This is a genomic window from Paenirhodobacter huangdaonensis (genome assembly GCF_004022465.1).
Lineage (GTDB): Bacteria > Pseudomonadota > Alphaproteobacteria > Rhodobacterales > Rhodobacteraceae > Rhodobacter > Rhodobacter huangdaonensis.
This window is the reverse complement of the sequence record NZ_SAVA01000012.1, coordinates 1-93,426: the sequence shown is the minus strand read 5'-3', so window position 1 is coordinate 93,426 and position 93,426 is coordinate 1. Positions and strand designations below refer to the sequence as shown.

Annotated in this window: 86 protein-coding genes and 2 pseudogenes; 38 read left to right on the top strand and 50 right to left on the bottom strand. The window is 69.0% G+C overall.

Annotation, left to right across the window (positions count from 1 at the left end):
- The 4 genes and pseudogenes from EOW66_RS17315 to EOW66_RS20850 all read right to left on the bottom strand — a co-directional run.
- Positions 1-235: pseudogene (locus EOW66_RS17315) on the bottom strand (hypothetical protein); the annotation flags it as partial.
- Positions 236-332: 97 nt separating this feature from the next.
- Entirely contained in the window at positions 333-1,070 is a 738-nt protein-coding gene (locus EOW66_RS17310; RefSeq protein WP_128157574.1) for a hypothetical protein, read from the bottom strand.
- Positions 1,070-1,306, bottom strand: a complete 237-nt coding sequence (locus EOW66_RS17305) for a hypothetical protein (protein WP_128157572.1) — start codon at positions 1,304-1,306, stop codon at positions 1,070-1,072. The genes EOW66_RS17310 and EOW66_RS17305 overlap by 1 nt, the downstream gene beginning before the upstream one ends.
- Positions 1,306-1,428 carry a hypothetical protein gene (locus EOW66_RS20850; RefSeq protein ID WP_275402053.1) on the bottom strand — a complete coding sequence of 41 codons (123 nt, stop codon included), beginning with the start codon at positions 1,426-1,428 and terminating at the stop codon, positions 1,306-1,308. The genes EOW66_RS17305 and EOW66_RS20850 overlap by 1 nt, the downstream gene beginning before the upstream one ends.
- Before the next feature lie 252 nt (positions 1,429-1,680).
- Here EOW66_RS20850 and EOW66_RS17300 point away from each other — a divergent pair, with 252 nt between their 5' ends.
- The 8 genes from EOW66_RS17300 (at position 1,681) to EOW66_RS17265 (ending at position 8,995) form a co-directional block, all read left to right on the top strand.
- Complete coding sequence (locus EOW66_RS17300) at positions 1,681-2,667, top strand: class 1 fructose-bisphosphatase (RefSeq protein WP_128157570.1); 987 nt, start codon at positions 1,681-1,683, stop codon at positions 2,665-2,667.
- Positions 2,668-2,817: 150 nt separating this feature from the next.
- The gene (gene rpe, locus EOW66_RS17295) at positions 2,818-3,510 is read left to right on the top strand and encodes a ribulose-phosphate 3-epimerase (protein ID WP_128157568.1); all 693 of its coding nucleotides are present in this window, start codon (positions 2,818-2,820) and stop codon (positions 3,508-3,510) included.
- A gap of 141 nt (positions 3,511-3,651) precedes the next feature.
- Positions 3,652-4,206 carry a thioredoxin family protein gene (locus EOW66_RS17290; protein ID WP_128157566.1) on the top strand — a complete coding sequence of 185 codons (555 nt, stop codon included), beginning with the start codon at positions 3,652-3,654 and terminating at the stop codon, positions 4,204-4,206.
- Positions 4,206-4,886 (top strand): phosphoglycolate phosphatase, encoded by a 681-nt coding sequence (gene gph / locus EOW66_RS17285; RefSeq protein WP_128157564.1) that lies wholly within the window; start codon positions 4,206-4,208, stop codon positions 4,884-4,886. Before EOW66_RS17290 ends, gph begins: the two co-directional genes overlap by 1 nt.
- A 61-nt stretch (positions 4,887-4,947) precedes the next feature.
- A complete protein-coding gene (locus EOW66_RS17280) occupies positions 4,948-5,823 on the top strand; it encodes an MBL fold metallo-hydrolase (RefSeq protein ID WP_128157562.1) in 876 nt (291 codons plus the stop codon).
- Positions 5,824-5,857: 34 nt separating this feature from the next.
- Positions 5,858-6,286 carry a TIGR01244 family sulfur transferase gene (locus tag EOW66_RS17275; protein WP_128157560.1) on the top strand — a complete coding sequence of 143 codons (429 nt, stop codon included), beginning with the start codon at positions 5,858-5,860 and terminating at the stop codon, positions 6,284-6,286.
- Between the two features lie 20 nt (positions 6,287-6,306).
- Positions 6,307-8,058 carry a SulP family inorganic anion transporter gene (locus tag EOW66_RS17270; RefSeq protein ID WP_128157558.1) on the top strand — a complete coding sequence of 584 codons (1,752 nt, stop codon included), beginning with the start codon at positions 6,307-6,309 and terminating at the stop codon, positions 8,056-8,058.
- Positions 8,059-8,188: 130 nt separating this feature from the next.
- A complete protein-coding gene (locus EOW66_RS17265) occupies positions 8,189-8,995 on the top strand; it encodes a LuxR family transcriptional regulator (RefSeq protein WP_128157556.1) in 807 nt (268 codons plus the stop codon).
- A 327-nt stretch (positions 8,996-9,322) separates the two neighbouring features.
- Here the strand turns inward: EOW66_RS17265 and tsf are convergent, their stop codons facing one another.
- Both tsf and rpsB read right to left on the bottom strand, forming a co-directional pair.
- A complete protein-coding gene (gene tsf / locus EOW66_RS17260; RefSeq protein ID WP_113900213.1) occupies positions 9,323-10,222 on the bottom strand; it encodes a translation elongation factor Ts in 900 nt (299 codons plus the stop codon).
- Between the two features lie 111 nt (positions 10,223-10,333).
- Positions 10,334-11,089, bottom strand: coding sequence for a 30S ribosomal protein S2 (gene rpsB / locus EOW66_RS17255; protein ID WP_113900212.1), 756 nt, complete (start codon positions 11,087-11,089; stop codon positions 10,334-10,336).
- A gap of 306 nt (positions 11,090-11,395) precedes the next feature.
- Between rpsB and EOW66_RS17250 the strand changes: the two genes are divergently transcribed.
- The 3 genes from EOW66_RS17250 to EOW66_RS17240 all read left to right on the top strand — a co-directional run bounded on the left by EOW66_RS17250 (position 11,396) and on the right by EOW66_RS17240 (position 13,971).
- Positions 11,396-12,292, top strand: a complete 897-nt coding sequence (locus tag EOW66_RS17250; protein ID WP_128157554.1) for a PfkB family carbohydrate kinase — start codon at positions 11,396-11,398, stop codon at positions 12,290-12,292.
- Positions 12,289-13,203 (top strand): pseudouridine-5'-phosphate glycosidase, encoded by a 915-nt coding sequence (locus EOW66_RS17245; RefSeq protein ID WP_128157552.1) that lies wholly within the window; start codon positions 12,289-12,291, stop codon positions 13,201-13,203. The genes EOW66_RS17250 and EOW66_RS17245 overlap by 4 nt, the downstream gene beginning before the upstream one ends.
- A gap of 63 nt (positions 13,204-13,266) precedes the next feature.
- Positions 13,267-13,971: a DUF502 domain-containing protein gene (locus EOW66_RS17240; protein WP_113900209.1), complete on the top strand. Its 705-nt coding sequence runs from the start codon at positions 13,267-13,269 to the stop codon at positions 13,969-13,971.
- Here EOW66_RS17240 and EOW66_RS17235 read toward each other — a convergent pair.
- Both EOW66_RS17235 and EOW66_RS17230 read right to left on the bottom strand, forming a co-directional pair.
- A complete protein-coding gene (locus tag EOW66_RS17235; protein WP_128157550.1) occupies positions 13,932-14,981 on the bottom strand; it encodes a patatin-like phospholipase family protein in 1,050 nt (349 codons plus the stop codon). The genes EOW66_RS17240 and EOW66_RS17235 overlap by 40 nt on opposite strands.
- A gap of 124 nt (positions 14,982-15,105) precedes the next feature.
- On the bottom strand, positions 15,106-15,879 hold the full coding sequence (locus tag EOW66_RS17230) for a 3-hydroxybutyrate dehydrogenase (RefSeq protein ID WP_128157548.1): 774 nt from the start codon (positions 15,877-15,879) through the stop codon (positions 15,106-15,108).
- A gap of 304 nt (positions 15,880-16,183) precedes the next feature.
- Between EOW66_RS17230 and EOW66_RS17225 the strand changes: the two genes are divergently transcribed.
- The 3 genes from EOW66_RS17225 to EOW66_RS17215 all read left to right on the top strand — a co-directional run bounded on the left by EOW66_RS17225 (position 16,184) and on the right by EOW66_RS17215 (position 18,546).
- Positions 16,184-18,004: an extracellular solute-binding protein gene (locus EOW66_RS17225; RefSeq protein ID WP_128157546.1), complete on the top strand. Its 1,821-nt coding sequence runs from the start codon at positions 16,184-16,186 to the stop codon at positions 18,002-18,004.
- Positions 18,001-18,117, top strand: coding sequence for a lipoprotein (locus EOW66_RS17220; protein WP_113900206.1), 117 nt, complete (start codon positions 18,001-18,003; stop codon positions 18,115-18,117). The genes EOW66_RS17225 and EOW66_RS17220 overlap by 4 nt, the downstream gene beginning before the upstream one ends.
- Before the next feature lie 111 nt (positions 18,118-18,228).
- On the top strand, positions 18,229-18,546 hold the full coding sequence (locus EOW66_RS17215; protein WP_128157544.1) for a hypothetical protein: 318 nt from the start codon (positions 18,229-18,231) through the stop codon (positions 18,544-18,546).
- A gap of 139 nt (positions 18,547-18,685) precedes the next feature.
- Here the strand turns inward: EOW66_RS17215 and EOW66_RS17210 are convergent, their stop codons facing one another.
- The 3 genes from EOW66_RS17210 to EOW66_RS17200 form a co-directional block, all read right to left on the bottom strand.
- Positions 18,686-19,843 carry a multidrug effflux MFS transporter gene (locus tag EOW66_RS17210; protein WP_128157584.1) on the bottom strand — a complete coding sequence of 386 codons (1,158 nt, stop codon included), beginning with the start codon at positions 19,841-19,843 and terminating at the stop codon, positions 18,686-18,688.
- Between the two features lie 151 nt (positions 19,844-19,994).
- Positions 19,995-20,645 (bottom strand): DsbA family oxidoreductase, encoded by a 651-nt coding sequence (locus EOW66_RS17205; RefSeq protein ID WP_128157542.1) that lies wholly within the window; start codon positions 20,643-20,645, stop codon positions 19,995-19,997.
- Positions 20,642-22,168 (bottom strand): class I adenylate-forming enzyme family protein, encoded by a 1,527-nt coding sequence (locus EOW66_RS17200; RefSeq protein WP_128157540.1) that lies wholly within the window; start codon positions 22,166-22,168, stop codon positions 20,642-20,644. The genes EOW66_RS17205 and EOW66_RS17200 overlap by 4 nt, the downstream gene beginning before the upstream one ends.
- Before the next feature lie 48 nt (positions 22,169-22,216).
- Between EOW66_RS17200 and EOW66_RS17195 the strand changes: the two genes are divergently transcribed.
- Complete coding sequence (locus EOW66_RS17195; RefSeq protein ID WP_128157539.1) at positions 22,217-22,840, top strand: helix-turn-helix domain-containing protein; 624 nt, start codon at positions 22,217-22,219, stop codon at positions 22,838-22,840.
- 171 nt (positions 22,841-23,011) lie between these two features.
- Here EOW66_RS17195 and EOW66_RS17190 read toward each other — a convergent pair whose 3' ends face one another.
- Entirely contained in the window at positions 23,012-24,127 is a 1,116-nt protein-coding gene (locus EOW66_RS17190; protein ID WP_128157537.1) for a DUF6456 domain-containing protein, read from the bottom strand.
- A 226-nt stretch (positions 24,128-24,353) separates the two neighbouring features.
- Here EOW66_RS17190 and EOW66_RS17185 point away from each other — a divergent pair, with 226 nt between their 5' ends.
- Positions 24,354-24,641, top strand: coding sequence for a DUF6477 family protein (locus EOW66_RS17185; RefSeq protein ID WP_128157535.1), 288 nt, complete (start codon positions 24,354-24,356; stop codon positions 24,639-24,641).
- On the opposite strand, the gene EOW66_RS17180 is transcribed toward EOW66_RS17185, so the two are convergent.
- The gene (locus EOW66_RS17180; RefSeq protein ID WP_128157533.1) at positions 24,642-26,216 is read right to left on the bottom strand and encodes a helicase HerA-like domain-containing protein; all 1,575 of its coding nucleotides are present in this window, start codon (positions 26,214-26,216) and stop codon (positions 24,642-24,644) included.
- Between the two features lie 452 nt (positions 26,217-26,668).
- Between EOW66_RS17180 and EOW66_RS17175 the strand changes: the two genes are divergently transcribed.
- A complete protein-coding gene (locus tag EOW66_RS17175; RefSeq protein WP_128157531.1) occupies positions 26,669-27,367 on the top strand; it encodes an invasion associated locus B family protein in 699 nt (232 codons plus the stop codon).
- A 63-nt stretch (positions 27,368-27,430) separates the two neighbouring features.
- Here the strand turns inward: EOW66_RS17175 and EOW66_RS17170 are convergent, their stop codons facing one another.
- The 4 genes from EOW66_RS17170 to EOW66_RS17155 are packed head-to-tail and all read right to left on the bottom strand — an operon-like array spanning position 27,431 to position 31,699.
- A complete protein-coding gene (locus tag EOW66_RS17170; RefSeq protein WP_128157529.1) occupies positions 27,431-28,633 on the bottom strand; it encodes a beta-ketoacyl-[acyl-carrier-protein] synthase family protein in 1,203 nt (400 codons plus the stop codon).
- Positions 28,634-28,637: 4 nt separating this feature from the next.
- Positions 28,638-28,919 carry an acyl carrier protein gene (locus EOW66_RS17165; RefSeq protein ID WP_128157527.1) on the bottom strand — a complete coding sequence of 94 codons (282 nt, stop codon included), beginning with the start codon at positions 28,917-28,919 and terminating at the stop codon, positions 28,638-28,640.
- Between the two features lie 6 nt (positions 28,920-28,925).
- On the bottom strand, positions 28,926-30,026 hold the full coding sequence (lpxD, locus tag EOW66_RS17160) for a UDP-3-O-(3-hydroxymyristoyl)glucosamine N-acyltransferase (RefSeq protein ID WP_128157525.1): 1,101 nt from the start codon (positions 30,024-30,026) through the stop codon (positions 28,926-28,928).
- 50 nt (positions 30,027-30,076) lie between these two features.
- Positions 30,077-31,699, bottom strand: coding sequence for a L,D-transpeptidase family protein (locus EOW66_RS17155; RefSeq protein ID WP_128157523.1), 1,623 nt, complete (start codon positions 31,697-31,699; stop codon positions 30,077-30,079).
- A 309-nt stretch (positions 31,700-32,008) separates the two neighbouring features.
- Between EOW66_RS17155 and EOW66_RS17150 the strand changes: the two genes are divergently transcribed.
- Positions 32,009-32,563 carry a YcbK family protein gene (locus tag EOW66_RS17150; RefSeq protein WP_380711056.1) on the top strand — a complete coding sequence of 185 codons (555 nt, stop codon included), beginning with the start codon at positions 32,009-32,011 and terminating at the stop codon, positions 32,561-32,563.
- A 76-nt stretch (positions 32,564-32,639) separates the two neighbouring features.
- Here EOW66_RS17150 and EOW66_RS17145 read toward each other — a convergent pair whose 3' ends face one another.
- Positions 32,640-33,665 carry an AbrB family transcriptional regulator gene (locus EOW66_RS17145; RefSeq protein ID WP_164881173.1) on the bottom strand — a complete coding sequence of 342 codons (1,026 nt, stop codon included), beginning with the start codon at positions 33,663-33,665 and terminating at the stop codon, positions 32,640-32,642.
- A gap of 230 nt (positions 33,666-33,895) precedes the next feature.
- On the opposite strand from EOW66_RS17145, the gene EOW66_RS17140 reads away from it, so the two are divergent.
- The 3 genes from EOW66_RS17140 to EOW66_RS17130 are packed head-to-tail and all read left to right on the top strand — an operon-like array spanning position 33,896 to position 40,669.
- The gene (locus EOW66_RS17140) at positions 33,896-37,336 is read left to right on the top strand and encodes a transglutaminase family protein (RefSeq protein WP_128157516.1); all 3,441 of its coding nucleotides are present in this window, start codon (positions 33,896-33,898) and stop codon (positions 37,334-37,336) included.
- A 21-nt stretch (positions 37,337-37,357) separates the two neighbouring features.
- A complete protein-coding gene (locus EOW66_RS17135) occupies positions 37,358-39,775 on the top strand; it encodes a circularly permuted type 2 ATP-grasp protein (protein ID WP_128157514.1) in 2,418 nt (805 codons plus the stop codon).
- A 9-nt stretch (positions 39,776-39,784) separates the two neighbouring features.
- The gene (locus EOW66_RS17130; RefSeq protein ID WP_128157512.1) at positions 39,785-40,669 is read left to right on the top strand and encodes a transglutaminase family protein; all 885 of its coding nucleotides are present in this window, start codon (positions 39,785-39,787) and stop codon (positions 40,667-40,669) included.
- Between the two features lie 3 nt (positions 40,670-40,672).
- On the opposite strand, the gene EOW66_RS17125 is transcribed toward EOW66_RS17130, so the two are convergent.
- The 14 genes from EOW66_RS17125 to pyrH form a co-directional block, all read right to left on the bottom strand.
- Positions 40,673-40,957, bottom strand: coding sequence for a hypothetical protein (locus tag EOW66_RS17125; RefSeq protein WP_128157510.1), 285 nt, complete (start codon positions 40,955-40,957; stop codon positions 40,673-40,675).
- Positions 40,957-42,111: a lipid-A-disaccharide synthase gene (gene lpxB / locus EOW66_RS17120; protein ID WP_128157508.1), complete on the bottom strand. Its 1,155-nt coding sequence runs from the start codon at positions 42,109-42,111 to the stop codon at positions 40,957-40,959. Before lpxB ends, EOW66_RS17125 begins: the two co-directional genes overlap by 1 nt.
- A complete protein-coding gene (locus EOW66_RS17115) occupies positions 42,108-42,920 on the bottom strand; it encodes an LpxI family protein (protein WP_128157506.1) in 813 nt (270 codons plus the stop codon). The genes lpxB and EOW66_RS17115 overlap by 4 nt, the downstream gene beginning before the upstream one ends.
- Complete coding sequence (lpxA, locus tag EOW66_RS17110) at positions 42,917-43,711, bottom strand: acyl-ACP--UDP-N-acetylglucosamine O-acyltransferase (RefSeq protein ID WP_128157504.1); 795 nt, start codon at positions 43,709-43,711, stop codon at positions 42,917-42,919. The genes EOW66_RS17115 and lpxA overlap by 4 nt, the downstream gene beginning before the upstream one ends.
- 3 nt (positions 43,712-43,714) lie before the next feature.
- Entirely contained in the window at positions 43,715-44,176 is a 462-nt protein-coding gene (gene fabZ, locus EOW66_RS17105) for a 3-hydroxyacyl-ACP dehydratase FabZ (RefSeq protein ID WP_128157502.1), read from the bottom strand.
- Between the two features lie 80 nt (positions 44,177-44,256).
- On the bottom strand, positions 44,257-44,952 hold the full coding sequence (locus EOW66_RS17100; RefSeq protein ID WP_128157500.1) for an OmpH family outer membrane protein: 696 nt from the start codon (positions 44,950-44,952) through the stop codon (positions 44,257-44,259).
- Positions 44,953-44,961: 9 nt separating this feature from the next.
- Positions 44,962-47,337 carry an outer membrane protein assembly factor BamA gene (gene bamA / locus EOW66_RS17095; RefSeq protein WP_128157498.1) on the bottom strand — a complete coding sequence of 792 codons (2,376 nt, stop codon included), beginning with the start codon at positions 47,335-47,337 and terminating at the stop codon, positions 44,962-44,964.
- Positions 47,338-47,554: 217 nt separating this feature from the next.
- Positions 47,555-47,728: a hypothetical protein gene (locus EOW66_RS20455; protein ID WP_164879964.1), complete on the bottom strand. Its 174-nt coding sequence runs from the start codon at positions 47,726-47,728 to the stop codon at positions 47,555-47,557.
- A gap of 101 nt (positions 47,729-47,829) precedes the next feature.
- Positions 47,830-49,173 (bottom strand): RIP metalloprotease RseP, encoded by a 1,344-nt coding sequence (gene rseP, locus EOW66_RS17090; protein WP_128157497.1) that lies wholly within the window; start codon positions 49,171-49,173, stop codon positions 47,830-47,832.
- Positions 49,174-49,176: 3 nt separating this feature from the next.
- On the bottom strand, positions 49,177-50,355 hold the full coding sequence (gene dxr / locus EOW66_RS17085) for a 1-deoxy-D-xylulose-5-phosphate reductoisomerase (RefSeq protein ID WP_128157496.1): 1,179 nt from the start codon (positions 50,353-50,355) through the stop codon (positions 49,177-49,179).
- A gap of 3 nt (positions 50,356-50,358) precedes the next feature.
- On the bottom strand, positions 50,359-51,177 hold the full coding sequence (locus EOW66_RS17080; protein ID WP_128157495.1) for a phosphatidate cytidylyltransferase: 819 nt from the start codon (positions 51,175-51,177) through the stop codon (positions 50,359-50,361).
- Complete coding sequence (gene uppS, locus EOW66_RS17075) at positions 51,174-51,917, bottom strand: polyprenyl diphosphate synthase (RefSeq protein ID WP_128157494.1); 744 nt, start codon at positions 51,915-51,917, stop codon at positions 51,174-51,176. The genes EOW66_RS17080 and uppS overlap by 4 nt, the downstream gene beginning before the upstream one ends.
- A gap of 36 nt (positions 51,918-51,953) precedes the next feature.
- Positions 51,954-52,517, bottom strand: a complete 564-nt coding sequence (gene frr, locus EOW66_RS17070; RefSeq protein WP_113900178.1) for a ribosome recycling factor — start codon at positions 52,515-52,517, stop codon at positions 51,954-51,956.
- A 137-nt stretch (positions 52,518-52,654) separates the two neighbouring features.
- The gene (pyrH, locus tag EOW66_RS17065) at positions 52,655-53,386 is read right to left on the bottom strand and encodes a UMP kinase (protein WP_128157493.1); all 732 of its coding nucleotides are present in this window, start codon (positions 53,384-53,386) and stop codon (positions 52,655-52,657) included.
- A 135-nt stretch (positions 53,387-53,521) separates the two neighbouring features.
- On the opposite strand from pyrH, the gene miaA reads away from it, so the two are divergent.
- Positions 53,522-54,412, top strand: a complete 891-nt coding sequence (miaA, locus tag EOW66_RS17060; protein ID WP_128157492.1) for a tRNA (adenosine(37)-N6)-dimethylallyltransferase MiaA — start codon at positions 53,522-53,524, stop codon at positions 54,410-54,412.
- A gap of 101 nt (positions 54,413-54,513) precedes the next feature.
- Positions 54,514-55,389, top strand: coding sequence for an AraC family transcriptional regulator (locus EOW66_RS17055; protein WP_128157491.1), 876 nt, complete (start codon positions 54,514-54,516; stop codon positions 55,387-55,389).
- A gap of 148 nt (positions 55,390-55,537) precedes the next feature.
- Here the strand turns inward: EOW66_RS17055 and adh are convergent, their stop codons facing one another.
- Together adh and EOW66_RS20515 are read right to left on the bottom strand one after the other, a co-directional pair.
- A complete protein-coding gene (gene adh / locus EOW66_RS17050; RefSeq protein WP_239017624.1) occupies positions 55,538-57,064 on the bottom strand; it encodes an aldehyde dehydrogenase in 1,527 nt (508 codons plus the stop codon).
- A gap of 169 nt (positions 57,065-57,233) precedes the next feature.
- Positions 57,234-58,370 carry a hypothetical protein gene (locus tag EOW66_RS20515; protein ID WP_206363731.1) on the bottom strand — a complete coding sequence of 379 codons (1,137 nt, stop codon included), beginning with the start codon at positions 58,368-58,370 and terminating at the stop codon, positions 57,234-57,236.
- 170 nt (positions 58,371-58,540) lie between these two features.
- Here EOW66_RS20515 and EOW66_RS17040 point away from each other — a divergent pair, with 170 nt between their 5' ends.
- Positions 58,541-59,794, top strand: a complete 1,254-nt coding sequence (locus tag EOW66_RS17040) for a metallophosphoesterase family protein (protein ID WP_128157490.1) — start codon at positions 58,541-58,543, stop codon at positions 59,792-59,794.
- The gene (locus tag EOW66_RS17035) at positions 59,794-63,141 is read left to right on the top strand and encodes a YhaN family protein (RefSeq protein WP_128157489.1); all 3,348 of its coding nucleotides are present in this window, start codon (positions 59,794-59,796) and stop codon (positions 63,139-63,141) included. The genes EOW66_RS17040 and EOW66_RS17035 overlap by 1 nt, the downstream gene beginning before the upstream one ends.
- A gap of 3 nt (positions 63,142-63,144) precedes the next feature.
- Here the strand turns inward: EOW66_RS17035 and EOW66_RS17030 are convergent, their stop codons facing one another.
- From EOW66_RS17030 to EOW66_RS17020, 3 genes are all read right to left on the bottom strand, one after another.
- The gene (locus EOW66_RS17030) at positions 63,145-64,116 is read right to left on the bottom strand and encodes a GAF domain-containing protein (protein WP_239017623.1); all 972 of its coding nucleotides are present in this window, start codon (positions 64,114-64,116) and stop codon (positions 63,145-63,147) included.
- Positions 64,117-64,212: 96 nt separating this feature from the next.
- Positions 64,213-64,974, bottom strand: coding sequence for an RlmE family RNA methyltransferase (locus EOW66_RS17025; RefSeq protein WP_113900172.1), 762 nt, complete (start codon positions 64,972-64,974; stop codon positions 64,213-64,215).
- A 17-nt stretch (positions 64,975-64,991) separates the two neighbouring features.
- Positions 64,992-66,113 carry a Ppx/GppA phosphatase family protein gene (locus tag EOW66_RS17020; RefSeq protein ID WP_113900171.1) on the bottom strand — a complete coding sequence of 374 codons (1,122 nt, stop codon included), beginning with the start codon at positions 66,111-66,113 and terminating at the stop codon, positions 64,992-64,994.
- A gap of 456 nt (positions 66,114-66,569) precedes the next feature.
- Here EOW66_RS17020 and EOW66_RS17015 point away from each other — a divergent pair, with 456 nt between their 5' ends.
- From EOW66_RS17015 to EOW66_RS16985, 8 genes are read left to right on the top strand one after another with little or no spacing between them, the layout of a single operon-like run.
- Positions 66,570-67,979: a DUF2927 domain-containing protein gene (locus EOW66_RS17015; RefSeq protein ID WP_128157488.1), complete on the top strand. Its 1,410-nt coding sequence runs from the start codon at positions 66,570-66,572 to the stop codon at positions 67,977-67,979.
- Positions 67,980-68,013: 34 nt separating this feature from the next.
- The gene (locus tag EOW66_RS20450) at positions 68,014-68,178 is read left to right on the top strand and encodes a hypothetical protein (protein ID WP_164881172.1); all 165 of its coding nucleotides are present in this window, start codon (positions 68,014-68,016) and stop codon (positions 68,176-68,178) included.
- A gap of 7 nt (positions 68,179-68,185) precedes the next feature.
- Positions 68,186-69,367 (top strand): vWA domain-containing protein, encoded by a 1,182-nt coding sequence (locus EOW66_RS17010; protein WP_128157487.1) that lies wholly within the window; start codon positions 68,186-68,188, stop codon positions 69,365-69,367.
- Positions 69,364-69,741, top strand: a complete 378-nt coding sequence (locus EOW66_RS17005; RefSeq protein ID WP_128157486.1) for a hypothetical protein — start codon at positions 69,364-69,366, stop codon at positions 69,739-69,741. The genes EOW66_RS17010 and EOW66_RS17005 overlap by 4 nt, the downstream gene beginning before the upstream one ends.
- Complete coding sequence (locus EOW66_RS17000) at positions 69,738-70,349, top strand: DedA family protein (RefSeq protein WP_128157485.1); 612 nt, start codon at positions 69,738-69,740, stop codon at positions 70,347-70,349. Before EOW66_RS17005 ends, EOW66_RS17000 begins: the two co-directional genes overlap by 4 nt.
- Positions 70,350-70,380: 31 nt before the next feature.
- Positions 70,381-71,061 (top strand): M48 family metallopeptidase, encoded by a 681-nt coding sequence (locus EOW66_RS16995; protein ID WP_128157484.1) that lies wholly within the window; start codon positions 70,381-70,383, stop codon positions 71,059-71,061.
- A 53-nt stretch (positions 71,062-71,114) separates the two neighbouring features.
- Entirely contained in the window at positions 71,115-72,356 is a 1,242-nt protein-coding gene (locus tag EOW66_RS16990) for a hypothetical protein (protein ID WP_128157483.1), read from the top strand.
- Positions 72,353-73,747 (top strand): cytochrome P450, encoded by a 1,395-nt coding sequence (locus EOW66_RS16985; RefSeq protein ID WP_128157482.1) that lies wholly within the window; start codon positions 72,353-72,355, stop codon positions 73,745-73,747. Before EOW66_RS16990 ends, EOW66_RS16985 begins: the two co-directional genes overlap by 4 nt.
- 161 nt (positions 73,748-73,908) lie before the next feature.
- On the opposite strand, the gene EOW66_RS16980 is transcribed toward EOW66_RS16985, so the two are convergent.
- Both EOW66_RS16980 and ctaA read right to left on the bottom strand, forming a co-directional pair.
- Positions 73,909-75,378: a carboxypeptidase M32 gene (locus EOW66_RS16980; RefSeq protein ID WP_128157481.1), complete on the bottom strand. Its 1,470-nt coding sequence runs from the start codon at positions 75,376-75,378 to the stop codon at positions 73,909-73,911.
- Positions 75,375-76,526: a heme A synthase gene (ctaA, locus tag EOW66_RS16975; RefSeq protein WP_128157480.1), complete on the bottom strand. Its 1,152-nt coding sequence runs from the start codon at positions 76,524-76,526 to the stop codon at positions 75,375-75,377. Before ctaA ends, EOW66_RS16980 begins: the two co-directional genes overlap by 4 nt.
- A gap of 211 nt (positions 76,527-76,737) precedes the next feature.
- On the opposite strand from ctaA, the gene tig reads away from it, so the two are divergent.
- Positions 76,738-78,072, top strand: a complete 1,335-nt coding sequence (gene tig, locus EOW66_RS16970; RefSeq protein WP_128157479.1) for a trigger factor — start codon at positions 76,738-76,740, stop codon at positions 78,070-78,072.
- Positions 78,073-78,217: 145 nt separating this feature from the next.
- Here the strand turns inward: tig and EOW66_RS16965 are convergent, their stop codons facing one another.
- From EOW66_RS16965 to rpsF, 5 genes are all read right to left on the bottom strand, one after another.
- Positions 78,218-79,057 (bottom strand): sulfotransferase family protein, encoded by an 840-nt coding sequence (locus EOW66_RS16965; RefSeq protein ID WP_128157478.1) that lies wholly within the window; start codon positions 79,055-79,057, stop codon positions 78,218-78,220.
- A 23-nt stretch (positions 79,058-79,080) separates the two neighbouring features.
- Positions 79,081-80,382, bottom strand: a complete 1,302-nt coding sequence (locus EOW66_RS16960; protein WP_128157477.1) for a mechanosensitive ion channel family protein — start codon at positions 80,380-80,382, stop codon at positions 79,081-79,083.
- 122 nt (positions 80,383-80,504) lie between these two features.
- Positions 80,505-81,077 carry a 50S ribosomal protein L9 gene (gene rplI, locus EOW66_RS16955; protein ID WP_128157476.1) on the bottom strand — a complete coding sequence of 191 codons (573 nt, stop codon included), beginning with the start codon at positions 81,075-81,077 and terminating at the stop codon, positions 80,505-80,507.
- Between the two features lie 12 nt (positions 81,078-81,089).
- Positions 81,090-81,317, bottom strand: a complete 228-nt coding sequence (gene rpsR, locus EOW66_RS16950; protein WP_105514010.1) for a 30S ribosomal protein S18 — start codon at positions 81,315-81,317, stop codon at positions 81,090-81,092.
- Between the two features lie 17 nt (positions 81,318-81,334).
- Positions 81,335-81,697: a 30S ribosomal protein S6 gene (gene rpsF, locus EOW66_RS16945; RefSeq protein ID WP_128157475.1), complete on the bottom strand. Its 363-nt coding sequence runs from the start codon at positions 81,695-81,697 to the stop codon at positions 81,335-81,337.
- 208 nt (positions 81,698-81,905) lie between these two features.
- Between rpsF and EOW66_RS16940 the strand changes: the two genes are divergently transcribed.
- Positions 81,906-82,445, top strand: coding sequence for a hypothetical protein (locus tag EOW66_RS16940; protein WP_128157474.1), 540 nt, complete (start codon positions 81,906-81,908; stop codon positions 82,443-82,445).
- On the opposite strand, the gene EOW66_RS16935 is transcribed toward EOW66_RS16940, so the two are convergent.
- The 5 genes from EOW66_RS16935 to EOW66_RS16915 form a co-directional block, all read right to left on the bottom strand.
- The gene (locus EOW66_RS16935; RefSeq protein WP_128157473.1) at positions 82,442-83,428 is read right to left on the bottom strand and encodes an LLM class flavin-dependent oxidoreductase; all 987 of its coding nucleotides are present in this window, start codon (positions 83,426-83,428) and stop codon (positions 82,442-82,444) included. The two genes, EOW66_RS16940 and EOW66_RS16935, sit on opposite strands and share 4 nt — an antisense overlap.
- An 88-nt stretch (positions 83,429-83,516) precedes the next feature.
- Positions 83,517-84,428, bottom strand: coding sequence for a DMT family transporter (locus tag EOW66_RS16930; protein WP_128157472.1), 912 nt, complete (start codon positions 84,426-84,428; stop codon positions 83,517-83,519).
- A gap of 217 nt (positions 84,429-84,645) precedes the next feature.
- Positions 84,646-86,037 (bottom strand): aldehyde dehydrogenase family protein, encoded by a 1,392-nt coding sequence (locus EOW66_RS16925; protein ID WP_128157471.1) that lies wholly within the window; start codon positions 86,035-86,037, stop codon positions 84,646-84,648.
- Complete coding sequence (locus EOW66_RS16920; RefSeq protein WP_128157470.1) at positions 86,034-86,876, bottom strand: fumarylacetoacetate hydrolase family protein; 843 nt, start codon at positions 86,874-86,876, stop codon at positions 86,034-86,036. The genes EOW66_RS16925 and EOW66_RS16920 overlap by 4 nt, the downstream gene beginning before the upstream one ends.
- A complete protein-coding gene (locus EOW66_RS16915) occupies positions 86,873-88,519 on the bottom strand; it encodes an Eco57I restriction-modification methylase domain-containing protein (RefSeq protein ID WP_164881171.1) in 1,647 nt (548 codons plus the stop codon). The genes EOW66_RS16920 and EOW66_RS16915 overlap by 4 nt, the downstream gene beginning before the upstream one ends.
- A gap of 234 nt (positions 88,520-88,753) precedes the next feature.
- Here EOW66_RS16915 and EOW66_RS16910 point away from each other — a divergent pair, with 234 nt between their 5' ends.
- From EOW66_RS16910 to EOW66_RS16900, 3 genes are all read left to right on the top strand, one after another.
- Positions 88,754-89,065, top strand: a complete 312-nt coding sequence (locus EOW66_RS16910; protein ID WP_239017622.1) for a FeoA family protein — start codon at positions 88,754-88,756, stop codon at positions 89,063-89,065.
- 10 nt (positions 89,066-89,075) lie between these two features.
- On the top strand, positions 89,076-90,974 hold the full coding sequence (gene feoB / locus EOW66_RS16905; protein WP_128157468.1) for a ferrous iron transporter B: 1,899 nt from the start codon (positions 89,076-89,078) through the stop codon (positions 90,972-90,974).
- A gap of 155 nt (positions 90,975-91,129) precedes the next feature.
- Positions 91,130-92,683, top strand: coding sequence for an acetyl-CoA hydrolase/transferase family protein (locus EOW66_RS16900; RefSeq protein WP_206363730.1), 1,554 nt, complete (start codon positions 91,130-91,132; stop codon positions 92,681-92,683).
- 89 nt (positions 92,684-92,772) lie between these two features.
- On the opposite strand, the pseudogene EOW66_RS16895 reads toward EOW66_RS16900, so the two are convergent.
- Positions 92,773-93,426: pseudogene (locus EOW66_RS16895) on the bottom strand (type III glutamate--ammonia ligase); the annotation flags it as partial.

Sequence of the window (93,426 nt, the reverse complement as noted above, 5' to 3'; positions counted from 1 at the left end):
CACGGATCGCATCCATGGCCTGCACCGGCACGAAAACCGAGGTCAGCTCGCCGTAAATCGGGGTGATCATCCGCCCGGCGATCGGGTCCAGCTCGAAGGTCACCTTCTGCGAGACGAAACCACCCTCGTTGCCGCGAACGGCAACCGCCATCACAGGCGCGAGCACCCCACCACGAAAACGACCGACGAGCGTGCGGGCTTCGCGCCGCACATTGCGTGCATCCTGATAGCTCATTTGAGCTTCCTTTTCGATTTGAACTTGATGATTTTCCGCGCGGCCCGCTTGAGAGCGGCCCGGCGCTTTGCGCACGAGGCGCAGGGTTTGGGCTTTTTCATTTCGCCCCCTTGTAGGGACGACGACGCGGACCACCGGCGCCGAGAACGGGCGCAACATAAGAGCGCGCCTTCTTAGCCGCCGCGGGAATACCGTTCTGCGAAAGATCGGCGGCACCGATCACCGCCATGCCCGTAGCCATTTCAACGGGCCCGGTATCCATCAGGTCCGGATTGGGGATGCGCGTGTAGCGCTTGGTCATCGGATCGTAAACCTCGACGTAGAGGTTATACCGATCCATCTGCGGCGGCGTTACAGGCTGAACAGCGCCGCCAGAACCGCCACCGCCAGAACGACCAGCGCGCCCCACCACAGCGGGATCAGAAGATACTTCACCTTGAACTCCCAGAGCTTGCCGCAGAGACGGCGTGCTTTCGGTGGCAGCATAAATGCCACCAATCCGGGGACGCAAGGTCATCTGCTGGACTTTTTCGACCAGCTTCTGATTTTGCTCCTTGAGCTTCGCGACCTCGCCCACCTGCTCGGCCTTCTTCGCCATGCCGTCAGCCAACAGAAGACCGGCGTCGGCGATGGCCGACCCCATGTAATTCTGCGACTGAACGACTTGGCCGGGGGCCGAGGTCAGGGCGGTGAGGGGATTGAACCCCGCCGCCTCGGCCTTGCTCCGGATCTTCGCATAGTCGGGCGTCACATACTTCGGCTTCGACTTGCCGAAGATGCCGCCCAGCAAGCTCGCGCCGGCGCTGATGAGAGATCCACCGATAATCGGGTCCATCAGAGGACACCCCGATACCGCTCGGGATACCAGAAGCGCGCCAGCTCACGCCGGAGCGCGCCCTCATTGATCCAGTAGATATCGCACATCAGCCGAGCGGCCGAGGGCAGGGGGGCGCCGTCCTCGATGACCGCCCGCATCCGCTCGGACGGCACATTGAGGAAAAGCCAGCGCACCGCGTCGCCAAACGTCTGCACCGAGATCGCGCCGGGCTGGGGATCACGCCGGGCGCCCATCAGGACACCACACAGAAGGCGTGATGCACCCACGGAAGGTCCGTGGCCACCAACGCCCCGGCGGCGCCGATCAGCAGGGGCAGAACCTGCTTGACGAGAATGTTAACAATCGTTTTCTGCATCATGGCTCCTTTGCCAGTGAAATGCACAAAACCCACCAGACTCGCGCCCAATCAACCCAGAGGGATAAAAGGGCGCATAATTGGTATTATGTAAACTAAATGATCCATCCGGGCTGCTTTCCGCCGGATCCGGGCATATCGGCCGGCGAAACGCATCCGTCGACCGTGTTTTCAATTCCTTGGCGATTGAATCTTTCGCGCGCCGGGTGCAAATCAGGACCCGCACGCGACCTATCGCGCAAGGAGGATTCCATGTCACTCGATCTCGACGGTCTGGCGCTCGCGCCTGAACTCGCCGATGTGATGCAGCGGCTCAGCATTGTCGGCGCCCGGCTGCAACGACTGATCGCCCGCAACGGCATCGACCAGGACCTGGCCGCAGCCCGCGGCACCAATGCCGGCGGCGACGGCCAGAAGGCGCTCGACGTGATGGCTGACGCCGCCTACATGGAGGCGCTCAAGGGCTCGGCCGTGGCCTTCTACGCCTCGGAAGAAGAAGACGAGATCCTCACCCTCGGCCCGGGCACGCTGGCGCTTGCCGTCGATCCGCTCGATGGCTCGTCGAACATCGACGTCAACGTCTCGATCGGCACGATCTTCTCGATCTTCCCGGCCGCCGACACGGCCGAGGCGAGCTTCCTGCGCCCGGCGCGCGAGCAGATCGCCGGCGGCTACATGATCTTCGGGCCGCAATGCGCGCTGGTCGTGACCTTCGGTGACGGCGTGCATCACTGGATCCTCGATCCCGACACCGGCCGTTTCGAACGTCAGCCGGATTTCGCGCCGATCCCCAAGGATACCTCGGAATTCGCCATCAACGCCTCGAACAAGCGCCATTGGCCGGCGCCGATCCGCGCCTATGTCGACGACCTGATCGCCGGCGAAGAAGGCCCGCGCGGGCGCAATTTCAACATGCGCTGGATCGCCTCGCTGGTCGCTGAAACCCACCGCATCCTGCGCCGCGGCGGCGTGTTCCTCTATCCGGGCGACAGCCGCAAGGGCTATGAGCGCGGCCGCCTGCGCCACGTCTACGAATGCGCGCCGATCGCCTTCGTCATTGAACAGGCCGGCGGCCGGGCGACCGACGGCGTGCACCCGATCCTCGACCAGGCGCCCGACAGCCTGCATGCGCGCACGCCCTTCGTCTTCGGCACCGCGCCCAAGGTGAAGCGCATCGCGCATTACTACGACTCGCCCGAGGTGGCCGCGGCGATGCCCGACGAGCACCTGATGCCCTGAGACTTGCGCCACGGGGCGCTCCCGTGGCAAAAGCCCCCGAAACCCCTGAGCGCCGCCCGTGGGCACCACTTGGGGCGGCGCTTGAGCTTCACCTTCGAACGCCTTGGCCAGACGGGAAAAACCGTCCGCGCCCCCTGCCCCGAGGATGCCATGACCAGCTTTGACCGCTCCATCAAGATCGCGCCGTCGATTCTCTCGGCCGATTTCGCCAACTTCGGACAGGAGATCCGCGCGATCGAGGCGCAGGGCGCCGACTGGGTCCATGTCGACGTGATGGACGGGCATTTCGTGCCGAACCTGACCTTCGGCCCGCCGCTGGTGAAGGCGATCCGGCCGCATATCCAGACGGTGATGGACGTGCACCTGATGATCGCGCCGGTCGATCCCTATATCGACGCCTTCGCCGAGGCCGGCGCCGACGTGATCTCGGCCCATCTCGAGGCCGGGCCGCATATCCACCGCACGCTGCAGGCGATCCGCGGCGCGGGCTGCAAGGCGGGGCTCGCGATCAACCCGGGCAGCGGGATCGACGGGATCGACTACCTGCTCGACATGGTCGACCTCATCTGCGTGATGACGGTGAACCCGGGCTTTGGCGGGCAGAAGTTCATCCACAGCCAGATCGACAAGGTGAAGACGCTGCGCGCGAAGATCGGCGATCGCCCGATCCATATCGAGATCGACGGCGGCATCACCCCGGAGACGGCGCCGCTGATGGCGGCGGCGGGCGCCGATGTGCTGGTCGCCGGCTCGGCGGTGTTCAAGGGCGGCTCGGTCGAGAACCCCGCCCCCTATGGCGCGAACATCCGCGCGATCCGCGCCGCGGCAGAAGCCGCCCGCTAAGGGAAATCCCGTCTCTTCAATGGCCTGCGGCGCATGTCTGATGTGCCGCGGGTTTTCTTTTGCCGCCCGCGGCCGCGCGGCGCCTTGCCTCGGGGCGTGCTTGCGCTACTGTGCGGGCGTCCCTGAGTGCAGGAGGTTCGGATGGCGGTCACTCCCCCGGTTTGCGATTTCGGCTGGAAGGCGCCCGGCTTCACCCTGCCCGGCACCGACGGTCGCGACTGGTCGTTTGAGGCGATCCGCGGGCGGAAGGGCACGCTTATCATGTTCATCTGCAACCATTGCCCCTATGTGCAATCGGTGCTCGACCGGATCCTGCGCGACGGCGCGGCGCTGATCGCAGCCGGGATCGGCGTTGCCGCGATCTCGGCGAACGACGTCGCCACCTATCCCGAGGACAGCTTCGACAACATGGTGCGGCTGGCCCGCGACCGGGCCTTCCCCTTCCCCTACCTCTTTGACGAAACGCAAGAGGTGGCAAGGGCTTATGGCGCGGCCTGCACGCCGGATTTCTTCGGTTTCAATGCCGCGGATGAGCTTCAGTATCGCGGCCGGCTTGATGCTTCGGGCCGCACGGCGGGGCCCGTGGACGCGAAGCGCGAGCTTTACGAGGCGATGCTGCAGATCGCCGCAACCGGGCAAGGCCCGGCCGGGCAGGTCGCCTCGATGGGCTGCTCGATCAAATGGAAGGACGCCTGATGACCCTGCCTGCCCTGATCTTCGACCTCGACGGCACGCTGATCGATTCCGTGCCCGACATCCACGCCGCCTCGAACGAGGTGCTGGTCGAGAACGGCTTTGCCCCGCTCACCCTGATGCAGGTGCGCAGCTTCATCGGCCGCGGCGTGCCGCATCTGGTGCACTGCCTGCTCGAGGCTTCGGGCGCGGGCGGCGACGAACTGCTGCAGGCCCGCCTCACCGCGGATTTCATCGCCCGCTACGAGGGCGCCGTGGGGCTGACCGCACTCTTTCCGGGGGTCCGCGAGGCGCTGGCCGGTTTCCGGGACCTCGGGCATCCGCTGGCGATCTGCACCAACAAGCCGCTCGCCCCGACCGCGGCCGTGCTGCGCCATTTCGAGATCGCGCCGCTCTTTGCGACGATCATCGGCGGTGACAGCCTGCCCGCGCGCAAGCCCGACCCCGCGCCGCTGCTGAAGGCGCACCAGATGCTGGGCGGCGGCCGCGCGCTCTATGTCGGCGACAGCGAGGTCGATGCCGAGACCGCAGAGCGCGCCGGGCTGCCCTTCCTGCTGTTCACCGAGGGCTATCGCAAGGCCCCGGTCAGCGCCCTGCCCCATGCCATCGCCTTTTCCGACTTCGCCATGCTGCCCGGCATCGTCGCGCATTGGCCCTGGGAGGCTGACCTCGCGTCCCCCTGACACATTCGCCGCTTGCGATATGTTTCGGACAGCCTATATCTGGCGAAATCAGGAGGATGCGATGAGCGAGAGCGTGAACCCTGCGGTGAAGCCCTTCTTCGACGAGGCCACCAACACCGCCACCTTCGTGGTCCGCGATCCGGGCGGCGACGCCTGCGCGGTGATCGATTCCGTGCTCGACTTCGATTACGCCTCGGGCCGCACCGACACCCGCTCGGCCGATGCGGTGATCGACTGGATCCGCGCCGAGGGGTTGCGGGTCGAGTGGATCCTCGAAACCCATGTCCACGCCGATCACCTGTCGGCCGCGCCCTATATCCAGGAGCGCCTTGGCGGCAAGATCGGCATCGGCGAGCGCATCACCGTGGTGCAGAACACCTTCGGCAAGATCTTCAACGAGGGCACCGAGTTTCAGCGCGACGGCTCGCAGTTCGACCGGCTTTTCGTCGAGGGCGACCGCTTCACCATCGGCGCGCTCGAGGGCCGTGTGCTGCACACCCCGGGCCACACGCCCGCCTGCCTGACCTATGTCATCGGCGATGCGGCCTTTGTCGGCGACACGCTCTTCATGCCCGATTACGGCACGGCGCGCTGCGATTTCCCGGGGGGGTCGGCCGATGCGCTCTATGCCTCGATCCAGAAAATCCTCACCCTGCCCGACGCGACCCGGATCTTCGTCGCGCATGACTACAAGGCGCCCGGTCGCGACAGCTATGCCTGGGAGACGACGGTGGCCGAGGAGAAGGCGCGCAACGTCCATGTCGGCGGCGGCACGTCGCGCGAGGATTTCGTCAAGATGCGCGAGGCGCGGGACGCCACCTTGTCGATGCCGCGCTTGATCATCCCGTCTTTGCAGGTCAACATGCGCGCCGGTCAAATGCCGCCCCCAGAGGATGACGGCAGGACCTATCTGAAGGTGCCGGTGAACGGGCTCTGACCCGGCCGGCACTCCGGTCGAGCAGGAGAGACAGATGGACGTTCGGCAGATCACACCGGAATTCGCGGTGGCGCCGCAGATCACCCTCGAGGATGTCGCCGAGGCGGCGCGGATGGGATTCCGCACGCTGATCGACAACCGCCCCGACGAGGAGGCCGGCGACGCGCTCGACAGCGCGGCGATGGCGGCGGCGGCGGCCGAGCACGGGCTCGCCTTTCACTACCTGCCCTATTACCCGGGCGCGATGACGCCCGAGCTGGTCGCCGAGTTCGAGGCGGCGCTGGCGGCGGTCGAGACGCCGGTTCTGGCCTGGTGCCGCTCGGGCACGCGCTCGTCGCACCTGTGGGCGATGTCGCAGGCGGGCACGCGGCCACTGGACGAGATCGTCTCCCTCGCGGCCGAGGCCGGCTATGACCATACGGGGCTTGTGCCCCTGCTTCGGATGCATGCCGAAAGGCGCTAAGGAATGAACCGCAAGCCCCCATGCTGAAAAGATATTTTCCGATCCTGACATGGGGGCGCGACTATGGTCGCGTGACGTTCGAGGCAGATCTGGTGGCGGCGCTGATCGTCACCATCATGCTGATCCCGCAGGCGCTGGCCTATGCGTTGCTCGCCGGGCTGCCGGCGCAGGTCGGGCTTTATGCCTCGATCGTGCCGCTTCTGGCCTATACGCTCCTTGGCACCTCGCGCACGCTCGCGGTGGGGCCGGTCGCGATCATCTCGCTGATGACCGCGACCGCCGTCGGCGGGCTTGCCGCCCGCGGCACGCCCGAATACCTGGGCGCGGCGGTGGCGCTTGCCTTCCTCTCCGGGCTGATCTTCGTGGCCATGGGGCTTTTGCGGCTTGGCTTCATCGCCGCCTTTCTCAGCCATCCGGTGATCTCGGGCTTCATCTCGGCGACCGGCATCCTGATCGCCGCCGGGCAGATCAAGCATTTCCTCGGCGTCGGTGTCGAGGCCAAGACCCTGCCGCCGATGGCACTGGGACTTCTCGAGAATCTGGGCGGGATCAAGCCGGCGACGGTGCTGCTCTCGGCCCTCGTGCTTGGATTTTTGTATTGGGCCCGCAAGTGGTTGAAACCCGTTCTTGAAGCATGCGGCCTGCCCCCGCGGCTTGCCGGTGTGCTCGCGCGCGCGGCGCCTCTGGTCGCCGTCGCCGGCAGCACCGCGGCCACCTGGGCCTTCGGCCTCGAGCGCTATGGCCTCGCCGTCGTCGGCCAGGTGCCGCAGGGCCTGCCCGGCCTCGCGCTGCCGCCGCTCGACCTCGCGCTCTGGCGCGAGCTCGCGCTGCCGGCGCTGCTGATCACCATCATCGGCTATGTCGAGACGATCTCGGTCGCCCAGACCCTCGCCGCGAAACGGCGCCAGCGCATCGACCCCGATCAGGAGCTGATCGCGCAGGGCGGCATCAACCTCGCCTCGGCCTTCTCGGGCGGCATGCCGATCTCGGGTGGCTTTGCCCGTTCGGTGGTGAATTTCGACGCCGGCGCCGCCACCCCGGCCGCAGGCGCCTTCACCGCGCTTGGCATGGCGCTTGCCACGCTGCTGCTGACGCCGGCGCTCGCCCATCTGCCGCAGGCGACGCTTGCCGCCACGATCTTCGTTGCCCTCGCCTCGCTCATCGACCTGCGCGCGCTTGGCCGGGTCTGGCGCTACAGCCGCAGCGACGGCATCGCGATGGCCGCGACGATCGTCGTCACCCTGATCGAGGGGGTCGAGACCGGCATTGCCACCGGCGTCGTGCTGTCGATCGGGCTGCATCTCGCGCGGTCGTCGCGGCCGCATTACGCGGTGATCGGCCAGGTCCCGGGAACCGAGCATTTCCGCAACGTCCGCCGCCACCGCGTGGTGCTGGCCCCCGACGTGCTTTCGATCCGCATCGACGAGAGCCTGTGGTTTGCCAATGCCCGCTTCCTCGAGGACGTGATCTACGACGCCGTCGCCGCCGACCCGGAGATCCGCCATCTGGTACTGAACTGCCCGGCGATCAACGCCATCGACGCCTCGGCTCTCGAGGCGCTCGAGGCGGTGAACGCGCGGCTCAAGGATGCCGGCGTCTGCCTGCATCTGAGCGAGGTCAAGGGGCCGGTGATGGACCATCTGCTGCGCTCGGGCCTGCCTGAGGCGCTGACCGGCCGGGTGTTCCTGACGCAATTCGATGCGATGAGCGCGCTTGCTCCGGCGCTCACCCGCGAAACGCTGGCACAGCCGCGCTGCGAAACCGCGCGCTGAGATCCGGGGCCGGCGCGATTGTTTCCCGGAGTGCGACAAGGGTTGCGCCGCAACTCTGCCCCATGCCAATATCGGCGCTGCGACCAATAGCGCCCTTACGGCGCCACGGGTCCCGCGAATTGGGAAACAGATGATAAATCATCTCGAAAAACTTCTTTCTCTTCAGGATATTGACAAGCTCTGGGAGCTCCATTGCGAGCTGATGTCACAATACGGTTTCGACCGGCTGATCTATGCCTTCACCCCTTTCCGCACCGGGTCCGGGCTTGGCCGGCTTGAGGACACGCTGATCCTGTCGAACCATGACGAGCCCTACCTGAATGAATTCCTGCGCGGCGGGCTGTTCATGCATGCGCCGATGGTGCGCTGGACCGCCGAGAATGTCGGCGCCTGCTCCTGGAGCTGGGTCGAGGAGCGCGTCCGCGCCGGCCTGCTGACGCCGCCGGAACTGCATGTGCTCGACGTCAATCACCGGCACGGGGTGCGCGCGGGCTATTCGATCTCCTTCATCGACGGATCGAGCCGGGCCCGCGCCGGCATCGGCCTGTGCGCCGAGCCCGGCCTGCGGCAAAGCGATGTCGACGAGATCTGGGAGCGCAATGGCCGCGAGCTGATGGTGGTGAACGCGATCACCCATCTGCGGATCTCGACCATGCCCTTCGTCACCGCACACCGGGCGCTGACGCGACGCCAGCGCGAGGTGCTGGAATGGGTGGCCGACGGCAAGACCACGGCCGATATCGCGATGCTGATGGGGCTGACGATCGCGACGGTGGAAAAGCATCTGCGGCTCGCCCGCGAGGCGCTCGATGTCGAGACCACGGCGCAGGCGGTGCTGAAAGCCTCGCTGCAGCGGCAGATCTTCTTCAACCGCTCCTATATCGACGGCGCGATCCGGTCCTCCGCAGGCAACGGTGATAATTTTTCCTTTAAGTAAGGAAAACCGGACTGGCGGGAATCTCTGCATTCGGCTTTCATGTCACTGTTCCGTGAGTGGTGGCTTCGGCCAGGAACAGGGGCAAGGGCCGGGTATATTGCCGGCGAAAGCTCCAGCCGGTTTTCCGGTTGCGGCTCGGGCAGGTGCATTCTCACCACGTCCGGGCCGTTCTCGTTTCTGCAGGAACGCCAGCAGATGCCCCGGAGCCCCCTGTATTTCACGCAGCGTGAACCGCTATCCCCGCATGCGGGCCGTCTTTCTCGACCGCACAAAAGCAAACGCCGCCCCCGGAGGGACGGCGTTGCTCGATCTTCCGAAAGGTCCGGATCAGGCGCCGGCGACGGTCTTGGCGACCTCGGCAGCGAAATCCTCTTCCTTCTTCTCGATGCCTTCGCCGACGGCGATGCGCTCGTAGGCGACGATCTCGACACCGGCATCCTTGGCGGCCTGCGCCACGGTCAGGTCCGGGTTGATGACGAACTTCTGGTTGAGAAGGGTGTTCTCTTCCAGGAACTTCTTCATCCGGCCCGGGATGATGTTGTTGTGGATCACCTGCTCGGGCTTCGGCTTCGCCGAGGTCGCGTTCTCTTCGAGCGCCTTGGCGGTCTGCACCTCGAGTTCGCGCTGCAGCACGGCCGGGTCGAGCGAGGCCTCATCCAGCGAGGCCGGCGCGGTCGCGGCGATGTGCATCGCGATCTGCTTGCCGATGCCGTTGTCGCTGCCCTTCAGCGCCACGAGCACGCCGATCTTGCCCATGCCCGGGGCGGCGGCGTTGTGCACGTAGGAGACGACGACGTCGCCCTCGACCTTGGCCATCCGGCGCAGCGTCATGTTCTCGCCGATCACGGCGATGGCGCCATTGATCGCTTCCGACACCGGCTTGCCGTTCACGTCGGCAATCTTCAGGCCCTCGACGTCGGCTGCGGTCAGCGCGGCGGTCGCGATGTCCGAGACGAGCTTCTGGAAGTCGGCGTTCTTGGCGACGAAGTCGGTTTCCGAGTTCAGCTCGACCGCAACGCCCTTGCCGCCGTCGACGGCGACGCCGACGAGGCCCTCGGCCGCAACGCGGTCAGCCTTCTTCGCGGCCTTCGCCAGGCCCTTGGTGCGCAGCCAGTCGATCGCGGCTTCCATGTTGCCGTCGGTCTCGGTCAGCGCCTTCTTCGCGTCCATCATGCCTGCGCCGGTCGTCTCGCGCAGTTCCTTCACCATCGCTGCGGTGATCGCCATCTCGGCCTCCTCGAAATCTTTTGGAATTTCAGCGCGGTTGAACCACGCCGTCATGTCAGCGGAATGACATGACGGGGCCAGGCGGTCTCGCCGGCCCCGTCGGGTGAGGCCTCAGGCCCCGACTTCTTCTTCGACCGGCGCTTCTTCCAGCGCACCGAGGTCGACGCCCGCGGCGCCCATCTGCGCGGTCATGCCGTCGAGGGCCGCGCGCGAGACGAGGTCGCAGTAGAGCGCGATGGCGCGCGCCGCGTCATCGTTGCCCGGGATGATGTAGTCCACGCCCTTCGGCGAGCAGTTGGTGTCGACCACGGCCACGACCGGGATGCCCAGCTTCTGCGCTTCGAGGATGGCGAGGTCTTCCTTCGACACGTCGATGACGAAGAGCAGATCCGGCAGGCCGCCCATTTCACGGATGCCGCCGAGCGAAGCCTGAAGCTTCGTCTGCTCGCGTTCCATGTGCAGGCGTTCCTTCTTGGTCAGCCCTTCGGCGCCCGAGGCGAGCACCTCGTCGATGTTCTTCAGACGCTGGATCGACTGGGAGACGGTCTTCCAGTTGGTCAGCGTGCCACCGAGCCAGCGGTGGTTCATGTAGTACTGCGCGCATTTCTCGGCGGCATCGGCGACGGCCTTCGAGGCCTGACGCTTGGTGCCGACGAAGAGCACGCGGCCGCCCTTGGCGACGGTGTCACGCACCACCTGCAGCGCCGCATCGAGCATCGGCACGGTCTGGGTCAGGTCGATGATGTGGATGCCGTTGCGCTCGCCATAGATGAACTCCGCCATGCGCGGGTTCCAGCGTTGCGTCTGGTGGCCATAGTGAACGCCAGCTTCGAGCAGCTGACGCATCGAGAAATCGGGAAGCGCCATGTTCCATTTCCTTTCCGGTTTGCGCCTTGGCGGAGGATCAGGGATCTCTCCCAACCGGTGGACCGCCGGGGATGTCTCCCCCGGAAGGCCCGCCTCCGCCTGTGAAGTGCGCGCCATATAGCCGGCCCCGCCCCGGCTGGCAAGCGGCGGATGCCTCCGGCGGGAGTATTTTCGCCAAGAAAAGCCCTGGGAAAGCCCTCCCTCTCTTTTTCTTGGCAGAAATACTCCGGGGGGAGTCCGCAGGACGGGGGGCAGCGCCCCCCTTCCCCCTCTTGCGTCGCGCGCCCCGTCGGGGCACCAAGAGCCATGGACAAGACACCCGACATTCTGTGCATCGGTTCCGTGCTGTGGGACATCATCGGCCGCGCGCCGGTGCACATGCGGCCGGGCGCCGACGTGCCCGGGCGGATCATCCGCCTGCCGGGCGGCGTCGCGATGAACATCGCGATGACCCTCACCCGCTTCGGCCTGCGCCCGGCGATCCTGACTGCGATCGGGCGTGACCCGCAGGGCAGTGAGCTCATTGCCGCGGCCGGGCTGCACGGCATCGATTGCCGCTTTCTCTATCGCTCGGACGATCTGCCCACCGACCGCTACATGGCGATCGAGGGGGCGAACGGTCTGGTGGCTGCGGTGGCCGATGCCCATTCGCTCGAGGCGGCGGGCGACAAAATCCTGCGCCCGCTGGCGGACGGCCGTCTTGGCGGCGCGCATGCGCCCTGGGAAGGAGCCGTCGCGCTTGACGGCAACCTGACCGAGGCGCTGCTCGCCGAGATCGCGCATTCGCCGCTTTTCGCCCGGGCCGACCTGCGCATCGCCCCGGCAAGCCCGGGCAAGGCGGCGCGGCTGACCCCGCTTCTCGCCCATCCGGGCGCGACGTTTTACGTGAACCTCGAGGAGGCCGGCATCCTGTGCGGCGCCGACTTCCCCGATGCCACGGCCGCGGCCGAAGGGCTGCTTGCCCGCGGCGCCGCCCATGCCCTCGTCACCGACGGCGGCCGCGCCGCCGCCGATGGCACGCGCGGCGCTGAGGTGATCTGCCGCGCCCCGCCCACCGTTCTCGTCACCCGCGTCACCGGCGCGGGCGACACTTTCATGGCCGCCCATCTGGTGGCCGAACGCGCCGGGCTCGGCCGCGAGGCGGCGCTTGCGCGCGCCCTCGAGGCCGCCGCGCGCTATGTTTCGGGAGACATCGCCACATGACCGCCCCCCTCACCTTCGCCCCCGAGGTTCGCGCTGCGCTCGATGCCGGCCGCTCCGTCGTCGCGCTCGAATCGACGATCATCACCCACGGGATGCCCTTTCCGCAAAACGTCGAGACCGCGCGCCGGGTCGAGGCCGAGATCCGCGCCCATGGCGCGACGCCGGCGACGATCGCGGTGATGGGCGGGCATATCCACATCGGGCTCACGGCTGCCGAGCTCGAGCGGCTGGCGCAGGCGACCGGGGTGATGAAGGTCAGCCGCGCCGATCTCGCCGTCTGCCTGGCCGCGAACGCGACCGGCGCCACCACGGTGGCGGCAACGATGATCTGCGCGGCGCTGGCCGGGATCTCGGTCTTTGCCACCGGCGGCATCGGCGGCGTGCATCGCGGCGCCGAGACGAGCTTCGACATCTCGGCCGATCTGGCCGAACTCGGGCTGAGCCCGGTGGTCGTGGTCGCCGCCGGTGCGAAGGCGATTCTGGATCTTCCGAAAACCCTGGAAGTTCTGGAAACGAATGGCGTGCCGGTGATTGCCTATGGCCAGGACGACTTCCCGGCCTTCTGGTCGCGCAGCTCGGGGCTGAAGGCGCCGCTGCGTGCCGACACCGCGGCCGAGATTGCGGCGGCGCATCTGATGCGCCGCCGGCTCGGCCTTGCGGGCGGCGCGCTCGTCGCGAACCCGATCCCGCCCGAGGCCGAGATCGCACGCGAGCTGATCGTGCCGGTGATCGAGGCGGCACTCGCCGAGGCCGAGGCGCAGCATGTGGCGGCGAAGGCGGTCACGCCCTTCCTGCTGCAGCGCATCTTCGAACTGACCGAAGGCCGCTCGCTCGAGGCCAACATCGCCCTCGTTCTGAACAATGCGCGGCTTGCGAGTGCCATCGCACGGGAAATTGTGACGCTCCGTTAGCGCCCCCATTGCGGCGGTCGCGGCACGCGCCTAGGTAATGGCGAACACCTGTCTGGAGCCGCCATGACCGAGCCGCCGACCGACCTGCCCCATGCCCGCAAGAAGGGCTTCCTTGCGGGGCTGCGGGCCTCGTTCCTGACCGGGCTCGTGGTGATCTCGCCGATCGGGCTCACGCTGTGGCTGATGTGGACGGTCGCCGGCTGGGTCGATGGCTGGGTGCTGCCCTTCGTGCCGCAGGAGTTCCAGCCCGAGCAATACATCGGGCTGAACGTCCGCGGCTTCGGCGTGATCTTTTTCCTCGTCTTCACCATCATCGTCGGCTGGCTGGCGAAGAACATCATCGGCCGCTCGGTGCTGCGCTTCGGCGAAAGCCTCGTCGACCGGATGCCGGTGGTGCGCTCGGTCTACAACGGGCTGAAGCAGATCGCCGAGACTGTCTTCGCCCAGGGCGAGACCAAGTTCGACCGTGCCTGCCTGATCGACTATCCCCGCCCGGGGATCAAGGCGGTGGCCTTCGTCTCGTCGCGCTCGAAGGGCGAGATCGCCGCGCAGGGCAGCGCGGCGGATCCGCTGATCTCGGTCTTCATGCCGACGACACCGAACCCGACCTCGGGCTTTCTGATGTTCGTGCCGGAAAGCCAGGTCACCTATCTCGACATGACGATCGAGGATGCGGCCAAGCTGATCATCTCGGCCGGTCTCGTCTATCCGGTGCCGCGCGACAGGGATCAGCCGAAAAGCCCGGCCAGATCGACCGAGGCGCGCTGACCGATCGCATCGGCGTGCTGGGTCAGGAACCGGTCCGCCGCCGCCTGCCCCGCCGCCTTCAGCCGCTTCAGCGTGCCGGTGGTGGGGGTGACCTTGGTTGCCGCGCCGAGCTCGGTCATCGTCTTGTCGTCGGCCACCATATGCACCAGCACGTCCTTCATCGTGCCCTCGGCCAGCCGGCTTTCCGAGATCAGCCGGCGCACGAAGCTGATCGCGCGCAGTTCGCGCAAGAGCGAGGAATTGAACGAGATCTCGTTGATCCGCTCGTCGATCTCCGAAGGCGACTGCGGCAATCCCTCGCGGTAGAGCGGGTTGATGTTGACGATCACGATGTCGCGCGGCAGTTCGAGCCCGAACAGCGGGAAGAGCGCCGGGTTGCCGGTGAAGCCGCCGTCCCAGAAGGCCTCGCCCTGCCCGGTCTGCGGGTCGTAGAACTCGATTGCTCGGAACAGGTTCGGCAGGCAGGCCGAGGCGAGGATCGCCTTCGCGGTGATCTCCCCGCCGGAAAACACCCGGATCTTGCCGGTGCGGACATTCGTCGCCGAAACGAAGAAGGCCGGCCCGGTCTCGGCGCAGACATGCTCGTATTCGAAGCGCTCGACGATGTGCTCGAGCGGGTTGATGTAGAAGGGGCCGGTGTCGTAGGGCGAGATCATCCGGGTCAGCTGATCCATCCAGGCGGCCGGGGTGAAGGCCTCGATCCAGCGGTTGATCGCCTCGGGCTGCGGAAACAGCGCCGAGACCCAGCGGTCGAGGCGCAGGTCGTTCACCTCGGAGACCTGTGACCAGAGCCAGTCGAGGTTTTCGCGCGCGTGGCGCCGGCCCGCCTTGCCCTCGGCCTGACCGAGCCCGGCCTTCAGCGCCGCGCCGTTCAGCGCGCCGGCCGAGGTGCCCGAGATCGCCGCGATCTCGAGCCAGTCCTCGTCAAGGAGCCGGTCGAGCACGCCCCAGGTGAAGGCGCCATGCGCGCCGCCGCCCTGCAGGGCGAGGTTGATCCGCTTCGTTTCCATCGGTCGTCCTTTCGAGATGCGTCGCCGGGGGGCGCGGCCCCCCGGTCTGCTGCGCAGACTCCCCCCGAGGTATTTAGGGCAAGATGAAGCGGCGGGCCCGTTTCACCTTGCGTCACGGATCGGATCAGAGGGCGGTCCAGCCGCCGTCGACCGAGATCGTGGTGCCGGTGATCTGCGCGGCGGCCTCCGAACACAGGAAGACCGCGGTGCCGCCGAGCTGCTCGACGGTGGCGAACTGCTTCGAGGGCTGGCGCGTCAGCATCACCTCGCGGATCACCGTCTCGCGGTCCATGTTGTGCACCTTCATCTGGTCGGGGATCTGTGCCTCGACCAGCGGCGTCAGCACATAGCCCGGGCAGATCGCGTTCGCGGTGATCGGCTCCTCGGCGGTCTCGAGCGCGGTGACCTTGGTGAAGCCGACGACGCCGTGCTTGGCCGAGACATAGGCCGACTTGAAGGGCGAGGCGGTCAGCCCGTGCGCCGAGGCGATGTTGACGATCCGGCCCCAGCCCGCCTTGCGCATCAGCGGCAGCGCCGCGGCGGTGGTGTGGAAGGCCGAGGACAGGTTGATCGCGATGATCCGGTCCCAGGTCTCGACCGGGAAGCTGTCGATCGGCTCGACATGCTGGATGCCGGCGTTGTTCACCAGGATGTCGCACACCCCCGCCTGCCCGATCAGGGCGCGGCAGTCCTCGCCCTTCGACATGTCGGCCCGGATATAGCGCGCGCCGACGCCGAACTCGCGGCCGAGCGCCTCGGCGAGCGCGTGATCCTCGTCGCGGTCGGTGAAGGAGTTCAGCACCACGTCGGCGCCTGCCCGCGCGAGTTCGCGCGCCACCCCCAGACCGATGCCGGAATTCGAGCCGGTGATGATCGCCGTCTTGCCCTTGAGACTCATGTTTAACTCCTGAAACCGGAAGACATGCCCGAAAGATTAGCGGAGCGCGAACGAAGGTCCATGTCTGATGCGCACAATGACGTGAGCCGGAACGCGCGAAGCAATGCCTTGATGCAAAAGAAAAAGACGCCCGCGCAAGGCGGGCGTCAAGTCATGAGGCAGGTTTCATACAGGCAAGAAACCTATCGAGCAGTGAGATCTTTATAAGCCTGATGCCGCCGCAATCCAAGGGAAAAGTTTGCGCCCCCGTCTCAGCATCGTTAGCTTGCCGCCTGAAAATACAGGCAAACACAGGATTGTTGCGATGATGCGATCGGAGTTTTTGCGCGGCCTCGGGGCGGTCGTGCTTGCCTTTCTCCCTGTATTTGCAGGCCCCGCCGCGGCCGAGCCCGCGCCTGCGATCGCGATGTACGGCGCGCCCGCCCTGCCCGCGGGCTTCACCCACCTGCCCTATGCCAACCCCGATGCGCCGAAGGGCGGCCGCATCCGTTTCGGCGAATCCGGCAGTTTCGATTCGCTCAATCCCTGGATCCTGAAAGGGCGCCCGGCGCAGGGGATCGCCACCTTCGTCACCGAATCGCTGATGGATCGCTCGATCGACGAGCCCTTCACCCTCTACGGGCTGCTCGCCGAAAGCGTCGAGACCGACGCGGCGCGCAGCTGGGTCGCCTTCACCCTGCGCCCCGAGGCGCGGTTCTCGGACGGCCGGCCGGTGACGGTCGAGGATGTGATCTGGTCCTACCAGACCCTCGGCCGCGAGGGCCATCCGCGCTACCAGAACGCCTGGCGCAAGGTGAAGTCGATCGAGCAGACCGGCCCGCGCAGCCTGCGCATCACCTTCACCGAGCCCGACCGGGAACTCGCGCTGCTGATGGGGATGCGGCCGGTGCTGGAGAAGGCGCAATGGGAGGGCAAGGCGTTTGCCGAGGCGACGCAGGTCGCGCCGGTGGGCTCGGGCCCCTACATCATCGACCGGGTCGAGACCGGGCGCTTCATCACGCTGCGCCGCAACCCCGACTGGTGGGGCAAGGACCTGGCCCTGAACCGTGGCCGCTTCAATGTCGACGAGATGCGGTGGGATTACTTCGGCGACGGCGGCGTGGTCTTCGAGGCCTTCAAGGGCGGCGAGACCGATACCTTCCGTGAGACGAATGCCGCGAAATGGGCACGCGACTATGATTTTCCGGCGGTGCGCGACGGGCGTGTGGTGCTGTCCGAGATCCCGCACCGGCGGCCCTCGGGGATCTCGGGGCTGGTGATGAACACCCGCCTGCCGGTCTTTGCCGACTGGCGCGTGCGCGAGGCGATGATCGACGTGTTCAACTTCGAATTCATCAATGCCACGCTGAACGGCGGCCGCGAGCCGCGCATCACATCGTATTTCGCGAACTCCGACCTGGCGATGCGGCCCGGTCCGGCCGAGGGCAAGGTGGCGGCGCTGCTCGCCCCCTTTGCCGCAAGCCTGCCGCCCGGCACGCTCGAGGGCTATGCCCTGCCGGTCTCGGACGGCCGCGAACTGAACCGCAAGAACAGCCGCAAGGCGATGAAGCTGCTCGAGGAGGCAGGCTGGAGCGTGGGCGCGGACGGTGTGCTGCGAGACGCCGCGGGCACGCCCTTCCGCTTCGAGATCGTGCTGAAGCAGGGCGCGGCCGAGACCCAGTCGATCGTCGACATCTATGTCGAGGCGCTGCGCCGGATCGGCATCTTCCCGAAGGTGACGACGGTCGATGACGCGCAATACCAGGCGCGCACCAACAGCTATGACTTCGGCATGGCCTGGTACAGCCGCGCGCTCTCGCTCAGCCCGGGCAACGAGCAGATGCTCTACTGGGGCGCGCGCGGGGTGAGCGAGCCCGGCTCGCGCAACTGGATGGGGATGAACGCCCCCGCCGCCGAGGCGATGGTGCGCGCCATGCTCGAGGCGCGCACGCCCGAGGATTTCACCGCCGCGGTGCGCGCCCTCGACCGGGTGCTGACGGCGGGGCGCTATGTCATTCCCGGCTGGTATGCGCCGATCTCGCGCATCGCGCATGACCGCAACCTTCACTTTCCCGAAAGACTTCCGCTATATGGGGACTGGCCGGGCTTTCAGCCCGAAGTCTGGTGGTATGAGGCAGAGCAATGAAGAAGCTGATCCTTCTGACCGCACTTGCGGTCGCCCTGACCGGGTGCAACACGGTCGCCGGTGTCGGCGAGGACGTCTCGGGCGGCGCCCGGACGGTCCAGAGCTGGTTCTGAGCGGGCCCCGTTCCGCGACAATCGACACAGGAGAAAGGCCTTTTCTCCCGCCCCGTTGAAGCGCAATGTTGAGACGGGCGCGGGAGGGTTTGCGCCGGGAAGGAGACTGAGATGAAATGGCACCATGTTCAGGACAACTGGAGCGCCTTCTATGAGGCGATCCAGAACCGCTGGCCCGATGCCGAGGAAGACCGGCTTGACGAGATCGACGGCGACCAGCGCGCCTTCGTCACCTATATCGCCGAGCTTTCCGGGCAGGACCCGGCCGAGGCGCGCGACGAGATCCGTGACTGGCTGACGGGCGAGCTGCCCTCGGATGTCGTCATGGATCCGCTGCATGACAACCATTCGATCCTGCTGTCGGAGAAGTTCGTGCCCGAGGGCGAGGACGAATTCGACGACGATTCGCGCTTTGGCGACAACGAGTAAGGTGGGGGCCCTGCCCCCTCTTTTGCCTGACGGCAAAATTCACCCCCGGGATATTTGAGGCAATTGGAAGCGGGGCGGTGGCGCTGTGCCTGCCGTCGTGCCGTTACCGGGACGGGACCGGGGCGCGGGCGCCCCTGCCTCAGATCTGATCGTCGGTGCGCCCCATCAGCGCCCAGGCAAGGCCCGAGCAGATCAGCGTGGCGATCACCACCGGGCGCGCCGTGCCGTCGAACATCAGCCCGACCGGCGCCGCGATCGACACCGCGCCCACCGTCGAAAGGGCCGTGACGACCGAAGCGGTCATGCCGGCGAGATGCCCCATCTTCTGCATCGCCAGCGCATTCAGGTTGCCGAAGGTGAGGCCGGCGATGAAGAACACCGACACGTTCCAGGCGAAGACCGCGAGCAGCCCGCCCGCCGGGGTCACGAAACCCGCGAGCAGCGCCGCCAGCATCAGTGCCGAGAGGCAGACCTGCATCAGATAGGCGCCGCGCACGATCCGCCGCATGCCGAGCCGCATCACGAAGCGCGCGTTGAAGACCGAGCCGGTGCCGGCAAGGATCGCCACCGCGCCGAACCACAGCGGGAAGGTCTCGTGCACGCCATAGGCGGCGTAGAGCTGCTGCGAGGAGGACAGCACCGAGAACATCTGCCCGAAGCCGAGCGCGAGGATCGCGGTGTAGAACCGCACGTCGCGATCCGACAGCACCTCGCGCGCGCCCGAGAGCAGCGCCCCCGGCACGAAGGGGCGGCGGCGCTCGGGCGGCAGGGTCTCGGGCTGGCGCAGGATCACCCAGAGCACGCCGAGCAGACCGAAGGCCACGAAGGCGCCGAAGATGCCACGCCAGCCGAAGACCGCGGCGATCGCCCCGCCGATCGTCGGCGCCAGCGCCGGCACCAGGATGAAGAGCATCATGATGAAGGAGGTGATCTTCGCCATCTCGCGCCCGGCATAGAGGTCGCGCACCAGCGCCATCGGCACGATCCGCGGCCCCGAGGCGCCGATCCCCTGCACGAAACGCGCGATCAGCAGCATCTCGAGGCTGTGCGACCAGGCGGCGGCGAGCGCGCCCACCACATAGATCACGATGCCGCCGGTGATCGTGCGCTTGCGCCCGATCGCGTCCGAGATCGGCCCGACGAAGAAGGTGCCAAGCCCCATGCCGAGCACAAAGACCGTGAGCACCAGCTGGGCGCGGTTCACGTCGCCGGGCGAGAGCGTGGCGGCGATCTCGGGCAGCGCCGGCAGCATCGCGTCGATCGAGAAGGCGACGGTGGCGGTGAGCGAGGCAAGCATCGCCACGAATTCGGGCAGCGAGAGAGTGCGCACCGGTGCGGGAACGGGGGACTGGGTCACGGGAGGGGCCTTTCAGGTTCGCGCCGACCATAGCCCCCTCGCGCGGGAATGCCAGCCCCGCGCCGCGCGGGATCGCGCAGGGGGTTGTGCGTCAGTGCTCAGCTTCGGGCGCATCTTCCGGGGCGGCCGCGAGCTCGTCGATCACCGCAAGCCAGGTCTCGACCGGCTGCGCGCCCTCGACCATGTGCTGGTTGCCGATGACGAAGCTCGGCACGGCGCGGATGCCGCGTTCGCGGGCATGGGCCTCGCGGGCAAGGACCTCGTCGCGGTCGGCATCGCTGGCCAGTAGCCGTTCGACCAGCGCCCGGTCCATCCCCGCGGCCTCGGCGATCCCGGCCAGCACTTCGGGCGCCCCGATGTCGCGCCCCTCGCGCCAGAAGGCGCGCATCAGCGCCGACATCACCGGGGTCTGCCGCCCCTCGATGCCGGCCCAGTGCAGCAGCCGGTGCGCATCGAGCGTATTCGGCACCCGTGCGATCGCGGCGAGGTCCAGTGTGACCCCGGCCCGACGCGCCGCCTCGAGCACCGGAATGTCGATGCTGTCGGCCTCGGCCCCGAATTTCGCGCGCAGGTAATCGGGGCGGGCCATGCCGCCCGCCGGCATCGTCGGATCAAGCCGGAACGGGTGCCAGGCAAGGACGAAGGGATGGCCCGGCCGCGCCTCGAGTGCGCGGTCGAGATTGGCCTTCCCGATCAGGCACCAGGGGCAGACGGGGTCGGCGAAGATGTCGAGCGGGATCATGCGGCGGGCTCCTTGGGCCAGGCGTCGCGCAGGGCGCGGCGGTCGATCTTGCCGTTGCGGTTGCGCGGCAATTCGGCAACGGCGCGGAACAGGCGGGGCTGCTTGTAGCGGGCAAGCGTGGCGGCGGCATGAGCGGCAAGCGCTTCGGCCGTCGCGGCGCCGGTATGGGCAAGGGCGATCACGCTCGCCTCGGCGCTGACGCGGATCTCGACGGCGGCAACCTCGCCCGCCTCCGGGCAGCCAGCCATCGCCGCCTCGACCTCGAGCGGGCTGACGCGGAAGCCGCCCGCATTCATCATGTCGTCGGCGCGCCCCTCGTAGCGGATCGCGCCGGCCTCGGTCATCGTCACCGTGTCGCCGGTGAGGAACCATTCCCCATCGGCGCTGAAGCGCGCGGCGGTGGCGGCGGGCGCGCCCATGTAGCCGAGGAACAGCCCGGGATCGGTGCGGTGCACGGCGAGCGTGCCGGGGCTGCCGCGGCGAACCAGGGCGCCCTCGGGGTCAAGCACGGCGAGGGTGCGCCCCTCCTGCGGCCAGCCGGCGCAGCCCTCGGGCGCAGGGTGCCCCGGCGCGCCCGAGACGAAGGTCGAGCATTCCGACATGCCGAGCGCCTCGTAGATCTCGGTCCCGGTGGCGGCGCGCCAGTGCTGCCGGGTGAGCGCAGGCAGCGCCTCGCCGGCGCTGAGCCCGTGCCGCAGCCGCGGCAGGGCGAGCTTCGGATGATGCCGCAGCATCTGCCGGTAGACCCCGGGCGCGGCGGCAAAGATCGTCGCATCGAAGCGGCGAAGAAGCAGCGGCAGCGCCTGCACCGGCACACCGGGCGCCGGGATCAGCGCGGTGGCACCGACCGACCAGGGGTCCATCAGCCCGGCGCCGAGCGTGTAGGTCCAGTTGAAGGCGCCGGCGTGCAGGATCCGGTCCGCGGGCGTCAGCCCGTACCAGCCCGCATGCATCATCCGCCGCGCCCAGATCGCGCGATGCGCATGCATCACCGCCCGCGGCTGGCCCGAGGTGCCCGAGGTGAAGACGACATAGGCCAGCCGGTCCGGATCGCCCATCTCCCAGGCACAGGGGGCGAGCGCCTCGAAGCCGCGCAGCTCGGCCTCGCCGATCACCCGCGCGGGGCTGTCGGGCAGCGCGATCCCCGCGTCCGCGACGATCGCCGCCGGGGCGACCTGAGCCGCCATCCTGGTGATCTCGCCCGCCGTCAGCTGCGGCGAGGTCGGCACCGGCACCAGCCCGGCCGCGATCGCGCCGAGATAGGCCACCGGAAACTCGGGGGTATTGCCAAGCCGCAACAGCACCCGATCGCCCGGCACCAGCCCGGCATCCAGGAACCCGGTGCCCGCGCCGCGCACCGCCGCCTCGAGCCGCGCCCAGGACCAGCGCTCGGCCCCGGTCGGGCTGAGGATCTGCAAGGCCGAGCGATCGGCACGCGCGGCGGCAGGGGCGAGCACATGGGCCGCCATGTTGAAGGACGCGGGCGCAGGGTCTGCAAAGGGCGAGGCATGGACAGAGAGCATGGCTTCCTGCTACGCCGCGTGCAGCGGGGTTGCAAGCCGGAGGCCGCCATGGGCGAGATCGAACACGCGAAGATCATCCGCATCGCGCGCGAGAGCGGCGAGGAAGTGGTTCCCGAACCCGTCGACCTCGCCGCCCGTGTGCGCGAGCTGCGCAAGGCCCGCGGCTGGACGCTCGAACAGGCGGCGGCGCAGGCGGGGCTCGCCCGCTCGACCCTCTCGAAGATCGAGAACGGGCAGATGTCGCCGACCTACGAAGCGCTGAAGAAGCTCGCCGAGGGGCTGGCGATCTCGGTGCCGCAGCTGTTCACCCCGCCCTCGAAGGGGCAGGTGACGGGGCGGATGGCGGTGACCCGCGCCGGCGAGGGCGTGGCGCATCTGACCACCACCTACGAGCACGAACTTCTGGCGAATGCGCTGCGCAACAAGCAGATGCTGCCCTATCGTGCCCGGATCCGGGCGCGCAGCTTCGAGGAGTTCCACGGCTGGGTGCGCCACGACGGCGAGGAATTCCTTTATGTCCTCACCGGCATCGTGCGGCTCTATACCGAGTTCTACGAACCTCAGGAGCTGAAGCGCAGCGACAGCGCCTATTACGATGCCAGCATGGGGCACAACCTCGTCTCGGTGAGCCACGAGGATGCGACGGTGCTCTGGGTGACCTCGCTCGTCTGAAGAAAGACAGGAGGGGGCCAGCCCCCTCTTTTGCCTGACGGCAAAATTCACCCCCGGGATATTTGAGGCAATTGGAAGCGGTGATGGCCCTTGTCTTCCAATCGCTCCAAATATCCCGGGGGTGAGGGCGAAGCCCGAGGGGGCAGCGCCCCCTGCCCGCCTCCGGGCCGTTCAGCCGATCAGCGGCGAGGTGCCGCCACAGGTCTCGTCGTAATGGCGCTTGAGCCGCATCAGCGCGATGCGCAGCACGATCTTGCCCGATCGCGCCGACCAGCCCAACCGCCGCTCGGCGGCCTCGAGCCCCTCGAGAAAGCAGCAGCAGCGCAGCACCATGTCGCCGAGCCCCGGGCCGAGGTCGCGCAGCGCCGCGGCGAGGCGCTCGCGGGCGCGGTCGGAGCCGCCGGAGCCCGGGCCGAGATCCGGCCGATAGCCCGCGCGCTCGCCACAGGTGAGAAACCGTTCCCAGTTCTGTGCCACACGCGGGCCGATCTGGGCGAGTTCGAAATCCTCGCGCAGCCGCTCGCCCGCCGCGACCAGCTCCGGGCCGAGAAAGGGTTGCCCCTGCGCGTCGCGCCGCCGCGCCAGCACCGCAAGCGGGCTTTCGGCGAGGTTGGCGCGCAGCCGCCGCGTCTGCCCCGTGGCATCGGGCACCGCGCGCTCGCCCCAGTCGCGATGCTGGCCGGCAAAGACCGAGCCCGCCGCCTCGCCGCCCGGCAGGCCGCGCGCGAGGGTCTCCTCCTCGATCATCCGCTTCAGCGCGGCGCGCCCGGCAACGGTGATCTCATAGCTCGTCACCCGGGCGGCGCGGTGCAGCTGGATCCAGTCCTTCAGCGCGAAGACCCGCGCCAACGCGCGTTCGGTCACCGCGGTGCGCACCGTGCCGCGCAGCACCACGGCCTTGTCCATGTCATCGGCGATGAGCAGCAGCGCCGAGGGTTCGGCGAGGCGGCGCAGGATCCGGCGCCCCTCGCGCGCCACAAGCTCCTCGTCCGCGGGCAGGCCCGCAGGGCGGATCGGTGCGGTCATCTCGGTCTCGTCCTTTCGATGAACGGCCGTCCCGACGAAAGCGGAGCCATGCCCGAGCCGCGCCAGCGCCTCGTCGACCAGCGGGTCGTCCCGGCGCGCCTCGACCTGGCGCACACGGCGCAGCACCGTCGAGGCGTGACAGCCCTCGGCCCGCGCCAGCGCGCGCAGCGGGATCCCCTCCTCGACATGGCGCAGGTAGAGCCGCGCATGGTCCGGCAGCCATGCCGGAAGCGGTGCCAGGGCCGGGCTGGTCGTCGTCATGTCTTCCCCCGGATCGGCGCGGCGCAGGCGCCGTCGCCCTGCCGCCGTTTCGTCGGTAACAACCGTGGGTTGCTTTGATTACCCGTTCGTTAATAACTCGGGCGACCCCCAGATTTCTTTAAAAATTCTAAAGATTTCCATATGGGCCGCGCGGTTCTGCGGGGCTTCGCGCAACACCCGTATAGGTTGAGTAATGCTGGTCCGGTCTTTGCACGGGGGACCTGCCATGACCGACCTTCACGACAGTATCGCCACGCTGCGCCGGCCGCGTCTGCTGATCCGCGCCGCGCGCTGTGGCCAGGGCGAATACAACCGCGCGCGCGATCTGAAGCGGCTGATGCGGCTTGCCGAGGCGCCCCCCCCCGAGGCGGCGCTGCGCGCGCTGATTGCCGAGGAGGCGGTGCTCGAGGCGCATCGGCGCGAGGGCTGCGCGCAGTACAGCCTGGCGCGGCATATCGAGCTGTTGATCGCGATGATGGCCGAGGCGCGGCTGCTGCCGCGTCCCGGCGCCTGATCAGCGGGCGCGGAAGAACGTGCCGAGAACACCGCGCACGATCTGCTGCCCGGCCTTCGTGCCAAGCTGGCGCACCAGGCTCTTGCCGAAGGTCTCGAGCAGGCTGTCGTTGCGGGCGGAGGAGCTGCGCCGCGGCGCGGTCCTGGCCGTCTTGTCGCTGCCGCCGCCGTCATAGCGGCGGGCATTGCGGAACTCGCGCGCCTCCCCGGTGCTGTCGGCTTTCTGCGCCGTCGCCTCGGCCTCGGCGGCGTCCTTTGCCGCGGCGGCGGCGCGCGCGGTCAGGATCTCGTAGGCCGACTCGCGGTCGACCACCTTGTCGTATTTCAGCCCGAAGGGCGAGGACGCGAGGATCGCGCGGCGCTCCTCGGGGCTCAGCGGGCCGAGGCGCGATTGCGGCGGGCGCACCAGGGTGCGTTCGACCACGCCGGGCACGCCCTTCGCCTCGAGGAAGGAGGTCACCGCCTCGCCGGTGCCGACCTCGCGGATCGCGTCCTCGGTGTCGAAGCGCGGGTTGGCGCGGTAATTTTCGGCGGCGCGTTTCAGGTCCTTCTGATCGCGCGCGGTGAAGGCGCGCAGCGCGTGCTGCACCCGGTTGCCGAGCTGGCCGAGGATGTCCTCGGGCACGTCGGCGGGGTTCTGGGTGACGAAATAGACCCCCACCCCCTTCGAGCGGATCAGCCGAGCCACCTGCTCGACCTTGTCGACCAGCGCCTTCGGCGCGTCGTCGAACAAAAGATGCGCCTCGTCGAAGAAGAAGACGAATTTCGGCTTATCCGGGTCGCCGACCTCGGGCAGCTGTTCGAAAAGTTCGGACAGCAGCCAGAGCAGGAATGTGGCGTAGAGCCGCGGGCTGCCCATCAGCCTGTCGGCGGCCAGCACATTGACCCGGCCGCGCCCGTCAGGCGCCGGGATCATCATGTCGGCGAGATCGAGCGCCGGCTCGCCGAAGAATTTCACCGCGCCCTGGTTTTCGAGGACCAGAAGCGCGCGCTGGATCGCCCCCACCGATTGCGGCGCGATATTGCCATAGCGCAGCGACAGCTCGTCGGCGCGCTCGCCCACATTCACCAGCATCGCCCGCAGATCGGCCATGTCGAGCAGCGCGAGCCCCTCGCTGTCGGCAACGTGGAAGGCGATGTTCAGCACCCCCTCCTGCGCGTCGGTCAGGCCGAGCAGGCGCGACAGCAGCAAGGGCCCCATGTCCGAGACCGTGGTGCGCACCGGGTGGCCCTGCTCGCCGAAGAGATCCCAGAAGGTGACCGGAAAGTCGCGATAGGCAAGCTCATAGCCGATCGTCGCGGCGCGGGCGGCAAAGGCCTCGTGCAGCTTGCCCGCGGCCGTGCCCGGCATCGCGATGCCGGCCAGATCGCCCTTCACGTCGGCCATGAAAACCGGCACGCCGGCGGTCGAGAAGGCCTCGGCCAGCACCTGCAGCGTCACGGTCTTGCCGGTGCCGGTCGCCCCCGCCACCAGCCCGTGCCGGTTGCCGTATTTGAGCAGCAGCTGCTGTGGCAGCGCGTGCCCCTCGCCGCCGCCGCCGACAAAGATCCCCGCCTCGGTCAGAACACCCGTCATCCGTCCCTCACACGCCAGCGCCCCGGCCGGGGCGCGCACCATCGTTACCGGGCAGAATACAAATTTAACCTCCCGGTGCCAGCCCGAACCTGCCCGGCAGCGACTTGCGGCGGCGCCGGGGCTTTTCTCTCCGCCTGACTGGCCGCACCCGCTCCGGTGCAGCATTCTTTCACGAAAACAGGTGTTTACAGAACCTTCATTTGACTGTTGACGAAATTTTCGTTCCGTTTTAGCGTTCATCCCAATGACAAAGTCGGCCGGTCCGACAGGGGGAAAGATGGAAAGGGCTCCACATTCGGGGCCCTTTTCTTCTGCCTCCGGCATCACCTGCTGTTCACGCAACTGTAATGCGCCGCCGCCGCCCGGACCGCCTCCGCGCAGTTTTGCCCGCTGACAGCCGCGAGCCGGCGTGCTAATGGCGCGGGGACACCTGTTCAGCATGGAAGGCTAAAATGACTGAGCTGACGAAACACCTCGCGATCGCATTGGTCCTGGGCCTTGCCGCCCCGGCAGCCTTCGCGCAGGACGCCACCGCGACCGACGGCGCCGCGACGACCCCCCCGGCGGCCGAGGCTCCGGCCGCGACCGCCCCCGCCGCCGGCGATGCCACGGCGCAGACCCCTGCCCCGGCCCAGGCCCAGGCCCCGGCCGCCGACAAGAAGCCCGATGGCCCCGGCTCGACCTATATCGCCAAGACCTTCGATGACTGGTCGCTGCAATGCGTCCACACCGAGGACGGCAACGATCCGTGCCAGATGTACCAGCTGCTGAAGGACGAGAAGGGCAACAACGTCGCCGATATCTCGCTGGTGGCGCTGACCGGCAGCGCCAAGGCCGTGGCCGGTGCGACGATCATGACCCCGCTCGAGACGCTGCTGACACAGGGCGTGGTGCTGAAGATCGACACCAACGAGCCGCGCTCCTATCCCTTCACCTTCTGCGCGCCGGTGGGCTGCTTCGCCCGCGTCGGCCTGACCGCCGAGGAACTTGCCACCTTCAAGAAGGGCAACAAGGTGTCGATGACGGTGGTCCCGGTCGCGGCCCCCGATCACCCGGTTACCGTGGCGATCTCGCTCAAGGGCTTCACCGCTGCCTATGAGGCGGTGACGAAGACCAGCACTGCCACCGTGGTCGAGCCCAAGAAGCAGTAAGCTGCGTCTGCAGATGGCCCGCAAGGGTTTGAAACGCCTCCCCTCGGGGAGGCGTTTTCCGTTTCACCCCCGGCTCAGCACCAGCACCGCGTTCAGCCCGCCGAAGGCGAAGGCGTTCGACATCGCAACCGGGACATCGGCCTTGCGCGCCGCATTCGGCACCACGTCGAGCGGGCAGTCGGGATCGGGCGCCTGAAAGCCGAGCGTCGGCGCCAGCACCCCGTCGCGCAGCGCGAGCAGACAGCCGAGCAGCTCGATCGCCCCGGTCGCACCGATACAGTGCCCGTGCATCGCCTTGGTCGAGGAGACGGGCGGCGGTGCATCGCCAAAGACCGCGCGGATCGCCGCGGCCTCGGTGCGGTCGTTCGCCGCGGTGCCGGTGCCATGGGCGTTGATATAGCCGACCTCGCCGGGCGCGATGCCGGCATCGGCAAGCGCGCCGCGCATCGCCCGCGCCGCGCCATCGACCGAGGGCATGACGATGTCGCCCGCATCCGAGGTCATCGCGAATCCGCGGATCTCGGCCAGGATCTCGGCGCCACGCGCCCGCGCCGCCTCGTACTCCTCAAGCACGAAGACGGCCGCGCCCTCGCCCTGCACCATGCCGGTGCGGCCGAGGCTGAACGGGTGGCAGCCCTCGGGCGACATCACCCGCAGCCCTTCCCAGGCCTTCAGCCCGCCGAAATTCAGCATCGCTTCCGAGCCGCCCGCCAGCATCCCGTCGACCATGCCGGTACGGATCATCTGGAACGCGAGGCCGATCGCGTGGTTCGAACTCGCGCAGGCGGTGGCGACCGAGAAGGCCGGCCCCATCAGCCCCCAGGCCATGGTGATATGCGAGGCGGCGGCGTTGTTCATCAGCCGCGGCACGGTGAAAGGATGGACGCGGTTCTTGCCCTCGGCAAAGACGGCGCGGAAGGCGTCGTTCACCGTGCCGTTGCCGCCGCCCGCGGTGCCCATCACGCAGCCCCAGCGGACCGGATCGCCCGGCACCGCCGCAAGCCCGGCCCGAGCCATCGCCTCGCCCGCCGCAACAAGGGCGAACTGGGTGAAACGGTCATAGAGGGAAAGCTTCGTGCGGTCGAAAAGCGCCTCGGGCTCCCAGCCCGTCACCTGCGCCCCGATCCGGATCGACAGCCTGTCGACATCGGGCAAGTCGAGCGGACCGATCCCCGTGCGCCCCTCGGCCATGGCCGCAAGGGTTCCCGGCAGGTCCCGGGCCAGGGCATTGACCGTCCCGGCCCCGGTGATGACAACGCGCCGCATCGGCTCAGGCAACCGCCGCCGCCGCCGAAGGCCCGGAGATCAGCCGCTCGACCGCACGCACGATCGCGCCGACCGAGGAAATGTCGAAATCGGTCTGCGCCGGCTCGTTGGCGTTGAAGGGTACGGAAACGCCGAAGGTCTCCTCGATGGCGAAGATCATCTCGACGAGACCGAGGCTGTCGAGCCCCAGCTCCTCGAGCGTCATCTCGGGGCGCACCTCCGCAGGCTCGAGCACCGCCTCGCGGGCGATGATGGAAATGATCTGGTCTTGCACGTCTGGCCTCATCTGCCGTTAATTTCCGCCCCTCTTCTCGGACAGCTTTGCAACAGTTTCGCGAAGCTCGGCCACCTGTGCAAACAATCTCGTCAAGCGGCGGATATTTTTCCATGCCTCGACATGGGTCTTCATGTTGATCGCCGGATATCCGAGCAGCACGCGCCCGGCCGGCGCGTTCGACAGGATCTTGGTGGCGCCGCCCGCGATCACGTCGTCGCCGATGAAGATGTTGTCGGAGACGCCCACCTGCCCCGCCAGCACCACCCGGTCGCCGATCCGGGTCGAACCGGCGATGCCGACCTGACCGCACAGCAGGCAATCCTCGCCGACCTGCACATTGTGGCCGATGTGCACGAGGTTGTCGATCTTGGTGCCGCGCCCGACCGAGGTCGCGCGCACCGTGCCGCGGTCGATGCAAGCATTGGCGCCGAGTTCGACATCGTCACCGATCTCGACGGTGCCGAGCGAATGGATGCGGTGCCAGTGCTGGTCGTTGAAATGGGCGCGTTCGCCAAGCGTCTCGCGGATCTCCTCGACCCCCGATTTCTCCGGTGTGACGAAAGAGAAGCCGTCGGCACCGATCACCGCGCCGGGCTGACAGATGAAGCGATCGCCGATCACCACCCGCGCGCCGATCTTGGCGCCATAGAGGATCAGCGCGTCGGCGCCGATCCGGGCCCCCTCGGCGATCACCACCTGGGCTCCGATCCGGGCGTTCGCGCCGATCGTCACGCCGCGCCCGATCATCACGAAGGGACCGATCGCCGCGTTCTCGCCGATCTCGGCACTGGCGTCGATCACCGCCGAGGGATGGATGCCGGGCGCGATCTCGGGGCCCGGATCGAAGGCTTTCGAAAGCCCCGCCATGGCCAGCCGGGGCCGCGCGACGAAGATCGCGGCCTCGAGCCCGTAGGAGCGCCAGTCGGCGCCCTCGAACAAGAGCGCCACGCGCGCCTCGCCCGCCCGGATACCATCGGCGTATTTCGGGCTCATCGCCAGGGCAAGCTGGCGCGGGCCGGCGGCGGCGGGCTCGGAGGCGCCGTCGATCGGCAGGCTCAGATCGCCCTCCGCCCGCGCATTCAGTGCCCGCGCAATGGTTTCAACCGTCTGTGCCATGCTTGCCTCCTCGAAATCATCGCCTGCGGGCGCAAGCGCCCGTCCCCGATCTAGTTCGGGAGCACGGGCAATTCCACCCCTGCCTTCTCGAGCGCGGCAAAGAGCGCCGCATCGCGGCCGTAGACATCGCGGCGATATTCCATCCGCCCGCTCGCCGTCGGCCAGGCGGTGAAATAGACCAGATGCACCGGCACCGGCGTGTCCAGCCGCACCGTCGTCTCCTGCCCGGTGGCGAGGATCCTCTGGAAATAGGCCTCGGGGTCGGGCGCCTGCGGCGCGAGCAGCGCATAGGCCAGCTCGAACGGCTTGCCGACCCGCACGCAGCCATGGCTGAAGGTGCGCACGTCCTTGCTGAACAGCGACTTCGACGGCGTGTCGTGCAGGTAGATGTTCCAGGGGTTCGGGAACAGGAACTTCACCAGGCCGAGCGCATTGCCGTCGGATGGCGGCTGTCGCATCGCGAAGGGGAAGGTCTTTGCGGTATAGGCGGCGAAATTCACCGCCGAGCGCGGCACGGTGCGACCGCGGCTGTCGACGAGGTTGATGTGCGCCGCCGCGTTCGGGTTGCGCTGCATCATCGGCAGGTATTCCTTGACGGTGATCGAGCGCGGCACCGACCAGCTCGGGTTGATCACCATCATCTCCATCTGATCGGAGAATTCGGGCGTGCGGCGGTCGGCCTGGTTCTGCCCGACGACGGTCACCGTCTCGAAGGTGGTCTTGCCGTGATCGACGATGCGGGCGGAGAAATCGGTGATGTTCACCCAGATGTGGCGCGCGCCAAGGTCGATCCCGTTCATCCAGCGCAGCCGCTCCATCGCGACAAGGATCGCGCCCATCCGTTCCTCGGGGCTGCGGTTGATCTCGGCCAGCGTCGCCTCGCCGGCGACGCCGTCGGACTTGAGACCAAGGTCGATCTGATATTGCTGCACCGCCTTTTGCAGCGCCACGTCGTAGCGCGCGCTTGCCGAGCGGCCAAGATACCCCATCGCCTGCAGCCGGTCGCGCAGCGCGATCACCGCGGTGCCGCTCTCGCCCGGGCGCAGCACCGTCGCCGGCACCGCCGCGCCCCAGCCGCCCGCCGCGATCTGCGCCGCAAGGTCAAGCCGCGCGCGCATCAGCTGGGCGTATTGCGGCGCGCTCGGGGCGAGGTCGCGCAGGTAGCGTGCCGGCGCCTCGGCGGCGGCAAAGCCGGCGATCAGCTCGGCGGTGTCGCGGCGCGGGATCTCGCGCACGAGGCCCGGGTCGATCTTCTTCGGTTCGAGCACGCCGTTCGAGACGTCATGCGCATAGGCGGCCCAGGTCCGCGACATCTCGGCTTCGAGCAGGCCACGCTCGCGCTCGGAGCGGATCGTGGCGAAGCGCGCGCGCAGTCCCGCGGCATCGTAATGCTCGACCGGCAGGCCATGGGCGCCGGCGGTGTCGAGCGCGGCAAAGAACGCCGCGCGGCGGTCGGCATCGGCGCCGGTGGTCCAGATCGGGGCATAGCTGCGCCCGGCATAGAAGGCGGCGAGTCTCTCGTCGCTTGCCACGCCCTCGGCCACCGCCTGCGCGAAGCCATCCATCATCGGCGCGTCGGCGACGGTTGGCGCCATCGTCCCGCCGATCGCCGTGCCCGCCATCAAGGCCGCCAGCAGCGCCGCGCCGCCGACACCGCGCATCGCACCCCACATCTGTCCCGTTCCCCCTGAAACATCAATGTTCCCAGAGTCCTGCAAAACCCCGGCACTGTCCAGATCTGCGCAACAAAGCAGCCCCGGCTGCGGCGTCGAAGGCACAGCACTGCGACGGTCGGGCAACAGGCAAGAATTTTGAGCAGAAAACTGCCGATTTTCCCCCTTGCGCTTTTCGATCCGGATTCCGCGATTGGAACGCGACAGAGGCTGTGCCATAACTATGCCATGGTAAGGGGGAGGCAGGTTTCAACCGCACGTCGAATGACGGCACCCTCGAACGACAGGACAGGCGAACTGGATATGAGCATGACGACACTTTCCCGCCGCGGGCTTCTTGCAGCCTTCGCAGCGACCGCTGTCACGGCCGCGCCGACCGCATCGAACGCCTTCGGCTTTCTGCGCGGAGCCGGTGATATCCGACGCATCAAGATGTATTCCGGCCGCACCGGCGAGAGCATCGACACGATCTACTGGATCGAGGGCGAATACGTCCCCGAGGCGCTCAAGGAAATCAACCATTTCATGCGCGACTGGCGGACCGACCAGAAGGTCGTGATCGACCCGCGCACGGTCGACATCGCCGCCGCCTCGCATCGGCTGATGGACACCGGCGAACCCTATATGATGCTGTCGGGCTATCGCTCGCCGGCGACCAATGCGATGCTGCGCGCCCGCTCGCGCGGGGTGGCAAAGAACTCGCTGCACATGAAGGGCATGGCCGCCGATCTGCGGCTGAAGTCGCGCTCGGTGCCGCAGATCTATGCCGCGGCAGCGGCCTGCCACGCCGGCGGCGTCGGCCGCTACATGCGCTCGAACTTCGTGCACATGGATTGCGGCCAGGTCCGCACCTGGAACGGCTGAGACGCCCCCCCTCCAATCGCTGCCCGGAAACAAGCGCCGCCCCTGCGGCGCTTTTTCGTTTCGGCATGCCGCCGAATCAGGCTCCGCTCCGCCCGCCCCGGGTGGCGAGCGGCACCAGCACGATCAGCGTCAGGATGCGGGCGAAGTGATGGAGCGCGACATAGGCCGGGTCGAAGCCGAGCGAGAGGCCGATCGCCGCCATCGCCTCGACCCCGCCCGGCGCGAAGGCGATCCAGACCTCGGCGAGCGGCAGCCCGGTGACCGCCGAGGTCAGCGCCGCGAAGACGAAGGAGACGGCGAGCGTGGTGGCAACGAGCGCCGCCCCCGCCTTCGCCATCCGCACAATCGCCACCAGCCCGACCGAGGTCAGCCGGGTGCCGAGCGTCGCGCCGGTCAGGGTGAAGCCTGCAAACAGCGCCCAGGCCGGCGCCGCGCCCTGCACCAGCCCCGCCGCATGGCCGCCGCCGCTCAGCACCAGCCCGGCAAGCAGACAGGCCGCCGGCACGCCCCGCCGCTGCCCGAGAAAGCCAAGACCATAGGCCGCTGCCAGCAGCAGCGCGAAGGCGGCAACCGGCATCGCCGCGCGCAGCACGGGCGCCGCCGGCGCGGTATCGAGCAGCGTGGCCAGCGGCGGCACCAGCGCCACCAGCACCAGCATCCGCACGATCTGCAACACCATGATCGCGTTGACATCGCCCCGCCCCTCGAGCGCCAGCGCAATCACGTTCGACATCGTGCCCGGGGCCGTGGCCAGAACCGCGGTCTCGCGGGTGTAGCCGAAGCCGCGCGTCAGCACGAGCGCGCCGCAGGCCAGCGTGACGATCAGCGACAGCACCAGAAAGCCGAGGCTCAGCCCCCAGGCGATCACCCGGTGCCCGATGTCGGGGTCGATGCCCGAGCCGAGCGAGATCCCGATCACGCAAAAGGCGACGTCGCGCAGCCGCGCCGGCACATCGACCGGCACGTTCGCTGCCGCCGCCAGCGCCACCGCAAGGCTCGCTCCGATCAGTGCCCCCGCCGGCACGCCGAGCGCAGTGAAGCCCCCGGCCCCCGCCGCGCCGATCAACACCGCCAGGACCAACGCCTTCGCTTTCTCCCGCATCCCAGCCTCTTCTGCGCATACTGCCACGCGCCCTGATATAGCGCCTTGAGTGCAAAAGGGAAAACCCCGTCCGGGGCGAAGATTGCCGGGCCCGGCGCCGGCCAGCGGCCGCCCATTTTTTAAGCGCCCCGTCCGCTGCCGTCGCTTTCGGGCCCGCCCGTCATGCGTTTGGGGTGGTGGTGTCAGGGCCATCCCCTAATCTGGCCGCACCGAACGAAGAAGGCGCGACCATGGCGATTTACGCATCCATCTATCACCTGACGCATTACAAGTATGACCGGCCCGTCACTTTGGGCCCGCAGATCATCCGCCTGCGTCCCGCGCCGCATTCGCGCACCCGCGTGATCTCGCATTCGCTGAAGATCTCGCCCGGCGGGCACTTCGTGAATCACCAGCAGGACCCCTACGGCAACTGGCTGGCCCGCTTCGTTTTCCCCGAGCCGGTGACCGAGCTGAAGATCGAGGTCGATCTCGTCGCCGACATGACGGTCTACAACCCCTTCGACTTCTTCGTCGAGGAAAGCGCCGAGTTCTGGCCCTTCGACTATCCCGAGGAGCTGCGCGACGACCTGTCGATCTACCGCACGCCCGAGCCCGAGGGGCCGCTGCTGGCCCAGCTGCTCGGCACGATCGACTATTCAAAGACCCGCACCGTCGACTTCCTCGTCGCGCTGAATGCCCGGATCGCGCGCGGGATCAACTACACGATCCGGATGGAGCCCGGCGTGCAGACCCCCGACGAGACGCTCGCGCTGCGCTCGGGCTCGTGCCGCGACAGCTCGTGGCTCTTGGTGCAGGCGCTGCGCCATCTCGGCTTTGCCGCGCGCTTCGTCTCGGGCTACCTGATTCAGCTCAAGCCCGATGTCGTCGCGCTTGACGGGCCCGCGGGCACCGACCACGACTTCACCGACCTGCACGCCTGGTGCGAGGTGTTCCTGCCCGGCGCCGGCTGGATCGGGCTCGACCCGACCTCGGGGCTGCTCACCGGCGAAAGCCATATCCCGCTTGCCGCTACGCCGCATTTCCGCAATGCCGCGCCGATCGTCGGCGGCTTCTCCGCCATCGGCACGCCCGAGGTCAGCTTCGATTTCGACATGAAGATCAAGCGTGTGGCCGAACACCCGCGGATCACCAAGCCGTTCTCGGACGAGGCCTGGGAGCGGCTCAATGCGCTTGGCCGCAAGGTCGACGACACCCTGCGCGAGGGCGATGTGCGGCTGACCATGGGCGGCGAGCCGACCTTCGTCTCGGTCGATGATTTCGAATCGGCCGAATGGAACACCGACGCCGTCGGCCCGCAGAAACGCGGCCTTGCCGATACCCTGATCCGCCGGCTGAAGCGGCGCTTCGCGCCGGGCGGTTTCCTGCATTACGGCCAGGGCAAGTGGTATCCGGGCGAGAGCCTGCCGCGCTGGACCTTCTCGCTTTACTGGCGCAACGACGGGCTGCCGGTGTGGACGAATTCCGAACTGATCGCACGCGAGGATGCGCCGCGGCAGATGGGGGCGTCCGAGGCCGGCAAATTCATGTCGACCTTCGCGACGAAGCTCGGGCTCGACGGCAATTATGCCCAGCCCGCCTACGAGGATCCGGCCGAGTGGATCCTCAAGGAAGCCAACCTGCCGCCGAATGTCTCGCCGGAGAATTCCAAGCTGAAGAACGCCGAAGACCGCGCCCGCTATGCCCGCGTCTTCAATCGCGGCCTGACCGAGCCCTCGGGCTATGTGCTGCCGATCCAGCGCTGGTGGCAATCGGCCGACAGGCCGTCGCACTGGCGCTCCGAACTGTGGAAGCCGCGCCGCGGCCATATCTTCCTGATCCCGGGCGACAGCCCGGTGGGCTTCCGCCTGCCGCTCGGCTCGCTGCCCTACATCCCGCCGGCGCAATACCCCTACAGCTACCCGGCCGATCCGACAGTGCCGCACGCGCCGCTGCCCGACTATCAGGCCGTGGTCGCAGAGCGGCGCCGCAAGATCCAGGAGGAGATCGACCGCCTCGCCCAGGAAGAGGTCGAGCGCGCCGCGCTGATGCCCGAGGTGACGCCGGGCCATGCGCAGGGCTTCCGCCCCGGCGCGAAAGAGGCGGAGCGGCAGACATGGGTGCCGCAGGACGCCCATCTCGGCGATGGTATCGATCCCGCAATCGGCGCGGTGCGCACCGCGATCGCGATCGAGCCGCGCGACGGCCGGCTGTGCCTGTTCATGCCGCCCTGCGACACGCTCGAGGATTATCTCGAACTGATCGCCACCGCCGAGGCGACGGCAGCCGAGCTGAACCTGCCCATTCACATCGAGGGCTATGCGCCGCCGCATGACCCGCGGCTGAACGTGATCCGCGTCGCCCCCGATCCCGGGGTGATCGAGGTCAACATCCACCCCGCCCACAGCTGGGAGGATTGCGTCGCCACCACCGAGGCGATCTATGAGGAGGCGCGGCTGTCGCGCCTTGGCGCCGACAAGTTCATGATCGACGGCCGCCACACCGGCACCGGCGGCGGCAACCATGTCGTCGTCGGTGGCGCGACACCGAACGACAGCCCGTTCCTGCGCCGCCCCGACCTGCTGAAATCGCTGATCCTGATCTGGCAGCGCCATCCCTGCCTGAGCTACCTGTTCTCCGGCCTCTTCATCGGCCCGACCTCTCAGGCCCCGCGCCTCGACGAGGCGCGCCACGACACGCTCTACGAGCTCGAGATCGCGCTTTCGCAGATCACGCCGCCCTGGAAGGGGATGACGCCGCCGCCCTGGCTGGTCGACCGGCTCTTGCGCAACATGCTGACCGATGTCACCGGCAACACCCACCGCGCCGAGATCTGCATCGACAAGCTCTATTCGCCCGACGGGCCGACCGGCCGGCTCGGCCTGGTCGAGTTCCGCGGCTTCGAGATGCCGCCGCATCCGCGCATGTCTTTGGCGCAGCAACTGCTGCTGCGGGCGCTGATCGCGCGCTGCTGGATCGCCCCGGTCGAGGGCCGGCCGGTCCGCTGGGGCACGGTGCTGCATGACCGCTTCATGCTGCCGCACTACCTGTGGGAGGACCTGCTCAGCCTGCTTTCCGACCTGAAGAACCACGGTTTCGAGATGGATCCGGCCTGGTTCGAGGCACAGGCCGAGTTCCGCTTCCCGTTCTGCGGCCAGATCCAGGCCGAGGGCGTGCATCTCGAGGTGCGTCAGGCGCTCGAGCCCTGGCATGTGCTGGGCGAAACCGGCGCGATCGGGGGCACCGTGCGCTACACCGACAGCTCGGTCGAAAGGCTTCAGGTGAAGCTGACCACGCTCCATCAGGACCGCTACAAGGTGATGTGCAACCGCCGCCCCGTGCCGATGGCCAGAACCCAGACCTCCGGCGTCTCGGTCGGCGGCGTGCGCTTCAAGGCCTGGCAGCCGCCCGAGGCGCTGCACCCGACGCTGCCGGTGAATGCGCCGCTCGTCTTCGACATCTACGACACCTGGACGGGGCACGCGCTTGCCGGCTGCACCTATCACGTCGCCCATCCGGGCGGGCGCAACTATGACACCTTCCCGGTCAATGCCTACGAGGCCGAGGCGCGGCGCCTGGCCCGGTTCGAGCCCTTCGGCCACACCGGCGGCGTCTATGACCCCGCCAGCGAGACCCCGCATCCGGAATTCCCCTTGACGCTGGACCTGCGCCGGCCCATCGGACTTGTCTGACCAAAGAGCCAGAAATGAATCATGACCGAGCCCGCCCCGACGCCCCCTGCACCGGACCTGTTCTCCGATTACCGGCTCACCCCGGGCGTCGCGGACGAGCTGTTCGACGCCGAGGGCCGGATGCGGCCGGTCTGGCGCCGCTTCGTCGACCGGTTCTCGCGCCTCAACCGTGACGAGATTGCCGCGCGTTTCGAGCGCGGCAATCTCTATCTGCGCGATGCCGGGGTGTTCTTCCGGCAATATTCGAACGACCCGCTGCAGGAACGGGAATGGCCGCTCAGCCATATCCCGGTGATCCTGCACGAGGACGAATGGCAGGGCATCTGCGACGGGCTGGCGCAGCGTGCCGACCTGCTCGAGGAAGTCATGGCCGATCTTTACGGCCAGGGCCGGCTGGTGCGCGACGGCCATCTGCCGGCCGAGCTGGTCGCGGGCTCGCGGCAATGGCTACGGCCGATGGTCGGCGTGCCGCCGCGCGGCGGCCATTACCTGCATTTCCTCGCCTTCGAGGTCGGCCGCTCGCCCGACGGGTCGTGGCTGGTGCTTGGCGACCGCACGCAGGCGCCCTCGGGCGCGGGCTTTGCGCTGGAAAACCGGATGGCGACCGGGCGGATCTTCCCCGAACGCTTCCCGCGGGCGCATATCCACCGCCTCGCGGGCTTCTTCGGCGCCTATCGCGAGGCGCTGCAGCGGCTCGCGCAGGGGGCGGGCGGGCGCGAGCGGGCGGCGGGGATCCTCACCCCCGGCCCGCATAATGACAGCTATTACGAACATACCTATATCGCGCGCTACCTCGGGCTGATGCTGCTCGAGGGCGAGGACCTGCTGGTCGAGAACGGTCAGGCGATGGTGCGCACGATCGAGGGGCCGCAACCGCTGGGCGTGCTGTGGCGGCGCATCGACGGCGTCTTCGCCGACCCGCTCGAGCTCGATCCGTCAAGCCGGATCGGCACGCCGGGGCTGATGGAGGCGGTGCGGCTTGGCAACCTTGCCCTCGTCAATGCGCTCGGCTCGGGCGTGCTCGAGATGCGGGCGATGATGGCCTTCCTGCCGCGCATCGCCGAGGTGCTGGCGGGCGGGCCGCTGAAACTGCCGAACATCGCCACCTGGTGGTGCGGCGGCGACACCGAGCGCGCCTATGTCCGCGACAATGCCGCGCGGATGATGATCGGCCCGGCCTATGCCTGCGACCTGCCCTTCGACATCGGCGCCGAGACCGCGCGCGGCGGCGCCTTCCGCGACGGCGGCACCCGCTCGATCGCCGACTGGCTCGAGCGCGAGGGTCAGGGGCTTGTGGGCCAGGAGGCGGTGACGCTGTCGACGACCCCCGTCTGGGTCGATGCCGAGGATGGCGGCCGGGTCGAGCCGCGGCCGATGACGATCCGCATCTTTGCCGCGCGCACGCCGCGGGGCTGGCGCTTCATGCAGGGCGGCTATGCCCGGATCGGCAAGTCGGGCGACGCGACGGCGCTGGCGATGCAGCGCGGCGGCTCGGTCGCCGACGTCTGGGTGGTCTCGGACCGGCCGGTGCCGCAAGAGACCCTCGCGCCGCGCCCGACGCCCGATTTCCACCGCGCCACCACCGCGATCCTGCCCTCGCGCGCCGCCGACAACCTTTACTGGCTCGGCCGCTACGTCGAGCGCAGCGAAGACGCGATCCGCCTGATCCGCGCCTATCACCTGCGTCTGGCCGCCACCGACAACCCGAATGACGCGCGTCTGCTGCGGCTCGATGAGTTCCTCACCGGCTATGGCTATGACCTCGCCGAACCGGTGCCGGCGGCGCTGATCGACCGGCTCGAGGCGGCGCGCAGCTGCGCGGGCAAGGTGCGCGACCGGTTCTCGACCGATGGCTGGGCGGCGCTGAACGACATGCTGAAGACGGCGCGGCGGATGACCACCACGGCGCAGCCCGGCGATGACGCGGCGCGCGCGATGTCGGTGCTTTTGCGCAAGATCACCGGCTTTTCCGGCCTCGTGCACGAGAACATGTATCGCTTCTCGGGCTGGCGCTTCCTCAGCTTCGGCCGCGCGCTTGAGCGGGCGGATTCGCTTGCCGCGCTGCTGGCCACCTTTGCCGATGCCGAGGCGCCCGAGGGCTCGCTCGACATGGCGGTCGAGGTCGCCGACAGCGTCATCACCCACCAGCGCCGCTACCGGGTCGAGACCTCGCGCGATACCGTCGTCGATCTGCTCGCGCTCGACGCCGACAACCCGCGCGCGATCCTGTTCCAGGTGCAGCGGCTGCGCTACCTCGCCGAGGCGCTGCCGGATGCGCGCGAGAACGGCCGGCTGACGGCGCTGCTGCGCGCGATCGTGCCGGTGGAAAGCGCGCTGCTGATCGCCACACCGGCCGAAATCGACACCGGGCGGCTGTCGGCCCTGCGCGGCGATCTGGCCGGGATCTCGGATCTCATCGGCGCGGCGTATCTGCGGTAAGGGACTGACATGCTGTATGAAATCAGGCTCGCGATCGATTATGACTATGCCGCACCCTCGGATCACATCCGCAATCTGGTGCGGCTGCTGCCCTCCGATATCCCGGGCCGGCAGCGGGTGCTGTCGCGGCTGCTGACGGTCGAGCCGATGCCCGACGAGCGGCGCGAGGCGATTGATTTCTTCGGCAACCCGACGACCTCCGTCGCCTGGCATGCGCCGATCGGTGCGGTCTCGTTCCAGCTCGCCGCCAAGGTCGAGCGCCGCACCGCGGCGCCGAGCGGCGACCTCTCCGCCCTGCTCGACCGGCTGCCCGCCGAGATCGAGGCGCAGCAGAGCCTCGCCCCCGAGGTGCCGCACCACTTTCTGGGCGCAAGCCCCCGCGTCGCGCCGATGACCGAGACCACGGCCTTCGCCCGCAAGCAGCTGACGGCCGCGATGACGGCGCAGCAGGCGGTGGTGGCGATCGGGCGCGCACTGAACCGGGCGATGACCTTCGACGCCGAGGCGACCACCGTCGACACCTCGGCGCGCGAGGCCTTCGCGCAGCGCCGCGGCGTGTGCCAGGACTTCACCCATATCATGATCGCCGCGCTGCGCGGCATCGGCATTCCGGCGGGCTATGTCTCGGGCTTCCTGCGCACCTTCCCGCCGCCCGGCAAGCCGCGGCTCGAGGGCGCGGATGCGATGCACGCCTGGGTCCGGGCCTGGGTCGGTTTCGAGGCCGGCTGGATCGAGTTCGACCCGACGAACGACCAGTTCGCCGGCGACGATTACGTCACCATCGCCATCGGCCGCGACTATTCCGACGTCGCCCCGGTGCGCGGCGTGATGCGCACCGCGGGCGGCCACGAGACCCGCCAGGCAGTCGATGTGATCCCGCTCGAGAAGGCGTGAGGCTCAGCGCTGCGCCAGCCAGCCGGCCAGAGCCTCGATCCTGTCATGCGCCGGCGGGTGGTGGTTCAGGATGAAATCGCGCAGCCAGACCGCGCGCTCGGGCGGCAGCTGGCCGGTCAGCGCCCAGCTCACGCGGGCAAGCGCCTTGTCCGCATCGCGGTGGCAGCGCGCGCAGCTTGCCTCCCAGATCGCCTCGCCCGCCGGCTCCTCGATCGCCGACGTTCCCTCTCCGGCCCATGCCGGTGCCGCCAGCACCGCGAGCAGCCCAAACGCCCAAACGCCCCGCATCACCCCCTCCGTTCGATCGCCGCCAGCACCGAGCGCGCCGCGCGCAGCCCCGGCGCCTCGCCGCCTTCGCCAAGGCGGCGCATCGTTTCCTCCATCGCCGCGTGCTGATCGGCCCGCGCCTCGGGGCTTTCCAGAAGCCGCACGAGGGCGCGGCAGATCCGGTCTGGCCGGCACTCGGGGCCGAGGAATTCCGGGATCGCCCGGGTCTCGGACACCAGGTTGACCAGCGTCACCGTGTCGATCCGCAGCATCCGCCAGATGATGTGCCAGGTCAGGAAGCTCGCGTCATAGGCGATCACCATCGGCGTGCGGCTTGCCGCAAGTTCCAGGCTGACCGTGCCCGAGGCAGCCAGCGCCAGATCCGCCGCGGCGAAGGCCGCACGCTTGTCCGCCGCCTCCTCGACGACGATCGGCGCGACCGGCCAGCGCGTGGTCATTTCGCGCACCAGCGAGGAGACGCCGCGCACCGTCGGCAGCACCACCCGCAGCCCGGGTTCGCGGTCACGCAGCCGCATCAGCGCCTCGTCGAAGCGCGGCCCGAGCCGCTCGACCTCGCCGCGGCGCGAACCGGGCAGGCACAGCACCAGCGGCTGCTCGTCGCCGATGCCATGGCGCTCGCGGAACAGCGCGGCCTCGACGGCACTCGCCCGCGGCTCGGCGACCACCGGATGGCCGACGAAATCGCAGCTCATGCCGGCGGCTTCCATATAGGGCGGCTCGAACGGCAACAGTGCCAGAACGTGGTCGATCACCTGCGCCATCTTCGCCGCGCGCCCGGGGCGCCAGGCCCAGACCGAGGGCGCGACGTAATGGATGGTGCGCAGATCCGGCCGCGCCGCCTTGACGAGGCGGGCGACGCGCAGCGAGAAGTCGGGGCTGTCGATGGTGACAAGCGCGGCCGGCGCGGCCCCGAGCACCGCCTGCGCGGTCTCGGCGATGCGGCGCTTGAGCTGGCGATATTTCGGCAGCACCTCGGCGAGGCCCATCACCGAGAGCTCTTCCATCGGGAACAGGCTGACGAGGCCCTCGGCCTCCATCAGCGGGCCGCCGACGCCGGCGAACTCGACGCCCGGCGCAAGCGCCTTCATCCCGGCCATCAGCGCCGCGCCGAGCTTGTCACCCGAAGCCTCGCCCGCGACCAGGAACAGCCTCATCCTGCCCGCCCCCACAGGAAAATGCCGGCGGTCTCGGCCGCGGCGACGGTCGCGGCGCGGTCAAGGAGCAGCACCCCCCCCGCCTCGAAGGCAATGCCGGAAAGCCCCGCCGCGGCGGCCTTCGCCACCGTTTGCGGCCCGATCGCCGGCAGGTCGATGCGCCGGTCCTGCCCGGGTTTCGGCGCCTTGAAGAACAGCCCGCCCGCCGGTGCGGGGTGCAGCGCACGATATCCGGCGACGAAATCAAGCATCGCATCGGTGCCCGGCAGGCTCTCGACCGCAAGGCAGAGCCCGCGCGCGACAACCGCGCCCTGCCCGACATCGACCGAACCGAGCGCGGCGACGATCGCCGCCGCACGCTCGGCGTCGGCCTCGTCCGCCGCGGTCACGGCGCCGGTCAGCACGCCGGCGCCCGGCACCAGAGCGGGCGCGATCTCGTCGGCCCCGACGGCGACAAGGCCCCAGTCCTCGAACAGCTCGATCACCGCGCGCAGCGTCGCGTCATCTCCCGCCTGCATCGCGCCGACGAGCCGCGGCACCAGCATTGCGGTCTGCGCGTCGAACATCTCGGGTTCGATCTTCGGGCGGCGGATCGCGCCGGCAAAGCAGACCCGCGACACGCCCCGCGCGACGAGCGCGTCAAGGAAGGGCACCAGCCGCTCGATGCGGAAGCGCAGCGGCTCGGCCCCCGGCACAGCCGAGGGAAAGCCGTCAAGCTCGCACACCAGCATCCCCGGCGCCGCCGCCGCCAGCAGCGCCGGCAGCCCGCCCGTCCCCGCGATCAGCGCGGTTTCGGAGCCGGCGCTCATCGCGGCGTCAGGAAGCTGCGGTCCGACGGACCGAGAATGAAATCAAGCACCTCGCGGGCAAGCGCGCTGTCGGTGCCCTCGTCATGCAGCTTGCGTGCCTGTTCGCGGAAATTGCCTTCGGACAGCGCCATGTAAAGCTCGCGCAGCGCGCCGATCTCGGCGCGCGACACACCGCGCCGTTTCAGCCCGACGAGGTTCAGCCCCTCGAGCTGCGCCCGCGGCCCGGCAACGAGCGCATGCGGGATCACGTCCGAGGTCACCATCGACAGCGCGCCGATGATCGCGCCATGGCCGATGCGCACCCATTGGTGCACGCCCGACAGCCCGCCGACGATCACGTCATCCTCGATGTGGCAATGCCCGGCGATCGCGACCGAATTCACCAGGATCACCCGGTTGCCGATGGTGACGTCATGGGCGACATGGCTCGAGGACATGAACAGCCCGTCGTCACCGACCCGGGTGACGCCGCCGCCGCCCTCGGTGCCGGGGTTCATCGTCACATATTCGCGGATCCGGTTGCGCTTGCCGATCACCAGGCGGGTCTTCTCGCCCTTGTATTTCAGGTCCTGCGGCACCTGACCGAGCGAGGCGAAGGGAAAGACGGTGGTGTCCTCGCCGATCTCGGTCAGCCCGGAGACCACCACATGCGACTTCAGCTCGACGCCCTCGGCAAGCACGACCTCGGGCCCGATATGGCAGAACGGGCCGATATGGACCCCCGCGGCGATCGAGGCGCCCTCTTCGATGACGGCGGAAGGATGAATGACGGCGCCCGGATCAATGCTCATGGATCAGGCCTTGAGGTCCATCATCGCGGTGAATTCCGCCTGCGCGGCAAGCTGGCCGTCGACCAGCGCCTGGCCCTCGAACTTCCAGATCCTGCCGCCGCCGCGCTTCACCTTCACATGCATCTCGAGCACGTCGCCCGGCACCACCTTGCGGCGGAACTTCACCCCGTCGATGCCCATGAAATAGGTGGCGAGCGGCTTGTCGATGACGTTGAGCGAGATCCCCACGACGATCGCCGCGGTCTGCGCCATCGCCTCGACGATGGTGACGCCGGGCATCACCGGCTCGTCCGGGAAATGGCCCTGGAAATGCGGCTCGTTGCAGGTGACGTTCTTGATGCCGACGGCCGACTCGAAGGGCACGATGTCGCGCACCTTGTCGACCAGCAGGAACGGGTATCGGTGCGGAATGATCCGCTTGATCAGGCTGAGATCGGCAAAGGTATGGGGGGCGGGTTCGGTCATCATCTGTCCTTGATCATCAAGCGTCCGCGGTCGAGCCTTGCTAACAACGCAGGCGCCGCTTGGCAAGAATGCGGGCGGCCTCAGTTGCCCTGAGTGGCCGGCGCGGCGGGAGTTTCAGGCGCCGCCGTCCCGGGTGCCGCGGCCCCCTCGGTGCCGGGGCCGGGAGCCGGCGTCCCGGCCGGCGGCGGTCCGTCGCCCACCTTCTCGTCGACGAGGCGGGCCAGATCGTCGGTGACGTCGGCCTCGGCCAGCCCGCGGATAATCACCCGCCGGTCAAGCACGACAACCGCGCCGCGTTTCGTCAAGATGTCATCGAGCATCGGCGTCACCGCCTCGAGGAAGGCCTGCCGGTCCTCTTCGAACCGCCGCGACAGCGCCTGCGCCTTCGCCTTTTGCGCGTTGCGAATGCCCGTCGCGCGCTCGTCGAAGGCGTTTGCCTCGGCGCGGAAGGCCTTCGGGTCCATCGTCGCGCGCCGTTCGGTCAGCGCCTTCTCCTCGGCGATCAGGTCGTCGGCGATGCGGTTGTTCTCGTCCGACAGCGCCCGCGACTCGTTGGCGAGATCGGCGCGGATGCGCTTGCCCCAGCGGGTCGCCTCGAACAGGGCCTCCCAGTCGAGGGTCAGCACCGGGCTTGGCACGCGGATCACCGTGTCGCCATGGCCCTGCGCCTGCTGCGCGGAGACCGGCACCGCGGCGAGGCCGGCAAGCCCCGCCGAAAGCACGACGAGGCCGAGGCGAAGCCCCGGCCCCCCGATGAAACGCGACAAGATCCGCATCGCCCGGCCTCAGAACTGCGTCGAGATCGTCAGGTCGAAGTTCTGTTCCTTGTCGTAGTCTTCCTTCTTGATCGCCTTCGAGAAGTTCAGACGCAGCGGGCCGATTGCCGAACGCCAGAACACCGAGAAGCCGACCGCCGAGCGCAGGTGCATGCTGTCGTCGACAGTGCCGGTCGCGCCGGCGGTATCATCCAGCCCCCAGAGCGAGCCGATATCCCAGAACAGGCCGCCGGTGACGCCGTATTCCTCGGGAATGCCGATCGGGAATTCGCTCTCCATCCGCAGCGCGGCAAAATACTTGCCGCCGAGCGCATCCTTGTTCGGCGCGGTGAGGTCGCGCGGGCCATAGCCGTTCGATTCGAAGCCGCGGATCTTGCCGTTGCCCGAGAAACGGTCGAGCAGCGTCAGCTTGGTGTTGCTGCGCTTGTTCACCATGCCGCCTTCCAGCTCGGCGCGCAGCGTCACCTCCTCGTTCCAGACCTTGCGCTCGGCGCGCAGCAGAGCGGTGGAGGTCAGGCTGTCGACATCGCCGCCGAAGCCCGCGAGATCCTGCGACAGCTTGAAGGTGAAGCCATAGCGCGGGTCGATGCCGGTGCGGCGCGTGTCCCAGGTGTAGCTGTAGCCGAGCGACGAGGTGTCCTTCTCGCCCGCTTCCCGGGTCAGGATCGGCGAGGAGCCGGTGGCGTCGTTCGTAGACGGATCGCCGTCCGGATCCGGGTTATACGCGGTCAGGCCATAGAGCTTGTCGCGGCTGAAGGTGTAGCGCAACTCGAGCCGGGAATTCTCGGCCAGCGGGAACTCGATCGAGGGCGAGATCCCCTGCCGGCGCGTCGAATAATCGGAGTTGTCGTTATCGGTGGTATTGTACCACATGTGATAGCGGAACTTCAGGTCGCGCCCGAGCAGATAAGGCTCGATGAAGTCGAGATCGCTTTGCTGCGTGCCCGAGGTCGTGCCGATCTGCACGCCGAGATACTGGCCGCGGCCGAGGAAGTTCGATTCCTGCAGCCCGACGTTCACCCCAAAGCCCGACGAGGCGCCATAGCTTGCACCGAAGCTGAGCGAGCCGGTGGGTTGCTCTTCGACGTTGACGTCGACGATGACCTGATCGGGGCCCGAGCCCTGACGGGTGTTCACATCGGCCTTGGTGAAGAAGCCAAGCGCGCGGATGCGTTCCGCCGAGTTGCGGATCTCGCGCGGGTTGAAGGGGTCGCCTTCGACGGTGTGGAACTCGCGCCGGACCACGCTGTCGAGCGTGGTGGTGTTGCCCTCGATGTCGATGCGCTCGACGAAGACGCGCTCGCCGCGCACCAGCGCGAATTCGACGTTCAGGGTCTGGGTCTTCGGATCGCGGGTGATGCGCGGATCGACGCGCACGAAGTTCGCCCCCTTGCGCAGCGCCGTCTCTTCCATCCGGGTGATGGCGAGGTCGATGGCCGTGGGCGAATAGATCACCCCTTCGCGGATCTTCGCGAGCTTCTCGAAGTCCTTCGCGTCAAGCTCGGGCACCTCGGAGACGGTGCTGATCTTGCCGAAGTGATACTGCTGACCTTCGCGGATGTTGAAGGTCATGAAGAAGCCCTGGCGGTCGCGCGCCATTTCCGACGACACGCCGGTGACCTGCACGTCGGGGTAGCCGCGCGAGTGGTAGAAGTCGGTCAGCAGCTGGCGGTCGAGATCGACGCGATCGGCGACGAAGCTGTCGCGCTGGATCAGCCGGTGCAGGATGCCCGCCTGCTTGGTCTGCAGCACGTCGCGCAGACGACGATCGGAATAGGCGGTGTTACCGGTGAAGCTGATGCGCTCCACTTCCGAAACATAGCCTTCCTTCACCTCGAACACGACGTCGACGCGGTTGTTCGGGCGCTTGATCACCTTCGGATCGACGCGGACGTTCGGGCGCCCGGCATCGGCATAGCCCTTGGCGATCGAGGCGGCGTCGGCCTCGACCATCGCCGGGTTGTAGACCTTGCGCGGCTGCGTCTTGACCTGCGAGGCAAGGACCGAATCCTTCAGCACCTTGTTGCCTTCGAAGGAGACGATGTTGACGCTCGGGAACTCCTGCACCCGGATCACCAGCGTGCTGCCCTGCGGCACCAGATCGACCTTTTCGAACAGGCCCGAGCCCTGGATCCGCTGATAGGCGTCATTGAGCTGCGCCGCGCTCACCGCCGAGCCGCGCGCGATCTTGGCATAGGCGAGAATCGTCGCCGCCTCGATCGTGTCGTTGCCTTCGATCTTCACCTGCGAAAAGCGATATTCCTGCGCCATCGCCGCCACCGGCGGCAACGCTGCGGCGAAACCGCCGCCCAGAAGCGTCACCGCGACAAGCCGGGTCGTGAGAAGGGAACGCCCGAGAAATGCGTTCTTCCGCCGGTTCGTCATTGCCTGTCACCCCGCCCTGTATTTCTCTCAGACTGCAAGATCGTGAGTAGCTGGAAAGGGGAAGCTTGTCAAAACCGCAAGATGTCGGAATCGCCGCCTTGGCGGCATTCGTTCCGGGGCGTTGCGCCATTGCCCGCCGAGCCGGCACAAAGCCGCCTGCCGCGCCATGGCGGGCATGGTGCGGCGCGCGGTCCGGGACGGAGAAACCGCTTCCGGATCAGAGCTGATAGGGCGAGCCTGCGGCCGGGCCGAAGAGCTGGACCAACTCGTAGCCGAGCACCCCGCCGATCATCAGCGCGATCAGGATTGCAGCCGGGGCCATCAGGCGATCAAGCGCCAGATCGACGACGAGCGACAGGCCGCGATGGCTGTCTGCGAGCATCATTTGCATGATCGACCCCTCCTGCGTGCGGACCTTCCGCGCAGCTTCAGATAGTCGATCATTGTGGCCGAATTGCGGCCAGGTCGCGCCGGCGCGGCGCTCAGCGGCGCTCAGGGGCAGAAGATGTCGTTCCACAGCCCGAACAGCATCATCGTCAGCACCAGCGACAGGCCGAGCGCGGTGAGCAGGTTCATCGCCCGGTCCGACGGCGGCTTGCCGGTGACGGCCTCCCAGACGTGGAACATCAGATGCCCGCCGTCGAGCACGGGAATCGGGAACAGGTTCAGGAAGCCGACGGCCGTCGACAGCACCGCGACAAACCAGATGAAGCTCGCGGTGCCCGCCTTCGCCGCCGCCGCCGAGCCCTGCGCAATGCCGATTGCGCCATGCAGGTTGCACGAGGAGATCTGACCGAGAATCATGTGCTTGAGCGCCGAGACCGAGGAGGCGACAACCTCCCAGGTCTGCACCGCCCCGCCCTTCACCGCCTCGACCACGCCGGTCGGGCGGGTGCGCGGGGTGAAGACCGGCTCGCCCGTTGCGCCGATCATCCAGCGCGTTTCGAATCCCCCCGCAGCGGTCGGGACGTCGGTGCGGCGCGGGGTCAGCGTCATCTGAAGCGTTTCGGCCCCGTCCTTGCCCGGCCGCCAGACCGTCAGCGCCACGGGGGCGCCTTCGCTGGCCGTCACCTTCTGCTGCAGATCGGTAAAGCGCCAGACCGGCGCGCCGTCGATCGCGGTGACCACGTCGCCCGCAGCCAGCCCCGCGGCATAGGCCGCCGAAGACGGCACCACCCCGCTCAGCCGCGGCGGGAACAGCTGCGGCCCGCTGACCTCGGCCGGCTGCCCGTCGCGCTCGACCCGCCAGGTGAGCGCAGGCTGCGACGGCAGCTCATCCGTCACCGCGCTCAGCGTCGCGTAATCGGGCGTGTCGCGCCCCTCGATCGCCAGCACCCGGTCGCCGACGCGCAGATCGCCCGTGCCGCCCGGCAGAACCGCAAGCTGCCCCACCGTCGGCACATCGGTCGCGGTGCCGGTCCAGATCATCATGCCGGCAAAGATCGCGATCGACAGCACGAAGTTGAACACCGGCCCCGCCGCCACCGTCACCGCCCGTGCCCAGAGCGGTGCACCGTGCATGGTGTGGCGCTTTTCCTCGGGACTGAGCCCGGCCATCGCGCCCTCGTCGGCGCCCGCCGAGGCGGCATTCGCATCGCCGAGGAACTTGACGTAGCCGCCGAGCGGGATCGCCGAGACCTGCCAGCGCGTGCCGTGCTTGTCGACGCGCGACAGCAGCCGCGGCCCGAAGCCGATCGAGAAGGCCTCGGCCTTGATCCCCGACCAGCGGCCGACGATGTAATGGCCGAACTCGTGCACCGTCACGATGATCATCAGCGCGACGACGAAGGCCACCAGCGTGTAAAGCGCGCTGCCGAAATCGGGGAGAAACTCCAAGGGTCAGATCCTTCCGGTCGAAATTCTTTCGCGCCCGCGGGTGCGGGCTTCGGCATCGGTATGCAGGACGTTATCGAGGCTGACGGCGGCATTTCCAAGCCCTTGCCGCGCGCACATGTCCGCGAGCACCGACTCGACCAGCCGCGCCATGTCGAGAAAGCCGATCTGCCCCGCGATGAAACCGTCGAGTGCGACCTCTTTTGCCGCGTTGAAGGCCGCCCCCGCGGTGCCGCCGATCGCCATCACCTCACGCGCGAGGCGCAGCGCCGGGAAGCGGACCGGATCGGGGGCGCGGAAGCTGAGCGATCCGATCTGCGCCAGGTCGAGCCGCGCCACCGGCAGCTCGGCCCGCTCGGGCCAGTTCAGCGCATAGCCGATCGCATGGCGCATGTCGGGCGCGCCCAGATGCGCCATCAGCGCCCCGTCGCGGAAGCCGACCAGCGCATGCACCAGGCTCTCGGGGTGCACGAGAACCTCGATGATATCGGGATCGACGCCAAAAAACTCTTTCGTTTCGATGACTTCCAGCGCCTTGTTGAACATCGAGGCGCTGTCGATGGTGATCCGCTGCCCCATCGCCCAGTTCGGATGGGTCGAGGCCGCGGCGACGGTCGCGGTGGCGAGCCGCTCAAGCGGCCAGTCGCGGAAGGCACCGCCCGAGGCGGTGATGATGATCCGTTCGACCGCCGCCATCTCCTCGCCGACGAGGGCCTGAAAGACCGCCGAATGCTCGCTGTCGACGGGCAGGATCCGCGCGCCGCGCCGCCGCGCCTCGGCCAGAAGCAGCGGCCCGGCGGCGACCAGGCTTTCCTTGTTGGCGAGCGCGAGCGTCGTGCCGTGCTTCAGCGCCGCGAAGCCGGGCGCGATTGCCGCCGCCCCGACGATGGCCGACATGATCCAGTCGGCCGGCCGCTCGGCCGCCTCGATCAGCGCCGCCGGGCCCGCCGCGGCCTCGATCCCCGAGCCGTGCAGCGCCGCGCGCAGCGCCGGCAGCCGGTCCTCATGCGCGGTCACCGCGACCTCGGCGCGCAGCTCGCGCGCCTGGCTCGCCAGCAGGTCGACATTGTGGCCGCCGGTCAGCGCCACCACCTGAAACGCCTCTGCACCGCCCTGCCGCACCAGCAGGTCGAGCGTGTTCACACCGATCGAGCCGGTGGAGCCGAAAACCGAAACCTTGCGCATCCGTCACATCCCGTCGAAGGGCAGCCGCATGAATTTCATCACGATCAGCAGGAAAACCACCGCCCCGATCAGCGCGTCGAACCGGTCGAGCACGCCGCCATGGCCGGGGATCAGGTGCGAGCTGTCCTTCACACCCGTCCGCCGCTTGATCGCGCTTTCCGCGATATCGCCCATCTGCCCGGCGAAGGCGGTGAGCGGCGACAGCCACACAAGCGTCCAGCCGCCCCAGCCGAGCGCGGCAAAGCCCACCCCCACGGCCACCGCGCCGATCCAGCCCGCGACGGTGCCCGACCAGGTCTTCTTCGGGCTGACCCGCGGCCAGAACTTCGGCCCGCCGATCGCGCGGCCGGCGAAATAGCCCGCCACGTCCGAAACGACGACGATGGTCACGATCCACAGGATCACCAGCGCCCCCGCGTTGATGCGCAGCACGATCAGCCCATAGCTCGCCGCCATCACCGCAAAGGCGTAAAGCGCAAAGACCAGACGGTCGCGCCGCGGCAGCGCCGCGCCCACGATCACCGGCACCAGCAGCGCCCAGCGGGTGAGCGCGCCCGGCCAGTAGAGCACCACCGCCATCAGGGCCGCGGCCAGCAGGGCAAGCCCCACCGAGGGGCCGCGCCCGCTGCCTGCCGGCGTCGTCATCGTCGCCAGCTCCCAGATCATCAGCCCGCAGACGACCACCGCGAGCAGGCCGAAGGTCTTGCCGCCCAGCCAGATCGTGATGGCGCCGATCGCCACCATCACCAGCCCGGAAAGCACCCGCGGCCGCAGGTCGGTCCAGCGCGAGCCGGTGGCCGGTGTCGTGCCCTGGGTGCTCATGCCTTCGCTCCGCCAAAGCGCCGCTCGCGGGTGCTGAACACCGCAAGGACCTTCTCGAGCTCGGCCGGACCGAAATCGGGCCAGAGCGTGGGGGTGAACTCGTATTCGGAATAGGCCGCCTGCCAGGGCAGGAAATTCGAGGTCCGGGTCTCGCCCGAGGTGCGGATCACCAGATCCGGGTCGGGAATGCCCGCGGTGTCGAGCCGGGCGGCAAAGGCCGCCTCGTCGATCGCGTCGGGGGCGATGCGGCCTGCGGCGGCATCTTCCGCCAGCCGCACCGCAGCGCGGCGCAGCTCGTCGCGGCCGCCGTAATTGATCGCCACGGTCAGATTCAGCCGGGTGTTCGGCGCGGTGCGCGCCTCGATCCCGGCCATCAGCGCCTGCAGCTTCGGATCGAGCCGTTCGCGCGCGCCGATGAAGCGCATCCGCACGCCTTCGCCCGAGAGGCCGTCGGCCTCCTTCTCGATGTAGCGCGCGAAGATGCCCATCAGGCCGAGCACCTCCTCGGTCGAGCGCTTCCAGTTCTCGGTCGAAAAGGCATAGACGGTGAGCCAGCGCACGCCCAGATCCGGGCAGGCGCGGACGATCTCCTTCACCCGCTCGGCGCCGCGGCGGTGGCCGACGAGCCGCGGCCAGCCGCGGTTCTTCGCCCAGCGGCCGTTGCCGTCCATGATGATGGCGACATGCGGCACGCCGTAATCGACGGGGCCACAGCCGGCCAGGGGCTCACTCGCGGGCATCAAAGGCCTCTTTGCTTGCGGGGACTGCAGGTCGGCTCAGACCTGCATGATCTCCGCCTGTTTCGCCTCGAGTGCCTTGTCGATGACGGCGATATGCTTCTTCGTCAGCTCCTCGACCTCGGATTCCCAGAACTTCACGTCGTCCTCGGACATGCCCGAGGCCTTCGCCTTCTTGATCTGGTCCATGCCGTCGCGGCGCACGTTGCGGATCGCGACGCGGGCGCTTTCGGCATATTGCGCGGCGACCTTGGTCAGCTCCTTGCGGCGTTCCTCGTTCAGTTCGGGGATCGGCAGCATGATGATCGGGCCGTTGGTCTGCGGGTTGATGCCGAGGCCCGACTCGCGGATCGCCTTCTCGACCTTGTTGATCAGGCCCTTGTCCCAGACGTTGACAGTGACCATCCGCGGCTCGGGCACGTTGATCGTGCCGACCTGGTTGATCGGCGTCAGCGAGCCGTAGGCGTCGACCAGGATCGGCTCCACCATCGAGGCAGAGGCACGGCCGGTGCGCAGCGAGCCGAATTCATGCTTGAGCGAGGCCATCGCGCCTTCCATGCGGCGTTCGAGGTCGTCGGTGTCGATTTCGATGTCGTCGGACATGGGTTATCCCCCGGATCTTGAAGTCTGTCTTTCTTTAGCCGCAGCGCGCGGCCTTGGGTAGGGCTTTCGGGGGCCAGCCCCCGAACCCCCGGAGTATTTCGGCCAGGAAAAGGCAAAGGCGCGGAAATCCGCCGGCCTTACCCCTTCACCGTGGTATAGGTGCCCTGCCCCGCCAGAATGCCGCGGAAGCCACCCGGCTCGTCGAGCGAGAACACGATGATCGGCAGGTTGTTGTCGCGCGCGAGCGCGATCGCCGAGGCATCCATCACGCCGAGGTTCTTCTGCAGGCACTCGTCGTAGCTGACCTGATCGTAGCGCTTGGCATCCGCGAACTTCTTCGGGTCCTTGTCATAGACGCCATCGACCTTGGTGCCCTTGAAGATCGCCTCGCAGTTCATCTCGTTGGCGCGCAGCGTGGCTGCGGTGTCGGTGGTGAAATACGGGTTGCCGGTGCCCGCGGCGAAGATGCAGATCCGCTTCTTCTCGAGGTGGCGCACGGCGCGGCGGCGGATGTAGGGCTCGCAGACCTGGTCCATCGGAATCGCCGAGATCACCCGGGTATGGATGCCGAGCGCCTCGAGCTGCGCCTGCATGCCGAGTGCGTTCATCACCGTGGCCAGCATGCCCATGTAATCGGCGGTGGTCCGTTCCATCCCCTGGGCGGCGCCGGCAAGGCCGCGGAAGATGTTGCCGCCACCGATCACCATGCAGATCTCGACGCCGAGATCATGCACCGTCTTCACTTCGCGGGCGATGCGGGCGACGGTGGGCGGGTGCAGCCCGTAGCCCTGATCCCCCATCAGCGCCTCGCCCGAGATCTTCAGGAGCACGCGTTTGTACTTCACAGTCGGCTCAGCCTCTGCACTCATCCCGGGGATCCTCATTTCGGTTGTCATTGCGGCGCAAAATGTCGCAAATGGCCTCCGGGTTCAACTCGGGAATTCCATCCGTCGTCAGCGGGCGTCAGCGCCCTGCCCCTTGCCTTGGGACTGTTCCGCAAGCCAATGATACCGCTTGATAAAATTCCGGACGACCGTCCCGTTCTGATCGCCGGGGCGACGGCGAGCGGCAAATCGGCGCTGGCATTGGCGCTGGCACAGGCGCGCGGCGGGGTGGTGGTGAATGCCGACGCGCTGCAGGTCTGGTCGTGCTGGCGGCTGCTGTCGGCGCGCCCTTCGGCCGCGGAAGAGGCGCTCGCGCCGCACCGGCTCTATGGTCACAAGGCCCCCGGAGAGGACTATTCCGTCGGCGCCTGGCTGCGCGAGGTGGCGCCGGTCCTGGCTGCGTTCCGCGCCGGCACCGGGCCGCGGCCGATCCTGGTCGGCGGCACCGGGCTTTACTTCACCGCGCTGACCGAGGGGCTGGCCGAGATCCCGCCGACGCCTGCCGCGGTGCGGGCCGAGGCCGATGCGCGGCTTGCGGCCGAAGGCGTGGCGGCGCTGCTCGCCGCGCTTGATGCCGAGACCGCGGCGCGGATCGACCGGCTGAACCCGGTGCGGGTGCAGCGCGCCTGGGAGGTGCAGCGGGCGACCGGACGCGGCCTTGCCGCCTGGCAGGACGCGACCCCTGCGCCGCTCTTGCCGCTTCAGGCCTGCACGCCGCTTGTGCTCGACGCCGGCCGCGACTGGCTCGCCGGGCGGATCGACCGCCGCTTTGCCGGGATGCTCGAGCAGGGCGCGCTCGAGGAGGTGCGGGCGATGCTGCCGGTCTGGGAGCCGCGCGCGCTCTGGGCCAAGGCGATCGGCGCGCCCGAACTCGTCGCCCATCTGCGCGGCGAGATCGACCTCGAGACCGCAACGGCGCAGGCGCAGGCCGCCTCGCGCCAATATGCCAAGCGGCAGCGCACCTGGTTTCGTAGCCGGATGCGGAACTGGCACAACATCCAGACCCCCTGAGTCGCACCGGCAACATCCCGCAAGGGGCTGAATTTTCTGTTGGTAACGGAAACGGCTTCTCTCCTATGCTGCGCCCGTAGCAAGCCAACCGGACCCTGCCCGTGAAACTCTTCACCGCACCGCCGCTGTCGCATCTGTCCCGTTCCCCCGCCGGCGAGACGCCGCGCGAGCGGCAGGCCGCCTGCCTGCCCTCTGCGCCCTCGCAGCTGCGTCTGATGCCGATCGCCCGGCTTGCCCAGGGCGGGCGCTGGCGGGTCGAGGCGATGCGCGCGCTGTCCGAGCCCTGCCTGCTGTGGTTCACCCGCGGCCAGGGCCGGATCACCGTCGGCGGCACCACCCGCGGCTATGGCGCGCATAACGCGATCTTCATCCCGGCGGGCGTGATGCACGGTTTCGACATGAGCCCGCAGACGCATGGCACCGCAGTCTTCTTCGGGGCGGAATGCACCCTGCCGCTGCCGCAGGGCGCGCTGCATCTGCGCATCCGCGACGCCGCCTCGCAGGTCGAGCTCAATGCCCTGCTCGAGGCGGCGCAGCGCGAAAGTGAAAGCGACCGGCCGGCGGCCGATCGCGCGGTGCATCACCACCTTGGCCTGCTCAGCGTCTGGCTCGAGCGGCAGGCGGCCTCGGGCGCGAACGACCTGCCCGCCCCCGATGCCGCGCGCAAGCTGGTGGCGCGCTATGCGACCTTGCTCGAGCGCGAATTCCGCTCGGGTCATGGCGTGGCGGACTATGCCGCCCAGCTTGGCGTGACGCCCACCCATCTGACCCGGTCGTGCCGCTCAAGCTGCGGCCGCGCCGCCTCCGATCTGCTGCAGGACCGCCGTCTTTATGAGGCGCGGCGGCTGCTGTCGGAAACCCGTGCGCCGGTGAAGGAAATCTCGGAAGTGCTGGGCTACACCAGCGCCGCCTATTTCACCCGCGCCTTCCACGCCCGCACCGGCAAGACCCCGTCGCAGTTCCGCAAGGCGCCCTGAGCTCGGCCCCCGTCGCCGCGCGCGGGCCCCGTCTGCGCAACGGAAAAGGCCGCCCGCGGGGCGGACGGCCGAGCCGGACGAAGGGGGGGGAGGTGTCCGGAAAAGAGGACCGCCCCCGAAGGGGCGGCCCCGCTGGGCTGGGGAGGTCTCAGAAGAAGCCCAGCTTGTTCGGATTGTAGGAGACCAGCATGTTCTTGGTCTGCTGGTAGTGGTCGAGCATCATCTTGTGGGTCTCGCGACCGATGCCCGACTGCTTGTAGCCGCCGAAGGCCGCATGGGCCGGATAGGCGTGGTAGTTGTTGACCCAGACGCGCCCGGCCTGGATGTGGCGGCCGAAGCGGTAGCAGGTGTTGATGTCGCGCGACCAGACGCCGGCGCCAAGGCCATACATCGTGTCGTTGGCGATATGCAGCGCCTCCGCCTCATCCTTGAAGGTGGTCACCGAGACGACCGGCCCGAAGATTTCCTCCTGGAACACGCGCATCTTGTTGTGGCCCTTGAGGATCGTCGGCTGGATGTAGAAGCCGTTCGAGAGCTCGCCGTTGAAGCGCGCGGCGTCACCGCCGACCAGCACCTCGGCGCCTTCCTGGCGGCCGATCTGCAGATAGGACAGGATCTTGTCCTGCTGTTCCTGGCTCGCCTGGGCGCCGACCATGGTCTCCATCAGGCGCGGGTCGCCCTGCTTGATCGCCTTGACCCGGGCGATGGCGCGCTCGATGAAAGCCTCGTAGATGTCTTCCTGGATCAGCGCGCGCGACGGGCAGGTGCAGACCTCGCCCTGGTTGAAGGCGAAGAGCACGAAGCCTTCGACCGCCTTGTCGAGGAAGGCGTCATCCTTCGCCATCACGTCCGAGAAGAAGATGTTCGGCGACTTGCCGCCGAGTTCGAGCGTGACCGGGATCAGGTTCTCGGTCGCGGCCTGCATGATCTTGCGGCCGGTCGCGGTCGAGCCGGTGAAGGCGATCTTGGCGATGCGCGGCGACTTGGCGAGCGGCGCACCGACTTCCGGGCCCATGCCGTTGACGATGTTCAGCGTGCCCGGGGGCAGGATGTCCTGGATCAGCTCGGCCAGAACCATGATCGCGGCCGGGGTCTGCTCGGCGGGCTTCATCACGATGCAGTTGCCGGCGGCGAGCGCCGGAGCAAGCTTCCACGCCGCCATCAGGATCGAGAAGTTCCACGGAATGATCTGGCCGACGACGCCGAGCGGCTCGTGGTAGTGATAGGCGACGGTGTCATTGTCGATTTCCGACATCGAGCCTTCCTGCGAACGCAGCACACCGGCGAAGTAGCGGAAATGGTCGATCGACAGCGGGATGTCGGCGGCGGTCGTCTCGCGGATCGGCTTGCCGTTGTCCCAGGTCTCGGCGGCCGCGAGCAGGTCGAGGTTCGCTTCGAGCCGGTCGGCGATCTTCAGCAGCACGTTCGAGCGGTGCGCGGCCGAGGTGGTGCCCCAGGCGTCCTTCGCGGCATGGGCGGCATCGAGCGCCAGCTCGATGTCGGCGGCGTCGGAGCGCGCCACTTCGCAGATCTTGCCGCCGGTGATCGGGGTGATGTTGTCGAAATACTTGCCGCTGACCGGCGGCACGAACTTGCCGCCGATGAAGTTGTCGTAGCGCGCCTTGAACGGCGACACCATCACGCCCTTGAACTCGGCCGACATGTCGGTTGCCATCTGGATTTCCTCCCTGAATGCTGCGGGTCCTCCACGACCCGCGATGCGATCAGGGTGCGCCAGCTTTCCGGAGTTGCATAGCCGCAATGCGCGCGCCGAATGGCCGACTGTCTCGGGGCTGAGACAGGTGCAGGCGCAGAAACCCGGAAGCTGCGGAAAAGGACGGGGCTCAGAAGCCCTCGTCCTCCTCTTCCGTCTCCTCGGCGCTGCGCAGATCCTCGGGCAGCACCGCCACCGGCGCGGCGCCGCCGACCGGATCGGCAAGCAGCGCATCGAGACGCGCATCGCGATCGGGCGCCTCCTCGAGCAACGCCCAAAGTGCCCGCATGTCGTCCTCGAAGCGCGCCTCGCCGACCTCGCCCGCATCACGCAGCTTCTCGACCTCGCGCATCACCTCGATCGCATATTCCGACAGGCCAAGCGCGCGCATCTCGCCATGGAACAGGATGTCGTGGCGGATCGCATGGGCGAAGGCGAAGAGCACGAGCTGCGACAGGGCCTCGCCGGCCGAGAAACCCTGCGCGATGCGGGTGCCGATCAGCGCCTCGCCGGCCATGGTCATTTCCATGCCGAGGCTTTCAAGCAGCTCGCGCAGCCCGTCCATCACCGCCGGATCGACGGCAACGGGGGCGATCGCCGGCACCTCCTCGGGGGCGCCGCCCAGCTCCTCGGTGAAGCCGATCACCCGGGCGCGGGCCGGCGTCGGGCGCGGCGGCACGCGGCGCGGCGGTGCGGCCGCGGCGGGGATGTCTTCGGCGGCCGGTTCGACCGGCGCCACCTCTACGGCCGGGGCTTGCGCGATCAGCGGCTCGGTCACTGCAATCTCGGCGGCGGGGATCTCGGTCACCGCAATCTCGGCCACCGGGGCTTCCGGCGCGGAGGGCTCAAGCACCAGCGGTGCAGCCTCCGGGGCGGCCGGGGCTTCGACGGGCACCTCTTCCGGCGCCGCCTCGACGGCGACCGGCATTTCCGGCGCGACGGCCTCGACGGCGGCCGGTTCGGCCGCGGCAGCGTCGGCCGCCGTCTCGCCGTTCAGCGCGGCGATCAGGGCCCGTCCGGCCTCGGTCGGTGCCAGCACCACCTCGTCCCGGGCGCCGAACAGGCGCTTCAGGAAGGACGGCCGGCGGGTGATCTCGGCGACAAGGCCGGCGCCGATCAGCCCCGGCAGCGGCCGCGCCACCTCGAGCCCACGACCCCGCGCCACCACCTGCAGCGCGGCACGGTCGACGGCACCGCGCTCGGCGTGCAGCTCCGTGACGACGATCAGCAGATCCAGTTCCGGGCGCTCGGGCAGTTTGTCCTGCATGATGCTCTCCTTCGTCAGAGGCGAGCGGCATCGCAGATCGGGCCCGCCCCGTCAATGGAGCGCGGTGCCGCCGCGGGGGTTTCCGCCGGCGCGCCGGCTGCGCTTTCCGCTTGCCTCGGCCCTGCCCGATCTGGTCTTCTGGCGCGGTTCCCGAAAGGCCCCTTCCCGCCGTGGCATTCCGTTTCGTCCATACCGCCGACCTGCATCTCGACTCGCCGCTCGTGTCGCTGGCGCTGCGCGATCCGGTGCTGGCCGCCGAGGTCGGCACCGCCACCCGCACCGCGCTGAGCCGGATCGTCGATCTGTGCCTGGGCGAAGCGGTCGACGCGCTCTTGATCGCGGGCGATCTGTGGGACGGCGCGCAGGGCTCGGCGAAGACGCCGCGGTTCCTGCGCCAGGAGCTTGCCCGTCTGGGGGCCGCGGGGATTCGCACCTTCCTCATCCGCGGCAACCATGACGCGATGTCGAAAGTGACGCGCGAGCTCGAGCCGCCGCCCGGCACCCATGTCTTCGGCGGCCGCGCCGCGACCGAGCTGTTCGAGGCGGCGGGCCGCCCCATCGCCGTGCACGGGCTGAGCTTCGCGCAGGACAGCGCCGCCGAAAGCCTGTTGCCGCGCTATCCCGCCCCGGTGCCGGGCGCGATCAACATCGGCATGATGCACACCAGCCTGAACGGCAGCCCCGGGCACGACAATTACGCCCCCTGCGCGGTCGCCGATCTCGATGCGCAGGGGTATGACTACTGGGCGCTTGGCCATATCCACCGCCGCGCCGAATACCGAGGCCGGTCGGTCGTCGTCATGCCCGGCATGCCGCAGGGCCGCGACATCGGCGAAAGCGGGGAAAAGACCGTCACCCTCGTCACCGTCACCGACGACGGCACGGTGACGACCGAGCCGCGCGCCGTCGCGCCGCTGCGCTTCGAGCGGGTCGAGCTTGACCTGAGCGGGATCACCGACTGGGCCGCCCTGCCCGGCCGGCTTGCGGCGGCTTTGCGCGACGCGGCAGAGGCGGCAAAGGGCACGGCGCTGGTGCTGCGCCCGGTGCTCGCCGGCACGACGCCGCTTGCCTGGCGGATCGGGCGCGACCTCGACCGGCTGACCGAGGAGGCGCGCGCCGCCGCCGAGGCGATCGGCGGGGTCTGGATCGACAAGCTCGAAGCGCGGGTGAGTGGTGGCGATGTGCAGGCCGGCCGCCTGCCCGCCGACCTTTTGCGCCTGCTCAACGACGACCTGCCGGGCGACGCGGGCCTTGCCGCGCAGCTGCGCAAGACCGCCGAGGAACTGCTGCACGACCTGCCGCCCGAGCTGCGCAACCTTCTGGGCGAGGACGAGGCCGCGCTCGAGGCCGGCTGCGCCGCGCTTCTCGCCACCGGCACGGCGCAGCTCCTCGCCCGCCTCGCCCCCGGCGGGGAGGAGGGCTGATGCGGCTCGACCGGCTTGACCTGGCGCGCTATGGCCGCTTCACCGACACCGTGCTCGACTTCCCCGCGCCCGAGCCCGGCGGCCCCGACCTGCATGTCCTCTTCGGCCCGAACGAGGCCGGCAAGTCGACGATCTTCTCGGCCTGGCTCGACCTGCTGTTCGGCATCCCGCTGCGCAGCCGCTATGACTTCCTGCACCCCGGGCCGACGATGCGCATCGGCGCCACGATCCGCACCGAAGCCGGGCCGCTGGCGCTGAGCCGGATCAAGCGCAGCACGGCCAGCCTGCTTGATGCGCACGGCGCCCCCCTGCCTGAAACCGTGCTGCAGGCGGCGCTTGGCGGGCTTGGCCGCGAGGGCTATGGCGCGATGTTCTCGCTCGACGATGACACGCTCGAGCGCGGTGGCGACAGCATTCTGGCAAGCCGTGGCGACCTTGGCGAGATGCTGTTTTCCGCCAGCGCCGGGCTTGCGGGCCTCGGCCCCGAACTCGAGACGATGCGGACCGAGCTTGACGCCTTCCACGCGCCGGGCAAGCGCAAGGGCGCGGTTCGCGAGGCAAAGGCGCGGCTTGGCGAGCTCGACCGGGCGCGGCGCGATCTCGACACCAGCGCGGCGGCGGCGCAGAAACTGGCGCGCGAGGTGGCGGCGGCCGAGGAGGGCTGGACCCGCACCCGCGCCGCGGCCGATGCCGCCGATGCAGCCCTTGCCGCCGCCCGCGCGACCCGCGCCGCGCGGCCGCTGCGCGAGCGCCTCGCCGCGGCCCTGGCCGAGCTTGCCCCCCTCGCCGCCCTGCCCGAGGCCGACCCGGCGCTTGACGAGCAGCTGCGCGCGCTGACCGAGGCGCGGATCGGCATCGACAGCCGTCTGGCCGCCGCCGCGGCGCAGGCCCAGACACTCGAAGACCGGCGCGCGGCCCTCGCCCCCGATCCGGCGGTGCTGGCGCTCACCGCGGATCTGGCCGCGGCCGAGGGGCTGAGCGCGCCGCATGACACCGCCCTCGTTGACCTGCCGCACCGGATCGACGCGGCGCAGCAGATCGAGGCGAGCCTGCGCGCGACGCAGGCGGCGCTTGGCCGGGCCGGGCTGCCGCTCGCGGATCTGCTCCTCAGCCCTGCCCGGCTCGCCGCCCTGCGCGCCGCTCTCGCCCGCCGCTCGGGCCACGAGGCCGCGCTCGCCGCGGCCGGCGCCGAGGCCGAGACCGCGCAAGCCACCCTTGCCGAGGCCGAAGCGCGCCGCACCGTCGCCGGTGCCGGCAGCGATGTATGCGCGCTCGGCGCCCTGCTCGCGCAGATCGGCCGCGACGATCCGGCGGCCACGCTGGCGCTCGCCCGCCGCACCGAGGACCTGGCCCGCGCAGACCTTGTCCAGGCGCTTGCGGCGCTTGCGCCCTGGCGCGGCGATGCGGAGACACTCGCCGCCCTTTCCGTGCCCGCGCCCTGGCAGCTTGCCGGCTGGCAGGCGGCAGCCGAGACGACCCGCACCGGGCTTACCGATGCCACCCGCGCGCTGGCGGCCACCGCCTCCGCACCCGGCGAGACCGACATCCCGGGCGCCGAGGCCGATGCCGATGCCGCGCGCAGCCGGCGCGAGGCGCTCTGGGCCGCGCATCTGGCGACGCTGACCCGCGAGAGTGCCCGCGCCTTCGAGGCGGCGCTGCGCGCCGATGACCGGATCACCGCCGAGGCGGCCGACCGGCTTGCGGCCGCGCGCCTTCAGGCCCGCGAGGCCGCCGCGCAGGACCGGGCCATGACGGAGCTGAGTGCGGCACAGGCGGCCCGCGCCGCGCATCTGGCCGAGGTGGCGGCGGCGACCGAGACGCTTGGCCTCTCGGGTGCCGGGCTCGACGCGCTGCTGTCGTGGCTTTCCGCGCGCGAGACGGCGCTTGCGGCGCAGGCACGGCTCGCCGCGGCCGAGGCCGAGACCACGCGCACAACCGGCGCCGTTGATGCCGCGGCACAGGCGCTTGCGGCACTGCTTGGCCAGCCGATGCCGGCCCCGGGCGGTTTTGCCGCGCTGCGTGCCGAGGCGCTCGCCCGGGTCGAGGCCGCCGGCCGGATCGCCGATCTCGACCGCGCCGCCGAGGCCGCGCGCGAGACCGCCCTGCGCCGCGCACAGGCGCTGGAAAAGGCCGCGGCGCAGCTTGCGGCATGGGATACCGACTGGGCCGCGCTGACCGCGGACACCGCGCTGGCCGGCGAGCCCGTCGAGATCGAGGGGCTGGGCCGGATGCTCGACCTGTTCGACCGGCTCGGGCAGGAGGCCGCGAACCACGCCGCGCTTGCCGACCGGATCACGAAGATGGAGGCGAACCGCGACCGTTTTCGCGCCGCGCTCGCCGATCTGCGCACCCGCCTCGGGCTTGACGACGACACGCCTTGGGCCGCGCTGACCGCCCGCTTGCGCCGCGCCGAGGAAATCGAGCGGCAGCGCGAGGTCCTCGGCGCCGATCTGGCTGCGCTGCGCGCGGCGCAGGCCGCCGACGGCGCCGCGCAACAGGCGAACGAGGCCGGACAGGCCGGGATTGCCGCCCATCTTGGCGCGCCCACGCTGCGCGGGCGGGATCTGGTCACGCATCTGGCCGCCTGCCGCACGGCCGGCACGCTGCGCACCGAGATCGCGCGACTGACCCGCGACCTTGCCGCTCAGCCCGAGCCCGAAGCCGGGGGCGAGGACGACGCCAGCCTCGCCGCGCGCGAAACCGCGCTGCAAGGCGCCGCCGAGATCGCCCGTGCCGACGCCGAGGAAAGCTTTGCCGCGCTGCGCGAGGCACGCCGGCGGCTCGAGGCGGTGGGCGGCGACGATGCCGTCGCCCGGATCGAGGCCGAACGCGCGAACCTGCTCAATGCGCTGGCCGAAGACAGCCGCGCCCATCTTGCCGCCCGCTTCGGCCTGATCGCCTTTGAAACCGCGCTGCGGCGCTATCGCGACAGCCATCGCAGCGCCATGCTCGCCCGCGCCTCCGAGGCCTTCGCGGCGCTGTCGCGGGGCGCCTATGCCGGGCTTTCGGCCGAACCCGACGGCGCGCAGGAACGGCTGGTGGCGCTGCCCGCGGCGGGCGGCGCGAAACTGGCGGCGGACCTGTCGAAAGGCACGCGGTTCCAGCTTTATCTGGCACTGCGGATCGCGGGCTATGCGGAACTCGCCCGCAGCCGTCCGACCGTGCCCTTCATCGCCGACGACATCATGGAGACCTTCGACGACGGCCGCGCCACGGCGGCCTTCACCCTTCTGGGCGAGATGTCACGCCACGGGCAGGTGATCTACCTGACCCACCACCGCCACCTGTGCGAGATCGCGCGCGAGGCCTGCCCGCAGGCGCGGGTGCTCGACCTCACCGCACTCTGACGCTCAGACCTGCAGCCCGAGCGCCTTCGCCTTGCGGTAGAAGGTGGCACGACCGATGCCGAGATCGCGCGCCGCGGCCGAGACATTGCCGCCCGAGCGCGCGAGCGCCCGCGCCATCTCGGCGCGCTGTGCTTCTTCCAGTCCGCCGCGCGTGGTCTGCCCGCTGAACAGATCATCCGCCGGCAGCCGGCCGATGGCGCTGTCCTCGATGCCGAGGTGACGCCGCGCCGCCCGCGTCGCGCCGATCACCAGATCGTCGCGGTCAAGCGCCAGCAGCATCACGCCTTGCGGCGCGTTCTCGCCCGCCCCGGCCGAGAGGATCCGCGCCCCCTCGAAGGAGGCGCGGAACAGGTCCGCCTCGATCCGCTGCGCCGCGTCCTGCACGGTGAGCGCGACGATCCTTGCATAGCCCTCGGCCATGTCGTCGCGCACCGAGGAGATGTCGATCACCCCGGCAAGTTCGCCGGTGGCGCCGAAGACGGGCGAGCCCATGCAGGTCAGTCCGGTGTTGGTCGAGCGGAAATGCTGGTCGCGCCAGACGGTGACGGCGCGGCCCTCGGCCAGACAGGTGCCGATGCCGTTCGTGCCCTCGGCCCCCTCCGACCAGTCGGTGCCGGGCGCGAGGTTCGAGGCGTGGAACTCGCGCTTGTCGCCGTCGCGCACCCGCTCGTCGAGGACGAGCCCCTGCGCGTCGGACAGAAGCACGGTGCAGCCCGCGTCGCAGGCCGCGCGCGCAAGCCGGTCGAGCACCGGGCTCGCGACCCGCACCAGAAGCCCCGCCGCCTCGCGCCGGGCCCGCATCTCGGGCGTCGAGAGCCGCTCGATCGGGCGTTGTGTCGCCGGGTCGAGCTTGTGGTGGATGAGCGAGCGGCGCCAGCTTGCGGCAAAGCCCGCCCGGCCGAGTGCCAGCGGCGAGGTCACCACCGATTGCACGATGTCGGCGTGGTTGCGTTGCATGGTGTTCATCGACGGCATGGCGAAAAGCCTCCCCTCTTTCCGATGCGTCAGGCACGGAAGGATAGCCGGTTCGGGACAGGTGTAAATGCCCCCGGCGGAGGGGCGCCTTACGACTTAGGTCGCAGGCTCTGCCTCATCTTCCGCCCCGCCCTCGTGGCGCTTGCCGCGAAAGCCCTGCGCGACCACGAATTTCTCGGAACTGTCCTTGCGCGAAGCCGGCGGCTTGACGTTCGCGACCTTGGTGAAATTCTTTTTCAGGATGGTCAGCAGCTCCTGCTCGGCGCCGCCCGCCAGCACCTTGGCGACAAAGGTGCCGCCCTCCTCGAGCACGTCGAAGGCGAAATAGGCGGCGTGTTCGCACAGGGTGATGATGCGCAGATGGTCGACCTGCTGGTTGCCCGAGGCGGCGGCGGCCATGTCCGACATCACCACATCGGCCCTGCCGCCGAGCCAGGTCTTCACCTTCTCGTCGGCATCCTCGTCGAGGAAATCAAGCTGGTGGATCTCGGCGCCGGTGATCGGCGTCACCTCCTGCAGATCGACGCCGAGCACGGTGCCCACCCGCTTGCCCGACTTCTCGCCAAGCGCGTTCACCCGCTGCACCGCGACCTGGCACCAGCCCCCCGGCGCGCAGCCAAGGTCGACGACCCGCGCGCCCGGCACCAGGAAGCGGAACTTGTCGTCAAGCTCCAGGATCTTGAAGGCGGCGCGGCCGCGATAGCCTTCCTTCTTCGCGCGCAGGACATAGGGGTCGTTCAGCTGCCGCTCGAGCCAGAGCGTCGAGCTGAGCTTGCGCCCCTTTGCTGTCTTCACGCGCACGCGCAATTCGCGCTGGCCGCGGCCCGAGCTGTTCTTGCCGGAGGGTGTCTTCGCCATTTTTCTCTCCTCGGGCCTCAGATCGGGCCCATTTCCTCGAGCACGCCATCGGCGGCCATCTGTGCGTAGAGCAGCCCCTCGCGCAGGCCGCGGTCGGCCACCGACATCCGGTCGGTCGGCCAGACCCGCATCAGCGCCTGCAAGATCGCCGCGCCCGACATGATCAGTGTGTGCCGGTCGCGCCCGATGCGCGGATCGGCACGCCGGCCCTCGGGGCCAAGCTGCAGGAACCGCCGGATCACCGCGTCGATCTGCGCCGAGGACATCGTCAGCCCGTCGACGCGGGTGCGGTCATAGCGCTTCAGCCCGAGGTGGCAGGCGGCGACCGTGGTCACCGTGCCAGAGGTGCCGATGATCTGGAAGCCCTCTTGCGGGCTGCCCGAGCTGTAGGGGGTGAAATCGGCCAGTTTTTCCTCGAAGAACCAGCTCATCAGCGCGAAGCGCGCCGCGTCGTCCTCGACATCGGCGAACTGGTCCTTGAGCGTGGCAACGCCAAGCGGCACCGAGATCCAGTCGACCACCCGTGCCGAGGGTTCCGGCCCCTCGAGAGCGCGGAACCCGCCCGCGCCCGACATCCGCATGATCGCCCGCGCCCGGTCGGCCGGCGGCACCTTCGAGATGTCGATCCAGACGAGCTCGGTCGAGCCGCCGCCGATGTCGACCACCAGCACCTGTTCGGTGCGCGGGCTGACCAGCGAGGCGCAGGAGATCACCGCGAGGCGCGCCTCTTCCTCGGGCGGGATGATTTCCAGCGGCAGGCCGGTCTCGCGCCGCACATAGCGGATGAAATCGCGGGCATTGCCGGCACGCCGGCAGGCCTCGGTCGCGACCAGCCGCATGCGTTTCACGCCGTGGGATTCGATCTTGCGCCGGCAGATCTGCAACGCCTGCACCGTGCGCGCCATGGATGAACGCGACAGCCGGCCCGAGGCTTCAAGCCCCTGGCCGAGCTGGACCGCTTTGGAAAAGCTGTCCACGACCTGAAACTGATCGCCCTTCGGTCGGGCAATCAGCATCCGGCAACTGTTGGTGCCAAGATCGAGCGCAGCATAAAGCTCGCCCTTCTCGGCGGGGACGGTCGCGGTCGGCTCTACCGGTTTCGGGAACGCGCCCGCAGACCTGGGACGCTTGGGCGCCATTGCACGCCCTCCGATTTCAAGTTGTCCCCAAGGTAGCGATTTGAACGCCCGGGTTCAAGGCGAGAGGTGACGCTGCGGTGACACGATCGCGGGGGGCCGGCGCGGACATGCGATTCGGCGCGCCCCGCACCGCGAAGGCGCAACAATGCCTCCCGAACGGAAGGATTGGCCGCGCGATCGCCGGGGGAGGAATGGGACCGGCGGCCGCAGCCATGCCGCGCGGACTGTTTCCGCCGCTGCAACGGCGCCGCCGGCGGCATGGCAGCACAGCGATGATTCGGCGGAACCGGCCAGCCGGCGTTTCCGCCGGAAGGACAATTTCAGGCCAGTTTCGCAACCGGAGCACCGCAATCGCCGGGCGGCGCCGCCTCGGGGCCGACCTTTCTGCTTGCGAGCCACGGGCTTGCCGGACGAAGCTGAGGCACCGCAATCGTTTGCACCCGGGGAACGACGGCCATGCGTCCGACATCTTCCACGCCGCGCGTGCTGCAGGCCGCACCGCTGCACGCCCTTGCGGCGGTCGCGGTCGCGCTTGCGGTCGCGCTTGCCGGCTGCGCCGGCCCTGCGCCGCAGACGCCGCCGAGCCGCGCCGGCGCGGTGAGTGCCGAACTGCCGCTCGACACGCCGGCCCCGGCGCCACGGCCCGGCGAGCTCTCGAACGCCGCCCTCGCCCGCGATTTCCGCGAGCTGTCCTTCGCGCTCGAGACCGGGCGCGCCCTGCCGGTCTTCACCCGCTTCGAGGGGCCGGTGACCGTCTCCGTCGCCGGCGCGGTGCCCGCCAATGCACCCGCCGAGCTTGACCGGCTGACGGCGCGGCTGCGCACCGAGGCGGGCATTGCAATCGGCACCGGCCTTGGCGGGGCGAACCGGATCACCCTCGATTTCGTGCCGAAACGGCTGCTGCAGGCCGAGGTGCCGGGCGCCGCCTGTTTCGTGGTGCCGAACGTGACGGACTGGGCTGATTACCGCGCCCGCCGGCGCGACCGCGCGACCGACTGGACGACGCAGACGGTGCGCCGCGATGCCACCGTCTTCATCCCCGCCGAGGCCAGCCCGCAGGAGCTGCGCGATTGCCTGCACGAGGAGGTGAGCCAGGCGCTCGGCCCGCTGAACGACCTGTACCGGCTGCCCGACTCGATCTGGAACGACGACAATTTCCAGGCGGTGCTGACGCGCCACGACATGCTGATCCTGCGCGCGACCTACGCGCCCGAGCTGCATTCGGGGATGAGCGAGGCCGAGGTGGCGGCACGGCTGCCGGCCGTGCTTGGCCGGATCAACCCCACGGGCGGGCCGGTGACGGCCCTGCCCGCCGACCCGACGCCGCCGCGCTTTGCGCAGGCGATCGAGACCGCTTTCGGCCCCGGCTCCCCGGCCCGGCGCAAGGCCGCCGCGGCCCGGGCGGTCGCGATCGCCCGGGCCGAAGGCTGGAGTGACAGCCGCACCGGCTTTGCCCTCTTCGCGCTTGGCCGGCTCAGTCTGAAGGACGATCCGCAGGCGGCGCTTTCGGCCTTCCACGCCGCGGGGGCGATTTTCCGCGCCACGCCGGGGGCCGCGGTGCAGGCCGCCCATGTCGACATGCAGCTCGCGGCCCTCGCCCTTTCTTCGGGCCGGCCTGCCGAGGCGCGGGCGCTGAGCGCGCGCGCCATCCCACCCGCGCGGGCGGCCGAGAATGCCGCGCTGACCGCCACGCTCTTCATGATCCGCGCCGAGGCCTGCGCGGCGCTTGGCGACAGCGCCGGGGCCCGGGCCGCCTGGCTCGACTCGCAGCACTGGGCACGCTATGGCTTTGGCTCGGACGCCGCGGTGCGGGCCCGCGCCACCGAGGTGGCGGCGCTCGCCGAAGCCGGGGCACAGCTGAACTGAGCCGGCACCGCCCGGCCGCATCCGGGGAGGCGGGATGTATATTCTGGCAGGGCTGGTGATCGGCGCGCTGATCGGCGCGACACGGGCGCGGCGACGTGGTGGCAACGGGCTCGACCAGCTGCAATATGCGGCGGTCTTCGGCATTCTCCTTGCGCTCGCGGGGCTTTTCATCACCATCATGCTGAACCGGATGGCGTGAGGCGCGGATGTTCCTGCCCTTCTTCGAAGCCCTGCGGCGTGGCGGCGTGCCCGTCTCGCTGCGCGAATACCTGGCCTTTCTCGAAGGGCTGGCGGCGGGGCTGTGCACCTATGACCTCGACGGCTTCTATTATTTCGCCCGCACCACGATGGTGAAGGACGAGCGCCACCTCGACCGCTTCGACCGCGCTTTCGCCGAGGCCTTTTCCGGCATCGAGGCGATCGCCCCCGAGGCCGTGCTCGAGGCGCTCGATCTGCCCGGCGACTGGCTGGCGAAGCTCGCCGAGAAGCACCTCAGCGACGAGGAAAAGGCGGCGATCGAGGCGCTTGGCGGCTTCGACAAGCTGATGGAGACGCTGCGCCAGCGCCTGGCCGAGCAGAAGGAGCGCCATCAGGGCGGCTCGAAATGGATCGGCACCGCCGGCACCTCGCCCTTCGGCGCCTATGGCTACAACCCCGAAGGGGTCCGCATCGGGCAGGACAAGTCACGTCATCAACGCGCCGTAAAGGTCTGGGACAAGAGGGAATTCCAGGATCTCGACGACACCGTCGAACTTGGCACGCGCAACATCAAGGTGGCGCTGAAGCGGCTGCGGCAATGGGCCCGCGCCGGCGCCCATGAAGAGCTCGACCTGCCCGGCACGATCCGCGCCTCGGCCGAGGCGGGTTACATCGACGTGAAGACCCGGCCCGAGCGGCGCAACGCCGTCAAGGTGGTGCTGTTTCTCGACATCGGCGGCTCGATGGATGCGCATGTGAAACTGGTCGAGGAGCTGTTCTCGGCGGCCCGGGCCGAGTTCAAGCATCTCGAACATTTCTATTTCCACAACTGCCTTTACGAGGGGGTGTGGAAGTCGAACCGGCGCCGCTGGGACGAGGTCACGCCGACCTGGGAGGTGCTGCACCGCTTCGGCCCCGACTACAAGTGCCTCTTCGTCGGCGACGCCTCGATGAGCCCCTACGAGATCACCCATGCGGGCGGCGCGAACGAGCACTGGAACCCCGAACCCGGTGCGCTCTGGCTTGCCCGCGCCCGCGAGCAATGGCCCGCGCATGCCTGGCTCAACCCAGTGCCCGAACGGCACTGGGGCCACACCCCGTCGATCGGCATCGTGCAGCGCGAATTCGAGGGGCGGATGTTCCCGCTGACCCTCGACGGCATCACCCGCGCGATGCGGATGCTCGGATGAAGGGGCGCGCGGCCCTAGCCCGGCTCTGGCACGAGCAACGCCTTGTCGTCATCGCCTTTGCGCTCGCCGTGGCGCTGACCGCCTTCTTCGGTGGGCGGATGGTGGTGCGGGCGGTCTACTGGTCGAGCCCCGCGCATCACCGGCAGATGCCCGAGCCCTGGATGACGCCGGGCTACATCGCGCGCAGCTGGCACCTGCCGAATGGCGCACTCGATGCGGTGCTCGGCCCGCGTGACGGCGGCCGGCGCTCGCTCGAGGAGATCGCGCGCGACCGCGGCATCCCGGTGGCACAGCTGCTCGACGAGCTGGCGGCGGTGCTGCCGACACTGCCCCCGCTTGCCCCCGGCGCCGATCCGGATCAGCCGCCGAAATGAGCCTTGCCGCCCTGTCCGACTGGTTCCTCGCGCAGCTGCCGCTCTACGGGCCGGCGCTGCTCGGGATCACCACCTTCCTCAGCTGCCTCGCGCTGCCGGTGCCCTCGTCGCTGATGATGATCGCGGCGGGCGCCTTCGTCGCCTCGGGCGATCTGTCGCTGCCGATGGTGGCCGCGACCGCCTATGCCGGCGCGGTGACGGGCGATCAGCTCGGCTTCCTGCTTGGCCGCCGCGCCGGGCGCTTCCTGCCAAAGCCGGGCACGCGGCGCGGCGATCTGATCGCCGCGGCGATGGACGGCCTGCGCCGGCGTGGCAGCGTCACGGTGTTTCTCAGCCGCTGGCTGTTCTCGGCGCTCGGCCCCTGGGTGAACCTTGCCGCCGGCGCCTCGGGCTTTGCCCATCCGCGCTTCGCCCTTGCCGATCTGCTGGGTGAGGCGGTCTGGGTCGCGGCCTATGTCGGGCTTGGCATCGTCTTCGGGGCGAACCTGCAGGCGGCGGCCGACCTTGCGGCGAATGCCGTGGGCTTCCTCGGCGCGGGCGCCGCGGCCCTCGCGCTTGGGGCGTGGCTGTGGCATGCGCTGCGCGCAAGCACGCGCGGCGGCGCTTGACGCCCCCGCCCGAAGCCCCCACATCGGCTCCATGCTCCTGCGCCTTCTGCCCATCCTGCTGATGCTCGCCTACGGCCTCGTGCTGTGGCACTTCTCGGCGCGCAGCCTCGCCCGCGCGCTCGACGCGAAATCGCGCCGGCTCAACGACAGCCGCCTTGCCCCGGTGCTCGACCGCCTCGCCGCCGCGCTTGGCGTCGCCACGGTGCCCGTCCATGTCTACGAGATCGAGGCGGTGAACGGCCTTGCCGCCCCCGACGGCCGCGTCTTCCTGACCGAGGGCTTCCTGCGGCTGTACCGCGACGGCCGGGTCAGCGCCGAGGAGATCGGCGCCGTCATCGCGCATGAGCTTGGCCATGTCGCGCGCGGCCATGCCCGGCGGCGGATGATCGACTTCACCGGGCAGAATGCGCTGCGCGCGGTGCTGGCGGGCGTGCTCGGCCGGATGATCCCCTTCGCCGGGGTCTGGATCGCCAACACCCTGACCACGGCCCTTGCCGCGAAACTCAGCCGGCGCGACGAGTTCGAGGCCGACGAATTCGCCACCGCACTGCTGATCAAGGCGGGCTATGGCGCCGGCCCGCAGATCGCGCTGTTCGAGAAGCTCGAGGCGCTGACCGGGGCGACGGCGATGCCCGCCTGGCTTGCCACCCACCCGGCCGCCCCCGAGCGCATCGCCGCGATCCGCCGTCATCTCGCCCGCTGGCAGGGTTAATCCCTTACCTTCGGCCCTTTTGCCCGCTAGTCTCGGAAAAAACCGAGGCCCGCATGACCGCAGATCAGCCGCAGACAGAGGAGGCGCGCCGCGTGCGCCGGCGCCGGGTGTTCTACATCCCGGGCTATGACCCGATCCACCCGCGCCGCTACCGCGAGCTTTACCGCAAGGAAGGCGCTGCTCAGGCGGAGATTTCGGGCTATGAGATCGCGCTTGCCCCGAAGCGCGGCGGCGGCCCCTATGGCTGGCGCGTGCGCTCGGTGCAGGCGGGCGAGACGGTCGAGGCCGCGGTCGAGGTGCTGGTCTGGTCCGACATCGTGCGCGACAGCATGGGCGCCTCGATCCCCGAAACCTACGCGCAACTCGTCCGCACCGCCTGGACCTATATCGCCTCGGGAGCACTCTTCCGACTGATGCGGCTGCGCAAGGGGCCGATCATCGCCGCGCTCTACCCGATCTTCGCCCTCCTCGCACAGGCCCTTGCGGGCGTGCTGCTGGGCTGGGGCATTGCCGCGGCGCTGCTCGCCCTGCTGCCGCCCTTTCCGTTCAGCGCGCTTGCGGGGCTGGTGCTTGGCGCCGCCGTGCTTGCCGTCACGCTGCGCTGGTTCCGGGCGAAGGACGGCAAGTTCTATGCCTATTACCTGATGCACGACTATGCCTTCACCGCGCGGTGGGGCGGCGCCAACCCGCCGCGCCTCGAGGCGCGGATGGCCGCGTTCGCCGACACCATCGCACAGGCGCTGACCGAGGACTGGGACGAGGTGCTGGTGGTCGGCCACAGCTCGGGCGCGCATCTCGCCGTCTCGATCCTTTCCGACCTGATCCGGGCGGGCCGCGTGCCCGCCACGGGCCCCGCGCTCGGCTTCCTCTCGCTCGGCCAGGTCGTGCCGATGGTCAGCTTCCTGCCCCGCGCCACCCGGCTGCGCGCCGATCTCGCCTTCCTTGGCGCGCGGCCCGAGCTGAGCTGGGTCGATGTCACCGCCCCGGGCGATGGCTGCGCCTTTGCGCTGTGCGATCCGGTCAAGGTGACAGGCGTCGCGCCGCCCGAGCAATTCCAGCCGCTGATCCTCTCGGCGGCCTTCACCCAGACCCTCAGCCCCGAACGCTGGCAGGCGCTGCGCTGGCGCTTCTTCCGGCTGCATTTCCAGTATCTGTGCGCCTTCGACCGACCGGGCGACTACGACTATTTCCGCATCACCGCCGGCCCGCAGACGCTGGCCGAACGCTTCCGCGACCACCCCCCGTCAAAAAGCCGCATTGAGCGCGCCGCAAACCGCTATACCACGATCGCATGACCGCGCCGCTGCCCCCGAAACCCGCCCCGCGCCCCGACAAGGTGTCGCTCTGGCGCTATTTCCGCCTGTTCCGCGCCGATATCCTCTCGGCGCAGCCGGCGCGGCTTTACCGCGCCTGGATGGCCGAGTTCCGCACCCCCTTCTTCCGCTCCTTCCTGTGCAACGACCCGGCGCTTGTCGCCCGAGTGCTGAAGGAACGGCCGATGGATTTCCCGAAATCCGACCGGGTGCGCGAGGGGCTGGCGCCGCTGCTGCGCGACAGCGTGTTCCTGACCAATGGCGAGACCTGGCTGCGCCAGCGCCGGATCATCGACCCGGCCTTCGAGGGCGGCCGCCTGCGCGACACCTTCCCCGCGATGTGGGAGGCCGGGCAAGCCTGCGTCGCCCGGCTGCGCACGAAGATCGGCACGGAACCCATTGAGATCGAATCGGAAACATCGCATGCCGCGGCCGATGTGATCTTTCGCACCCTGTTCTCGATCCCGATCGAGGATACCACCGCCTCGGCCGTCTTCCACGAGTTCCGCCGCCATCAGAACGCCTCGCCGGTGGTCAATCTCGGCGCGCTGCTGCCGCTGCCGCGCTGGTTCCCGCGCTTTCATTCGCGCGCGACGAAACGCACCGCCGCCCGCATCCGCGCGCTGATCGAGCGCCTCACCGCCACCCGCGCCGCCGAGATCGCGGCAGGCACCGCGCCTGACGATCTGGCGACGAAGATCATGACCACCCCCGACCCGGTGACCGGCGCGCGCTTCGGAACCTCCGAGATGGTCGATCAGGTGGCGATCTTCTTTCTCGCCGGGCACGAGACCTCGGCCTCGGCGCTCGCCTGGTCGCTTTACCTGCTCGCCCAGAACCCCGACTGGCAGGACCGGGTTGCCGCCGAGGCCGACGCGGTCATCGGTGAGGAAATCCCTTATTTCTCAATCCTGAACCGGCTGAAGCTCAGCCGTGCGGTGTTTCGCGAGGCGCTGCGGCTCTACCCGCCGGTGCCGATGTTCGTGCGCGAGGCGCGCTGTCCCGAGACCTTCCGCGAGCGCGCGGTGCCGAAGGGCGCACAGGTGGTGATCAGCCCCTGGCACCTGCACCGGCACGAGCGGATCTGGGACAACCCGGACGGCTTCGATCCCGCCCGCTGGGAGAGCGAAAACGGCAAGGAGGCGCAGCGCTGCGCCTATATCCCGTTCTCAACCGGCCCGCGCGTCTGCCCGGGGGCGGGATTTGCCATGGCCGAGGGGCCGCTGCTGCTGTCGCTGCTCATCCGCGCCTTCCGCTTCGAGGTGGTGGCGGGCGCGGTGCCGGTGCCGGTCGCGCATCTGACGGTGCGCGGCAAGGACGGCATCCGGCTGCGGCTGAGCCCGCGCGAGGGGGCGCTGCCCCCTCGGCCCTGACGGGCCTCACCCCCGGGATATTTGCGGCAATTGGAAGCGGCAAGGTCCGGAAAAGCGGCCCCGATCGGCGCCGCTTCACGTCTTCCAATTGCCGCAAATATCCTCGGGGGGTGAATTGCCCGGCACGGGCAAGAGGGGGGCAGACAGCCCCCCTTCCGCGTTCACACCCCGTAGATCGCGCCGAATTTCGCCTCGAGATAGTCAAGGAGCGGATCTTCGGTCGGGGCAAAGCCGCAGGCGGCCTCGATCGTCTCGACAGGCGGGCGCAACCCGCCGTGGCGGTGCAGGCTCTCGCGCAGCCACTCGGTCGCGGGCCGCGCCGAGCCGCCGGCCAGCGAGGCGTCGAGATCGGGAAGTGCGGCGCGCAGCGTCTCGTGCAGGCAGCCCGCATAGACGTTGCCAAGTGCATAGGTCGGGAAATAGCCGAAGAGCCCCACCGCCCAGTGCACGTCCTGCAGGAACCCCTGCGAGGGCGTGGGCACGGCGACGCCGAAATCCTGCGCAAAGCGGGCGTTCCAAGCCTCCTCGAGGTCGTCGACGGCGAGCCGCCCGGCGATCAGGTCGCGCTCGAGATCGAAGCGCATCATGATGTGCAGGTTGTAATGCAGCTCGTCCGCCTCGGTGCGGATGAAGCCCGGGGTGACACGGTTCACGCAGGCATGGAAGGCCTCGGGCGTGCGGATGCCGAAATCGCCGAAGGCCTCGGTCATGCGCTGATAGAGCCAGCCGGTGAAGGCGGCCGAGCGGCCGATCTGGTTCTCGAAGATCCGGCTCTGGCTTTCGTGCACGCCCATCGACACGCCATGCCCCATCGGGGTGAAGGCGTATTCCTCGTCGATGCCAAGCTCGTAGCAGGCGTGGCCGGTTTCGTGGATCGTCGAATAGAGGCAGTTGAACGGATCGCTTTCCACCACGCGCGTGGTGATGCGCACGTCGCGCCCCGAGCCCGAGGAGAACGGATGCACCGCGATGTCGAGCCGGCCGCAGCTCCAGTCATAACCGAAGGCCGAGGCGCAGATCCGGGCGAGGCGCAGCTGCGCCGCCTCGGGGAAGACATGGTCGAGCACCGGCGGGCGGAATTCGGCGCCGAGCACGCGCTCGCGCAGCGCCACAAGCCGCGGCCGCATCCGGTCGAACATCGCGCCAAGGGCGCGATGCGTGGCGCCGGGCTCGTAATCGTCAAGCAGCGCATCGTAAAGATCGCCGTCGGCCAGGCATTCGGCCTCCTCGCGCTTCAGCGCCAGCACCTGTTTCAGCACCGGCACGAAGGCCGCCGGGTTTTCCTCGGCCCGCGCCTCGGCCCAGATGCCTTGCGACAGCGAGGTGAGGCGCGCGAGTTCCGTCGCCAGCCGCGCCGGCACCCGGGTGTTGCGGTTGTAGCTGCGCCCGGCGAGGTCAAGCAAACGCGCCTCGAACGGGCTCTCGGCCTCGGCCCGGGCAAGCCAGTCCTCGATCCGCGGATCGGTGCGGCGGGCGTGCAGCACGGATTCGAGCGCGGCGGTCTCCTCGGCGCGCTGCTCGGCGGCGCCGCGCGGCATCACCGTCTCCTGATCCCAGCCGAGCCGTTCGGCAATGCCGGCGAGCGCCTCTGTCTCGCGCTGAAACGCGACAAGATCCTGAAAAGCCGTCATCTTGCTCCCCCCCTGATGGATTGCACCTGCGGGTAACGCGCCAGGAAGCGCGCGCGCAGGATGAGAACGAAGGCCACCACCGCGCCCAGCTGATGCGCAAGGCCAAGCGCCATCGGCGCGGCGTGGATCAGCGTGACGATGCCAAGCGCCACCTGCACCAGCAGCCAGGCGCCCATCCAGGCGAAGGCGGTGCGGGTCGCGCCATGGGCCGAGCGGCGGCCGCGCAGCGCGGTCACGACGCCGAAGATCAGCACGAGATAGCCGATCATCCGGTGGTCGAACTGCACCAGCCCCGGGTCTTCGAAGAAATTGCGCCACAGCGGCGAAAGCGAGAACGGCTCGGGCGGCAGGAATTGCCCGCCCATCAGCGGCCAGTCGGTGAAGCCGCGCCCGGCGTCGATGCCGGCAACCAGCGCACCAAGCAGCACCTGCAGGAAGGCGAGATGCAGCACCCCCGTCGCCATGCCGAAGAGCCGCGGTTCGGCCAGGCGGCGGGCCTGCAGCAGCGCAGCCTCGCTGCGGCCCAGAAGCAGGGCATACCAGGCGATGAGGCCGAGGATGGTGAAGCCGATGCCAAGGTGCACGGCAAGACGATAGGAGGCGACCGAGGTCATGCCCGCGCCCAGCCCCGAGCTGACCATCCACCAGCCGATCGCGCCCTGCAGCCCGCCGAGCAGGCCCAGACCGAAGAGCCGCAGCCCCCAGCCCTTCGGGATCCGGCGGGTGAGGGCAAAGCCCGCAAAGCCCGCCGCCCAGACCAGGCCGATCAGCCGGCCAAGCGCGCGATGCGCCCATTCCCACCAGTAGATCGCCTTGAACCCGGCAAGGTCCATCGCCGCATTCGCCAGCGCGAATTGCGGTGTCGCCTGATACTTGCCGAACTCGGCCTGCCAGTCGGTATCGCTCAGCGGCGGCACGATGCCGGTGACCGGCTTCCATTCTGTGATCGAGAGCCCCGCATCGCTCAGCCGCGTCGCGCCGCCAAGCGCGATCATTGTCGCGACCAGCGCGAAAAGCGCGAACAGCCAGACCCGGATCGCGGCGCGCGCGCCTTTCGGGCGGGCGTCGATCAGCCCGCCTTTCGGCGCGGCGGGGGCGGTGGGCTTTTCGGCGCCGACCTCTTCGAAGATGCTGCGTTTCGGGCTCATGGGGGTCTCCGTCGTCTCGGCCCCGACACTAGGCGCGGGCGGCGGGAGCGGCAAGGGGGCGTGGCGTCCCGCCCCTGCCCGCCCGTCGCCGCCGATGCCGTCCGGCCCCCGCCTTTTCGCCTTGCCACCAAGACGCGCGCCCAATAGAAGAGCGGCTGAAATTCGGAATTGTGCGCGCCACCGGGCGCGCCTTTGAGACAGAGGAAAACCCATGCAGGTCACCGAGACCCTCAACGACGGCCTCAAGCGCGGCTACCAGATCACCATCACTGCCGCCGAGCTTGACAAGACTGTCACCGAGAAGCTGATCGAAGCGCAGCCCGAGATCGAGATGAAGGGCTTCCGCAAGGGCAAGGTGCCGATGGCGATGCTGCGCAAGCAGTTCGGCGCGCGCGTGCTCGGCGATGCGATGCAGGACGCCGTCGACGGCGCGATGAAAGAGCATTTCGAGACGTCCGGCGAGCGCCCGGCGATGCAGCCGAAGGTCGAGATGGACGGCGGCGAGACCTGGAAGGAAGGCGACGATGTGGTCGTCAACATTTCCTACGAAGCGCTGCCGGAGATCCCGGAAGTCGACCTGACCGACGTCCAGCTTGAGCGTCTGGTGGTGAAGGCCGAGGAGGCCGCGGTGACCGAGGCGCTCGAGAACCTCGCCAAGACCGCGCAGAGCTTCGAGGACCGTCGCAAGGGCTCGAAGGCGAAAGAGGGCGACCAGGTCGTCATCGACTTCGAGGGCTTCCTCGGCGACGAACCCTTCGAAGGCGGCAAGGGCGAGAAATACCCGCTCGTGCTCGGCTCGAACTCGTTCATCCCGGGCTTCGAGGATCAGCTCGTCGGCGCCAAGGCCGGTGACGATGTCGAGGTGAAGGTCACCTTCCCGGCGGAATACGGTGCGGCGCATCTCGCTGGCCAGGAAGCCACCTTCAAGTGCCACGTGCACGAGGTGAAGGCGCCGAAGGCGGCCGAGATCGACGACGAACTGGCGAAGAAGTTCGGCGCCGAGGACCTCGAAGGTCTGAAGAAGCAGATCGCCGAGCGTCTGGAAGCCGAATACCAGGGCGCCGCCCGCGCGATCCTGAAGCGCGGCCTGCTCGACGTGCTTGACGAGAAGGTCAAGTTCGACCTGCCGCCGTCGCTGGTCGAGGCCGAGGCGCATCAGATCGCCCACCAGCTCTACCACGAAGAGCACCCGGACGATCACGGCCACGACCACGGCGCGATGGAACCGACCGACGAGCACAACAAGCTTGCCGAGCGCCGTGTGCGCCTTGGCCTGCTGCTCGCCGAACTCGGCCGCAAGCAGGAAATCGAAGTGACCGACGCCGAGTTCACTCAGGCCGTGCTGAACCAGGCCCGCCAGTATCCGGGTCAGGAACGCGCCTTCTTCGAGTTCGTGCAGCAGAACCCGCAGATGCAGCAGCAGCTCCGCGCCCCGATCTTCGAGGACAAGGTTGTCGAGTATATCGTCAACTCCGCCAAGGTCGCCGAGAAGGAAGTCTCGAAGGAAGACCTGCAGAAGGCCATCGAGGCTCTCGACGAGGTCTGATCGACCCGCTCGACCGCATTCGAAAGGGCCGCCCCTCGGGCGGCCCTTTTGCTTTGCCGCAACGAGCGGTGCCAATGCGTGCGCGGCGGTGGCCACGGCCGCAATCTGCGCCGCGGCCGTTTCACGTTTTTCGGTAGTTCCGGATTTAGCGGGAATCCCCGGGCTGACGGTTGGGGGCGCGCGCAGAGCCTTCCTTCGGCGCGGCCTGCAGCACTGACGGAATCTCTGCGGGCGGCTCGCTCCAGCCCGAGATGTCGAGCCCGCTCAGCGTCGCGAATTCCGCCATCTCGCCCGCAAGCCGGCTTGCGACGAAGTTGAAATCGGCGCGGCGCGGCGGCGCATCTTTCTTGCCGCGCCGCTTCATCTCGTGCCGCGCCTCGCCCCGGGCAAAGGGCGCGATGCCGAGGAACGTGGCGATCCGGTCAAGCGTGTCCATATGCGCCTTGAACAGGTCTTCCGAGCGCAGGTTCAGGATCTGCGCACGCGGGAACAGGGCATAGGCACGGCGCAACTGGCTCGCATAGCGGCCGCGGTCGACATAGGAATGGAGCCGCCGCCCCTTGCCGAGCGGGCCGGCCTCGGCCAGGCGCTTTTCCTCGGCGGCCAGCGCCTCGGAAAAGCTCAGCGTCTCTGCCCCGCGTGCGACCTGCATCGCCCAATGCGACTGTGCCCGCTGGAACGGGTCGCGCCACAGGAAGATCAGCTTCGCCTCGGGATTGTAGACCCGGATGCGGGCAAGAGACGGCTCCCAATAGCCATAGATCGGGGTGACGTCGACACGCAGCCGGCCGCCGTCATCGCCGGGATAGAAGGTGTCGTAGCGCCGATAGTCGGGCCGCGACCAGTCCTGCGCCTCGTCGTCGAAGAAATGCGTCTCCTTGCGGGTCGGCGCTGTCAGTCCGGGATGACCGCAGAGGTAGGCGTGCAGCGTCGTCGTGCCGCCCTTCTGCCCACCGCAGCCAAAGACCGAAACCCGTTGCGCCATCGTCTCCCGCTTTGTTGCTCGCCTCAAAGGCGCACGCCGCCCTCGGGGCCGCGCAGCTCGACCACGCGATGCGGATAGGGGATCTCGATCCCCGCCTCCTTCAGCGCGTTCCAGACCAGGAACAGCACGTCCGAGACATATTTGTTCGGACCGTCGTCAAGCCCCGAGACCCAGAACTCGACCGCGAAATCGATGCCGCTGTCGCCAAAGCCGCGCAGCTCGCAATCGGGGGCCTCGGGATGGCCGAGAACCTTCGGATGCTTTGCCACCGCCGCCTCGATGATTGCGGGCACGCGGTTGATATCGGTGTCGTAGCTGACCGAGAACGCCGCCTCGAGCCGGTTCGCCGAGCCCTGATCGGAATAGTTCACCACGCGGGTGGTGATGAAATGCTCGTTCGGAACCACGATCCACTTGCCGTCGAAGGTCTCGAGGATGATCGAGCGCAGCGTCATCTTGACGATCGTGCCGGCCTCGCCGCCGTCGAGCTCGACATAATCGCCAACCGTCGCCTGCCCCTCGATCAGCAGGATGATGCCGGAGATGAAGTTCGAGGCGATCTGTTGCAGGCCAAGGCCGATGCCGACGCCGATCGCACCGCCGATCACCGCGAGCGAGGTCAGGTTCACCCCCATCACGTTCATCAGCACGAGGAAGGCGAGACCGAAGATGGCCACCTCGGCGGTCTTGATCGCAAGCTGGCGGGTGGCCGGGCGCAGCTCCTCCTGGCCCGCGAGATAGGCGGTCGAGCGTTCGTTCGACCAGCGCCCCGCCCAGAAGATCAGCCCGCCGAACAGCGCGAATTTCATCGCCCAGAGCAGGTCGAAGGACAGGTTGCCGAGCGGCATCCGCATCGTCGAGAGCGCCGCGGCAACGGTTGGCATCAGCCCGACGGCATAGACCGCGACGATCGGCAGCACGACGAAACGGCCGTAGGCCCGCAGGAAGGGCTCGCGCAGGACATCGCGCACGAAGGCGCGCACGGCGAGGAACAGGAACACCCGCTTGCCGAAAGCGGCGATGCCGGCGGTGCCGAAGAGCGCGCGCAGGGCCTCCTCGCCGAAGGCCGCAAGCGCCGCGGCAAAGAGCGGGCCGAGCAGCGGCAGCAGGCGGCGCAGCTGCCGGCGCAGCAGCGACAGCGTGCCACTCGCGCCCGCCGCCGGGCTCAGCAGCCGCAAGAGCACCGGCCGCACAAGTGCCGCCGCGCCCCAGCCGAGCAGCACCGCGAGCGCCAGCGCCACGATCTGCCCCCAGGCGGCGGGAGTGACGATCCAGTCCCGTGCCGCGGCGAGCGCCGGCTCGATCTGCTGCAGATAGCGCTCCATCCGGCCCACCCCCTTGTCCGTTTCGCCTTCCTCCTAGGATGCCGCGACGCGGCAGGCAAGCCGGCAAGAAAAAACCGCGCCCCGAGGGGCGCGGTTTCCGGTCACCGGGCGGATGGGCCCGATTATTCCTCGTCGCCAGCGGCGGCGCCGACTTCGTCGAAGAGCTCGGCGATCTCGAACTCGGCTTCGGCTTCCGCCTCGGCTGCGAGTTCCTGGATCGACTTGCCCGACGCCTGCAGCTCGGCTTCTTCCGCCGAACGGGCGACGTTCATCACGATCGTCACGTCGACTTCCGGATGCAGCATGACATGCACTTCGTGCAGGCCAAGGTCCTTGATCGGGGCCTTCAGCGCGACCTGCTTGCGGTCGAGCGAGAAGCCACCGGCGGTCGCGGCGTCGGCCGCGTCACGCGGGGTGACCGAGCCGTAGAGCGCGCCCGAATCCGAGGCCGAGCGGATGACCACGAAGGTCTGGCCGTCAAGCTTCTCGGCGAGAGCCTGGGCTTCCTTCTTGGTCTCGAGGTTACGGGCCTCGAGCTGCGCCTTGCGGTCCTCGAACGACTTGATGTTCGAGTCCGACGCGCGCAGCGCCTTGCCCTGCGGCAGCAGGAAGTTGCGGGCGTAACCGTCCTTGACGTTCACGACCTCGCCCATCTGGCCGAGCTTGGCCACACGTTCCAGCAGGATGACTTGCATGGGTCTCGCTCCTTACTTCACGGCGTAGGGGAGCAGGGCGAGGAAACGCGCGCGCTTGATGGCACGGGCGAGTTCACGCTGCTTCTTGGCCGAGACGGCGGTGATGCGGGCCGGCACGATCTTGCCGCGCTCGGAGATGTAGCGCTGCAGCAGACGGACGTCCTTGTAGTCGATCTTCGGCGCGTTATCACCCGAGAACGGGCAGACCTTGCGGCGACGGAAAAACGGTTTGTTGGCCATGGGTCAGGTCCTTTCGATCAACGGCGTTCGCGACGCTCGCGACGGTCGTCGCGCTCTTCGCGTTTCTGCATCTGCACCGACGGGCCTTCTTCGTGCGCATCGACCTTGACGGTCAGAAGGCGCATGACGTCGTCATGCAGACGGGCGAGACGTTCCATCTCCTGCACCGCGGCCGAGGGGGCATCGGTGCGCAGATAGGCGTAATGGCCCTTGCGGTTCTTGTTGATCTTGTAGGCCATCGTCTTCACGCCCCAGTATTCCGAGGCAACGACCTGCCCGCCATTGTCGGCGAGAACGGTCGAGAAGTGTTCGACGAGACCTTCGGCCTGCGCGTTGGACAGGTCCTGACGCGCAATGAGGACATGCTCGTAAAGCGGCATGTGTGCTCCTGTTTCTCGGGCGGCTTCATAGGAGGGCCAATGACTTCCGCGGCCCACCACGAGAGGCTCCGCCGGTTCACATGAATGCGGAAGTCCGCGCCTTATAGGCCATGGGGCGCGCGATGCAAGCGCTGTTTGCCGCAACCGGGCGGGTTTACGGGCGGGGCCCGGGCGGGCTATGACAGAAAGAGAGACCGGGGGGGCTTTCATGTCGCGCTTTTTCACCACGCTCGGGACGTTCGGAGAGCTCATCATCCAGGCGGCGCTGCTGCTGCTCGCGGGCGCCCTCGCCTTCCTTGTCACGCTGCTCGGCACCCAGATCCTGCACTTCGTCGCCGGCGAGGGCCGACCGCTTTCGGCCGAGACCTGGGCGCATCTGCCGCAGGCGCTGCTCGGGCTCCGGCAGATGGGGGCGATGCTCGGGGTCTGGTGCCTGCTCGCCCTCGGATTGCCAAGCCGGCCGGCGGTCGCGACGATCACCGACATCATCGGCGAAGGCATTGCCTTCCTCGCCGGCATCGTCGCCGGCGCCTTCGCGCTCCTTGCCGTGCAGGACCTGATCGGCGGCGGCGAGACCAGGCGCGCGCTCAGCACCTTCGGGCTGCAGCTCGCGCTGCTCTACGGGGCGGCCTGCGTGGTGATGTGGCTGCCCGGCACGCTCGCCCGGCTGCCGGTGCCGGGCTGGCAGCGCTGGATCGCCCTGCTCGGGCTGGCCGGTCTCACCCTCGCCTCGGTCTGGCAGGCCTAGCCGATCCGCGCCATCACCCCGGCGCCGATCTCGAAGCTGCGCAGCCGTGCGTGGTGGTCGAAGATGTGGCCGGTCAGGATCACCTCGTCGGGGCGGTAGCTGTCGATCCAGCCGCGCAGCTGCGCCTCGACCGTGGCCGGGCTGCCGATGGCCGCGACGCGCAGCGCCCGCTCGGCCATGGCGATCTCGGCGCGGGTCGCGACCGTGGTCAGATCGGCACAGGGCGGCGGCAACGGGCCCGCGGCGCCGCGGCGCAGGTTGATGAAGCTTTGCAGCATCGAGGAGCGCAGCAGATGTGCCTCGGCATCGGTCTCGGCGGCAAAGAGGTTGACCGCCAGCATGAAGCGCGGCGCCGCGGTGAGGCCCGCACGGAAGCGCGCCCGATAGGCCTCGAGCGCCTCGCCCAGCATGTCGGGGGCGAAATGGCTGGCGAAGGCGTAGGGCAGGCCGAGATAGGCCGCAAGCTGCGCGCCGAAGAGCGACGAGCCCAGCATCCACACCGGCACATGCGTGCCCTGCCCCGGCACCGCGCGCACCGGCGCCTCCGGGTCGGCCTCGCCGAGATATCCGATCAGCTCGACCATATCCTCGGGAAAGCGGTCGGCGCCGCTCATCCCCCGCCGCAGCGCCTGCGCGGTGCGCTGATCGGTGCCCGGCGCGCGCCCGACGCCAAGGTCGATGCGGCCGGGGTAGAGCGTGGCAAGGGTGCCGAAGGCCTCGGCCACCTGCAGCGGCGCGTGGTTCGGCAGCATGATCCCGCCCGCGCCGACGCGGATGCTGTGGGTCTGGCCCGCGACATGGCCGATCACCACCGCGGTTGCGGCGGAGGCGATGCCGGTCGAGTTGTGGTGCTCGGCCAGCCAGTAGCGGTGATAGCCAAGCGCCTCGGCATGGCGGGCCAGCGAAACGCTGTTCGCGAGCGCCTCGGCCGGGGTGGCGCCGGCGGGAATGGGCGAGAGATCGAGGATCGAATAGGGGATCATGGCGGGCTCCTTCCGCGGCCTATCTAGGCCTGCGGCGCGGCCCGGAAAGGGGGCGTCTGCCCTGCCCCCGCGTCAGCCCTCTCCGGTGTCAGCGCCCGCCCCGCCCGGCGATGACGATGCCCGCCAGGATCGCGCCGAAGCCGACGGCGTGATAAAGGTGCAGCTCCTCGCCCAGGAACAGCGTCGAGAGCACCGCGCCATAGACCGGCAGCAGATGGATGAACTGCCCCGCCCGCGCCGGCCCCGCGATCGAGACCGCACGCATGTAAAGCAGCGTCGCCAGCACCGAGGGCACGACGCCCACATAAAGCATCGCCGCGATGCCGGCGCCGGAAAAGCTCGGCACCCGGCCCGAGGCGATCTCGAGCGCGAGGAAGGGGGCAAGCAGCACCAGCGTCATCGCGCTGTGCACGGCGAGCAGCCCGAGCCGGTTGACCGAGGTCGGCACCCGCGTCAGGCCGAGCGTGTAGAGCGCCCAGCAGATCATCGCGACGAAGATGATCAGATCGCCGCGCGAGAATTGCAGCGTGACCAGCCGCTGCCACTCGCCATGCAAGATGATGACGGCCACGCCGAAGGTGGAGACGAGCAGGCCAAGCGCCTGCACCGCGCGCATCTTGCGCCCCCAGAACAGCGCGCCGAGCACCAGGATCAGCACCGGGATCGTCGAGTTCAGCAGCATGCCGTTGGTCGCGGTGGTGTATTGCAGCCCGACATAGACGAGGGTGTTGAAGCCGGTGACGCCCGGAATGCCGATCAGCGCCACGAGCTTCCAGTTTTCCCGATACCAGGCCGCGTCGCGCTTGAGATAGGGCCAGGCGAAGGGCAGCATGCACAAAAGCGCAATCCCCCAGCGAACGCAGGAGAGCGCCATCGGCGGCACCTCGCCACGCGCCGCGCGCGCGACGATGAAATTGCCCGCCCAGAACAGCGGCGGCAGCGCCAGCGCCGCGATCCCCGCAAGTCCGAGCCGTGTCCGGCCCTCCGTTGCCTCGCTCATGTCCGTTCCCTCCCTGCAACCGGCCCGGTTTGCGGCAATTCGGCAGCATGGGCAAGGGGGGCGGCAACAGAAGGGGGCGCTGCCCCCTCGGGCTTCGCCCTCACCCCCGGGATATTTGGGGCAATTGGAAGCGGGAAGTCGCCCTGCTTTCTCCTTGCCCGAAATACCTCGGGGGGGAATTGGCGCAGCCAAGAGGGGGCAGCGCCCCCTGCCCGGCTCACCCCACGAGCCGCTGCACCAGTTTCGCAAGCCGCGCCTTTGCACCGGTATAGGGCGGCATCAAGAGGCCAAGCGAGGAGAAGCGATCCTCGAGCACCGGCTTTTCATGGCTGAAGGCGCGAAAGCCCCAGATCCCGTGCGCCGCACCGAGCCCGGAATTGCCGATGCCGCCGAAGGGCAGGTTCAGGTGCAGGTAATGCGCGAGCGTGATGTTCACCCCGAGCGCGCCCGAGGTGGTGGTGGCGCTGATCTGCTCGATCACCGCGCGGTCGCGCTCGAAGAGATAAAGCGCAAGCGGCTTCTCTCCCGCCTCGATCTGGCCGAGTAACGCGTCGAGATCGTCATAGGCGATGACCGGCAGCACCGGACCGAAGATCTCCTCGCGTGACACCGCCATCGTCGCCTCGGTGCGGGTGAGCACGGTGGGGGCAAGGTAGCGCGCGGCGGCATCCGCCTCGCCGCCCACGGCAAGCTCCGCCCCGCCCGCCCGCGCCTCGTCGATCATCGCCTTCAGCCGCGCGAAATGGCGCCCGTTCACGATCCGCGCGAAGCTTTTCGAGGTCCGCGGATCGGCACCATACATGCGCGCGATCTCGGCCCGCAGCGCGGTCAGGAACGCGGCCTCCTGCGCGCGCGGCACGAAGACATGGTCGGGCGCGATGCAGGTCTGGCCGGCATTGGCGAACTTGCCCCAGGCGACCATCCGCGCGGCGCGCTTCAGATCCGCCCCGGGACCGAGGATCACCGGCGACTTGCCGCCGAGTTCCAGCGTGACCGAGGCGAGGGTCTTCGCCGCCGCCGCCATCACCACCCGCCCGACCGCGGGCGAGCCGGTAAAGAAGATGTGGTCGAAGGGCAGCGCGAGCAGCTCGGTCGAGGTCTCGACCCCGCCCTCGACCACCGCGACCAGATCCTCGGGCAGCGCGGCGGCGACCAGCCGCACGATCAGCGCCGAGGTCGCAGGCGCCAGTTCCGAGGGTTTCACCATGGCCGCATTGCCCGCGGCGAGCGCCGAGACGAGCGGGCCGAGGGCGAGCGAGAACGGATAGTTCCACGGCGCGATGACGAGGACCGTGCCCTTCGGCTCGGGCCGCAGCCGGGCGCGGGTGCCGAGCATGGCAAGCGTCGGCAGGACGCGGCGCACCTTCATCCAGCGCCGCAGATGCGCAAGGGTGTGGCGGATCTCGGCCAGCACCGGCACGATCTCGGTGAGCCGGGTCTCGGTCTCGGGCTTGCCGAGATCAGTGGCAAGCGCCGCCATGATCTCGGCCTCATGCGCGCGGATGGCCTTGGCAAGGGCCAGCAGCGCGGCGCGGCGCTCGGCGGAGCCGAACCCGGTGCGGCGCGCGGCATTGCCCGCGGCAAGACGCGCGAAGGCGGGACCGCTCATGCCGGCACCACGCGCTGGCGCTGCCTGCCGAGCCCCTCACCGGTCAGCTCGACGACGTCGCCGGGCTGCAGGAAGCGCGGCGGCTTCATCCCCATGCCGACGCCCGGCGGCGTGCCGGTGGTGACGATGTCGCCGGGCTCGAGCGTCATGAAGCGGCTGAGGTAGCTGACCAGGAAGCGCACGCCATAGACCATCGTCGCCGTGCTGCCCGCCTGCCGGGCCGCACCGTTGACCGTGGTGCCAAGCGCCAGCGCCTGCGGGTCGACGATCTCGTCGCGGGTGACGAGCCAGGGGCCGCAGGGGAAGAAGGTGTCGTGGCTTTTGCCCTTCGTCCATTGCCCGGAGCGCTCGGTCTGGAAGGCGCGCTCGCTGACGTCATTGGCCAGCATGTAGCCCGCCACATGCGCCATCGCGTCGGCCTCCTCGACGTATTTCGCGCGGGTGCCGATGACGAAGGCGAGCTCGACCTCCCAGTCGAGCTTCTCGGCGCCGCGCGGCAGCTCGACCGGATCGTCGGGGCCGGAGATCGCCGAGGGCGCCTTGAGGAAGATCACCGGCTCGGGCGGCACCGCCATGCCGGCCTCCTCGGCGTGGTCGGCATAGTTGAGGCCGATGCCGATCACCTTGCCCGTGCCTGCGACCGGCGGGCCGAGCCGGGTGCCCGGCGCCACCACGGGCAGGCGCGCCGGATCAAGCGCGGCAAGCCGGGCAAGGCTCTCGGGGGCGAGCGCCGCCCCCGCAAGATCCGTCAGCACGCCGCCAAGGTCGCGGATCGTGCCGTCGGGCGCCAGCATTCCCGGCCGCTCGGCCCCCGCCTCGCCCCAACGCAGAAGTTTCATGTGCTCTCCTCCGGTTTTGTCGCGATCTCTGCCGCGACCTCCTCCACCAGCCGGTCGAGGCGCGCCTGCACCCCCCGCCGGCCCTCGTTCAACGCGATCAGCGCCCGGCCGAGCGCGGCCAGCCGCGCGGGCGGCAGGCGGCGCAGGTCGGGCACGGAAATCTCGAGCAGGTCGCGCGGCTCGATCTTGCGCAACCCCCCGCCATAGCGGCGCAGCTGCGCCTCGGCGAGGCGCGCCACCGGGGCGGCGTTCAGGCAGGCGGTCAGCGCGCGCAGATAGGCGCAGTCGCGGCGCTCGGGAAAGATGCCGTGAAAGGCCGTCAGATGCAGCGCGCCGGCCTCGTTCAGCACGAAGCGCAGCCGGTCGCGGGCAAAGGTCGCGGCCCAGATCGGCGCGACATAAAGCCGTTCGGGCGCGTGCCAGGGGGTGCGGTTGCGGGTGAGAAAGCGCGCATCAAACCCCTGTGCCGCGCCCGTGGCGACATAGGCCGCCTCGGTCGGGGCCAGCGGTGGTGTCAGGTCGAGAAAGACCGTGGGCCGGCCCGCCGCCTCGAGCGCCTCAAGATCGGCGGCGGTGAAGATCGGGCCCGGCGCATCGCCCGCCTTCGCCACGCAAGGAAGCCACCGGTGCGGCGCGATGCCCTGCGCGCGCGCCGCGGCCCGGGGCAGATGGAAGAAGCCGTTCGCCCCGGTCGCGAGCCCGCGCCGTGTGCCGGCCAGCGCGCCGAGGCGGACATAGCCCGGCGGTGGCGCCTCGGGCAGGCCGCGCAAGAGCACATCCCATTTCGGCGCCGCGCACAGCGCCGCGACCGGCACCGGCCGGCCCGGCGTGCACGGCGCGGGCAGCGCCGCGCCCTCCGGGACGAACAGGCACTCGATACTCTCGGGCAGAGCCTCGCCCGCACGCGGTGCCTCGACGAGGACAAGGCTTGCCGTGGTCAGCGCATCGGCAAAGACCGGGCGCAGGTTGCACACCGAGACCAGCCGCCGCAGCAACCCGCGGGAGAGCAGAAAGTCCTTCAGCACCGCGCCGGAATTCGCATTCGCCCATTCCGCTGGCAGCAGGAAGGCGCCGCGGCCGCCCGGGCGCAGACGCAGGCAGGCCTCGATCACGAAAAGCGTATAGGCGTTCACCGCGCCCTGAAGCGGCAACCCGGTGCGCAGGGCCATCGCCCGGATCTGCGCGCGCAGCCCGTTGCCCGCAAGCGGCCGCAGCCAGGGCGGATTGGCGATCACCGCCTCGACCGGCTCGGCCGGGCTGGCGAGGAAATCGCCGATGCGCAGATCGGGCACCAGCCCTCCGGCCGCGCAGGCCGCCCGCCCCGCCGCGGCGATCGCCGGGTCGATCTCCCAGCCGGTGACGGCGATGCCGGGGCGCAGCGCGGCAACGGCGCGGGCGAGGATGCCGGTGCCGAAGGCCGGGTCGAGCAGCGTTGCGGGGCACGCCTCGGCGATCCAGGCGGCCATCAGCGCCGAAAGCTCGGGCGGGGTCAGCACCTGCGCATGGGCGCGGCGGTGCGCGGCCGGCGCCTGCGCCAGATAGGCCGCGTCGATCGCGTCTGCAGGCGTCGCCGGCACTGGCGCGCGCGCCTTGCGCGGCCGCCCTGCCCGTCGCTTCCCCGCCGTGATCTGATCTCCGTCCATGGCCTCCTCCGCTGCCGCGCCGATCCTGCGCGGCCCCCGCCCCCTGCGCAAGACCCCGACGAGACCCGGCGCCCGGAACCTTGCGGCAGCGCGCCGCATCACATTCCCGCGCGAGGCGCGGGAATATTCTTGATTGCTTCACTCGGAATAGTATGAAGGACGCATCGACGCGCTGTCGCCCGGCCCGGATCGCGGCCCCGCACAGCCCGCCGGCCAGAACGGAGGGAACCGGAGATGATGATCTCGCCGCAGCCGATCGACGCCGCCAGCCTGCCGGGACAGGGGCCCGAGGCCATGCATCGTCCGCTCGGCGCCCTGCACAGGGGCTTTTCCGGCCACGTCTTCCGCATCCTGCCCGCCGCCCATTCGAACACCCTGCCCGCCGAAGAGATGGAACGGCGGCTGATCGAGCTTGGCTTCGTCGAGGGCGCGCGTGTCGCGATCCTGCACGAGGGGCTCTTCGGCCGCGATCCGATCGCCGTGCGGGTGAACGGCGCCACTGTGGCGCTGCGCCGTCGCGAAGCGATGGCGATCCTCGTTTCCTGAACCGGACCAGATGGACTGCTGCGACACTCCCGCGCCCGCCGCGGCGCGACCGGACGACCTTCGCTTTGCGATCGTCGGCCCGCCGAACTGCGGCAAGACCGCACTTTTCAACGCCCTGACCGGCTCGCGCCAGCATGTGGGCAACTATTCGGGCGTCACCGTCGAGCGCAAGACGGGGCTGGCGCGTCTGCCCTCGGGAGCGGCGGTCGAAGTCGTCGACCTGCCCGGCACCCACAGCCTGCGCGCGCGCAGCCCCGACGAGGTGGTGACGCGCGACGTGGTTCTTGGCCGCCACCATGGCGAGCGGGTGCCCGATCTGCTTGTCGTCGTCGCCGATGCCTCGGCGCCGCGCTCGGGGCTGCGGCTGGCGATGGAGCTGGCCGCCACCGGCCTGCCGATGGTGCTGGTGATGAACATGATCGACATCGCCCGCCACCGCGGCATCGAGATCGACACCAATGCCCTGTCCGAGACGCTCGGCGTGCCCGTCGTCACCGCGAATTCGGTGCGCAAGGGCGGGCTTGATGCGCTGCGCGCCGAGCTCGACGCGATCCTCGCCCGCGGCGTGCCCGAGCCCGGCCCGAACCTGTGGAGTCCGCCGAATGCCGCCGACCTGCGGCTGAGCCACCGCGCCGCCGACCGGCTGATCGCGCGCGCGGTGGCCGAGCCCGAGCTGCCCGACACGCTGACGAACCGCATCGACCGCGTGTTGCTGCACCCGGTCTTCGGCCTCGTCTTCCTGCTGGTGCTGCTCTTCGTCATGTTCCAGGCGGTCTTCACCTGGGCCGCACCGCTGATGGACCTGATCGACGCGGGCTTTGGCGCCGTGGGCGGTTTCGTCGCCGCGCATGTGCCAAAGGGCATCGTGCAGAGCTTCCTTCTCGACGCGGTGATCGCCGGCGTGGGCGGCGTGCTGGTGTTCCTGCCGCAGATCCTGATCCTCTTCCTCTTCATCCTGCTGCTCGAGGACCTCGGCTATATGGCGCGGGCGGCCTTCCTGATGGACAAGATCATGGGCGGCGCGGGGCTGCACGGGCGCGCCTTCATCCCGCTGCTGTCCTCCTTCGCCTGCGCCGTGCCCGGCATCATGGCGGCACGGGTGATCGACAACCGCCGCGACCGGCTGACGACGATCCTTGTGGCGCCGCTGATGACCTGTTCGGCGCGGATCCCGGTCTATACGCTGATCATCTCGGCCTTCATCCCGGCGCGCCACGTGCTCGGCGTGCTCAGCCTGCAGGGGCTGGTGATGTTCGGGCTTTACGCCGCGGGCATCGTCTCGGCGCTTGGCGTCTCGGCTGCGGCGAAGTTCATGTTCTGGCGGCGCGAGCCCTCGCCGCCCTTCATGCTCGACCTGCCCGATTACAAGCTGCCGCGGCCGCGTTCGGTGGCGATCGGGCTTGCCACCCGGGCGAAGGCGTTTCTGAAGCGCGCCGGCACCACGATCTTCGCGATGACGGTGCTGATCTGGCTGCTCGCCACCTTCCCCTTCGCGCCGGCGGGCGCCACCGAACCGCCGATCCTCTATTCCTTCGCCGCGATGATCGGCCATCTGCTCGAACCGATCCTTTCTCCGATCGGTTTCAACTGGCAGATCGCCGTGGCGCTGGTGCCCGGCATGGCGGCGCGCGAGATCGCGGTCTCGGGTCTGGCCACGGTCTATGCCGTGGGCGGCGACAGCACCTCGGCGCTCGGTGCGATCCTCGCCGCGAACTGGAGCCTCGCCACCGCGCTCTCACTTCTGGTGTGGTACATCTTCGCGCCGCAATGCATCTCGACCCTCGCCGTGATCCGGCGCGAGGCGGGCGGCGCGCGCTGGATGTGGCTCACCTTCGGCTACATGTTCGTGCTGGCCTGGGTGGGGTCTTTCGTCACCTATCACCTTGCCGTTCTGCTTGGCGCGGGCTGACAGGCCCTGCCTAACATTCTTGCGAAAGCCATGCGCCGGACGCATGTCTGTTACGCCATCGACAAATGCGCGGCATTCTGCTTTCGGATAGTTTCATGCGCGCGACGGAATATGTACGACCGTTGCTGCGCCCTCAGGGGTTTGGGAGGAGCCAGATGACCACCAGCAAGACGAACGCCCGACTGCGCCACGCCGGCCTTGCCGCTCGGGTGATGAGCGCCGAGGATGCGGCCGCGCTGATCCCGCATGGCGCCACGATCGGCATGTCGGGCTTCACCGGCTCGGGCTATCCGAAGGCGGTGCCGGTGGCGCTCGCGGCCCGTGCCGAGGCCGAACATGCCCAGGGCCGGCCGTTCCGCGTGCGCGTGCTCACCGGCGCCTCGACCGGCCCCGAGCTTGACGGTGCGCTGGCCCGTGCCGACGGCATCGAGTTCCGCCTGCCCTACAACTCCGACCCGATCCTGCGCGAGCGCATCAACCGTGGCGAGATGGATTACGTCGACATGCACCTGAGCCAGGTCGCGCCGATGGTCTGGGAAGGGCTCTACGGCGATCTCGACTTCGCCGTGGTCGAGATCTCGGGCATCACGCCCGGCGGCCAGCTGATCCCCTCCTCCTCGGTCGGCAACAACAAGACCTGGCTCGATCGCGCCGACAAGATCATCCTCGAGGTGAACCGCTGGCAGTCGGAATCGCTCGAAGGGATGCACGACATCTATTACGGCACCCGCCTGCCGCCGCATCGCGTGCCGATCCCGCTGATCGCGCCCGATCAGCGCATCGGCGAGCCGCATTTCCACGTCGACCACTCGAAGGTCGTGGCGATCATCGAGACCGATGCTGCCGACCGCAACGCCCCCTTCTCGAAGCCCGACGGCTCGGCCCAGGCGATCGCCGAGCACATCCTCGAGTTCCTCGCCCATGAGGTGAAGAAGGGCCGCCTGCCGAAGGCGCTCCTGCCGCTGCAATCGGGCGTCGGCAACGTGCCGAATGCGGTGATGGCGGGCCTCATCAATGCCCCCTTCGAGCCGATGACCGCCTTCACCGAGGTGATCCAGGACGGCATGCTCGACATGATCGACGCGGGCAAGCTGCGCATGGCCTCGGCCACCGCCTTCTCGCTCAGCCCCGAGCGCGCCAATGACCTGAACGCGCGCGCCGATCATTATCGCACCAGGCTGATCCTGCGCCCGCAGGAGATCTCGAACCACCCCGAACTCGTCCGCCGTCTCGGCGTGATCGCGATGAACGGGCTGATCGAGGCCGACATCTACGGCAACGTCAACTCGACCCATGTGATGGGCTCGCGGATCCAGAACGGCATCGGCGGTTCGGGCGATTTCGCCCGCAACGCCTTCCTGTCGATCTTCATGACCCCCTCGACGGCGAAGGGCGGCAAGATCTCGGCGATCGTGCCGATGGCGGCGCATGTCGACCATATCAGCCAGGACGTGCAGGTGATCGTCACCGAACAGGGCCTGGCCGACCTGCGTGGCCTCGCGCCGCGCAAGCGCGCCGAGACGATCATCCGCAACTGCGCCCATCCGGCCTATCGCCCGATGCTCGAGGATTACTTCGCCCGTTCGCTCTCGGGCAGCTGGGGCAAGCACGCGCCGCATCTGCTGACCGAGGCGCTGTCCTGGCACCAGCGTTTCATCGAGACCGGCTCGATGCTCGAGGCGCAGATCGAGGCGGCGGCAAGCGCGTAAGCGCGCCCGCCCGGACATGCGAAACGGCGCCCCTCCGGGGGCGCCGTTTTCCGTTGCCCGCGCCCGTTTTTCCCGGGCGCGGGGATGGTTCAGATATCGAGGGTGTTGTCGCGTTCCCAGTGGGAGAAGTGGTTCACGAAGGCGTTCCATTCCTGCATCTTGAGCTTGAGGTATCCGGCCGAGAACTCCGCGCCCATGGCGGCCTTCAGGCCCGGGTCCGCGTCATAGGCGCGGATCGCGTCGAGAAGGTTCAGGGGCAGCTTCGGCGCGCCCTCGATCCTGTGGCCCTCGGCATACATGTCGATGTCGTGGCGCGGGCCCGGGTCGGCGTTGCTCTTCAGCCCCGAGAGCCCCGCGGCGATGATCACCGCCTGCAAGAGGTACGGGTTCACCGCGCCGTCGGGCAGGCGCAGCTCGAACCGGCCGGGGCCCGGCACGCGCACCATATGGGTGCGGTTGTTGCCGGTCCAGGTCACGGTATTGGGTGCCCAGGTGGCGCCCGAGAGCGTGCGCGGCGCGTTGATCCGCTTGTAGCTGTTCACCGTCGGGTTGGTGATGACCGCAAGCGCCGAGGCATGCTTCATGATGCCGCCGAGGAAGGCGCGGCCGCTGTCGGAAAGGCCGAGCTCCTTCGTGTCATCGGCAAAGGCGTTCCGGCCGGTCGCGCTGTCCCACACCGAGATATGGGCGTGGCAGCCGTTGCCGGTCAGCCCCTGAATCGGCTTCGGCATGAAGGTGGCGCG

Bases quoted from the DNA above. Each gene is read 5' to 3' on its own strand.
- EOW66_RS17310 (WP_128157574.1), bottom strand. From the start codon at position 1,070: ATGGACCCGATTATCGGTGGATCTCTCATCAGCGCCGGCGCGAGCTTG.
- EOW66_RS17305 (WP_128157572.1), bottom strand. From the start codon at position 1,306: ATGGGCGCCCGGCGTGATCCCCAGCCCGGCGCGATCTCGGTGCAGACG.
- EOW66_RS20850 (WP_275402053.1), bottom strand. From the start codon at position 1,428: ATGCAGAAAACGATTGTTAACATTCTCGTCAAGCAGGTTCTGCCCCTG.
- EOW66_RS17300 (WP_128157570.1), top strand. From the start codon at position 1,681: ATGTCACTCGATCTCGACGGTCTGGCGCTCGCGCCTGAACTCGCCGAT.
- rpe (WP_128157568.1), top strand. From the start codon at position 2,818: ATGACCAGCTTTGACCGCTCCATCAAGATCGCGCCGTCGATTCTCTCG.
- EOW66_RS17290 (WP_128157566.1), top strand. From the start codon at position 3,652: ATGGCGGTCACTCCCCCGGTTTGCGATTTCGGCTGGAAGGCGCCCGGC.
- gph (WP_128157564.1), top strand. From the start codon at position 4,206: ATGACCCTGCCTGCCCTGATCTTCGACCTCGACGGCACGCTGATCGAT.
- EOW66_RS17280 (WP_128157562.1), top strand. From the start codon at position 4,948: ATGAGCGAGAGCGTGAACCCTGCGGTGAAGCCCTTCTTCGACGAGGCC.
- EOW66_RS17275 (WP_128157560.1), top strand. From the start codon at position 5,858: ATGGACGTTCGGCAGATCACACCGGAATTCGCGGTGGCGCCGCAGATC.
- EOW66_RS17270 (WP_128157558.1), top strand. From the start codon at position 6,307: ATGCTGAAAAGATATTTTCCGATCCTGACATGGGGGCGCGACTATGGT.
- EOW66_RS17265 (WP_128157556.1), top strand. From the start codon at position 8,189: ATGATAAATCATCTCGAAAAACTTCTTTCTCTTCAGGATATTGACAAG.
- tsf (WP_113900213.1), bottom strand. From the start codon at position 10,222: ATGGCGATCACCGCAGCGATGGTGAAGGAACTGCGCGAGACGACCGGC.
- rpsB (WP_113900212.1), bottom strand. From the start codon at position 11,089: ATGGCGCTTCCCGATTTCTCGATGCGTCAGCTGCTCGAAGCTGGCGTT.
- EOW66_RS17250 (WP_128157554.1), top strand. From the start codon at position 11,396: ATGGACAAGACACCCGACATTCTGTGCATCGGTTCCGTGCTGTGGGAC.
- EOW66_RS17245 (WP_128157552.1), top strand. From the start codon at position 12,289: ATGACCGCCCCCCTCACCTTCGCCCCCGAGGTTCGCGCTGCGCTCGAT.
- EOW66_RS17240 (WP_113900209.1), top strand. From the start codon at position 13,267: ATGACCGAGCCGCCGACCGACCTGCCCCATGCCCGCAAGAAGGGCTTC.
- EOW66_RS17235 (WP_128157550.1), bottom strand. From the start codon at position 14,981: ATGGAAACGAAGCGGATCAACCTCGCCCTGCAGGGCGGCGGCGCGCAT.
- EOW66_RS17230 (WP_128157548.1), bottom strand. From the start codon at position 15,879: ATGAGTCTCAAGGGCAAGACGGCGATCATCACCGGCTCGAATTCCGGC.
- EOW66_RS17225 (WP_128157546.1), top strand. From the start codon at position 16,184: ATGATGCGATCGGAGTTTTTGCGCGGCCTCGGGGCGGTCGTGCTTGCC.
- EOW66_RS17220 (WP_113900206.1), top strand. From the start codon at position 18,001: ATGAAGAAGCTGATCCTTCTGACCGCACTTGCGGTCGCCCTGACCGGG.
- EOW66_RS17215 (WP_128157544.1), top strand. From the start codon at position 18,229: ATGAAATGGCACCATGTTCAGGACAACTGGAGCGCCTTCTATGAGGCG.
- EOW66_RS17210 (WP_128157584.1), bottom strand. From the start codon at position 19,843: ATGCTTGCCTCGCTCACCGCCACCGTCGCCTTCTCGATCGACGCGATG.
- EOW66_RS17205 (WP_128157542.1), bottom strand. From the start codon at position 20,645: ATGATCCCGCTCGACATCTTCGCCGACCCCGTCTGCCCCTGGTGCCTG.
- EOW66_RS17200 (WP_128157540.1), bottom strand. From the start codon at position 22,168: ATGCTCTCTGTCCATGCCTCGCCCTTTGCAGACCCTGCGCCCGCGTCC.
- EOW66_RS17195 (WP_128157539.1), top strand. From the start codon at position 22,217: ATGGGCGAGATCGAACACGCGAAGATCATCCGCATCGCGCGCGAGAGC.
- EOW66_RS17190 (WP_128157537.1), bottom strand. From the start codon at position 24,127: ATGACGACGACCAGCCCGGCCCTGGCACCGCTTCCGGCATGGCTGCCG.
- EOW66_RS17185 (WP_128157535.1), top strand. From the start codon at position 24,354: ATGACCGACCTTCACGACAGTATCGCCACGCTGCGCCGGCCGCGTCTG.
- EOW66_RS17180 (WP_128157533.1), bottom strand. From the start codon at position 26,216: ATGACGGGTGTTCTGACCGAGGCGGGGATCTTTGTCGGCGGCGGCGGC.
- EOW66_RS17175 (WP_128157531.1), top strand. From the start codon at position 26,669: ATGACTGAGCTGACGAAACACCTCGCGATCGCATTGGTCCTGGGCCTT.
- EOW66_RS17170 (WP_128157529.1), bottom strand. From the start codon at position 28,633: ATGCGGCGCGTTGTCATCACCGGGGCCGGGACGGTCAATGCCCTGGCC.
- EOW66_RS17165 (WP_128157527.1), bottom strand. From the start codon at position 28,919: ATGAGGCCAGACGTGCAAGACCAGATCATTTCCATCATCGCCCGCGAG.
- lpxD (WP_128157525.1), bottom strand. From the start codon at position 30,026: ATGGCACAGACGGTTGAAACCATTGCGCGGGCACTGAATGCGCGGGCG.
- EOW66_RS17155 (WP_128157523.1), bottom strand. From the start codon at position 31,699: ATGTGGGGTGCGATGCGCGGTGTCGGCGGCGCGGCGCTGCTGGCGGCC.
- EOW66_RS17150 (WP_380711056.1), top strand. From the start codon at position 32,009: ATGACGACACTTTCCCGCCGCGGGCTTCTTGCAGCCTTCGCAGCGACC.
- EOW66_RS17145 (WP_164881173.1), bottom strand. From the start codon at position 33,665: ATGCGGGAGAAAGCGAAGGCGTTGGTCCTGGCGGTGTTGATCGGCGCG.
- EOW66_RS17140 (WP_128157516.1), top strand. From the start codon at position 33,896: ATGGCGATTTACGCATCCATCTATCACCTGACGCATTACAAGTATGAC.
- EOW66_RS17135 (WP_128157514.1), top strand. From the start codon at position 37,358: ATGACCGAGCCCGCCCCGACGCCCCCTGCACCGGACCTGTTCTCCGAT.
- EOW66_RS17130 (WP_128157512.1), top strand. From the start codon at position 39,785: ATGCTGTATGAAATCAGGCTCGCGATCGATTATGACTATGCCGCACCC.
- EOW66_RS17125 (WP_128157510.1), bottom strand. From the start codon at position 40,957: ATGCGGGGCGTTTGGGCGTTTGGGCTGCTCGCGGTGCTGGCGGCACCG.
- lpxB (WP_128157508.1), bottom strand. From the start codon at position 42,111: ATGAGGCTGTTCCTGGTCGCGGGCGAGGCTTCGGGTGACAAGCTCGGC.
- EOW66_RS17115 (WP_128157506.1), bottom strand. From the start codon at position 42,920: ATGAGCGCCGGCTCCGAAACCGCGCTGATCGCGGGGACGGGCGGGCTG.
- lpxA (WP_128157504.1), bottom strand. From the start codon at position 43,711: ATGAGCATTGATCCGGGCGCCGTCATTCATCCTTCCGCCGTCATCGAA.
- fabZ (WP_128157502.1), bottom strand. From the start codon at position 44,176: ATGACCGAACCCGCCCCCCATACCTTTGCCGATCTCAGCCTGATCAAG.
- EOW66_RS17100 (WP_128157500.1), bottom strand. From the start codon at position 44,952: ATGCGGATCTTGTCGCGTTTCATCGGGGGGCCGGGGCTTCGCCTCGGC.
- bamA (WP_128157498.1), bottom strand. From the start codon at position 47,337: ATGACGAACCGGCGGAAGAACGCATTTCTCGGGCGTTCCCTTCTCACG.
- EOW66_RS20455 (WP_164879964.1), bottom strand. From the start codon at position 47,728: ATGCAAATGATGCTCGCAGACAGCCATCGCGGCCTGTCGCTCGTCGTC.
- dxr (WP_128157496.1), bottom strand. From the start codon at position 50,355: ATGCGCAAGGTTTCGGTTTTCGGCTCCACCGGCTCGATCGGTGTGAAC.
- EOW66_RS17080 (WP_128157495.1), bottom strand. From the start codon at position 51,177: ATGAGCACCCAGGGCACGACACCGGCCACCGGCTCGCGCTGGACCGAC.
- uppS (WP_128157494.1), bottom strand. From the start codon at position 51,917: ATGCCCGCGAGTGAGCCCCTGGCCGGCTGTGGCCCCGTCGATTACGGC.
- frr (WP_113900178.1), bottom strand. From the start codon at position 52,517: ATGTCCGACGACATCGAAATCGACACCGACGACCTCGAACGCCGCATG.
- pyrH (WP_128157493.1), bottom strand. From the start codon at position 53,386: ATGAGTGCAGAGGCTGAGCCGACTGTGAAGTACAAACGCGTGCTCCTG.
- miaA (WP_128157492.1), top strand. From the start codon at position 53,522: ATGATACCGCTTGATAAAATTCCGGACGACCGTCCCGTTCTGATCGCC.
- adh (WP_239017624.1), bottom strand. From the start codon at position 57,064: ATGGCAACCGACATGTCGGCCGAGTTCAAGGGCGTGATGGTGTCGCCG.
- EOW66_RS20515 (WP_206363731.1), bottom strand. From the start codon at position 58,370: ATGCAGGACAAACTGCCCGAGCGCCCGGAACTGGATCTGCTGATCGTC.
- EOW66_RS17035 (WP_128157489.1), top strand. From the start codon at position 59,794: ATGCGGCTCGACCGGCTTGACCTGGCGCGCTATGGCCGCTTCACCGAC.
- EOW66_RS17030 (WP_239017623.1), bottom strand. From the start codon at position 64,116: ATGCCGTCGATGAACACCATGCAACGCAACCACGCCGACATCGTGCAA.
- EOW66_RS17025 (WP_113900172.1), bottom strand. From the start codon at position 64,974: ATGGCGAAGACACCCTCCGGCAAGAACAGCTCGGGCCGCGGCCAGCGC.
- EOW66_RS17020 (WP_113900171.1), bottom strand. From the start codon at position 66,113: ATGGCGCCCAAGCGTCCCAGGTCTGCGGGCGCGTTCCCGAAACCGGTA.
- EOW66_RS17015 (WP_128157488.1), top strand. From the start codon at position 66,570: ATGCGTCCGACATCTTCCACGCCGCGCGTGCTGCAGGCCGCACCGCTG.
- EOW66_RS20450 (WP_164881172.1), top strand. From the start codon at position 68,014: ATGTATATTCTGGCAGGGCTGGTGATCGGCGCGCTGATCGGCGCGACA.
- EOW66_RS17010 (WP_128157487.1), top strand. From the start codon at position 68,186: ATGTTCCTGCCCTTCTTCGAAGCCCTGCGGCGTGGCGGCGTGCCCGTC.
- EOW66_RS17005 (WP_128157486.1), top strand. From the start codon at position 69,364: ATGAAGGGGCGCGCGGCCCTAGCCCGGCTCTGGCACGAGCAACGCCTT.
- EOW66_RS17000 (WP_128157485.1), top strand. From the start codon at position 69,738: ATGAGCCTTGCCGCCCTGTCCGACTGGTTCCTCGCGCAGCTGCCGCTC.
- EOW66_RS16995 (WP_128157484.1), top strand. From the start codon at position 70,381: ATGCTCCTGCGCCTTCTGCCCATCCTGCTGATGCTCGCCTACGGCCTC.
- EOW66_RS16990 (WP_128157483.1), top strand. From the start codon at position 71,115: ATGACCGCAGATCAGCCGCAGACAGAGGAGGCGCGCCGCGTGCGCCGG.
- EOW66_RS16985 (WP_128157482.1), top strand. From the start codon at position 72,353: ATGACCGCGCCGCTGCCCCCGAAACCCGCCCCGCGCCCCGACAAGGTG.
- EOW66_RS16980 (WP_128157481.1), bottom strand. From the start codon at position 75,378: ATGACGGCTTTTCAGGATCTTGTCGCGTTTCAGCGCGAGACAGAGGCG.
- ctaA (WP_128157480.1), bottom strand. From the start codon at position 76,526: ATGAGCCCGAAACGCAGCATCTTCGAAGAGGTCGGCGCCGAAAAGCCC.
- tig (WP_128157479.1), top strand. From the start codon at position 76,738: ATGCAGGTCACCGAGACCCTCAACGACGGCCTCAAGCGCGGCTACCAG.
- EOW66_RS16965 (WP_128157478.1), bottom strand. From the start codon at position 79,057: ATGGCGCAACGGGTTTCGGTCTTTGGCTGCGGTGGGCAGAAGGGCGGC.
- EOW66_RS16960 (WP_128157477.1), bottom strand. From the start codon at position 80,382: ATGGAGCGCTATCTGCAGCAGATCGAGCCGGCGCTCGCCGCGGCACGG.
- rplI (WP_128157476.1), bottom strand. From the start codon at position 81,077: ATGCAAGTCATCCTGCTGGAACGTGTGGCCAAGCTCGGCCAGATGGGC.
- rpsR (WP_105514010.1), bottom strand. From the start codon at position 81,317: ATGGCCAACAAACCGTTTTTCCGTCGCCGCAAGGTCTGCCCGTTCTCG.
- rpsF (WP_128157475.1), bottom strand. From the start codon at position 81,697: ATGCCGCTTTACGAGCATGTCCTCATTGCGCGTCAGGACCTGTCCAAC.
- EOW66_RS16940 (WP_128157474.1), top strand. From the start codon at position 81,906: ATGTCGCGCTTTTTCACCACGCTCGGGACGTTCGGAGAGCTCATCATC.
- EOW66_RS16935 (WP_128157473.1), bottom strand. From the start codon at position 83,428: ATGATCCCCTATTCGATCCTCGATCTCTCGCCCATTCCCGCCGGCGCC.
- EOW66_RS16930 (WP_128157472.1), bottom strand. From the start codon at position 84,428: ATGAGCGAGGCAACGGAGGGCCGGACACGGCTCGGACTTGCGGGGATC.
- EOW66_RS16925 (WP_128157471.1), bottom strand. From the start codon at position 86,037: ATGAGCGGTCCCGCCTTCGCGCGTCTTGCCGCGGGCAATGCCGCGCGC.
- EOW66_RS16920 (WP_128157470.1), bottom strand. From the start codon at position 86,876: ATGAAACTTCTGCGTTGGGGCGAGGCGGGGGCCGAGCGGCCGGGAATG.
- EOW66_RS16915 (WP_164881171.1), bottom strand. From the start codon at position 88,519: ATGGACGGAGATCAGATCACGGCGGGGAAGCGACGGGCAGGGCGGCCG.
- EOW66_RS16910 (WP_239017622.1), top strand. From the start codon at position 88,754: ATGATGATCTCGCCGCAGCCGATCGACGCCGCCAGCCTGCCGGGACAG.
- feoB (WP_128157468.1), top strand. From the start codon at position 89,076: ATGGACTGCTGCGACACTCCCGCGCCCGCCGCGGCGCGACCGGACGAC.
- EOW66_RS16900 (WP_206363730.1), top strand. From the start codon at position 91,130: ATGACCACCAGCAAGACGAACGCCCGACTGCGCCACGCCGGCCTTGCC.